Origin of the sequence: Advenella alkanexedens, assembly GCF_019132845.1 — a bacterium.
In the GTDB taxonomy this organism is placed as follows: domain Bacteria; phylum Pseudomonadota; class Gammaproteobacteria; order Burkholderiales; family Burkholderiaceae_B; genus Advenella; species Advenella alkanexedens.
Genome location: NZ_JAHSPR010000004.1, coordinates 1 through 115,343, shown reverse-complemented (window position 1 = coordinate 115,343; position 115,343 = coordinate 1). Strand labels below are relative to the sequence as shown.

The following is a 115,343-nucleotide window of genomic DNA, read 5'->3' as shown; positions in this document are numbered from 1 at the left end:
TTAAGGGGTAATAACGATATCGAAGTGGGCGATCAGCTTGAGATCTTCGAAATCAAAGAAATTGCCCGTACGCTGTAAATTTCATTATGAATCGACACAAGTCAAAATCACCTGCCAGCCGTAATGTGCGACTGGCAGATCAGATACAGAAAGATCTGGCAGTCCTTATCCAGCGTGAGTTGGATATGTCTCGTGTGGGCCTTATTACCTTGACCGGGGTTGACCTGAGTGCGGATTATGCACATGCCAAAGTGTATTTCACCGTTCTGGGCGCAGAGCCTGAAGTGGCTTCTGCTGCCTTGAATGAAAAGGCAGGCTGGTTGCACTCATTGCTGTTTAAAATGCTGCACATTCATACGGTGCCCACCTTGCGTTTCATTCATGATGAGCAGATGGCGCGTGGTATCGAGATGACACAGCTTATCGATCGTGCAAACCGTCCGGAAGATTTTCCTGTACAAACAGATAATCTTGATGATATTGAAACAGGCAAAAAATAATTGCCTGGTATTTGGGTAAACAAATGGGACGAAGGAAAGGTCTGGACATTACCGGGGTGCTACTGCTTGATAAACCGGTAGATTTATCAAGCAACCACGCCCTGCAAAGAGCCAGACGTGCTATGGATGCAAAAAAAGCCGGTCATACAGGAACTTTGGATCCTTTTGCGACCGGCTTGTTAGTCTGCTGTTTTGGGAAAGCGACTAAAATATGTGGTCCCATGCTGAATGTGGATAAAAAATATATTGCCACGCTTCAGTTGGGTTCGGAAACCGATTCAGGCGACCTGACGGGGACTGTTACTCAGGAGGCTGCGGATTTTACCGGTATTACCGCAGAACGGTTAAACAATGTATTGCCCCGTTTTTTGGGTGAAATACAGCAAATTCCGCCGATGTATTCGGCCTTGAAGCGGGATGGGCGTCCGCTTTATGAATATGCGCGTCAAGGAATAGAGCTTGAGCGTGAACCTCGTACAGTAACCATCTACGAAATAAATGTGCTGCGTGTTCAACCTGAGATGGTCGAGTTGGAAGTGTCTTGCAGTAAAGGCACTTATATACGCACACTTGCCCAGGATATTGGAAGGGCATTGGGCTGCTTTGCGCACCTTATTGCCTTGCGGCGAACGGCGGTTGGCCCGTTTACCATAGATAATGCAATTGACCTTGCTTCATTGCAGAGTATGGAATCACCGGTTGATACGCTGATAGCCCTGGATGAACTACCAGACGGTCTCGTGCCGTTAAAACTACTTCAAAAGGAAATACTATGAGCCAAGCGCTCCGTAACGTTGCGATTATTGCTCACGTTGACCATGGTAAAACAACCATGGTTGATCAGTTGTTACATCAGGCGGGTACGTTCCGTGATAACCAGCATATTGCTGAACGTGTCATGGACTCCGGAGATATTGAAAAAGAACGTGGCATTACCATTCTGTCAAAGAACTGCGCTGTCGAATATGAAGGTACCCACATCAATATCATTGATACGCCCGGACACGCCGATTTTGGTGGTGAGGTAGAGCGCGTATTGTCGATGGTTGATGGTGTCTTGCTGCTGGTCGATGCCGTGGAAGGCCCTATGCCACAAACCCGTTTCGTGACCAAGAAAGCCCTTGCCCTGGGTCTGAAACCCATTGTTGTGGTCAATAAAATTGATCGTCCTGGCGCACGTCCCGATTTTGTCATCAATACAACTTTCGACTTGTTTGACAAGCTTGGTGCAACAGAAGAGCAGCTTGACTTTCCGGTTGTGTATGCCTCTGGCCTGTCCGGTTTCGCAGGTCTGACCGATGATGTGCGTGAAGGCGATATGCGTCCCTTGTTTGATGCTATTTTGCAGCATGTTCCACAGCGGAATGATGACAAAGATGCCCCCTTGCAAATGCAAATCATCTCGCTTGACTACAACAGTTATGTGGGCAAGATTGGTGTTGGCCGGGTTAACCGTGGTCGCATCCGTGCCGGGCAGGATGTGGTGGTCAAATTTGGTGAGGATGGCGCCACCTTTAAAGGTCGTGTCAACCAGGTTCTTAAGTTCCGGGGTCTGGAGCGTGTGCAGGTCGATTCTGCTGAAGCCGGTGATATTGTCCTGATTAACGGCATTGATGAGATCGGTATCGGTTGTACCTTGTGTGATCCGGCCAAGCCCGAAGCGTTGCCAATGCTGAAAATTGATGAACCCACTTTGACCATGAACTTCATGGTTAATACATCACCGTTGGCAGGTCGTGAAGGTAAATTCGTGACCAGTCGTCAGATTCGCGATCGTCTTAATCTTGAGCTCAAATCCAATGTGGCCCTGCGTGTGAAAGATACTGACGATGATACCGTGTTTGAGGTATCTGGCCGTGGTGAGCTGCACCTGACCATTTTGCTTGAAAACATGCGTCGCGAAGGCTATGAACTGGCCGTGTCCCGTCCTCGTGTGGTTTACAAGGAAATTGACGGCGTGCGTTGTGAGCCGCTGGAATTGTTAACCGTAGACCTTGAAGATGGACATCAGGGCAGTGTGATGGAAGAGTTGGGCCGCCGTAAAGGTGAGCTGCTGGATATGCAATCCGATGGCCGTGGCCGTACCCGGCTTGAGTATCGTATTCCTGCACGTGGTCTTATCGGCTTCTCAACCGAGTTTATGTCCCTGACACACGGTACCGGTCTTATGAGTCATATTTTTGATGAGTATGCTCCTGTTCGTGAAGGTAGTGTGGGTGAGCGTCGCAATGGTGTTCTGATCAGTCAGGATAATGGTGATGCCGTGGCTTATGCCTTGTGGAAACTGCAGGATCGGGGCCGGATGTTTGTGTCACCCGGTGAGCCTCTGTATGAAGGCATGATTATCGGTATTCACAGTCGTGATAATGACCTGGTGGTTAACCCCATCAAGGGCAAGCAGTTAACCAATATCCGTGCTTCGGGCACTGATGAAGCCGTGCGCCTGGTTCCGCCTATCAAGCTGAATCTGGAATACGCGGTTGAGTTCATTGATGACGATGAACTGGTTGAAGTAACACCCAAAAGCATACGTCTGCGCAAGCGCTACCTGCTTGAGCATGAGCGCAAGCGTGCCGCCCGTGAGAATTCCGGCTTGTAATTAGACCTGGTAAAAACGGCACAGTCAATAAACCGCCGCTTCAGTTCAGGCTTGCAGTCTGGGCAGAAGGGGCGGTTTATTTGTGCGTGATGGATATTGATTTTAATCATGTAGCATCTATTTAGCGTGGTTTTATGGTTTACGATATAATATTTCAATGTTAGTATCAGTCGGTATCCTCTGTTTGTAATTTAAAGTGTGATCAATTTAACTTTCCTTAGATGACTGTGAACCGGATTTCTCCGCTTAAAGGTATCTCATGCAGGTATATATTCTTATACCTGTGTCTGGCCTTGTTTGCGCTGCGTTCGCTCATACCGGTTGGTTATATGCCCAATATGCAGGCTCTGGGCCAGGGCAAGATAGAGATCATTCTTTGTACACCAACAGGTACCCAGTCCACTTTTGTTTCAATCGAAACCCCGCATAATCAGTCCAGCCCGGATAATGCCTACGATGGCATGTTAAGTTGTCCTTTCAGCGTCGTTAACGCGCAAGGAATGCTAGCGGGTTCACCTGGTGTCGGCCTGGATGTTTTCAATTTACCCGGCTTGGTTGCCCCCTCTCTCGACCATTCTCAGGTAATGAATGTCCGCCTGTCAGGGCCTCCGCTAGGTCCAAGGGCACCTCCTTTGGCAGTCTAGTAAGTAAAAACAAACCCGTTAAGCGGGATGTTGTTAAATACCCATTCAAGGTTGGCTTCTAGACCAAGCTCACCATGCTTGTTGTATTTAACGCTATGCTTCCGCCTTGAACAGTTTTGATTGGCATAAACCACGCTTTTTATATATTTTCTCCTGATAAAAACACGGTTTTTACCCGTCATTTCCCATTCTGTTCAAGGTGGATTTGAATGCTTTATTTAACTTGAATGCATGCAATGTCAATAAATCAAAAACGTAGGTTGGTGCTAACCGGATTGGGCATCTTGCCTTTGATGCTTGCTGGTTGCAGTAAAGAAAAACCGCTCGTTGTTCATGGACAGGATATTACCGGAGCAAATTTTGGGCGTGATTTCAACTTGCAGGGACCTAATGGCAAACGTTATACCCTTAATGATTTCAAGGGCAAAGCGCTCATGATTTTTTTTGGGTTTACCCAATGTCCCGATGTCTGTCCTACAGCCCTTGCACGAGCGGTTGAAATTAAAGGTCTGTTAGGTGAAGATGCCGATAAATTACAGGTGCTGTTCATCACCATAGATCCGGAACGTGATACCCCGGAAATGTTGGAAGCATATACGAATGCCTTTGATCCTTCTTTTATGGGGCTTTACGGTACGCTGGATGAAACACAGGCTGTGGCGAAAGAGTTCAAAATTTATTATAAAAAAGTGCCAACCGGTTCTTCTTACACAATGGATCACAGCGCGCTTAGTTACGTTTTTGATACCGATGGCAAGTTAAGACTATCTTTGTCGCATGCGCAAAGTGCGCAAGAGTGTGCGGAAGATATTCGTCAATTGCTAGCATAATTTCAAAAAACCAATCCCCATACAGAGGAATACCATGAAATTTTTGATTAAACCGATTAATTCGGCGCTGATTGTTTCGGCTGTTTTGTTTTCTGCCTCAGCAAGTGCGGCGGTCACTGTTGAAGATGCCTGGGTACGCGCTACTGTTCCAGGACAGCAGGCAACAGGTGCTTTCATGAAATTGACATCCGATAAGGATGGAAAACTGATTGAGGCCAAATCCAATATTTCCAAAGCGGTGGAAATACATGAAATGGCCATGCAGGACGATGTCATGAAAATGCGTCAAATTCCCGCCCTTGATTTACCCAATGGAAAGCAGGTTGAGTTGAAACCGGGTGGTTACCACATCATGTTTATCGACTTGCATAATCAGGTCAAGGAAAATGATGAGGTTGAGCTGCAGCTTGTTGTTGAAAATAATGATGGCAGCAAGGAAACTATCGATATTAAAGCACTGGCCAAACCTTTGACAAAATCTGCCGAAACTGCAAAGCATGATGAACCTATGTCAATGCACAAGCACGGACATTAATGTTTGTGATCCGGTTTCATGCCGGATCTTTTTTACTTATCTATGAAGCCCCTTGTGAAAATTTTAAAATTCTTTATCCCGGTGCTGTTGGTGGCCGGTATTTCATGGTTGGCGGTTGATTACTTCAAAAAGCCCAAGTATGAGTGGATTGAAATTTGTACTGCCGAGGGGATAAAAAGAGTCAAGTACGATGATCAGGGTAATTTGCTGGCCGAGGAATGGATCAGCCAAATTCCCGCTCATTTGCTTTTGGTGGAAAAAAGTCAAAGTGAAGCACAAAACCAGGTACCCGAAATCAAACTGATTGAGTTGGATCATGTAGAGGTTGATCGATGTTGGGTAAGGTTATTACCCGGACATTTACCGGCAGCCGCTTATTTCGAATTAAAGAACAACTCTGGCAAGGAACTTGTGTTAAACGCGATTAAAACCCCGTCTTATGCTTCGGCCGTCATGCATGAAAACATCAGGAAGCAGGGTATGATCACCATGGAGCGGCTTGATAAAGTCAGTATTGCCGCTAACGGATCTCTGTCTTTTTCACTGAATACCTATCATATTATGCTGGAAAATAAACAGGCAAATCTCAAGCCGGGTGATTTCATCTCATTGCAATTCTATTTTCAGGATGAAGGCATGAAAACAGTGCAGTGCAAAGTCAATTCACCCAATTCCCTGAGTTATTAGACATTGAATTTCGATTTTGATCAAAAAATAAGCAAATAATAAAATATTATTAAAATTCAATGGGCTATGATTCTTTTACAGAATTATTAAAGTACTATTCACATTTTTGTTCTCTTTTTTTGTTAATAACTCAATAATTTCCAAAAATGTTAACAACACTGTTGGTAAATTGTGTGTAAGCTGTGAGTGTCTTGTGAATAAATATTTTGGAGCTCAATGGCCATTTTTTTTAAATTCCTGATTATATTTTTAGTGCTGTTTTGGCTGGCACGTTTTTTTAGCCGAAAAATCAATCAGCTTTGGGCAGGAACCATCGGAGCGGCCATGCAGTGGATCACTGACAATGGTGCACGCATGATGAAATTCATGTTTTTCCTGGCGGGCGTGTTGTTTTTAATATTGATATTCCAATGGAGTAGAACGGGCTAGTTCAACGCCATTGTCTGAAGTGATATTTGCACGGATTTAATTCTTTTGTGAGTTTATAGGGCACATATTTTCCGGAACCGACTGGTTTGCCTGTTCCGGATTTTAGTTTGTCTGCGCAAAAAAGACGGTTTTTATCATGAATATGACGGCAAGCGCTAGCGCTTCGGATGTGCGCCAGATCCCCGTCGTGATTGGGTTTGATTGTTACCACCAATGTGTGCTTCACGATCGCTGCGGCTATCCGGGGTTCGCTGGCCTTGGTTTAGCTGAGTGGGTCGTTTGTTGCCTTGTTGATTGGTGTCATTGCTTACTTTGCCGGTGTGAGGTTCTTGTTTATCATTGGCTTTTGAGTGAGACGTCATAGTTTGCTCCTGTTGGTTAGAAACATTAATAATTTCATCCACTTTTTAACGTTACCTTAAGCCTTGGGCGACTGCAAGTACATACACTAATTGATGCAATTTCGGGTTTTGTCTTTTGCCATGCTTTTGGCATAGATGAGTGTCTTATGTTAAAAAGGGTGATTCAAATGGAGTGGATCAATGGCGAAAAACAATAAAGGCAAGCGTAATTTCTCAAAGAAGTATCGGGTTACAGAGGGGGGGCAGTTCCAGTTGAGGAACTGTAAAACCGCTCCTGATGAGAAAATTAACGAGAACGATGCCGAAGCAATGCTCAAGGAAATGGTTGACGAAATTTCCGATCTCCAGAATATTTTGTATGCGGATAATAAATGGTCGTTATTGCTGATTTTTCAGGCCATGGATGCGGCAGGTAAAGACTCTACGATTAAAAATATATTGTCTGGCGTTAATCCTCAGGGGTGTGAGGTTTATGCCTTTGGGCGTCCATCCGCAGAAGAGCTGGGGCATGATTTTTTATGGCGCACCACGAAATGTTTGCCACAACGGGGCAATATTGGCGTTTTTAATCGCTCCTACTATGAAGAAACCCTGATTACCCGTGTGCATCCTGAGCTGTTGAAAGCGCAGAATTTACCTGACACGCTGGTGACGGAAAATATTTGGAAAGAGCGCTTTGATGATATTTGTGCTTTTGAAAAACATATGGCACGCAATGGCACCAGGATTTTAAAATTCTTTCTTTATCTGTCTCCTGAAGAGCAAAAAGCAAGGTTTATCGAGCGGATCGAAAATCCCAAGAAAAACTGGAAGTTTGATAAAAATGACCTTTATGAGCGTACTTTTTGGAAAAAGTACATGCATGCCTATGAAGAAAGCATCAGACATACTGCTTGTGAGCATGCGCCCTGGTATGTGATTCCAGCTGATAATAAAGCATATGCCAGGCTGGCAGTGGCAGATGCGGTGTTATCCACCCTGAAAGAGCTTGATTTGCAGTATCCCAGTTTAAGTAATGAAGTTCTTGTATCCCTTGAGTCTTACAAGGATATTCTGGATAAAGAAGAGCGGGGAATTTATAAAATATAAATGGCAGGATTATGGGGTTTGATTGGGTGTGTAGGACGTGTTTTTCGACACAATCAGAATGATTGATACTTTTAAACCACAAAAATTAAAAAAAAATGCATAAAAATCACGAGGGGCTTGTCATGTTGGCTGATTTGCTGCATAATTTCATTCTTATTTGATCCCCGATAGCTCAGACGGTAGAGCGACGGACTGTTAATCCGCAGGTCACTGGTTCGATCCCAGTTCGGGGAGCCAAATTTAAAACCCATGTGTATGGGTTGTAAATTTGGGAAATGAAATTAAAAAACCAAAAATTATATTTTGCATGTAATTTTCTTGCGATTTTGTAATTTTTATTGCTATAATAGCTTTCTTATTCCCCGATAGCTCAGACGGTAGAGCGACGGACTGTTAATCCGCAGGTCACTGGTTCGATCCCAGTTCGGGGAGCCAAAATTCAAAAAAGCCGGCAATCATTCAATCATGATTGCCGGCTTTTTTCTTGTCTTTTAAGTATCTCTTGTCTTTTAATCATCAATAATAAATTAAACCCAATTGGCACTTAAGGGCAGCGTCCTGTTTTTCCACTAAATTTTTCAGTCTTCGTTTAAATATGGTTTCTATTGAAATCATATTTACATATTATTTTTTGTTTGCTTTAAGAGGCTAATCAGGAATTTTCAGGCTTTAAAGCAGTCTTTCGTAGCATTTTCTATCAAATCTTAGTTATTTTCTATTGGCGGGATAGCTATTTTTGCTTTAATATAGTTCGCATAGAAATTAATTTAACACTAATCATTCGTGTCATTATGAATTCAATAGAATCAAGTCTGCAGTACGATTTACGCATTTTGCATGCGTTGCGCCGCATTACAAGGTCTATCGCCTTGCATTCGCGGCATTTGGCGTCGTATAGCAATATTACGGCGCCACAGCTTATTTGCATGCGGGCGGTTGTGGCCAAAGGCCCCATTACCGCAACCGCCATCAGTCGTGAAATTCACGTCAGTCCGAGTACGGTTGTGGGCATCCTTGACCGCCTTGAAGACAAAGGCTTCATCAAACGTGAAAGAGGGCGCCAGGACAGGCGTACTGTGTTTATTACCGCTACCGAAGCAGGAGCTGAACTGGTTAAGAATACACCGTCTCCATTGCAGAAAAAACTGGCCGATGCGCTTAATGCGTTGCCGGAACTTGAGCAAGCCACCATCACGCTGTCGCTTGAACGTATCGTGACACTGATGGAGGCCAGCGGTACAGAGCCTGCCGAGGTTCACAAAGAACCCGCCTCACCCATTCTGGATGTTCCCGTTGGTGGGGCTCACCCTGAATCTGGAATTATGGTTTGACAACAACACGAACACCCAACCCCACACCTCCATTGCCTGAAACCCCATCTGCCTTGCCAGATGGCCTCGCAAGAGAAAACACAGCCCTGTTGCGGGCCCCATGCAAGACCGATGGCTATGCCATTTATCAGCTAATCGCAACGTGCCCGCCACTTGACCTTAATTCGGTTTATGCCTATTTGCTCCTGTGCGAGCACTTTTCAAATACCTGTGTTGTCGCCCAATCCGCCCATGGGCTGGATGGCTTTATTTCCGCCTACATTCATCCCACCCGGCAAGACGTTTTATTTGTCTGGCAGGTAGCTGTTCATGAGCGGGCACGCGGCCAAGGCCTGGGCAGGAAAATGCTGCAAAATCTCTTGCAGCGGCCTGAATTGGCCAACGTGAACTTTATAGAAACTACGGTTGGCCCAGACAATATTGCTTCGCGCAGTATGTTTGGCAGCCTGGCGCGAAAACTAAAGGCTAACGTGAATGAAAGTGACTTGTTTGAGCAAAGCCTGTTTGGCCCCGAAGCGCATGAAAACGAGAAATTAATACGTATTGGGCCATTTTCGGTTTAATACAGCACTAACCGGCTAGCGGGCAGTTTGCGGCGGGTCGGTCATAGTAAGTGTTTTACATATCATGATTAAAAAGGAGAATATCATGGACTTGAAAATATTTGACCGGATGGAGTCGGAGGTCCGAGGCTACATCCGGTCGTTTCCAGTTGTATTTAATAAGGCCAAAGGGTCATTGTTATTTGATGAAACAGGTAGGGAATACGTTGATTTTTTCAGCGGTGCCGGTACCTTGAATTACGGTCACAACAATCCTGTACTTAAGCAAAAAATGATTGAATATCTGGAAACCGATGGCCTTGTCCATAGTCTGGATATGGCTACATGCGCCAAACAAACATTTCTTGAAACGGTTGATCGCGTTTTGCTTAAGCCCAGGAACTGGGAATACAAATTGCAATTTACCGGTCCAACCGGCACTAATGCCGTCGAAGCGGCGCTTAAGCTGGCCCGTCAGGTTAAAGGACGCTCCAATATCATTTCATTTACCCATGGTTTTCATGGTGTCAGCGGTGGTTCGCTAGCTGTAACCGCGAATGAGAAATTCCGCAGGGCGGCTGGCGTTGCCCTGGCCAATACCACTTTCATGCCATTTGACGGTTATTTTGGTCCCGATGTAGACACCATTGTTTACCTTGAGAAAATGCTTGATGACGCCAGTAGCGGCCTGGATTTGCCGGCGGCCATTATTGTGGAAACCGTGCAGGGAGAAGGAGGCGTTAATGTTGCCAGCTGGCGTTGGCTTAAAGAGCTGGAAAAGCTTTGCCACCGTTACGATATGCTGTTAATTGTGGATGATATCCAGGTGGGTTGCGGCAGAACCGGCAATTTCTTCAGCTTTGAAACGGCCGGTATTCGCCCCGATATTATTACCCTGTCCAAATCTTTGTCGGGTTTTGGCTTGCCCATGTCATTGGTGCTTATCAACCCAGAGCTGGATATCTGGAAACCCGGTGCCCATAGCGGTACTTTCAGGGGCAATAATCTGGCTTTTGTTACGGCAGCGCAAACGCTTGACAGCTATTGGGCCAAGGATGACTTTGCCCGCAATACCATTCGTAAAGAACGACTGGTACGTGACTGGCTGGAAAATATCGTACACAGCTTTCCCGGTGCTGATTTAAGCGTGCGTGGAAGAGGCCTGATCCAGGGGCTGGTGTTCGAAAGCAAGCCTGAACTGGCCAATAAAGTAGTCAAAAAAGCGTTTGGCCATGGTTTGGTTATAGAAACTTCGGGTGCGCGTGATGAGGTGCTGAAAATTCTTCCGGCCTTGACGATCGAAGACGAAATTCTGATTCGTGGGCTGGAAATTATCGAGCGCAGTGTAACGGAAGTATTAAAAAACCAGGGTATTAATGCCCAGGTATTGAAATTTGGAGGAATAAAGAAATGATTGTCAAGAATGTGAAAGATGTGATTGGTACCAAGGAAGAAGTGGTCACTGAGAACTGGCTGAGCCGTCGTGTGTTATTGAAAAAAGACGGCATGGGATTCTCATTTCATGAAACAGTTATTTTTCCGGGTACCGAAACACATATTCACTATCAGAACCACTTGGAAGCCGTATGGTGTGTTGAAGGTGACGGTGAAATTGAAACCGTGGCTGATGGCAAAAAATACGCCTTGGGCCCAGGGGTGGTTTATGCACTGGATCAACATGACGAGCACTGGCTGCGTGGCGGTAAAGAACCCTTACGGGTGATCTGCGTTTTCAACCCACCGCTTACGGGCCTTGAAGTGCATGATGAAGAAGGTGTTTACCCATTGGTGACTGATACCGTTTAATGGGAGAATGCAATGATAACCACATCATCTATGACTGATCTTTATGCTTCACGTACCAATAGCACGGCAGCCATTATGGCCAGAAATGAGGACGTGGTATGGAATGACGGCAATTATGCGGATGCGCTTTCGGCAGGGCAACTGAACGCTTACCGGCGTGACGGCTTCCTGTTAATTGAAAATGTCTTTACACCGGAAGAAGTAGCGGCTTTGCTTGAAGAGGTTGTTCGTATGAGCAAGGATGAATCTATTGCCGGCATGGATGAGGCCATTACAGAGCCGGGCAGTGATGCCGTGCGTTCCATTTTCAAGGTACATGCCTTGAATGCGTCTATTGGCCGCCTTGCCCGTGACCCGCGACTTATTCATGTGGCAAGGCAAATCCTGGGTTCGGAAGTATACATCCACCAATCCCGGGCCAACCTTAAACCGGGATTTACCGGCAAGGAGTTTTATTGGCATTCAGACTTTGAAACCTGGCACGTGGAAGACGGCATGCCGAAAATGCGTGCGTTAAGCTGTTCTGTGTTGCTGACTGATAATAATGAATGCAATGGTCCGCTAATGCTGGTGCCGGGCTCACAGATGCAATTTATTTCATGTGTTGGTGAAACACCGGGTGAGCATTACAAACAGTCGCTTAAAAAACAGCAATATGGGGTGCCAGATCCACTTACCTTAAGCTTGCTGGTAGAGCAGGGCGGTATTAAGACCATGCAAGCCAAGGCCGGTTCGGTGGTGTTTTTTGACTGCAATACCATGCATGGATCAAGCAGCAATATATCTCCCTGGCCAAGGTCAAACGTATTCATGGTGTATAACAGTGTTGAAAATACGCTTGAGCAGCCCAAGTATGGCTTGGTACCACGGCCTGAGTATATTGCCACACGATCGGATTTTTCAGCACTGGAACCGTTAGACAGTGTTAACAGCCAGACACCGTTCTAGTTGGCATTGAAGTTTTCTTGCCATTGGACAATGGTGAGTGTTGGCGATGGTTATTCGGCTTAAACAGGAATCCGGCACACAGGGCGTTCATGCATTGCATGCCTGGTGTGCCGGATTTTTTGTCTGGAATATGCTTTCACTGTTCTCAGCAATGCTTAAAACTCAAAAGTCCCGGCTGGACGGTGTCATCACGGCCATGTAAAATCTGCTTGTATTTTCGTTCAATTCGTAACTAATTCTTCCTTAAGTTGCTACGATCAGCCAAGGCTTCATTAATGACAGACCGTGTAAATACAGACTTACCCCAACAGTTGTCCCCCACAGACTGGCATACCTTAACACCCGGCCAGGTAGAGCAAATGTTGCAAACTGGCAGAGGCGGCCTGGCGCAAGAAGAGGCCCGGCAGCGCTTAATGAAATATGGTTTCAACCGTTTGGCACCGCCCAAAAAACGCGGGCCGCTGCTACGCTTCCTGCTACAGTTTCATAACCTTCTGCTGTATGTCATGATGGGTGCTGCGGTTATCACGGCCTCGCTTGGTTACTGGATAGATACCGGCGTGCTGATGATGGCGGTGGTGCTTAATGCCATTATTGGTTTTATCCAGGAAGGCAAGGCGGAATCGGCACTGGATGCCATCCGCGACATGCTCTCCCCACACGCTACGGTCATCCGGGACGGCCAGCACCATGACATTGACGCTGGCGATCTGGTGCCCGGCGACATGGTGGCTCTTGTCTCGGGAGACCGGGTGCCTGCTGACTTACGTCTGATTAATGTACGAGACCTGCGTATTGAAGAGGCTGCCCTGACTGGCGAATCCCTGCCGGTAGAAAAAAATACGGAAACTGCCGAGCCCGATACGCCTTTGGGTGACCGTTATGGCATGGCTTATTCGGGCACGCTGGTTATTTATGGCAAGGCGGTAGGGGTGGTGGTGGCAACCGGCGCCCAAACAGAGCTGGGTAAAATCAACCAGATGCTGTCAGAAATTCGTAACCTGGCAACACCCCTGCTACGCAAGGTGGATTATTTCGCCCGTCAACTGGCCTTCTTTATTCTGGGTTTGTCGGCACTGACTTTTGTTCTGGGCACGTTATGGCGCGGGCACAGTCCCCAGGACATGTTCATGATGGTTGTGGCGTTAACCGCTTCTGCCATACCTGAAGGCTTGCCAGCCATTATGACCGTCACCCTGGCATTGGGCGTGCGCCGTATGGCCAGGCGCAACGCGATTGTTCGCCTGTTGCCGGCCGTCGAGGCCCTGGGTTCGGTAACCGTTATTTGTTCTGACAAGACAGGTACCTTAACCCGTAACGAAATGACTGTGCAGCGCATTATATGTGCCGAGCACAGAGTCAATGTAGAGGGCGTGGGTTATGAACCAAGCGGTGAATTATGCATTGACGGGCGCTGTATTACGGCTGCCGAATACCCCGAACTGGCTCTGGCCATTCGTGCTGGTGTGTTGTGTAATGATGCCCGTTTGTTGAATGAAGAGGGCAGGTGGTGGGTAGAGGGCGATCCCACTGAAGGTGCCTTGCTGGTACTGGGGGCAAAAGCGGGCCTTACCCTGAATGAGCCCAATGAGAATGCCTGGCCCCGGATTGATGCCATTCCCTTTGAATCCCAGCACCGCTTCATGGCCACTTACCACTGTGACAGCCAGCAAGAACCCTGGATTTTTGTCAAGGGCGCACCGGAACGTATCCTGGATATGTGCCGCACGCAGCTGGGTAGTAATGGTGAACAGGAACTGGATGTTGATTACTGGCGGCGCATGTCCAACGATATGGCAGCCCAGGGCTTGCGCCTGCTGGCACTGGCATGCAAGCGGTCTGCACCACAAAGTGATTTACTTGACCATAACGATATGGAGTCGGATTTTGTCATGATCGCATTACTGGGCATTATGGATCCGCCCCGTGAAGAGGCGGTACAGGCTGTACGTGAGTGCCATCGTGCCGGTATTCGCGTCAAAATGATTACCGGTGATCATGTGGAAACTGCCCGAGCCATTGGTGAAAAGCTGAATATTGGCGTTGGCAAGCCTGCCCTGACCGGTGCGGAAGTGGCAGTGATGGATGACGAGACCTTGCGTAATGTGGCCATGGAGGTGGATGTTTTTGCCAGGGCAGCACCCGAACACAAGCTGCGTCTGGTGCAGGCCTTGCAAGAAAGTGGGCAGGTGGTGGCCATGACCGGAGACGGGGTTAATGATGCCCCGGCCCTGAAGTGTGCCGATGTTGGTGTAGCCATGGGCATGAAAGGCACCGAAGCCGCCAAAGAGGCGTCGGATATGGTGCTGGCCGATGACAACTTTGCCACCATTGCCAGTGCCGTGCGTGAAGGTCGGGCTGTTTACGATAACCTGAAAAAATTCATTCTTTTCATGCTTCCCACCAACGGTGGGGAAGTCCTGGTGGTGATTGCCGCCATCCTGTTTGAATTGACCCTGCCATTAACACCGGCCCAGGTGTTGTGGATTAATATGGCCACATCGGGTACGCTGGGTCTGGCATTGGCGTTTGAGCCGGCTGAGCGGGGCATTATGGACCGGCGGCCCCGTCCGCCCGGCGAAGCCTTGCTCTCGGGCTTTTTTATCTGGCGTGTCTTAATGGTGTCGGTCATTATTATGATTGGTGCGCTGGGGGTATTTTTGTGGGAATTGAATGCGGGCACTAGCCTTGAGGTGGCCCGGACCATGGCGGTTAATATTGTGGTGGTTTGTGAAGTATTCTACCTGTTCAACAGCCGCTTTTTTCTTAAATCGGTGCTAAGCCGCGAGGGCCTGACCGGCAACCGCTATATCCTGTTTGCGGTTGCCGCCTGCATCCCTTTGCAACTGGCCTATACCTATTTGCCAATAATGCAAACCATCTTTAATTCTGCCAGCCTGTCGCTGCTGGAATGGGGCAAGGTACTGGCTGCGGGGTTGTTACTGTTCCTGCTGGCAGAACTGGAGAAGTTTATTATCCGACGTACTGGCCTAGGTAAAAGGTTGGGGTTGCAGTAGCGTAAAGATTTTTTTTAAAAAAAGCCGCACATGTGCGGCTTTTATTTTGGTGTAAATACGTATAAAAGTAGAAATCATTGTTTTAGGGTTCAAAAGTCTAAAAGTAATTGCTCAGAATTGTTTCGTTGTTAAAAAGAACATTTTATATCCAGAATTACCCTAGGTTTAGGGGTAAAAGAATTGACGCTATGTAGAGCTGCAGTTATATTCGTTTGTGCGATTAGTGTAAAAGATGTGCGATATGCGAACAAATTGATTTTCAAATAAATCATATCGCTTTAGCATTAAACAAAATATTTACCCTTGGGGGAGCTCGAAATATGACGACTGAAGTCAATACTTACGTCCGGTACCAGTTCAATGAATTTGGCATGGGCCTGAAAAGAACGGAAGTGGAATTACCTAAACCCACTGGAACCGAGGTTCTTGTGCGCGTGAATTATTGTGGTGTATGCCATAGTGATGTTCACATTTATGAAGGCTATTATGGTCTTGGGCAAGGCAAAAAATTATCGCTGGAAGAGCGTGGAATCAAATTACCTGTCACCTTGGGCCATGAAATTGTGGGTACGATCGAAGCCGCCGGCGATCAGGCTGGGGAAATTCAGCCTGGCAAACAAATGCTGGTTTATCCATGGATTGGATGTGGTGAGTGCTCTGTTTGCAAAAGAGGCGAAGAAAATCTTTGCACCAAGCCTGCCGCGTTAGGCGTTTTTAAACCGGGTGGTTATTCCCAGTATGTATTGGTGCCGCATCCACGTTATTTAATGGACTTGGGTAATTTGAATCCCTCCCATGCTTCTTTGTTGGCATGTTCGGGGTTAACCACTTTTTCAGCCATTAAAAAAATGGGGGATGTTCATGACGATGAAGCCGTTGTTGTGATTGGTTGCGGTGGTTTAGGTTTGCTTGCCATCAGAACCTTGTCTTTGCTGGGTGTGAAAAACATTATTGGCCTGGATTTGTCCGAGCAAAAACGTGAGCTTGCCCTGAAAGTCGGTGCCACATCCGTCTTTGATTCCTCCCAGGAAAATGTGCTGGAAGCGGTGTTGCAGGCAGGCAATGCCAATTGTGCCGCTGTTCTTGATTTTGTGGGTGGTGATGCGACAGTCCAAATGGGTCTTAACCTGGCCCGCAAAGGTGGCAAACTGATTATTGTTGGTTTGCACGGTGGAGAGCTGTCTTACCCCATTCCCTACATCATTACCAAAGCCATTTCAATTATTGGTTCTTACACGGGGTCACTGGGGGACCTGAAAGAGCTGATTGAGTTTGCCAACAAACACGACTTGATCAATCTGCCTATTCAAATCAGGCCACTGGATGAGGCCGATGATGCCTTGAACCAGCTGACCAAAGGGCAGGTTGAAGGCCGTCTGGTTTTGGAAAATTCATAGCTGAACGTTATTTCAAAGGCCAGGATGGGCTTGGAGAAAACCCGTCCTGGATGGATATGAAATTAGAGAGCATGAATAATGAATCACATAGAAATACTTTTAAAAAAAATCAATCAAGTGATTACCTTGATTGGTGGGGCGGCAATTGCATTAATGATGATCCATGTGACAGCGGACATCGTTGCAAGATTTTTTATCAATAAACCTTTGCCAGGAACCATCACGTTCGTTGCGCACTACTACATGATTATCGCGATATTTTTGCCGTTGGCCTATACCGAGCAAACCAAAGCGGCGATTTCAGTCGAGCTTGTCTCTGGCTTTTTCTCGCCAAAAATGAATAAGGCCGTTGATATGTTCGGCAGTCTGTTTGTGTCAGTCACCGCATTTTTAATCGCCTATGTATCCTGGGGGGTCGCCTTGAAAAATCTGGCGTCCAAAACCTCGGTCATGCAAGGTGATTACACAATTCCTACCTGGCCAAGTTACTTCATCTTGTGCTTTGGGGCTGGCTTATTGGGTGTTTATTGCCTGGTGAAATTTTTGCTTTACTTAATGAACAAAGAAAATAACCAGATGATTGGGGAGCAAAAATGAGCGATATTGGCATCGGGTTTATAGGGCTTATTGCTTTATTTGTACTGTTATTGTTAAAAATGCCCATTGGTTTTACATTGATAGCCGTCTCGTTTGTGGGTATTTGGGCTGTTGTTGGGGTTGATATTGCCATGTCTTCACTGGGTATCATTCCTTACAACTTTGCCGCTAACTGGACCCTTAGTTCAGTACCATTGTTTCTGTTCCTGGGTTTTATCTGCTATCACACCAATCTGACCCAAGGTATGTTCAAGGCTGCCAGGGCCTGGTTGGCAGGCGTGCCTGGCGGTTTGGCGATCGCCTCTATTTTTGGTTCGGCAGGCTTTGCCGCTGTTTCCGGATCTTCCATTGCCTGCTCTGCCGCCATGGGCCGGATCGCCATTCCGGAAATGCTTCGCTACAAATATGATCCCAGCCTGGCAACCGGTACGGTTGCGGTTGCCGGTACCATTGGTGCCCTGATTCCCCCTTCAATCATCATGATTTTGTATGGGGTGATTGCGCAAACCTCCATCTCTCAATTGTTTCTGGGGGGCATTACCGCTGGCCTGATAACGATTATTGGTTATGTCCTGGTTGTTTATGTCCGGGTGAAGCTTAATCCGTCTTTGGCTCAGGATGTCAAGGAGGAAATTTCATTCAAGGATAAAGTAGTTGCCTTAAAAGATACCTGGCCTATTATCCTGATCATGATTGGCATTTTTGGCGGGTTGTTTGGCGGCGTGTTTACCCCCAATGAAGCCGGTGCGATTGGTGCGTTTTTGGCTTGTGTGGTTGCTATTTTGAAAAGGGCAATGACATGGGCTGCTTTCAAGGCTGCGGCCCTGGAAACATTAGTCACCACCAGTGCTTTATTGATTATTGCCGTAGGCGCCAGTCTGCTTACCCGCTTTTTGGTTCTATCAGGAACCGGTGATTTTATTGCTGACTTTATTATTAGCCTTGAAGCCAGTGATATGTGGGTCATGCTGGGTATCATTCTGATTTATTTGGTACTGGGCATGTTCCTGGAACCCGTTGGTGCCATGTTGTTGACCTTGCCGGTGCTGTTGCCCATTATCGAGACCACATCATTCAGCCTGATCTGGTTTGGCGTGATTCTGACTAAATTGTTGGAAATCGGCATGATTACTCCACCCGTTGGCATGAACGTGTTTGTTGTAAAAAGTGTCGTTGGCGATGCAGTGACAACCTCACAGGTATTCAAGGGGATCCTGTGGTTCCTGGTGATAGACCTGGCCATAGTGGGCATGTTTTTGATTTTTCCGGAAATCATCCTGTATTTGCCTGAATGGGTATCGAATTAAAAAGCTTTTTTTGGAGGGATAACAATGAATAAAGAAGTAACTGAATTCATTAAGGACAAGACCTTGATTAATGGTCAGTGGCTTGAAGCGATTAGCGGAAAAAAATATCCGGTATTCAATCCTGCCACAGGCGAACAAATCGTGCTGGTTCCTGATATGGGGCAGGCAGATACCCGATTGGCGATTGAAAAGGCGGAGCAGGCACAAAAACTGTGGCTCAAACAAACCGCCAAGCAACGCTCGATTATTTTAAAGCGCTGGGCTCAACTGGTTGAGGCCCATCTTGAGACACTGGCCACCATTTTAACCCTCGAGCAAGGCAAGAGCCTGGCCGAGGCAAAAGGCGAAGTCACTTCATCAATCAACTATATTGACTGGTTTGCCAACGAGGCGATGCGTGTTAATGGGGATGTTTTACCACCTAGTGCCGCGGGTAATTTCGAGTTTGTTAAAAAACGTGCGGTGGGTGTGGTGGCTGCCATTACACCCTGGAATTTCCCCAATTCGATGATTGCTCGAAAAGTTGCACCGGCCCTGGCTGCTGGTTGTTCTGTGGTCATCAAGCCAGCGGAAGACACTCCCTTGTCAGCACTGGCGTTGGCAGCCCTGGCTGAACAGGCCGGGATTCCTGCCGGTGTGCTCAATGTCATTACCGCCAGTTCTGGCCATGAAGTTGGACAGGAGCTGTGCGCCAACCCGATTGTCAGAAAACTGTCATTTACGGGCTCTACCGAGGTGGGTAAGATTCTTAGCCGTCAGTGTGCAGATACGGTTAAAAAGTTAAGTCTGGAATTGGGTGGCAATGCGCCGTTCATGGTTTTTGATGATGCAGACTTGGATGCCGCCGTGCAGGGTGCCATTGCCATCAAGTTCTATAACTCGGGGCAAACATGCATTTGTGCCAATCGTTTGCTGGTGCAGGATGGTGTCTATGAGGCCTTTATTGCCAAGCTGCAAGAGGCCTTGGGTAAATTGCGCCTGGGCAATGGTTTGCAGCCTGATTCAACACATGGCCCTCTGATCAATGAAAAAGCCATCCGGAAAGTGAGTTCAATTGTGAATAAAGCCGTGGAGCAAGGTGCGCGTCTTGTTCAGGGCGGTGCTCATCTTCCGGAAATTGGCAAACAGTTTTTCAACTTCACTATTCTGGCCGATGTCACACCCGAGATGGATGTTTTCAAAACGGAAATCTTTGGTCCTGTGGCTGCCGTTTATCGCTTTAAGTCGGAAGAAGAGGCTATTCGCCTTGCCAATAGCACCAATTATGGCCTGGCCGCTTATGCCTACACGGAAGATAAAGGTCGGATTTTCCGTTTAAGCGATCAAATGGAATATGGCATGTTGGGTATCAATACCCCCCGTTTTGTATCTGAAACCGTTCCTTTTGGCGGGGTGAAAGAATCAGGAGTCGGTCGCGAAGGCTCGGTGCATGGCATTGACGAGTTTTTGGAAATGCACTATGTCTGCATTAAAAATTAAGCAATCAAATTTTTTTTGTAATTTATAACTAAGGTGGAGCCTTTCATGTTTTCTATGAAAAAATTAACAGGTCTGGTTGGCGGTGCGCTTGTAGCGGCGTCTTTTTCAATGCCGGCTAAAGCAGATACGCTGCGTTTTGCGGTTGGGTTTCCTTCAGGTGCCCCCATTGAAGCAGCGCAAAAGTATGCTGAAGCGGTAAAAGAGTTAACGAATAACAAACATCGGGTTCGTATTTTTGAGCTTTCACTGCTCAGTCATGCTGAAATGAATGAAGGTATTAATAAAGGTCTGGCTGATGTAGGCTATTTGTTAACCGCTTACAGTCCTTCAGACTACCCATTCTCAAACCTGGGTGCAGATATGAGTATGTCGGTTGCGCTCAATGACAAGATTCCCGAAAAAGAAGGGATGGCTTATTCAGGGGCGATGCTTGAGTACATTATGCTCAATTGTCCTGAGTGCCAGGGAGAGTTCAAGAAAAACAATCAGGTATATACCGGTGTGGTTTCAACGCCTGTGTATACCATGTTCTGTAATGCCCCTGTGGATACCGTTGAAGAGCTGAAGGGTAAGCGTATTCGTATTTCAGGTGCGCCCTGGGCACGTTGGGCACGTGAATTTGGCGCCCAGCCGGTTGCCTTGCCAATTGGTGAAGCTTACGAGGCCTTAAGCCAAGGGGTGGTGGATTGTACATTCTTCTCGGCAACCGAGTTGACCAACTTTAATTTGATTGAAGTGGTGAAAAATATTGTGACAGATGTGCCAGGTGGTTTGTATGCAGCGGGTGGTGCGGCTACATTAAATAAAACCAAGTGGGACAAGTTTAGCACGGCTGAAAAAGAGGCCTTGTTAAAAGCCGGTTCAGTCATGACCTCTGAGGTAACTTATCGTTATCAGAAACAAGCGATGGATGATCTCGAAAAAGCACGTAAGAAAGGGATTAATGTCATGCAGGCTGATCCTGAGTTGTTGAAGAAATCACATGAATTCATCAGTAAAGACCTGGCTTATATCCCTGAGTTTTATGCGCAGGAATACAAGCTGGACCCTGCCCGACTGAAAGATTTGTCTGGCACAATGTCCAAATTGGTTGATAAATGGAGTGATATTGTTGCCAAGGCTGATATCCAGTCTGCTGAAGATTTGCAAAAATTATACTGGGATGAAGTTTATTCCAAGATTGATGTAGACAAATACGGCAACTAAGTTTTAACATGATTCATAGGGTGGCCAATGTCACCCTATGTTTTATCTGCATAGGAAAGAGGGTTTTGTCTAAGGTCATAAAAACAGATGATTCCGACAAGGATTTTTTGACAACCTTTGCCAAGGGACTGGAGGTTATTAAGTCATTTAACGATGAAACCCCCTGTTTAACAGTTACCGAGCTTGCGCAAAAGGTGGGCCTTAGCCGGGCTGCGGCAAGACGCTTTTTGCTGACTTTGTCTAAGTTGGGGTATTTAAATCAAAACAATGGACAGTTCAGTTTAAGCGCCAAAATTCTTGATCTGGGATATTCATATCTGGCGTCACTTAATTTTATGGAGCGTGTGACGCCCATTATTGAGCAGGTTGCCCGTGACCTGAATGAGTCGTGCTCTGTCACTGTTCTTGAGGATAAGGATATTGTTTATATTGGACGGGCCAGCCGTAGCAGGCTTGTTTCCATGAATCTGCAGATAGGCGCGCGTCTGCCGGCGTATGTGACCTCAACGGGACGTATTTTTTTGGCAACTTTAAGTGATGAGCAACTGGATGAATTTTTCAGGGATGAGGCTTGTAAAAAATTAACGGAACACACCAAGACGGCAAAGCAAATTATCGCGGAAATCAAGAAGGTGCGTGTGCAAGGTTATTGTCTGGTGAATCAAGAGCTGGAACTGGGGATGTGTTCACTTGCAGTGCCTGTTTATAACCGCAGCCATCAATTGATACTGGCCTTAATTGTGAGTTGTAATCCCTGGCTGATATCGCCAGAGGAAATGTTGCAACGTTTTTTGCCTGTCTTGAAAAGTGCCGCTCAAGAGATAACTTTGGTATTACCTTAAGTGATTTTTTGTTCATAAAGTAACCACCAGCTTGTGTTTGCCGAAAACCTTAATCGGTTATTGATTGATTAATTGACCAGGGAGTACGGGACGCGGATGTCCATCTTCCGGGATATTTGGTGGCATGTAAATTAAGAGCCTTGGCAGATATCGCAGGCAATAATAAAACCAGGCTGCTGAGTTTTAAGAACAAAAAGAAGCGTGACATGTAGCAGCTATATGTTAATTTGATTTATTCATATCAGAGCGGGTAAGTATATTAATTAACCTGAACCAAGACAAATTACTTTTTCGCTTATGAATATTACCTGTTGTTTTTTTAGAATATCAGTAAGCATCCGCCCCATACCGTATTGACAGCTTAAAGCTTTTTTACAGCTGCACTCGCCAGGGCAATAATTCGTCGACGCGATTAACCGGATAGTCGGCAATCACCGTCAGCACATGACGCAGGTACGCCTCGGGATTGATCCCGTTCAGTTTGACCGTATCTGGCAAACCTCAAAAGATTTTATGAGCTGGCTTATGGTACTGAGGATGCTGAAAGGATATTGCTTGAGCAAGTGTCAAGTGTGAAATCGGCATTAAGCTACGAAGATACGCTGGAAAATGATACGTGGTTGGTGGAATAAATCAAACTTCTGGATCCCCATTGTTGAGGGCGCATCACAAGCAGTATTTTTGGACGGAAACTATCATCAGGTGGAAGCCATATTATTTTCAAAACACAATGGAAAGGTGGTCCTCGAATCAATATTCAAAAAAATGGAAATAAAGAGAAAGCCTATTCTGTTGGCCATAATGGAGTTGGTTTAAATGTCCATTACTAGTGCGCAGTATCGTAGATTTAGAATGTGCCGCCAAGCCTGTTCAAACAGACGGTGACAGGTTGCAGGGACGTCATTAGAATGGCTGTGTCTGGTTAATATATGTGGTTGTTCATGGCGACTGGCTCTTCTTCTTGTACATTCCTTTGAACAACCCTGGTGGTCTGGAGTGTTTTGTGTTGAAAATATGTAAACCGGTTGCCCTGTTAATGATGTTGATTGCAAGTGCTTATGCGGTGGCTAATGAACGGGCCATTATCGTGTTTGATGGCTCTGGTTCAATGTGGGGGCAGATAGATGGCAAGCCCAAGCATGAAATCGCCCGTCAGGCTTTGGGCAACATGCTTGAAACCGTCCCCGATACGATGGAATTGGGCTTAATGGCTTATGGCCATCGTGAGAAAGGCAGCTGCACTGATATTGAAATGCTGGTGACGCCCGGCAAGAACAATAAAACGGCAGTCTTGCAGGCCGTGCAAAACATGAGTTTTCTTGGCAAAACCCCCTTGTCCGCAGCGGTTCAGCAGGCGGCAGATGCTTTGCGCTATACCGAAGACAAGGCAACCGTGATCTTGATTACAGATGGTGAGGAGACCTGTCAGGCTGATCCTTGTGCCTTGGGTGCCGAGCTTAAGCAAAGCGGTGTTGATTTCACTGCACATGTTGTGGGCTTTGGTCTGAGCAGGCAGCAGGGAGAGCAGGTTGCCTGTCTGGCGCACAATACGGGCGGACAATACTTTGCGGCCAACGATGCGGTGAACTTAAGCAAGGCAATGAACGCTGCGCTTGAGGCGGTGCAAACCGCATCATCTGCCAATGCAGTACAGCCAGAACCATTGCCAACGCCAGACCTGCCTTTGGCAACCGTTTCGGGACCAGAAACCGCCCAAGCGGGAACCGTTATTGAGGTTACATGGAGCGGGCCGAACGGCTCAGGTGATTACATTACCATTGTCACGCCCGAGGCCAAGGATTCAGAATATGGCGTATACAAACGTACGGCCAGCGGTGAGGTTTTACGTTTACAGGTCCCTGATGCCTTGGGAACGCATGAAATCCGTTATGTCCAGAACAAAGACCGTCAGGTACTGGCCCGGCAAACGGTTGAATTGACCCCTGTAGAAGCGACGGTGTCCGGTCCTGAAAGCGTTGGGGCAGGAGGAACCATAGAGGTGCAATGGACGGGGCCCGATAGCCCCGGTGATTACATTACGGTGGTTGAAGCGGGTGCTCCCGATAAAGAATATAACAATTATGCCCGTACGGCTTCCCGAAATCCCGTCAGCCTTGTGGTGCCTGATGGTTTGGGGAACTATGAAATCCGTTATGTTTTGAATAATTCCAAGCGTGTGCTGGCGTCGCAACCTATCAACATAACACCGGTTTCGGCGCGACTGGAGCTGCTGAATACCGCTGTGCCGGGCGGTAAAGTAACTGTGGTATGGACAGGGCCGGACAATCAATCAGACTACGTGACCGTTGTACCCAAAGGTGCCCCCGCCAATAAATACCTGGATTATGCACGGACTTCCTCTGGTTCACCGCTTGTGATTAAAATGCCGGCCCAGGTGGGTGAGTATGAGTTGCGCTATGTGCTGAATAGCTCAACACGGGTATTGGCCAGTTTACCGGTAACCCTGGCAGAAACGGCTGGCACGATTACCGTCCCCGATTCCGTGGTGGCCGGTTCGGTTATTGAAGTCACCTGGAGCGGCCCGGGTAACCGACAGGATTTCATTGAGGTCGTACCCATGGATGCCACACCTGAAACCGCACCGCTTGCCGCAACGCGAGTCAGCCAGGGCAGCCCACTGTCGGTGCATGCACCGGCAATTCCCGGTATTTACCAGGTCAGGTACATGATGCGTGATACCAAAGAGGTCTTGACCAGCAGGCAGGTGGAGGTCAAGCCCAACCCTTAAGCGGGTCTTGTCATTTGTTTATTTAATTGAATCTTGATATAGTTCAGGCAATAACGGCAGGGCTCTTATACCAGAGCCCTGTTTAAAATAATAATCATGTTTTCCTGGTGATCATGAAGGTGATCCGGTGCCCGACGCGCATGAATAAAACAGATGCCAGACAAGGAGGAAAGGGGCATGAGAGGGGTTGCCATTGATGGCACGCAAGCAACGATTTTATGGGTGGAAGATGAGCGGGATTTACGAGAGATATTAAGCAATGAGCTAGAGGATGCCGGTTATGTCGTTGTACAGGCCGTGAATGGCCAGGATGCACTGGATCGGCTTGAAGACTGCCGTCCCGACTTGATATTGTGTGATATTGCCATGCCCGTGATGGATGGCTATGCGCTGTTGCGTGTGATTCGGGAATCCATGACTGATTTGGCAGATGTTCCTTTTGTCTTCCTGAGCGCCCAGGATGGTTCGGATCAGATTGCGCAAGGCAAGTATGCCGGTGCCGATGATTATCTGGTTAAGCCCGTTAATTTTGATTTGATGCTGGCAACGATTGCGGCACGTCTTCGGCAGGTCCGGCGTATGCGCAACAAGCTGGCCGGTGATGAGGGCTGGCGGGCAGCATCGGCTGGTGCCGGACGGCAACTTGAGAGCCAGTCTTTTCATTGCCTGGTTCGCATGTTTAATTTGATAACGGCGGGTGTGGTTCTTCTGGATCGAGAGAGCAGGATCCAGTTTGCCAATATTTCAGCGCAGCGCTTAATGTTTGATTGTGCCGATTCTGTCTCCCAGGGAGTATTCAGTGCTGAAAAAATACCGGGTTTTGAAGGTTTGTTTTCTGTGATTCAGGTGGCGATTGATGCCGCTTTGAATGGACGGGAATATACCGAGTTCCTGTCTTTTCCCCGTTTGAATGGCCAGCGTGATTTGCTGGTGACCGTTTGTGCGCTAGAGGGTGTGGACAGCAAAGAGGATACCTGTGTGGCGGCATTATTCATTAGTGCAGGAGGTAATAATGAACCGGTGCCGGTCAGGGCGCTTGACGCCCTGTTCAAGTTGACCCCGACCGAGGCGCGGATTGCCTGGGCCTTCGCCCAGGGGTTGCGGCCCGATCAGATTGCTGAAACTTTTGACATTTCCCTGACCACGGTGGCTTTTCATAAACGTAATATTTTTCAGAAAACAAATACCAACCGTCAGGCCGACCTGATTGCCTTGTTATTGACCCTGCCGGTGAGTGTTGCCCAAGAGTGAGCCAGGGGATCCCGTCTGTTAATACGGTTTCTTTCCTGTGAACTTTGGATACACTGGGTGATGGTGATTGCTTGGGCAGGGCCAATTGATAAAAACAGGTTAAGGAGAAAGTATATGTGGGATTTCAGTATTGGGCGATCCTTGACATTAATGATGCAAACCATGCCCTTCATTTTATTGCGCTGTGCGGTGTATTTTGGCATTACGCTGGCGTATATCCTGATAACGGGCATAGGATCGGGCATTGGTTGGGGAATTGGCGGGCTGGGTGACGAGGGTTTTCAGGCAACGGCCGCGTTCTGGGGAGGAGCCATTGGTTTTGGCGTAACGGCGGGAATTATGTATTTTCTTAGGGAATACATTCTGTACATGGTTAAGGCTGCCCATATCGCGGCAATGGTGCAGTTGCTTGACAGCAAGCCCATACCGGGTGGCAAGTCGCAAATTGAGTACGCCGGCTCGGTGGTGAAAAGCCGTTACGCTCAAGCCAATGTGCTGTTCGTGATAGACCAGCTTGTCAAGGGTGTCATTACTGCCATTACAGGCTTGTTGCAAGGGCTGGGCAGTATTCTTCCCATCCCGGGCATGCAACAGGTGATGGGGGTGGTGCGCGTCTTTCTTCGGGTGTCGGTGGGTTTAATTGATGAAATCATACTTGCCTATGCCATCAAAACGGAAAGTGGCAATCCCTGGACGTCGGCACAAACGGCCCTGGTTTTGTACGCACAGAATGCACCGGGAATGCTCAGGAATGCGGCTTGGCTTACCGTGCTGATGTACGGGCTGTCGCTACTGGTGTTTCTGGTGTTGCTGGCACCGGCTGCCGCCTTGGTTTATTTCATGCCCGGCACCTGGTCGGCAGGTAGTGTTGTATTTGCCCTGTTGTTTGCCTGGTCGATCAAGGTTGCGGTCATTGAGCCTTTTGCCATTGCATGCCTGTTGCAGTCTTATTTTCAAGCCATTGAGGGCCAAAGCCCAGACCCCACCTGGACGTCCCGGCTGGAAGGGGTGTCCAGCAAGTTTGGCCAGTTAAAAGACCGGGCAGCCCGTTGGACTTCAGGTACGCCTGAGGCCCGGGATGTTTCTGTAGAAACCGGAGGTAGCCAGTCATGAGTACACGTCTGATACTTGGGGTGACAGGCCTGTTCTTGCTAGCAGGGCCAACGGCAGCCAGTCAGGTTTACCAGCAGGCATTGGCAGCACTTGAGGCCGACGCCGCGGCATTCATCCAGGGTGAGGGTTATGTCATTGTCGATCCCGACACCTTAACTGATGAGCAATACTATTCGAAAAAAAATTTCCCTGACGCGCAAAATGGGGGCGCATCGATAAGTTTGCCAGATGCGGATCTGGATCCCATTACCCGGGCAATATTGCTTTTTGATGCCAAAGAAGCCAGTTTGCCGCATGCCCGCTATCGGGTTGCTTACAGCATGAATGCTTCTTCTGAGGTTCCGGAGGCACGGCAGGACTATGTGGAAGTCACACGCTATAACGTGGGGCCGGCACGTCGCAACGAGCTGTTGGCATTTGTGCCCGAAGCACAGGTGGCTGCGCCTGCGGAGTTTGGTGTTGGGCCGAATGTTAGTTGGCGATTTGTCATGGCGCCGGTCATGGGTACCAGGGCAGGTCTTTTGCATGCCAGCCGCAAAGAGATCCCTGATGCCCAGGCGCAGGCTGCTGATTGTCTGGGTGAGCCTTGTCTTGGCCTGGTTGATCCGGTAGGCCCCAACAGGGATTGGATACCGCTCCAGCCGCCATCACTGGCGCCGTCGGCTTATGCCGGAAAAAGTGATGGAGATGTTGCCAGGCCGGCTCGGGTCATCGAAGAACTTTGGGCTAGCATGTCATCTGATGGCATGGATGACATGCCGTACACTAAAGATCAGCCGCCTTTTGTGTTGGTGGTTTCCTGGAATACTGCCGGTCAGGATGTTGCGGTTTCAGGCCTGGCCAGACAGTTCCCGGTGATGGATGATTCGGTGTCTGAAATTTGGACGCAACGCTATGAAATGGCACAAAGTCCCGCCAGTTTTTCAAGTCTCTATGTACCGCGTTACTGATTATTTGCAAAAGAAAGTATTTTGACGATTCAGTAATAAGTGTAACGTTAATTCAGATGCTGCTTGACGCCTATGGTCTCTAGGGAGTTCAATGCGGGTATGGAGTGTCATGCATTAAAAACAAAAAATATTAAAAAGCAATAATCGGCTCTACCACTTAATTGCGATTTCATTGGTTCGGTACCAAAGTTGATTGTCGGTGCAAATATGGTTTCACAAGCAGGCATGAGGGAGGAAGGATCATGAGAGAGTACAAGGCATTATGGTGGACATTAATTGCCGTTCTGGCGATAACCTTTGCAATTCTGGGCTTGGCTGGTGTAGAGGTCTATAAGCACGTTCCTCCCATTCCCAATCAGGTGGTCACGCCTTCGGGCAAGGTTGTCATGACCAAAGATGAGGTTCTGGATGGGCAAACGGCCTGGCAAAGTACTGGTGGTATGCAGGTAGGTTCCATCTGGGGGCATGGTGCTTACCAGGCGCCCGACTGGACGGCAGACTGGTTGCACCGGGAATTGCTGGCCTGGCTGAATCTGGCTGCGCTGGACAAATACGGCAAACCTTATGATGAGTTGGATTTTGATAGCCAGGCCAGCCTGATTTATGCGGCTAAAAAAGAATTCAGGGCCAATACCCTGAATGCCGAAACGGGTGTGATGACTGTATCCGAGCGACGGGCACAGGCCATTGAGCAAACGGCAGACCATTATTTCAGACTCTATGGGGATGATCCTGCGTTACGGCAAATGCGCGACAACTATGCCATGAAGGAAAATACCCTGCCTAATGATGAACGCAGGCAGGCATTAACCAAGTTCTTTTTCTGGACATCCTGGGCAGCTTCTACCGAAAGGCCGGGCAGTGTGGCTACGTATACCAATAACTGGCCGCCCGAGCCTTTGGTGGGTAACCATCCGACAACAGAAAATGTACTGTGGTCTTTGGCCTGTGTGATTATCCTGATTGCCGGAACCGGTTTTCTGGTTATGGGCTGGGCGTTTTTACGCCGCCATGAACCAGAGCCCCAGGCGCCTGCCAATGACCCGCTTTCGCTGGCAGGACTAACCCCGTCACAAAGGGCCCTGGGCAAATATTTGTTTGTTGTGGTTGCCTTGTTTGCCGCGCAGGTTCTGTTGGGCGGGTTTACCGCGCACTACACTATTGAAGGGCAGCATTTTTACGGGATTGATGTTTCACAGTGGTTTCCCTACTCATTAACCCGTACCTGGCACTTGCAACTGGCCATTTTCTGGATTGCCACGGCATTCTTAAGTGTTGGCCTGTTTCTGGGGCCATTGGTGAACGGCGGGAAAGATCCTCCGTATCAAAAGCTGGGGGTGAATATTCTGTTTGTGGCCTTGATTGTGGTGGTCGTGGGCACGCTGGCAGGTAATTTCCTGGCCATCAAGCAGGTTATGCCAGAGTACCTGAATTTCTGGTTGGGCCACCAGGGGTATGAGTATCTGGACCTTGGCCGGGTTTGGCAGCTGGCTTTGTTTATTGGTATTGTCTTCTGGCTGGGGCTAATGCTCAGGGCCTTTATACCTGCACTGAAGCAGGGCGGTGATAAAAACCTGCTGGCCCTGCTGTGCATGTCTACCATTGCGATTGGCCTGTTTTATGGTACTGGCCTGTTTTATGGCGAGCGTACCAATATCACGATTATGGAATACTGGCGCTGGTGGGTGGTGCATCTGTGGGTAGAGGGTATTTTTGAGGTGTTCGCTACTACCGCTTTAGCCTTTGTGTTTTCCAGCATGGGGCTGGTTTCCAAGCGTATGGCAACCACGGCCAGCCTGGCGGCGGCATCCCTGTTTATGGTGGGGGGCGTGCCCGGCACTTTTCATCACCTGTATTTCTCGGGCACCACAACGCCTATTATGGCAATTGGTGCCGCGTTTAGCGCCCTGGAGGTGGTGCCTTTGATTCTGCTGGGCTATGAGGCATGGGAGCACTGGAGCCTGAAAGCACGGGCACCATGGATGGAAAAAGTGAAATGGCCATTGATGTGTTTTGTGGCTGTTGCATTTTGGAATATGGTGGGTGCCGGTATTTTTGGCTTCATGATTAATACGCCGATTGCCTTGTTCTACCTGCAAGGCCTGAACACGACAGCGGTGCATGCGCACGCGGCCCTGTTTGGCGTTTATGGGTTCCTGGCCATTGGTTTTGTATTGCTGGTACTGCGTTATATCAAGCCAGGTTTTGTGTTTAGCGATAAATTGATGGGCACCGGGTTCTGGTGGCTGAATGCGGGATTGGTGTTAATGATTTTAACCAGCCTGCTGCCGGTTGGCCTGTTCCAGTTTGAAGCCAGTGTGGATGTGGGCATGTGGTATGCACGCAGTGATACTTTTTTGCAGCAGGGGTTTTTGGAAACCTTGCGCTGGATCCGCACCTTTGGTGATGTGGTGTTCATTGTGGGAGCTTTCTCGGTTGCCTGGCAGGTTGTGCTGGGCCTGCTTCATTCGGGAGATCATGATGCCACTGTGATGGCGGGTGCAGGCACCCATGCCAGGGCCTCGGCCAGAAAAGAGTGGTAATTTTGGCGTAATGTGAAGAGGTCAGGTCAAGCGTGGTTTGGGTGTGAAGGGTTTAACGACCGGTAATGCCCAAACTTTTTCCAGGACTGAACGCTGTTACTGGCAGCGTTCAGTCCTATTTTGCTTCCTTAAAACCATGAGGTGGTGGAAACCGGTTTGCCATCAAGCAAATTGATGAAGCCCAGGGTGATACGGTAGATGAACCAGATATAGGCGGCAATGAAAATAATCCAGCCAATAAGAATAATCATGAGAATAATACCCACAATAGCCGCTGCCAAGCCTGCCCAGAAGGTTTTGATCAGGTAAACCATGTGGTCATAATAAACCGTTCCCTTGAAATCTTCTTTTTTGATGTAGGCCATGATAACGGCCACCAGACCAAAAACACCCGTAAACAGACCCAGCGTCATTAAAATGTAAATAATGATGGTATAGGTTTTGGGATCGGTTGCGGGTGATGGGGTAGGGGTGATTTCTTGGTTCATGGCGCTTCCTTCAGTTTGGTTTTGGTGTTTTTATTAGGTAATTGTGATGGTACAAAGATTACCTGTTTATTGTAACAGCGATTTTTGTATTGCCATGTATAAAGTGTGAAGAATAAAGGGTATGTCGGGTATTGGTTAAAAATAGAGCGTTAATAAAAAAATGCTGGTTTTTCAATTGCTTGGAATGGCTGTACAATCTTATTTGAAAGTTGTTCACAAGGATTTCAACAATAAAAGTGGATAACCATTTACAACGGGAGCAAACCCGTGAAATGTAGGCCCCTTTTTATAAGGAGGTATTGTCATGAGAGTGCTTATTTTAATGATTCCCAAAGGTTATGACAGGGCGAGCAAGTCGATCGTATCTGATAACGTGGCTTTGGAATCCATGATGAAGTATAACGACCTGCTGTTCAAGGCAGGAGTATTGCTGTCATTGAATGCCCTGCATCCGCCTGCTTCAGGAGTCAGGATTAAATACGAAGGAGGCAAGCAGATTATCCAGCATTCTCCGTATGAGGGGGTGACTGAAACATTGGGAGTCTATTGGATGCTTAAAGTAAACTCCATAGACCAGGCGGTGGAATGGGCTTTGCTATGTCCCTTGCAGGAAGGTGATGTTATTGAAGTAAGGCGGCTTCATGAAACCGATGAGTTTTCTGAAGAGGCGCGGGCCATTTTTGAAAAATATCCGGATGTTCATGCCCGGATTAAAAAATATGCCCAAAAAAAACCGTTGAATGAAAGTGAACAAAATTGGGAGGGTGAGGGCGGCGCCATTCTGGAAAGCCGTTAGGCAAAATCAATGCCGGGGCTTGGGTTGGCGCTTTTGCCATTGTTTCAGTGCCTCCCGGTAACGTTCCAGATCGTTTTGGTAAAGGTCAAATACGCAGGGGTCGCACCCGCTATGGCAGCATTCATCATTGTCAGGACGTACCGGAGGAACTGGCCTGGGGTCTGGCTGATCCTGTTTTTGCGGTTTTTTCTGCAAGGTTTTCTCCCAATAAAAAAGGCTGCTTTACCGGCAGCCTTTTTGTTGCTTGGCATAAATTTGCCCGGGTTTATTCAACCGTCAGGTGAGATGAAGGCTTGTTGGCGAGTTTTTTAAGCTCCAGGTTCAGGACACCATCTTCGTATTTTGCCGTGGACGCAGCTTGGTCAATTTCATTGCCAAGACGGAAGCTGCGGCTGACCGAACCATAGTAGCGTTCACTGTGCAGGACGCGTTCACCTTCTTTCTTTTCAGACTCCTGCTTGACTTCAGCGCTAATGCTGAGTGTATCACCTTCAATTTTGACTTTAATATCTTCTTTCTTGACACCAGGCAGTTCTGCTTTTACCAGGAAGGCATCTTCTTTTTCCGAGATGTCTGTTTTGATGGTAAGCGCGGGGGCATTTTTGGGAAAACCAACGGGTTTCAGGAAAAAACCGTTAAACAGATCATTTAAATCTTCGTAACGTGTCAGATTGCTCATGATATTTACATACTCCAGGTTAAAGGTTTCTTTATGATATAAAGAAGCATTTTGGTTAGGGAAATAATAAATTTGAACAGCGCTGTAACAACCTGTTTAGTATATGAGTATCATGTTTGCAATTTCAAGTCTTGTTGATTTGATTTAATTTATGTTTCTGTATGTTTGATTAAAGAAATTAACTGCAACCATGCTTATAATCGTTTAACAGTAGTCCTGTAAACTCTTGACTGGAGATATGAATGAAAGGCTTTGTAGATAATATTGAAAAACTGACCGTTGAAAACGAAAATTACCGTAAGGTTTTATACACGGGCAAAAATCTGCAATTGGTACTGATGACCCTGCAGCCCGGAGAGGAAATCGGCCAGGAAGTGCACGAAACCCACGACCAGTTCTTGCGGATCGAAGAGGGTAAAGGTACTTTGTACCTGGATGGCGCCACGCATCAGGTTGAGGATGATTTTGCCATTATTGTGCCGGCCGGTGCCGTGCATAATGTGGTAAATACCGGCACGGTTGCCTTGAAACTTTACACAATTTATGGTCCTCCAGAGCACCGTGATGGCGTGTTGCAGCCTACCAAGGCCGATGAGGTTGAAGAACATTTCGATGGTAAAACAACCGAATAATGTCCTTTATGGCCGGTAGGGCGTTTTTATTGCCCGCAACGTCATAAAAACGGCTCTTATATAAATAAAGCAACATAATGCATTAAAAACCTCGCACGGCAGAAGGGCACCTTCTGTGGCGGGGTTTTCCGTGCTTGGGCTGTCATGAGCGGTCAATGACAGGGGGTTAGGTAAAAGCCCCTGTTTGCCTTGTCAACAGGGGTTTCATTCCCTAATACAGGGAACTGGCCCAAAGCGAAAGCAGGCCAATTGCGCTAAAAAAAGCAATAATAAAGCCAATGGTCAGGGTGATGATTTTTCTTTTTGTCTGCATTTTTTACTTGCCATTAAAAGTTGAATAAGTCCTGCTGCATTCACCCACCTGAGCCTTACTGGTTGGGTGGCGGTGGTTCATCAGCCAAGTTCGATTATGTGGGTGGTTTGGCAGAAGGGCAATTCATGAAAGCACTATAAAAAAATGGCAAAGTAATTTGTTGGGTACAACAAATGCTCGAATGAAAAAGATGGCTTTTTCCCGAATCGGTTTTGCAGAAAGTCAATTTAGGGGGAGAAAAAAAAATGCACCTCAGTTATAATTTCCATTTCATGCTACAGCCCGGTCCAAGGGCTTTTTTACAATGACTAAGTATGTGTTTGTTACAGGTGGTGTGGTCTCTTCCTTAGGCAAGGGTATTGCTGCCGCTTCTTTGGCCGCCATTCTGGAATCACGCGGTTTGCGTGTGACAATGTTAAAACTGGATCCCTACATTAACGTCGATCCAGGCACCATGAGCCCGCTTCAGCACGGAGAGGTTTTTGTTACCGAAGACGGCGCGGAAACCGACCTTGACCTGGGTCATTACGAGCGTTTTATCTCCGCCCGCATGCATAAATCCAACAACTTCACCACCGGGCAAATTTACGAATCGGTATTGCGTAAAGAGCGCCGTGGTGATTATCTGGGTAAAACAGTCCAGGTCATTCCTCACATTACCAACGAAATCCAGGATTTCATCATTCGTGGTGCCAAGAAAGCCTACGACGGTAACGCCGATGTTGCCATTGTTGAAATTGGCGGTACGGTGGGTGATATCGAATCCCTGCCGTTCCTGGAGGCTGCCCGTCAAATGAGCCATCGCCTGGGTCGCCAGGGAGCGGCTTTTGTGCACCTTACACTGGTGCCGTTTATTGCTTCCGCGGGCGAATTGAAAACCAAGCCAACCCAGCATTCAGTGCAAAAATTGCGTGAAATCGGTATTTATCCCAATGCCTTGCTGTGCCGTGCCGATCGCCCCATCCCCGACGATGAGCGGGCCAAAATTTCCCTGTTTTCCAATGTACCACTGGATGCCGTCATTTCTGTCTGGGATGAAGACTCTATTTATAAAATCCCGGCCATGCTGCACAAGCAAAAACTGGACTCCATCGTTTGTGATGCACTAGGCATTACCGCACCAGCAGCTAATTTGTCCAAATGGGATAACCTGGTGCATTTACTGGAAAACCCCGAGCATGAAGTTCAGATTGGCATGGTGGGCAAATATGTTGACCTTACCGAGTCTTATAAATCCTTAACCGAAGCATTGGTGCATGCGGGCATTTATACCAAGTCCAGGGTGGTGATCAACTATATCGACTCCGAAGATATCGAGGAAAACGGTACGGCCTGCCTTGAAGGGATGGATGCGATCCTGGTGCCCGGCGGTTTTGGTAAACGGGGTACCGAAGGCAAGATTCAGGCGATTAAATATGCCCGTGAAAACGGTGTTCCGTACCTGGGTATTTGCCTGGGCATGCAACTGGCGGTGATTGAGTTTGCCCGCAATGTGGCGCAATTGGGTGGTGCCAACAGTACCGAGCTGGATCCTTCCACAGCCCATCCGGTGGTGGCCCTTATTACCGAGTGGCAAGACCGGGAAGGCAAGCTGGAAACACGTAGCGAAAATTCCGATCTGGGTGGCACCATGCGCAAGGGCGCGCAGCGTTGCCCCGTCAAGGAAGGCACTCGTGCTTATGAAATATACGGTCCTGAAGTCAATGAACGTCACCGTCATCGCTATGAGGTGAATAATGTGTATGTTCCCCGTCTTGAAGAGGCCGGCATGGTGATCAGTGCCCGTACTCCCACCGAGAACCTGCCTGAAATCATGGAGATTCCGTCTCATCCCTGGTTCATGGGTGTGCAGTTCCACCCTGAGTTCACTTCAACGCCCCGTGCGGAACATCCCTTGTTTGTCAGTTACATCAAGGCTGCCCTGGAGAACCAGCGTCAGCGTGCCCAAAAGGATCAGGTATGAATTTATGCGGATTTGAAGTCGGTCTGGACAAGCCGTTTTTTCTGATTGCGGGGCCTTGCGTTATCGAGTCCCGACAAATGGCCTTCGATACGGCAGGCATGCTTCAGGAAATCACTGGCCGTCTACAGATCCCTTTTATTTATAAAAGTTCTTTTGATAAGGCCAATCGCAGTTCGGGCAAGTCATATCGTGGCCCTGGCATGGAAGAAGGTTTGCAAATCCTGTCAGATGTCCGCGATACTCTGAAAGTACCGGTGTTAACCGACGTTCATGATGAAAGCCAGGTCAGGGATGTGGCTGCAGTCGTTGATGTGTTGCAAACGCCCGCGTTTCTGTGTCGCCAAACCGATTTCATCCAGGCCTGTGCAGCGACGCTGAAGCCGGTGAATATCAAAAAGGGGCAGTTTCTGGCCCCGGCCGATATGATTCAGGTCGTCAACAAGGCACGAGAAGCGGCCATTAATGCCGGTGGTGACGGTTCCAATATCATGGTTTGTGAACGTGGCGCCTCGTTCGGTTACAATAATCTGGTATCTGACATGCGCTCATTGGCCATTATGCGCCAAACCGCTTGCCCGGTTGTGTTTGATGCCACTCACTCGGTACAGTTGCCGGGTGGGCAGGGTACTTCTTCAGGAGGTCAGCGTGAGTTTGTTCCCGTACTGGCGCGAGCGGCAGTGGCAGTGGGTATTTCCGGGCTTTTTATGGAAACCCACCCAGATCCTGCTCAGGCTTTGTCGGACGGTCCCAATGCAGTACCTTTGCAGCATATGGAAGCTTTACTGAGTTCTTTGGTTGCGATTGACCGGATCGTGAAACAGCAAGGTTTTATGGAAGACCGGTTTTAAGCACAGCTTAACAAAGCGTATTTGAATAAGTCCGTTGCGTTAATGATAATCTCATTGGTGCAACGGTTTTTTCTTGTTTGATTTATTGACAGTAAAATAGTTTCATATAAAATGTTTTCATAATCAATTAATTTTTTAAGTGTTTGCCATATCATGTCTGCACAGCCTATTCATATTGATGATGAGGATTCAGGTACCGGAAGAAGGCTTCCCTTTCGACAGTCATTGCTGGCCACTCTGGGCTTGTGTTTTGTGACTATTCTGGTTGGGCTTGATCAATCCATTGTCGGGACGGCCATGCCCACCATTGCGGCAGAGTTGAACAGTTTTGATTTGTATGCCTGGGTGGGAACCTCGTATTTGCTGGCCTCGGTCATTACGGTTCCCATTTTTGGGCGTCTGGGTGATTTTTACGGGCGTAAGCCGTTTGTCATCGCTTCCATAATTATTTTTACAACGGCCTCCATTCTTAGCGGCATGGCAGACAGCATGTTGCAGCTGATTCTTTCCAGAGGCTTGCAGGGGGTGGGTGGGGGCATGCTGGTGGGCACGGCCTTTGCCTGTATTCCCGACCTGTTTCCGTCAGCGGCTGTCAGGCTTAAATGGCAGGTTTTTTTAAGTTCTGCTTATGGCATTGCCAGTGTCGTGGGGCCATCGTTGGGTGGTTTTCTTACCGAGTATTATGGCTGGCGGTCTATTTTTTTTGTGAATGTGCCCATTAGTCTGTTGGGGCTTTGGTCTATCTGGCAATACTTGCCGCTTATCCGTTACCCGCATAAACAGGTTATCAGGTTGGACTGGGTCGGAGCCGTGTTAATTACCTTGGTACTGGGTAGCCTGCAGTTTTTTGTTGAGTTTCTGGGAAGGTATGGCATGAGCTGGAACGTGGTCATGCTGGGACTGGTATTTATATTGTTTACGCTGCTCCTGTTCAAATGGGAAGCCCATTGTCCTTATGCACTGATACCACTTGAACTTTTTCGCATAAAGAGCATGAATGTGCTGTTTTTGTTATCGCTTTTACTTGGCTTTACCTTGTTCAGCCTGTTGTTTTATATACCTCTTTTTCTGCAGGGCGGATTCGCGTTGTCTCCTAATGAGGCTGGTATTCTGATTACGCCATTGGTGGTATGTGTAACGGTGGGCAGTATTTTAAGTGGCAAGGTCGTTACCAGTCTTAAACGCCCCAATCATATTTTATATGCCGGTTTTGTACTGGTACTGGTTTGTATTCTGGGTACGATTTTTTCCAATCGTGAGGGTTCATCATATGTGTTTATGGCTTATATGGTGCTGGGGGGCGTAGGGCTTGGTATGATTATGCCCAATCTGACCATTTTTTCACAGGAAGTGGCGGGTAAGTCAAACCTGGGTATTGCAACCGCCCTGGTTCAATCCATCCGGATGATAGGGGGCATGCTGGGTATTGCTGTTGTGGGCTCATTGGTTAATTATTTGTATGCAACAGGCATGGTGCGGCAAATAGGCGATAAAATACCTCCCGATTCACTGCAGGGGCTGTTTGATGCGCAAGTCCTGGTGAATCCCGTCCAGCAAGCAGCCTTGCAGGCACAGGCTCAACAAATCGGGGTGGGCGATATTCAATTCTGGATAGATGCCGGTCGTGAAACCCTGGTCGCTGCCATTCATTCGGGTTTCTGGATCGTATTTGCCCTGACCTTGTTGGCAACTGTTTGGGTGTATCGATTGCCTTTGATAGACCTGAAAGATAAGAAAACAGATAAGCAAAAAGGAGTCTAAATGGCGTTGGAACTTGAGATGATGCAGCGCGTGGGTCGCATTTACCGAACCTGGGCAAGGCTGTTTGAAGCTGAAGTAGGCATTCCGGGAATAAGATGGAGGATCCTGCTGGCTTTGGGCGACACGCCTGTTTCACAAAAGCAACTGGTGAGTTCGCTGGATGTAGATGCGGCGACGCTGACCCGACATGTAAAAGCCATGGAAAAAGAAGGCTGGGTAAAACGCTCCATGAATCAAGATGACAACCGGGTTACCAATGTGTTGTTGACAGCGAAGGGACGGGAGTTCATGACCAAAACCTGGAACAAGCGCGATGCATTTTTGGCAAAAATAACGCTTGATCTTCCTGAAGATGAAATTCATGTGTTGATTGCCACGCTTGATAAAATACAAGCCCGTCTTTGTCATGTACAATTCAGCCTATGACAAAAACCTTTGTAATACTTGAACAGGCAGGAAATTCATAACCATGAGTGCTATTGTAGATATTATCGGCCGTGAAATTTTGGATTCTCGCGGAAATCCGACTGTTGAATGTGATGTTTTATTGGAATCCGGTGCCATGGGGCGTGCAGCGGTTCCCTCTGGAGCATCAACCGGCGAGCGTGAGGCCATTGAATTGCGTGACGGTGATAAATCACGTTATTTGGGTAAAGGCGTCTTGAAAGCTGTTGAAAATGTCAACACGGAAATTTCCGAAGCCCTGATTGGACTTGATGCCCAGGAACAAACTTTTATTGATCGTACCCTGATTGATCTGGACGGAACTGAAACCAAAGAGCGCTTGGGTGCCAATGCCATGCTGGCAGTCAGTATGGCGGTTGCCCGTGCCGCGGCCGATGAATCCGGCCTTTCTTTGTACCGTTATTTCGGTGGTAGCGGCCCCATGAGCATGCCCGTGCCCATGATGAACGTGATCAACGGTGGTGCGCATGCCAATAATACGCTTGATATGCAGGAGTTCATGATTCTGCCGGTCGGTGCCAGCAGCTTCCGTGAGGCTTTGCGTATGGGTGCAGAAGTTTTTCATGCACTGAAAAAAATCATTCATGACCAGGGCATGTCAACCGCAGTGGGTGACGAAGGTGGTTTTGCACCTAACGTGGCCAATCACGAAGCTGCCATTCAGCTCATTCTGAAAGCGATTGAAAACGCAGGCTACGAAGCCGGTTCTCAAATTGCCCTGGCACTTGATTGCGCCAGCTCCGAATTCTACAAAGACGGTAAATATCATTTGGCCGGTGAGGGTGGTATCTCATTGACCTCAACCGAATTTGCCAATTTGCTGGCTTCCTGGTGCGATAAGTATCCCATCGTCTCCATTGAAGACGGCATGTCTGAAAATGACTGGGAAGGCTGGAAAATCCTGACCGATCTGCTGGGCAAGAAAGTACAGCTGGTGGGTGATGACCTGTTCGTGACCAACACCAAAATCCTCAAGCAGGGTATTGACCAGGGCATCGGTAACTCCATCCTGATCAAGATCAACCAGATTGGTACGCTAACTGAAACTTTTGCTGCCATTGAAATGGCCAAACGCGCCGGTTATACTGCCGTTATTTCTCATCGTTCAGGTGAAACCGAAGACTCAACCATTGCCGATATTGCCGTGGCAACCAATGCCATGCAAATCAAAACCGGTTCACTGTCCCGCTCGGATCGTATGGCCAAATACAACCAGTTGCTTCGTATCGAAGAAGAATTGGCTGAAGTGGCTTATTACCCCGGGGTAGACGCATTTTATAATTTGCGTAACCGCTAATCGGCTGTTTATCTCATGCGTTTGCTTTTTTTGTTGCTTCTGCTGGCATGTATCGCTATTCAGTATCCCTTATGGAAGGGAGATTCGGGTTGGTTGCGGGTGGCGGAATTAAAAGAGCAGCTTAAAGAGCAGCATGAAAAAAACAAGGCATTGTTGGCCCGAAACAATGCCATGAAAGCAGAAGTCCAGGATTTGGAATCAGGTACCGAAGCGCTTGAAGATCGTGCACGCATCGAAATGGGGATGATAAATGAGGGTGAAACCCTGGTGCAGATCCTGGTTCCCAATGAGGCAGTGCCTACCATTACCCTGCCTATCGGTAAAAAAACCGAAGCATCCAAACCGGCCGTCAGCGCCGCTCCTTCCGCACAATAAATACAGGTTCTGCCTAACGTTTGCTAGGTACAGCAAAGGTTGATGCCACAGGCCGGATCTTGCCCATCTACTGAAATTTCATCTTCCGGAGCCGGTGTTTTGGACGCTGCTGGTGAGCTGTTGCCTGCGTCTTTGGCGGGTGTTTGCGGATGATTGGCAGCGGGCATTTGTTGGGCCGCAGGTCTTGTGTTGCCGGATGATGTGGGTAAGGTTTTTGCCCTGTCGCTGAGTGGTCCGCACCATAAACCCGTACAGGTTTGGTTGTTGTTGCTTTGTGGGTGGAAAATATCGTTTCCGTTGAGTAGGTTGTGACTGTAAAGCACTTTTCCACCGGGATCCACCGGCCATAAAACAGGATGGGATTGCATGCTGATGGACAAGGTCTGCTTGATGGGCAGGATGCCCTGATCCATGAGTTGAGCATCGTAAGCGGACCCCTTGCCTGCCAGCATCCTGAATAATTGACTTATGCCGGGAATAAGGGCCTGGTAAGGGTAGGTTAGCTCTATTTGCAGTGTATTGGCCTGAAAAATGTTATGGCCTGAAGACTTGCCCGTACCGGTACGCAGGTATTGCTCGTACTGATAATTGTTGTCAATGGCAGGCCGACCGGTTTGTTGTGCTATAAGCAGGTCTTTACGCTGGAAATCGGTAAAATCGGTCTGGTTTGGGCTTTTGATCACGATACGCCATGGTGCCTGTCCGGTTTTTTGTGTGATGCGTTGGAAATAGGCCTGCATGCGAGTGGCGGGGTTCGCATATTGGCCAGCTGGCGTGAAAAGAGGATGCAGTGCTTTTTCAAAAGCCAGTTCTATGCGTTGTGGACTGGCATGGTGGGTGGCGGCGGCACGGGCAGCCTCAAACAGTGCAAGGCTGCTTGCCTGACGGGTAATATACCAATATGAGGCCTCCAGTGAGCCCATGCCCAGCATTAATAGGGGGGTGGCAACCAGCAAGAACTCTACCGAACCAAAGCCCTTGTTTTTTTGGGTATGAGCCGGTTCGGGTAAAGGGTGTTTTATCGTTGGGGAGAAAAACAAAAGAGTAAGCATGACGTTAGTCTGTGCTTACTCTTGAAGGCTGTAAATTGTGAGTTTTACAAATGGATGGATTGATCCAATAGTTCGCTGTGTGGTTAGTGGCTTGAGGTATTGCCCTTGACCACAAAACTGTCTGGATTCACAAACAGTTTTGCACAGTCTACCGGATCAAAAACATAGGGTTTGCCACAAAAATCACAGGAGATCTCGATGTTTTCCCGCTCACTAAGTATGCTGGCAATTTCTTCGCTACCCAGCATTTTAAGCATGTTGGCAACCCTTTCACGGGTACAGGGACAAAACCAGGTGACAGCAATCGGTTCATAGGCAATCAAGGTTTCTTCCCAGTACAGACGGTGGATCAGGGTGTCCTCATCGGTGGAAAGCAGCTCTTCGGTGCTGAGGGTTTCGGCAAACTGAACAGCGCGTTCCCAGGTCTCATCGGTGGTTTGCGTGGCCGCAAGTATGCCGCCTGTTGAAGGCAGTTGCTGCAGCAGGAGCCCGCAGGCTTTTTCATCATTGGCAGCAAGCCATAACCGGGTATTCAGCTGTTCGGAGTGCTTCATGTAGTGTTCAAGTACGTGTGCCACCGAGTTGCCTTGCATGGGTACAATGCCTTGGTAGGGTTGCATGCCTTCAGACCTGTTTTTGGGGTCAAGAATGACCGCAAACCGGCCATTGCCGTTGGCATTGAGCAGGGTTTGCAGGGTACCGTTTTCAGGACAAACAAACTCTTGTCGCATTTTAACGGTGGCACGCACGTGAAGTGAAGTGTCGCACTCGACCACAATCAGGCTAATGGGGCCATCACCTTGCAATTGAAGAATCAAGGAGCCATCAAACTTGATGTTTGATGTCAGCAGGACGGCTGCTGCGCTTAATTCTCCCAAGAGCCTTCGGATAGTGGGCGGATAGTGCTGGTGGCCCAGCGCTTCGGCCCAGGTTTGGGTAAGATTGACGGTTTGAACTCGCGTACTGCGGTCTTCAAACAGGTATTTTTTTAAGGAATCGTTCATGACAGCAAGAAAATATATCCTGAGACGGATTAATCAAGGCGTTTCAGGTGTTGAGAGTAGCGTTTGCCTTGTTCTACGTAATGACGGGTGCCTGCATGCACACCGGCAAGGTCTTCATTGGTCAGGGTACGGGCAATTTTTGCCACACCAATAACCAGTGAATTGTCGGGGATCACTTTTCCTTCGGGAACGATGGCGCCCGCACCAATAATACAGTTTTTGCCAATAACGGCATTGTTAAGCACAATGGCCTGCATGCCAATTAATGAGCCTTCACCAATGGTACAGCCGTGCAGCATGGCCTGATGGCCTACCGTTACATTTTTGGCTATATATAGCGGTACTCCTTCATCAACGTGCAAGACACTGCCTTCCTGTACGTTGCTGTTTTCATCGATGATAATGCTGGCATTATCGGCCCGAATGGAAACATTGGCCCAGATACTGACATTGGCGGCCAGTGTTACATTACCGATCAGTGTTGCATTCTCAAAGATAAATGCACTGGGATCAATATGGGGTACCAGGTTTTCAAGTTGGTAAATGGCCATTCGGTTTCCTTTCAAGAAGTTGATTCACTGACAGTGTCTGTGAGATTTGTGGGCTCAATGGGGGTACGCCATATATAACCATCGTCATCGGCATAGCCTATAACCCCGGTGCCGATCCACTCACCTGTTTTGGGTGTTTCGTGAATTTGTGAGCTGGACCAGTATGACAGGGAAACGCTTGGATCGGGATAGTCATATTGATCGGTGGTGTGAATGGCAATTTCACCAGACTGGCCGACTTCCAGCTCTTCACCGTCTTCGTTGATAATGGCAACGCTATGTCCGGGGTAGGGTTTGCCAATGCTGCCGTACCTGGATGGCCACTTTTCATGGCTTTCACCAATAATATACCCAAAACCCAGTGGTGCGAAAACACTGTTGATGCTTACATTAAAGCGTTCGCTGACCCAGTCGCGCAGTGTCCGGGTGATTTCGGTGTCGGGACAGGTAATGCAACGGATGGCAATTTGGAACTCGAGCAACGGATCGGGGTGATTCCTGATGCGCTCCAGTTCGTAGCTCGAGACGAGCATATTGGTAATTTGATAGTGCTCCAGGAGGGTGAACAGGCGCGGAATAGTACGCCCGCTGGGACAGCCAACAATGGAGCGGCCAAAGTAAAGCGTAGGCAGCAGGGCATTGAGCAGGCCGTTGGGCGTGCTCCAGTCAAAAGAGGTCCAGAGGATATCCTTGCCTTTGGGGAACCAGTTTTGGGAGGCTACAAAACCGGGCAGCGTACCAATTAACGTACTATGGTGCAGCAAAGTTCCCCTGAGTGGTTTGTTTTCAGAGGGATGCGGGTAGATGAGCAGGGCGGGTGAGTTGGATGCCACAATAACCGGCGTGAAGGTCCCGGGTTGTCTTGCCAGCAAGGTACGCCATGAAATAATACGCTCATCTTCGGTATGAATGCCAATAATCTGCTTGACCGGAGAATGATTGTCGATGGCCGACATCATGGGGGCAATGGAATGCTTGTCAACAATGGCCACCCTGGCTTGTGAATCGTGAATGCGTTCGGCATATTCGGCCGCGGTCAGGGTTGCGGTTAGCGGTACGGCAATGGCACCCACGGTAAGTGCCGCCAACTGGGTTACCGCACTTTCTGCCGAGTGTTGCAGGGCAATGGCAATACGATCCTGGGGTTGTATGCCCATGCGGATGAAACCGTTGGCCAGTTTATTGACTTGTTCTGAAAGCTGGCCGTAAGTCAGCATGGTGAGCTGGCCCACCTGGTCTTCGAAATAAATGGCAACTTGACGGGCTTCGTGCGGACTGGAGGCCCAGCGATGACAGCAGGCATCCGCAATATTGAAATGTGATGGAACTAACCATTCAAATGATTGATACAGTGAATTATATTGATCTGTCATATGACTGTTTGAGAGGCCTGTTTTTTGATGCTGAAGGAAAATAAAAGGGCCATTTCTGACCCACTTTTCCACTATAAGGCTCATTCTAACATTTAATTGTCCAACCCGGCTATGTAGATTAAACAGGTTTACCTCAGGTCTTTGGGCCAGTTTGCAAAAGCGGCGGGGTTTGAAATAGGGATGCTCATGTCCTCACCTGTTAAATGCGTGCCGTTGTTTAACTGGAACGTTATGATGCCATCATCGGAGTGAATGCTTAGTGTGCCATTCGGACCACCCGAGAAAGTTCCATTCCAGACGAAGTTCTCCATGGATGGATGCGAGGAATACACGGAGAGGCTGGCTTTGCTGTGTGGAGGTGAATAGGCACCCACATTCCAGAAAGAAAAGGTTAGTGTGGTGCTGACTTCTATTTCGCCTATGGTTTCAGTGATTGTCGTGAAGGCTGTCACTTGGACCGGTGTGATCTGGGCGATGAGGTTACCGGTATTGTCCTGTTGTTCTGTATCGGCTTCGGGGTTCCAGATGGTATCGCCATCGTGGCGATCGTAGTTCTCGAAAAGATCGAGCAATTCCTTATCACTGATTTTTCCATCCTTATAATCTTCTATCAGTTTTTGCAAGGTATTTTGGTTATTCCAGTTAACGCGTTGTTGATGCTCGTATTCTTTCTGCTCTTCTGGGCTGCGCGTGTAGATAGTGCCGGTTTTCTTGTCCATATATTCGTTTTCAGCAAAGTATTTGATATTGCCATTGCTGTCCATATACGGTTGAGGCGTGTACCAGGGCTTGTTTATGTATTTTTGACGGGTTTGTTCATCACGGACGGCATCTTCGATTTCATTGATCCTGGGTTCGACATATTCTGTATAGGCTTGGCCGCCAGCCCAGGCGCCAGCGATTGAACCACCGGGTATGAAAGAGCCGGCCAGTGCACCGCCTGCTTCAGCCCCTTTCTTGACGCCTCCTCTCACTAAGGCACCGGCAGCGCCTGTGGTGTCACCGGTTGAAAGGTAGCCGGTAGTTTCGGCCGCAACTGAAACGACATCAAGGGCGTTAAGTACTTTACCCAGTTTTGACAGGAAGTTTGTTTTTGCCGCGGCCTGGCTTTGTTGTTTGCCGGACAGTTTGGCTTTATTTTTGAGATTATCCAGTTTGGTTTGTGTTTTTTTTGAGGTCACGTAACCTGATGCCTTACTGCTTTTCGTCTGTATACTTTTGTTTAGCTTGTTAAATTCCTTGGTGTTCTCTTTATGAATTTCATCCAGCTTTATTTGGTTATTCAGTGCGTAATTTTCAGCTATTTTAATGCTTTGCTGTACAGGTTCAGCGCTGAGTGTTTCACCTGTTACGTACAGGACCTCTTCCACGGTACTTAATTTGTCACTTGCAGGCGCTTCATCTTGCGCGACAACCCAGAGGGGGGAAGGCTGTTCATTCTGGCTTTGAGCAGTGGGAATTGCATTGAAATGAGTGGGGGGAGGTATGATAACGGTAGCCGTTTTTTGTGCCATGGCTATATTAGTGATGCAAAGCGAGAGTCCCAACGCAGTTAAAACCGAATAATTCATTTCGCGTCCTTGTCCAGAAAATCGGAAAACCGGTAAAAATCAAAATGGGTGATTTTTACTTTATTATTATCATCACTAATTGCCAGGGTCGCATAAATGTTGGGGTTGTGCGAGGAGGCAAAGATTGATACTGCATTTTTCCCGTCTTCAACATAGGCAACCGGTTCCAAAGAAGCCCACAGTGCAGAATCCACGGCATTAAGTTCTTTGATTGGGGTATTGGGCGGCAATACATCGGCCAACTGCCCTTTTCGGGCGGCAAGCAACAGCCTGTTCCAGGCAATGCGCATGGCATGGGCCACACCGGTTTCATCGACGAATAATGGCAACAGGCTAGTCTGGTGCTCCATCCATTGCAGGGCAGCGCCGGCAACCATGGCTTCTGCTTGTTCAACATTTAAGGAGGCCAGCGGGTTTGGGATTTGGCCCATTCCGGCAGCAACGATCTGGCTGGTGGTTTTTGCGTTTACTTGTCCAATGGCTACGGGTGCCGAAGCTTTTTCTTGCATCCATCCCCGGCCTATCTGGAACGGAACTTTGGCGCCACGGATGACACTGTTCAGGAGAATGCCGGTATCCACAATGCGCAGGCGATTATCCTTGGGTGTTCGTGACCAGAGGGTCAATAAGGTAATATCGGCCCAGGGGTGCTGAAAGTAAACAAACTCAACCTCACTGCCAGTCGCGACAAAGTTGACCAGTGAGTGGCGGAAAAAAATCGACCAGTCATCGGCATTGTCCTGATCAAGCCAAAGCAGTTCACCCAATTCGGCAAAGGTAAGATTGGCCTCAGGGGTAGATGAATTTTTCAGGGCTGCCAGGAAATTTTTTGATGCCAGGGACCGGAACGCTTCCGCTTCGGCCCAGAGCTCAAGGTAGAGTTTTTGATCTTGTGTTTGTGCTTGTGCTTGTGCTTGTGCTTGTGCAAGGCGGGGAATAACACATAGCATCAAGGCAACAGCGAGGATCAGGGGCCGAAATAAAAGGGTCAGTGATCGCATGGCAAATTTCCGGTTGTAGTGAATTAAGCGTATTGTTACAAGACGGCATTGCCGGATGCAAGCCAGAACCCTGACAGCCAGCGTTAAACGTTTGTTACGTATACCAGTACTATAAATAAATACTCTGATATACACATTTTAACATTTAAATACGCTTGCCGGTTATGTTAATTAAACGAGTACCGGCCAGACGATCATGCATCATTAAACCGTCACGGTCCAACCAGCTATACACAAAATTCAGGAAGGGCGTCACAATAATGAACATGGTTATCGAGGCCCAGCCCAGGGATTGGGAAAGAAAGTAAATGCCTGCGGCACCCAGCAGGGGAATGGGCCAGCACAGCAGGTACCTTAAAATTAACTGGCCTGTTCCGGGTTTGTTCCCGCTTTTATCGCAAAGCAGAATATTCCAGGTTTTCATGGGAAGCGTCTGCCCTTTGCGCTTCCATGAAGTAATGAAGTAAAGACCAATCACCAAAAACAGCAGGGCTTGCCGGGGGGCATGGTACATCAGGCCGTGACGGCTTTGGGTCAAGGTGTCAAAAATATAGGAAGCGAAAAAAACAAGGCCAAACAAAAGTACGCCTTCGTACATCATGCAGGCAAAAATTCGCAGTCTGGCAGGGTAAGTCATTATTATTTGTTCCGATAGCTGTCGCTGACCATTTCAAAGGCAAACAGGCGGCAGTCAAGCGCGCCGTTAAAAAGCGGAATGCGCTGTTTGGGTTTGAGCCTGAGTTTTTTGGGCAGGTCAAGGTCACTGGAAATAATATGCACGTTCCAGTTGGCAAACTCTTTTTTCAGGCAGGAAGACCATTCGCGCCACAGGGTGTCGTCTTCAGGGTCCATGCGCTCGCCATAGGGTGGGTTGGTGATCAGCCAGCCACGTTCGGCCGGTGCCTGGGTAAAGCGGGCATCTTTGACATCAAAGAAAATGGAGGCATCGGACAGACGGGCCCGGTGCAGGTTGTCTTTGGCCGCTGCAATGGCGTGCGGGTTGATATCAGACCCATATAACGGCGTTTCCAGTCTGGGTGCCATGCGGCTTAGCGCATCTGCTTTCAGGTCTTTCCAGCGACGGTAGTCAAAATTGCGCAGGCGTTCGAAGCCAAACGGGCGTGATATGCCGGGCGGCACGCCCTGGGCAATCCAGGCCGCTTCAATAAGAATGGTGCCACTGCCGCAAAATGGGTCATACAGGGGCATGGAAGGGTCCCAGCCTGAAAGGGCCAGAATGCCGGCGGCCAGGTTTTCCCGAAGTGGAGCTTCGCCTTTGTCAAGGCGCCAGCCACGCTTGAACAGGGACTCGCCAGAGGTATCCAGGTAAAGGGTGGCGCTGTCGCTGGACAGGAACAGGTGTACCTTGGCATCGGGGCGGACAGTGTCGATACTGGGACGTTCGCCTTCACGGTCGCGCAGGCGGTCGCAAATGCCGTCTTTGGCCTTCAGGTTACAGAACATGAGGCTTTTCATGGGGCTTTTGATGGCAGAGGTGTCTACCCGTAGCGTGTGTTCAGCACCAAACCATTGCTCCCAAGGCGTGTCATAAGCCAGTTCATAAATATCATCTTCGGTCATGATGGGAGCATGTGAGACCTGTACCAGAATCCGGGTGGCCAATCGTGAATACAGATTGGCCCGCATGATACCCATCCAGTCGCTGCTAAAGGCACAGCCGGCACGCCCTTTTTCCACGTTTTCAAAGCCCAGGGCGCTGATTTCCTCGAACAGGACGTCTTCAAGCCCTTGGGGGCAGGGAGCAAATACCCGGAATATTTCGGTGTGCTGGTACTGGGTTCTTTGTCTGCGTGGCTCTTTGCGAGGGTTTCTAGACGCTTCGTAGGACGAGTCACCCTTGACCACAGCGGGTTTGCGGGTGTTTTTTTGTGTATCGGGAAATTGCCCGATGGTTTCAGCGCCACGGCTTAAGCGGTCGGCAAGGCTGGGGCGATGCTTGGCATAGCCTGCGGTGCGGGGCAGGGGGCGTGACTGAATCTTGTTTTTGATGGTTTTGTCGGCGCTTGTGCTGGACTCGGCAAAACTGGCCAGTGCCACGTTGCGGGCACGTGCCCCTGAACGCAGGCGCGGCTTTTGGGATTCGCCTGCCGGGCTTTGTTCATTTTGGCCGGATGGCTTTTTTAGTACGAGCTTTTTGCGGGGTGGTGTGTTGTCTTCTGACATGTATATTGTTTTTTAAAAAGGTTTGATAATGACCAGCGCAACGATCAACAGCAGCAAAAAGACAGGTATCTCGTTAAACCAGCGGTAATAAACATGAGAGCGGGTGTTTTTGTGTTGTTCGAATTGCCGGTAAATACGGGCGCAGGAGTAATGATAGCCAAGCACACCAGCGACCAAAAGCAGTTTGGCGTGCATCCAGCCGTCGGTAAGACCGATTTTGAATTGGATCATCATCCACAGACCGAAGATGACGGCGGGAATGGCCAGTTTGTTGGTGAAACGCAGCAGGCGGGCAGCCATGCCCAGCATGGCCTGATACGTATCGGGATTTGTGGTTTGCGCCATGTTGACATAAATGCGTGGCAGGTAAAACAACCCGGCAAACCAGGAAGTGACAAAAACGATATGCAGGGTTTTAAGCCATAAGTACAACATTTTTTTCTCTTATTTGCGAAGTTGACCGTTACCGTTCAAGACCCATTTATAAGTGGTCAGGCCTTCAAGGCCGACAGGTCCGCGGGCATGCAGCCGGTTGGTGGAAATGCCGATTTCCGCACCCAGGCCATATTCAAAGCCATCGGCGAAAATGGTGGGCAGGTTGACATAGACCGAGCTTGAGTCAACCTGTCTTTGGAAGAGGCTGGCTTCGTGAATGCGTTCGGTAATAATGGATTCTGTATGGCCTGAACTGTGCCGTGCAATGTGCTCGATGGCCTGATCAAGGCTGTCCACCACGCGGATGGCCAGAATGGGTGCCAGGTATTCGGTATCCCAGTCCTCTTCGGTGGCCGGTTTGACGGCAGGAATCAGGGAGCGGGTTTTTTCGCAGCCGCGCAGCTCTACCTGATGTTCGGTATAGGCTTGTGCCAGACGGGGCAATACATCCTGGGCAATGCTGGCGTGCACCAGCAGGGTTTCCATGGTGCCACAAATACCATAGCGGAAGGTTTTGGCATGCAGGGCAATCTGAAAGGCTTTTTCGGGATCAGCGTACTGGTCAATATAAATGTGACAGTTGCCGTCCAGGTGCTTGATCAGGGGAACCCGGGCTTCTTCGCTAAGCCGCTTGATGAGGTTTTTGCCACCCCGGGGAATAATCACATCCACGTATTCGGTCATGGTAATCAGTTTGCCAACCGCGGCGCGGTCGGTGGTGCTGACAACCTGTACCACGGTTTCAGGCAAGCCGGCGTGTTCCAGGCCTTCACGAATGATATTGCCCAAGGCCAGGTTTGAATGAAAAGCTTCGCTGCCGCCGCGCAAGATAGTTGCATTGCCTGACTTCAGGCAAAGTGCGGCGGCATCAATCGTGACGTTGGGGCGCGATTCGTAAATGATGCCGATGACCCCCAGCGGTACGCGCATTTGGGCGATGTTGATGCCATTGGGCAGCACACGTGTGGCACTTAAGCTGCCTACCGGATCAGCCATGCCGGCAATCTGGTTGAGTCCGGTAGCCATTAAGCCGATGGCCTTGTCAGAAAGGGTCAGGCGGTCAAGCAGGGCAGGTTCCAGGTTGTTCTTGCGGGCATTTTCCAGGTCTTTGGCATTTTCGGTTTTTAGATAGTCGGCCTTTTCAAGCAAACGCTGTGCCATGAAGCGCAAAGCCGCCGACTTTTGTTCATCGCAGGCTTGCATGATGTATTTGGAAGCGTTGCGGGCCTGTGCACCGATTTGCTCCATGAGCTGATCTACAGATTGGGTCATTGTTAAATATCTACCTTGTTATTCATAAAATGGCCGGGTTCACGACTTTTAAGGCCAGACGGGTAATTTCTTCCCAGGCGTCGTCCATGCGGCCATTAACGGGATAGCCCTTGAAAAGGCGGTCTATGTCATGGGCGTGCTGGATCATGCCCATTAATTGCCTGAGTGAAAGCCGTTCAAGTGCCTGACGTATTAATTTATCGCGTGGCGGAAAAATATACAATTGCCTGAATAGTCCGGCAATGTTTTCACCTTGCTGACGGGCAGTTGCCAGCGTGTACAGGGTACGTATTTCCCGGGTCATGACGCCCAGTACCAGCGGCAGCGCCTCGCCTTCGGCTTTCAATCCCTGTATCATCCTGACCGTTCTTTGTCCATTGCCTTCAAGCATGGCATTGGACAGGGAAAAAACATCGTAACGGGCAACATCCAGAATGGCCTTTTCGATATCTTCCGCCTGGATTTGACCTTCGGGGTATAGCAGACCCAGCTTGAGAATTTCCTGATGAGCGGCAAACAGGTTGCCTTCTACCTTGTCGGTCATCCAGGCAAGCGTGGCGTCATCGACAGACTGATTTTGTTTTTTCAGGCGTTGTTTGATCCAGGCGGGCAATTGCTGGCGATCAATGTTGGCAATATTGACAACGGTAGCGGCTGCCAGCAACTGTTGGGCCCATTTGGTTTTGGCCGTGGTTTTGTCCAGTTTGGGCAGGCTGATAACGATAATGGTGTCGGTAATTTCACCTTTCTGGACCTGTGCTGCAAGATTGATAAGTGCCGTGGCACCGGTTTTACCGGGTTTGCCGGTGGGAATGGTGATTTCCAGGATTTTCAGATCGCCAAACAGGGAAATGCTTTGGGTGCATTCCTGAATGGCATTCCAGTTGCCATTGGCGTCAAGAATGAGGCTGGTTCGTTCGTTATACCCTTTGTCCCGGCAGGCCTGACGTATGCTGTCAACGGTTTCATTGCGTAGCAAGAGTTCATCGGAGCAGACACAATAAAGCGTATCCAGTGCGGTAGCAGACTGGATAATATGACTGGCAAACGAATCATGATTAAAGGTTTGCCCCATACTACTGCGCAGGTACAAAACCCGGCGTCGGGTTATGTTGCAGATAGGTCGTGATGACATCCGGGGATGTAATGCGACGGATCAGGCGGTCTGCGATGCTTTTTTCCATGTCTGTATACAATTGTGCCATTTCTTCCTGCTTGGCTGATGCATCATCTTCATCGTAAGGCAGCTGGCGGGTGGCCTCAATCCGTGAGGTTGGGATCAGTTCATTGCCATGACTGTCTGTCATGCTGAAGGTCAGAACCAGGTTGAGTTCGTATTCCTCGACCTTACCCTGGGCGTCCAGGGAAACCTCACGCTGTGAGCGGCTAAAATCCTCCTGAATCAGCTTTGCTTGTGCCAGGGCAGCATCGGCAGTGACGGTCGTACCGGGCGAGTTGGCCTGAATGGCACGCCAGACTCTTGAGCCAAAGGCGGAGTTTTGCGGGATATTGGTATACAGGGTGGAAAAAGGCAGTGGTGTGGGACCGCGCATTTTAAAGCCGCAGCCGGCAATGAGCAGACACAGCAGAACACCTGCTGCCAGTAACAGTTGTACACGTTTGGTATGTGGGAAGATGAAGCGTGCTTGTGTCTGCATTTTTTACTTATCCTACAATGTTGATCAGCTTGCCGGGAACAATGATGATCCTTTTGGGCGCACGGCCTTCAAGGAATTTCTCTACTGAATGATGTGCCATTGCCAGTTTTTCAATGTCTTCCTTGGGGGCTCCGTTAGGTACGTTAACCGAGCCGCGCAGTTTTCCATTGATTTGCAGCATCATTTCAATTTCATCGGCAATCAGCGCCTGTTCGTCAAGTTCCGGCCATGGTGCATCAAGCAGGTCACCGTGCTGCTGGGCATAGCCAAGCTCATTCCACAGATGCCAGGTAATATGCGGAACCACAGGGTAAAGCATGCGCAGCAGAATGCAGATTACTTCCTTGATGGCGGCATCGGCTTCGGGACCGGCTTCGAGTTTGGCGTCTTCAATCGCATTGAGCAGTTTCATGTTGGCAGAAACCACGGTGTTGTATTGAATGCGCTCGTAGTCGTAATTGGCCTGCTTGAGCAGGGAGTAAGCGATCCGGCGCAGTTCTTTCACGGCCTTGGGTGCGTTGCTCCAGTCGGGGGCAGTGGCAGGTGCACGGCTAATAATTTCTTTGTGGTTATAAGCCATGGCCCACAAACGCTTGAGGAAACGGTGAGAGCCTTCCACACCGGAGTCGGACCATTCCAGTGTTTGTTCTGGGGGGCTGGTAAACATGACAAACAGACGGGCGGTATCGGCACCCAAGGTGTCGATAAGGGCTTGCGGGTCTACCCCGTTGTTTTTGGACTTGGACATAGTGCCAATGCCGCCGTAGTCGACCGGTGAGTTGTCCTTGATCAGGCGGGCACCGATAATGCTGCCTTTTTCGTTGTAAATATTTTCAACTTCTTCTGGCCAGAAATATTCAATACCACCTTTTTCGTTTTTGCGAGAGTAGATGTGGTTAAGCACCATACCCTGGCAAAGCAGTTTCTTGAAAGGCTCGTCAAATTTGACCAGGCCCATGTCGCGCATGACTTTGGTCCAGAAGCGGGCATACAGCAAATGCAGCACGGCGTGTTCAATGCCGCCAATGTATTGGTCCATCGGCATCCAGTAGTCGTTGCGGGCATCAACCATGGCATTGTTGTTGCCGGGCGAAGTGTACCGCATGAAGTACCAGGAGGAGTCGATGAAAGTATCCATGGTGTCGGTTTCGCGACGGGCAGGCTTGCCACATTTGGGGCAGGCGCAAGACAGGAATGCTTCGTGCTTGTTAAGCGGATTGCCACTGCCATCGGGAATCAGCTCTTCGGGCAGTCTGACTGGCAGGTCTTTTTCGGGTACGGGAACCGGACCGCAGTCTGCGCAATGGATGATGGGAATGGGGGTACCCCAGTAACGTTGACGGGAAATGCCCCAGTCACGCAGGCGCCAGGTGGTTTGCTTTTCGCCCAGACCCTTGCCGGAAAGTACTTCGGCAACGGCATCGACAGCCTGTTGGTGGTTAAGGCCGTTGAACTGGCCTGAGTTGATGACAATGCCGTTTTGTTTGTCGGCATACCATTCCTGCCATTGTTCGGTTGAGTAGGGTTTGTCCTGAACCGAGATGACTTGTTTGATCGGCAACCGGTATTTCAGTGCAAAAGCGAAATCCCGCTCATCGTGGGCAGGTACGCCCATGACGGCGCCATCACCGTAGCTCATGAGGACATAATTACCAACCCAGATTTCAATCTGTTCATTGGTAATGGGGTGGGTCACGTACAGGCCGGTGGGCAACCCTTCTTTTTCACGGGTGGCCATTTCGACCTCGGTTGTGCCACCCAGCTTGCAGGTTTCGATGAAGGCCGCCAGGTCGGGGTTGTTTTGCGCGGCATGGGTAGCCAGCGGGTGCTCGGGGGCAACCGCACAGAAGGTAACGCCCATGATGGTGTCGGGGCGGGTGGTGAACACATACATGCGTCCATCCTGAATAAGCTGGCCTTCATTGTTTTTGATGTCATGGGTAAAGGCAAAACGGACCCCTTCGCTTTTGCCGATCCAGTTTTCCTGCATCAGGCGTACGCGCTCGGGCCAGCCGGGCAGATTGTGCTTGACTTCATGCAGCAGTTCTTCGGCGTAGTCGGTAATGCGCAGGTAGTAGCCGGGAATTTCACGTTTTTCAACCAGTGCACCCGAGCGCCAGCCGCGTCCATCAATGACCTGTTCATTGGCCAGCACGGTATTGTCGACCGGATCCCAGTTAACGGTTTGGGTTTTACGGTAGGCAATGCCTTTTTCAAGCATTTTCAGGAAGAACCATTGGTTCCATTTGTAGTAATCGGGGTCGCAGGCACACATTTCGCGTGACCAGTCGATGGCCAGTCCCATTGCCTGCATTTGTTTTTTCATGTAGGCAATGTTGTCGTAAGTCCATTTTGCGGGAGGGACCTTTGATTTGATGGCAGCATTTTCGGCCGGCATGCCGAAAGCGTCCCAGCCCATGGGCATGAGTACGTTGAATCCACGCATGCGCAGCTGGCGCGCCATCATATCGTTGATGGTGTAGTTACGGACATGGCCCATATGCAGCTTGCCGCTAGGGTAGGGCAGCATGGAGCAGGCATAAAACTTGGGTTTGTCGTTGCCGTTGCTGTCTTTGGCATGCTCGCTGACCAGATAGGCATTGGCATCTTGCCAGTTGCGTTGAGCGTTTTGTTCTACTTTTAGTGGGTTATATTGTTCCAACATGACTTTCTGCGGTAAAAAATGGGCCAGGGATAAATCCCGTAAAACGTATTATTATAAGTCTTTACTGATTTAAGTAGGTTGTTTTGCCACTTGGGATTGAATAGAAATAAAGGGGCCAGGACAGGGTTGCGGGCAGTGCCTTCAGTGGCGCAGGGTATTTAGGTGATCAATTCCGGCAATAGTGCCTTGAACGCTCCTGTCGTTCGGCGACTGGAGTTTGTGTTTCTGAGAATCTGTCTTACGTGATAGGTCACGGTTTCGTTCTTGATTCGAAGCAGCCTGGCAATATCGTTATTGCTCATGTCTGCCACGATACACCGGCTTATTTCCATTTGCCGTGGTGGGAGGGTTGGATGCATGGTGTTCAAATAATGACTGATGAGATTTTGTCTGATCAAATAGCGGGCGGAAAAAACCAGATGCCTTAGGGGGAACAGGTTTTGCCTGATTTCCTGCGTCGAAACAGGATGGCAGGCCCTGAGCAGGGTTAGGGAGTTTTTTTTATGGCCGGAAATATTCTGGCACGGAAAATGCAGGCCGTGTAATTGTGGGAAGTCTTTAAGCAGTCTGGTCAGCTCGGGAGGATTGGAAAGCGCATGTCTGTTCCAGGAGAATGTTTGGTAATGGGCTGTTGAGTCGTTGTTGAGGCAGGCCAGTGGGTTTTTATTGAGCACAATGCCATCCTGCAGGTTTTTCAGGCTTGAATGGGGCAGATTGCTGGCGCACAGGAATTGTGATTCGGTATTATTGAAGGGAAAAGGCGTGTTCTGGATATAAATATAATATTCAAAATCGGCCTTTTGCAATGATTGTTCTAAAAACGCCTGCTGTTCTATTTGGTCAAATGGATCAAAGACGGCATCAAGGTTTTTATCGGTTGTCATTCTTGTTTCTCTTTTTGACAATATATGTTATGCATGGTTAATTTTTGTTAATATTAGCCTGCAAGCAGTGATGTGAGCCCGATAATGTCTGTTTGTTTGATTTATTTCAATAAATAAATTGAAATGATGAGCATTAGTGAATTATTTGAAAATGATTTTTCTGTTCAGGAAAATAAACAGGAGAGCAGACGTGCAATTGAGCAAAGCGCAGGTGGCCGGGATGGTGGCTGTTTTGTTGACGGGATGTGGCAGCGGTGAAATTTTATATGAGAAGACCGATGCCCATCTTATTCTTCCCTGTTATCAGAATGAAAGTGTGTGCCTGCAGAAAATGACAGACCGCTGTGTCAATACATTGTCGGGGAGGGTGATGGAGAGCGAAATAAGAGAGGAAGACGTGCCGGTCGCTTATGTCGTGTGCCGTCCCCCGCAAACGGACACCGGGGATCAGGCCGGTACCGCAAATTAAAAAACGCCCGTTCGGGCGTTTATGAATTCAGATGCTATCCTGAAGTGGAATTAGCACAGCCCAAGCTGGAATTTTTCTTCCAGATGTTGTTGGTGATGGGCCTGGAGGAGGGCGACGATGCGGTCCGGGTCGTCTTCAACCACGAACAGATCCATATCGCTGGGTGAAATATAGTGGTTGCCCAGCATTTGTTTTTTTATCCATTGCAGCAGACCATCCCAGAATTCGGTGCCCACCAAAATAATGGGGGCTTTATGGGCTTTTCCGGTCTGGATCAGGGTAAGCGCTTCGAAGAGCTCATCAAGGGTGCCAAACCCGCCCGGTAAAATGATATAGCCAGAGCTGTTCATGAAAAATGTGGTTTTTCTTGAAACGAAATATTTGAAATAAATGCTTTGTGACTGAAACGGATTGTCTTTCTGTTCGTGCGGGAGCTTGATGTTGAGCCCAATGCTGGTGCCACCCGCTTCAAAACAGCCCTTGTTGGCGGCCTCCATAATGCCGGGACCTCCGCCTGAAATAATATGGAATCCGGTCTGTGCCAGTTTTTGGCTGATCTCAATCGTTTTACGATAGTAAGGAGAATCTGTTTTTGTGCGGGCACTTCCGAATATACTTACAGCTGCTGAAATATCTTTTAAATGATCGGCGGCATCTTGCAATTCAGCGGAAATTTCCCTGATTTGTCCCTGGATGGTCGCTGCTTTTGTTACTGACATGAAAAAAACCTTATTACTTGTTGATGGATCTAGCTATTTGTACCGGGCTTTCCATGCAATGCCTGATTTAAGAAATGCATTGGGTGAGCCAACCGGTGCCATTTATGGTGTCATCAATATGATGCGCAAAATCAACCAGGATTACCAGGCTGATTATGTTGCCTGCATTTTTGATGCAAAAGGCAAAACATTTCGTGATGATTTGTATCCTGAGTACAAAGGGCATCGTCCTCCCATGCCTGATGACCTTGCTTTGCAAATAGCGCCCATTCACAAGGCCATCAGCGCCATGGGGTGGCCTGTCATTGCAAAGCCCGGGGTCGAGGCGGATGACATTATTGCCACTTTAGCAGAAATTGCGACACAAAATGATGTCAAGACCATTATTTCAACAGGGGATAAGGATATCGCCCAGCTGGTTAATGGGCATGTCAGTATTGTTAATACAATGACCAATGAAACGCTGGATGTGGAAGGGGTGAAAAGCAAATTTGGCGTGTTACCCGAGCAAATTATCGATTATTTGATGCTGATTGGTGATTCGGTGGATAATGTACCCGGGGTGCCAAAAGTGGGACCGAAAACGGCGGTCAAGTGGCTCAGTGAATACGGCTCTCTTGATAAGCTGGTTGAAAATGCCGATAAGATAAAAGGGGTTGTTGGCAATAACCTGCGTGAAGCCATTCCCAATTTTGCACTTACCCGTCGGCTGATCACCATCAAGCGTGATTGTGAAATTGATGATTTTTTTACCGATATGTCTGATTTGGCGCGCAAGCCACAGGATTCGGAAACACTCAGGGAAATTTACGATCATTTTGGATTCCGTACCTGGTTACGTGAGTTGACCGGTGATGACCAGGCCGTGCCGCAACAGGATGCCAGGGTTGCCCATGATATTCCCGAGGCACCGGAAACCGTCGATTACGTGACGGTGGATACGCCCGAATTGCTGGAAGATTGTCTGGCACAGATCCAGGCCGCTTCGTTGGTGGCACTGGATACCGAAACCACTTCGCTGGACCCGATGGTGGCATCGCTGGTGGGGACTTCCATGTCCATTCATCCAGGGCAGGGGTGGTATATTCCGCTGGCCCATAAAGGGAATATGTTGGCCCAGCAACTGGATAAAGCCATGGTGCTTGAAAAACTGCGGCCATGGCTGGAAGACGACAATGCGGCCAAGGTGCTGCAAAACGCCAAATATGACACGCATGTATTTGCCAATGAAGGTATTGCGTTAAAAGGGATACAGGACGACACCATGTTGATGGCATATGTGCTCGAATCCCATCGCAGTGTTGGCATGCAAGACCTGGCGCAGCGTTATCTGGGGCGCAAAGGGGTGGATTACACGGATTTATGTGGCAAGGGTGCCCGTCAGATCGGTTTTGATGAGGTTGAAATTGAAAAAGCCTCTTTTTACGCCTGCGAAGATACCGATTTCACCTTGCAGTTGGCTGGTCTGATGCGTCCTTTGGTGGTGGCTGAAGAAGGACTTGACCGGATTTACCGGCTTGAGATGTGGGTTTCTGAAGTGTTGGCCAAAATCGAGCGTAATGGTGTCAAGATTGATGAAAAAGCCTTGCAGCAGCAAAGCCATGAAATTGGTTTGAAGCTGTTGGAGTTGGAAAATAAAGCATACGAATTGGCGGGTCAGCCGTTTAATCTGAACTCGCCCAAGCAGCTGGCCGAAATTTTATTTGAACGCATGCAATTGCCGGTTATCCGCAAAACGCCCAAGGGGGCACCCTCAACCGACGAAGAAGTGTTAACCAAGCTGGCCCAGGATTACCCGTTGCCGGCCACTTTGCTGGAGTACCGTGGGCTGGCCAAGCTTAAATCCACCTATACCGACAAATTACCCAAAATGATCAACCCCAAAACCGGCCGGGTGCATACCAATTATGCGCAGGCCGCGGTCATTACAGGTCGTCTGGCTTCTTCCGATCCCAACTTGCAGAATATTCCGGTGCGTACCGAGGAAGGGCGCCGGGTCAGAACCGCTTTTGTGCCCGAAAAAGGGGGCGTCATTATGTCGGCTGACTACTCACAAATTGAGTTGCGAGTGATGGCGCATGTGTCGGATGATGCCAACCTGCAATTGGCGTTCGCCCAAGGCAAGGATATTCACCGGGCAACTGCATCCGAAGTGTTTGGTACGCCACTGGACGAAGTAACCGCTGAGCAGCGTCGTGCTGCCAAGGCCATTAACTTTGGTCTGATTTACGGTATGGGGGCATTTGGATTGGCCAGCAACCTGGGTATTACTCGTGATGCGGCGCAATCTTACATTGACCGTTATTTTGAACGCTATCCCGGTGTGGCTACTTACATGGACCTTACCCGGGCCAAGGCCAATGAGCAGGGGTATGTGGAAACCGTTTTCGGGCGGCGTCTGTGGTTGCCTGAAATCAAGGGGGCCAAAGGGCCACGTAAAGCAGCGGCAGAAAGGGCGGCCATTAACGCGCCCATGCAGGGCACGGCGGCTGACCTGATTAAAATGGCCATGGTGGCCGTGCAGGAATGGATAGAAAAGGAAAACCTGAAAACCATGATCATCATGCAGGTGCATGATGAATTGGTGCTGGAAGTGCCGCAAGATGAAGTGGATTTGGTCAAGTCCAGGTTGCCTGAACTTATGTGTGGCGTGGCGGAGCTGAAGGTGCCGTTGGTGGCTGAAGTGGGGATGGGTCCCAATTGGGAGCAGGCCCATTAAATAGGCCGTAGACAGGCTCAAAGCCGATATGCTTTGTCTGTACCATGATAAAACAGCGCTCCGGTTTATAAGCCGGAGCGCTGTTTTTTTGCGTTGGTTGAGTTGCCAACGCTTTGGGTACGATTGCGCCCAAAGCGTGATAGAGCGGGTAATTATTTATTTGACAACCCGGGCACGCAATGCATTGATACGGTGCTCGATAGGCGGGTGGGTGGAGAACAGGGCAGCCACATTGACTTTGCCACTAATGCCCGAAGCGTTCAATTGCTGGGGCAGTTCACCGGGGGTGAGGCCGCCCAGACGGGCAAGGGCATGAATCATCGGGTCGGCTGAGCCCAGGAGCTGGGCCGCGCCGGCATCGGCACGGTATTCACGCTGACGGGAGAACCAGGCAACAATGATGGAAGCCAGGATGCCAAAGACAATCTCACAGACGATGACGGAAATGTAGTAACCAATTCCGACATCACGTTCATTTTTCAGGATGACCCGGTCAACGACATAACCCACAATGCGTGACAGGAAAACGACAAAGGTATTGACGACACCCTGAATAAGCGTAAGCGTTACCATGTCACCATTGGCCACGTGGGCGACTTCGTGGCCCAGAACTGCGGCGACCTCTTCCTCGGTCATGCTGTTGAGCAGGCCGGTGGAAACGGCTACCAGCGCATCATTTTTGAAGGCACCGGTGGCAAAGGCATTCGGATCTCCTTCATAAATGGCCACTTCAGGATGGCCAATGCCCGCACGGTCGGCCAGTTGATGAACGGTATCAACCAGCCAGGCTTCCGTGCTGTTGGCGGGAGCGGCAGGGTTAATGACGCGGGCACCCGTGCTCCATTTTGCCATGGGTTTGCTAATTAGCAGGGAGATGATGGAGCCGGTAAAGCCGACAACGGCAGAGAAGGCCAGCAATTGCGTCATGTCCAGGCCTTCAGCCGTGATGAAGCGGTTGATGCCCAGGATATTTAGCGTGACACCCAGCACAACCATAACGGCCAGGTTGGTCATAAGAAATAGAAAAATGCGTTTCATAAGGGTTTAAGTCTTTTAATCTAACTGTTTTCGGAAATGAGCTGCATCATAATATAGTTTAAATAAAATGATTAATACAGCGATATTGATTTGTTTAATAATTATATAAGGTGATTTCCCGTCATTTAAAGGGACCTTGGGTATAGAATGATGATTTTCTTATTTCAGAATGTTCCTTTCAGGGTCAGATAGGCTATGCAATCGTTGTGGATGCTGCTGGCGGCATTGATGTTCGCCATTATGGGTACTTGTATCAAGCTGTCTTATGAGATGGGCTCAAGCCTGCCTCTTGTTGTGATAGCCCGCGGGTTGCCTTCCATTGTAGCGATTGTGTTGTGGGCGCTGTTAAGCCACCAGTCCCTGAAGCCGAAAAGTGTTAAATTGCATGTTTTACGTAATCTGTTTGGCGTAACGTCCCTGTGGATGGGGTTTTATGGTTATTCCGTCCTGCCGTTATCAACCAGTGCCAGTCTTAACTATACCTCTCCGCTGTTTATTGCCGGTTATGTGTTTTTCAGCAACAAGGGCCCGAAAGATTCGCTGCGTCTGCTGTCGGTCATTTTGGGTTTTCTGGGGGTGTTGCTGGTGTTGCGCCCCAGCATCACTGAAGACCAGTGGTTTGCTGCTTCACTGGGCCTGATGTCTGGGGCATTTGGGGGTATAGCCATGTTGCAGATCAAAGCGTTGGGGGCAATTGGAGAGCCGATCTGGAGAACCGTTTTCTACTTTTCACTGATTGTGGTGTTAACCGGTTTTCTTGGCTTGAAGGCGCATGGTTATGGGGAACCCAATCTCACCACCTGGCTGGCACTTTTCGGGGTGGGCGTTAGCGGACTGATCGGACAGCTTGCACTTACCCGTGCCTTTGGTCAGGGTTCTCCGATTCTGACTGCGGCTTTGCAATACAGTACCATTATATTTGCAGCTATACTGGGTATCGTTTTCTGGGGAGATATCCCCGATTTGCTGGCCTGGATAGGCATGGGGCTGATTATTTTGGCCGGACTGCTGTCTGCCTGGAGAACCATGCAACTGGCAGAGGCAGCCCGATCCCGGAAAAAAATGGCTGAGACCTGAATTTGATGATTTTTTGAACTATCTGGAGCAAGAAAGTGGAACCCTTAATTTCAGCACTCGAGTTGCAAGATTTATTAAATGATGATGATAGCCTGATTCTCCTGGATGCCAGGCATGATCTGGCCAACCATCAGTTGGGCAGGGAGCAATATCTCGAGGGACATATTCCGGGCGCCATTTTCCTTGATCATGAAATTGACCTGTGCGGGCTCAAAACAGGAAAAAATGGGCGGCATCCCTTGCCTGAACGTGAGGAGTTTATCCGGTTACTAGGTAACCTGGGTATTGATCCTCAGGCCAATATTGTGGTCTATGACGCCAGGGACAGCATGTTTGCCGCTCATTTATGGTGGATGTTGCGCTGGGCGGGTTGCACCAAGGTCAGGGTGCTTAACGGTGGCTGGAGTGCCTGGGGCCAGATTAGCGGTGATATTGAGCGTGAAAAACCGGCACCGCGTGCGCCTGTTGTGTGGGAGTCTGGGGCCACTGGCATGCCGGTGGTGGATGCCAATGCGGTACTGGCCAATATCAATCAGCCTGTTTTTACGGTTATCGATGCGCGTGCTGAAAACCGTTTCCGTGGTGAAAATGAAACCATTGATCCAGTTGCCGGGCATATTCCCGGAGCGATAAATTGGCCATTTTCCCGTAATCTGGATAGTGATGGTTTCTTTCTTCCCGTTGACGAGCTTAAGTCCGGTTTTGCACAATTGCTTGGCAACAACAAGCCGGAGCAGATTGTTCACCAGTGTGGTTCCGGAATCAGTGCCTGCCATAACCTGCTGGCCATGGAAGTGGCGGGTTTAACGGGATCTGCGCTTTACCCCGGGTCCTGGAGCGAATGGTGCAGTGACAGTTCCAGGCCTGTTGCGGTTGGCTAGGCATTAAATACGCGCAATTACATGCACCGATAAAAAAACCCTTGAAAGCGGTTTCCTTTCAAGGGGGGGGTATTTTTTAAGTTTAAAATGATTTTTTTCTGTGACCGGCTAATTAATGATTCATGATGCGGTTGTACCACTCATGAAAATGTTGCATGCCATCTTCCAGTGGAGACTGGTATGGGCCTGTTTCGCTGGTGTTGCGTTTGAGCAGGGCCAGGCGACCGGCATCCATGCGCTCGGCAATCTCATCATCTTCAATCGCGGTTTCCATATAGGCGGCCCGCTGGGCTTCGATAAAATCGCGCTCAAACATGACGATTTCTTCGGGATAATAAAACTCGACGATGTTGACGGTTTTTTGTGGGTTGACAGGATACAGCGTGGATAAAACCAGCACATGGGGGTAAAGCTCTATCATGTGGGTGGGATAGTAAGTGACCCAGATGGCGCCAAAGTCGGGTTGCTCGCCCTGGCGGAACTTAAGCAACTCATTGTGCCATTTTTTATAGACCTCGGATCCGGGATTGGCCAGCGCCTGATGGGTGCCTACATGTTGCGCACTGAACCAGTCTGCGAACTCCCACTGAAGATCGTCACAGGTGACGAATTTGCCCAATCCAGGATGAAAGGGCGCAACATGGTAGTCTTCGAGGTAGACTTCAATGAAGGTTTTCCAGTTATAGTTGCACTCATGTACTTCGACATGATCCAGAACGTAATCGGAAAAATCGAACTCGGGCTTGGAAAAAAGCCGGGCAAGATCCGTCGCAGGGTCGCGCGGGCCTTCAAAAAGCAGGCCATGACAGTTTGACAGCGGGAATCTTTGCAGGTTTTTGCAAGGTTTTTCGCCAAATTGCGGAGCGCCCAGCAAGGTTCCCTGGTTGTCATAAGTCCAGCGGTGCAGGGGGCAGACAATATTGCCACCATTTTCTTGCAGATTGCCATGATTCTTGACGGCACCGGTTACATTGCCGGCTTCCCCGCCCAGCATGATGGCCTGGCGGTGGCGGCAAACGTTGGATAACAATTCGGGGCCGTTTTTGTTGCGAACCAGAATTCGTCCGGCCTGTTCCTGAACCAGGGTTCTCCAGTCTCCGATGTTGGGTACCATTTTCTCGTTCCCCACATAACAGGCGGACTGTCTGAAAATTTGTTCCTGTTCCCTGGCAAAGACGTTTTCGTCAAAATAAACATGTACCGGTAATTGGGTTTGCGCCGGTTCAACATGTTTCATGGATGCAATTACTGACATTTTGTGGATCCCCCGCTTATATATAATAAAGCCGCCTCACCAAGGGTCATGAGCCGGCAAATTGTTGAAATAGAAAGTAGCGCTAAATTGTACAGAAAATTCAATGCCTTAATAATAAAAAAAGTAAGGGAGGTTATTATTTTTTTGGGCTCGTAAAAAAGGCGCAGATTGAAAAATACGTAAAACTCTTAAAATATGGCCCTTGGCAGGCCATGATTTCGTACAATACCAGATTATTTGAATTTTTCTGGAGTGCCCCTTGTCAGAATCAACCGAAAAACTGGATGTCATTGATTTGCCTAAGGATTTTGAGTCTGCCCTGAAAGAGCTTGAAGAGATTGTACAGTCAATGGAAAGCGATGTGCTTTCCCTGGAAGCCTCTTTGAAAGCCTATGAAAGGGGGGTGGCGCTGGCGCGGGTTTGTCAGGAGCGCCTGGATGCCGCGGAACAACAGGTGCAGGTGCTTCAGAACAATTTGTTGCGCCCGGCACAAATCGAGGTTGAATAGACAATGAGTACAGGTTCAATGTGTTTTCAGGACTGGCTGCTTGCTTGTGTCAACAATGTGGAAACGGCACTCGAGAAGGCGCTTCCCGGTGCTAACGAGGTACCGCTCGAGTTGCATGAAGCCATGCGCTATGCCACCTTGGGGGGGGGCAAAAGAATTCGTGCCACGCTGGTCTATGCGGCAGGAAGGGCTGCCTTGCAACAGGGCGTTGCGATAGATTCATATAGCCATGCGCTTGACAAGGCTGCCGCGGCCGTTGAACTGATTCATGCTTACTCCCTGGTTCATGATGATTTACCCTGCATGGATAATGATGTCCTGCGCAGGGGGCAACCTACGGTGCATGTGCGGTTTGGTGAGGCTACTGCGATGTTGGCGGGTGATGCCCTGCAACCGCTGGCTTTTGCCGAGCTTGCGCAAATGCCGGTAGCGCCTGCCCTGGTGGTACAGGCTGTGCAGGTGCTTGGGCGGGTAGCTGGCAGCCTGGGAATGGTGGGGGGGCAGGCCATTGATTTGGCCAGTGTTAATCAGACACTGACCCTTGATCAGCTGCAATTCATGCATCGCCTGAAAACCGGGGCGCTTATCGAAGGCAGTGTTTTGCTGGGGGCTATTGTTACCGGTGCCACCTCTGAAACCAGGCGTGCGCTGGAAACATACGGCTCTGCCATTGGGTTGGCCTTCCAGATTGTCGATGATATTCTTGATGTCACGGTTGACACAGAAGGCTTGGGTAAAACAGCTGGCAAGGATGCCGAAGAAAACAAACCCACCTATGTCTCGATTATGGGTCTTGAAGAGTCTCGGGATTTTGCCCGGAAATTGTATGAAGTGGCTATCGAAGCCATTAAACCATTAGGTGATTCTGCCGTTCGACTCAAAGAGTTGGCCGATTTCATTATTCACCGCAGTTATTGATGTGAAGCGTATTAATGTCAAATTTTCTAGAAAAGCTCAACACGCCCGATGATGTCAGAAAACTAAGCCGTTCAGAGCTCGAGCAGGCGGCCAGCGAGCTTCGGTCTTTTATTATTCACTCGGTATCCAGAACGGGAGGTCATCTGTCGTCCAATCTTGGAACGGTAGAGCTTACGCTTGCGCTTCACTATGTGTTTAATACACCGCATGACCGGATCATCTGGGATGTCGGGCACCAGTCCTACCCGCATAAAATTCTTACCGGGCGACGTGAGGGGATGGCACATTTACGCCAGGAAGGTGGTATTTCGGGCTTTCCCAAACGTAGCGAATCAGAATACGATGCTTTTGGTACCGCCCATTCTTCCACGTCCATTTCGGCCGCCTTGGGAATGGCCGTGGCTTCACGTAATCTGCAAATAGAGCGTCAGCACATTGCCGTCATTGGCGATGGTTCCATGACGGCGGGCATGGCCTACGAGGCGTTGAATAATGCCGGTGTCACCCCTGGCATTAATCTGCTGGTTATTCTTAACGACAATGATATGTCCATATCCCCTCCGGTGGGGGCGCTTAACAAGTATCTGGCCAGGTTGCTGTCGGGGACGCTTTATCAGGAAGCCCGCAGTGTAGGCAAGGCGGTATTGGGGCAGTTTCCTTCTCCGGTCATGGAAATGGCCCGTAAAATGAAAGGGCATGCCAAAGGTATATTGGGGGCGGCTACCTGGTTTGAGGAGTTCGGCTTTAATTATGTGGGTCCCATAGATGGCCATGACCTGGATGCGCTGGTGCCCACCTTGCAAAATCTGCGCCAAATGGGTGGTTTGCAATTCCTGCATGTGGTTACCAAAAAAGGGCAGGGTTATAAAATGGCCGAGGCCGACCCTATCCTGTATCATGGACCCGGCAAATTTGACCCCGAAGTGGGTATCCAGAAACCTGCCAAGCCGGGCAAACAAACCTTTACCCAGGTTTTTGGGCATTGGTTGTGCGATATGGCCTCGCAAGACGAAAAGCTGGTTGGTATCACGCCAGCCATGCGGGAAGGCAGCGGGATGGTCGAGTTTGAAAAACGCTTTCCGAACCGTTATTTCGATGTGGGCATTGCCGAACAGCATTCGGTCACTTTTGCGGCCGGTATCGCCTGTGAAGGCCTTAAACCTGTCCTGGCTATTTATTCAACCTTCCTGCAAAGGGGGTATGATCAACTGATTCACGATGTTGCCCTGCAAAATCTGGATGTAACTTTTGCCCTGGACCGGGCGGGGCTGGTGGGGGCCGATGGCGCCACCCATGCCGGCAACTATGATATTGCTTTTTTGCGTTGCATTCCCAATATGGTGGTGGCCGTTCCTTCTGATGAAAATGAGGCGCGGTTGTTGCTGAATACCTGTTACCACTATCAAGGGCCGGCCTCAGTGCGTTATCCCAGGGGTGCAGGTGCGGGAGCAAATGTCAGTGACACGCTTGATCCTGTCGAACTGGGCAAGGGTGTGGTGCGTCGTGAGGGTTCGCGTCTGGCGATTCTGGCTTTTGGGCCTTTGCTGCATGCAGCCTTGCCGGTTGCCGAGAAATTGAATGCAACGCTGGTTGATATGCGTTTTGTAAAACCGATTGATGCAGAACTGGTCAAACAGTTGGCAGCGTCACATGAAGTGTTTGTGACACTGGAAGAAGGTAGTGTAATGGGGGGTGCTGGTAGCGCCGTTGCTGAGCTTATGAGCGCGTTTGGGCTCAGTAAACCCATTTTGCAGCTTGGCTTGCCTGATCGTTTTATCGATCACGGTGATCAGGCTGCGCTTTTGAAGGGTGTGGGCCTTGATTCTGATGGAATCGAGGCATCAATCCACGCACGTTTTAAATCCGTTTTGAATATTACTTAGGTTTTTAATATATGAATTCCATGATTGGCTCGGACGAGTTGATGCCCGACGTGCAAAGTTCCCAGGACTTGCGTCATATACCAATTGAACGCGTAGGAATCAGACGTGTAAAACATCCCATGCTGGTGCAGGCTGCTGATGGTTCAGTGCAGCCCACCATTGCTGAATGGACACTTACCGTATTTTTACCCGAAGACGAAAAAGGGACACATATGTCCCGCTTCGTGGCGCTGCTTGAGCGCTATCGCTCACAAGCCATGACTATTGAGCTTTTCAAGGACATGGCTCGCGAGATGCTGCCTTTGTTGCATGCTGAAAAAGGTGATCTGACCGTTTCTTTCCCGTATTTTATTAACAAGAGTGCACCGGTTTCAGGCGTTGAAAGCCTGATGGATTACCAAGTGACCTGGTTTGCGGTTGCCCGTGGCAATGAGGTCGAGTTCGAATTTAATGTGGTTGTGCCGGTCATGAGTCTGTGTCCGTGCTCTAAAGCCATTTCCGCTTATGGTGCCCACAACCAGCGCTCACACATTACCGTTCAGCTGGTTGCAGATAGTGCGTATACGATGGAATCGGTCATTAAAACCGTTGAAAAACAGGCTTCCTGCGAATTGTGGGGCTTGTTGAAACGCCCGGATGAAAAGTATGTCACTGAACACTCTTACGATAATCCCAAGTTCGTTGAAGACCTGATTCGTGACGTGGCAGCCAATATCCGGAAAATTCCCCAGCTCAGGCGCTATAAAATCGAAGCTGAAAACTTTGAATCCATTCATAATCATTCGGCTTACGCAGTAATCGAAGGATGATGATCGCACTTTGTTGCGGGTTTGCGACAAAGTGTGGGTGGCCTTTTCAGGTATTTAAAAACAGAACGAAATCTGAATAATTTTTTGTTTGTTTTTAAGAATTATGTTATATTTAACGGTTTCTTGCTCGACTTATGCTTTGTGGCGGGTTTAATTTGGTGTTTTTGAATTGAATCGGGTGGCAAAAGCATGGGCGGGCTGTCAGTTGCCATTTATGTTAATGGCAAGATATCCTTAAGGAGTTATTATGCGTCACTACGAAGTAGTGTTTATCGTGCACCCGGACCAAAGTGAACAGGTCCCTGCAATGATCGAACGTTATCAAGCTTTGGTAACGGGCAACAATGGTGTTGTCCACCGTCTTGAAGACTGGGGTCGTCGTCAGTTGGCATACCCAATTCAAAAACTGGTTAAAGCCCATTACGTGTGTATGAACATCGAGTGCAACCAGGAAACGCTTGACGAGCTGGAACACTCTTTCCGCTACAACGATGCTGTTTTACGCAACCTGGTTATCAAAACCAGTAAAGCGCACACAGATGCATCTATCATGATGAAATCTGTCGAGCGTGAAGAAGCGCGTAAAGCAACTGCCGAGTCATCTGCAGAGCAGGATAGCGAAGAGTAATCAGCTGGTTATTGTTTGTGAACCAGGTTCAATTGCAGGCCAGGCTACTGGAGGTCAAGCCGTTAAGGCATACACCGGCGGGCTTGCCGGCACTGGATCTTGTGCTTCAGCATCAATCGGAAATCATTGAAGCTTCACATCCACGCATGATTGAGTTGATCATTCATGCAAGAGTACTCGGAGAAACCGCTATGGTGATGTCGGGTCTTGCATTGGGAAGTGAAGTGCGTGTCAAGGGCTTTTTGGCTCAGGCGCGTAAAAATTCCGGACGTGTCATTCTGCATATCCAGAGCGTCCAGTTTCCATCAAATGCTGTTGCAATGGTTCACCCTACTGTCTGAAATACTTAAGTTCAGGGCATAAAGCTCTTTTATGAATTCGAGGCCCAGGCCTCACACACGAATAAAGGCACAAATCATGGCTTTCATGAAAAAAGGCAAGGACAAACGCAGCAAATTCACGCAGCAAAATCCATTGTTCAAACGTCGTAAATTCTGCCGCTTTACAGCAGCAGGTGTTGAAGAAGTCGATTACAAAGATGTCGATACACTGCGCGACTTCATTACAGAAACTGGCAAAATCATTCCTGCCCGTTTAACAGGTACAAAAGCAAACTACCAGCGCCAGCTTGATACAGCTATCAAGCGTGCCCGTTTCCTGGCTTTGCTTCCATACACTGACAACCACAAATAATTAAGGATTATTAATCATGCAAGTTATTTTGCTAGAAAAAATCGGCAATTTGGGTAACCTGGGTGAGGTTGTTCGTGTTCGTGACGGTTACGCACGCAATTTCCTGATCCCTCAGAAAAAAGCCCGCCGCGCGACAGAAGCCGCATTGAAAGAGTTCGAGGCACGTCGTGCAGAACTGGAAAAAGCACAGGCTGAAAAACTGGCAGCTGCACAAGCTGTTTGTGAAAAACTGAACGGTTTTGTCCTGACCATCAACCAGAAAGCCGGTGTGGACGGTCGTCTGTTCGGTTCTGTTACCAACATGGATATTGCTGCCGCCCTGGTTGCTGCCGGTTTTGAGTCTGTTGAGAAACAACAGGTTCGTTTGCTGGATGGTGCCCTGAAAGCTGTTGGAGAGTATCCTGTTCAGGTTCACCTGCATGCAGACGTTAATGCTGAAATCACCGTTGCAGTTCAAGGTGATATGGCTTAACAGACAGCTTTTTAAAACTGTCAAGCTTGTAAAAGCCGGCAATAGCCGGCTTTTTTACGTATATACTTGGAGGTTGCATCGGATAATATTATCCTTGTATTTATTATCCTTGTATTTTGCATCTTCTTTCTTTACGCGCAAGCTTTGCGCGCATCGTTCAACACGTCCCATATTGTAAACAGCATGAATGTAGTCGACCCTCAAATTGAATCACTTCGCCTGCCTCCTCATTCCATAGAGGCCGAGCAGTCGGTGCTGGGTGGTTTGTTATTGGATAACTCGGCACTTGAGTATATTTCGGATATTCTGAGTGAAGATGATTTTTATCGTCATGATCATCGTGTCATTTGGCGTCATGTCTGTAAAATCATAAACCTGGACAGGCCGGCAGACGTCGTCACTATTTACGAATCCCTGGAAACCGAAGGCAAGGCAGAGGAAATAGGTGGTCTGGCTTATCTGAATGCCTTGGCCCAGAATACGCCTTCGGCTGCCAATATTCGGCGTTATGCGGAAATTGTCCGCGAACGGGCCATGTTGCGAAAACTGGTTAGTATTGCCGATGAAATTGCCTCCGAGGCCCTGAACCCCAAAGGCAAGGAAGCGCGTCAGTTACTGGATGAGGCAGAGGCCCGGATTTTCAAGATCGCTCAAGAGGGTACCCGCAGCGAGAATGATTTCCATGAAATGAGCAAGTTGCTGATTGATGTGGTGGATCGGATCGATGAACTGGCACATCGCGACAATGTCTCGGATGTGACGGGTGTACCGACCGGATTTGTGGATCTTGATCGGAAAACCTCTGGCATGCACCCCGGCGATCTCATTATTGTTGCGGGCCGTCCATCCATGGGTAAAACCTCGTTTTCCATGAATATTGGTGAGCACGTGGCTATTGACCAGGGCTTGCCGGTGGCGGTTTTTTCCATGGAAATGGGCGCGGTTCAGCTGGCGGCCCGTATGCTGGGCTCGGTGGGGCGTCTTGATCAGCAACGTATGCGTACCGGGCGCCTGCTGGACGATGACTGGCCAAAAATCACCCATGCCATGCAGTTGATGCAAAATGCGCAGATTTTCATCGATGAAACGCCAGGCTTGAACCCCATTGATCTTCGTGCCCGTGCCCGACGGCTTACCCGTAAATGCGGCCAACTGGGCGTAATTATTATCGACTACCTGCAGTTGATGTCAGGCAGCGGCAGTGGTGGCAAGAACGAAAACAGGACAGCTGAAATTTCTGAAATCAGTCGCTCTTTGAAGGGGCTGGCACGTGAGCTGAACTGTCCGGTGATTGCGTTGTCCCAGCTTAACCGCAGTCTTGAACAGCGAACCAATAAACGACCCATCATGAGTGACCTGCGTGAATCAGGAGCGATTGAGCAGGATGCCGATTTAATTCTGTTTATCTATCGTGATGAGGTTTATCACCCGGAAACCCCGGATAAGGGGACGGCCGAGATCATTATTGGCAAGCAGCGGAATGGACCTATCGGTACCGTGAAAATGACCTTTGCCGGTGAAAGCACCAAGTTTCTTAATTATATGGGTTCCGGTGACAGCTTTATTGCGGATTAAGCCTGCCTGAAATATGGGTGGCAGCAGAATTGGGTACCCATAATAAAACCTGCGAACGAAAGATCGCAGGTTTTATTTTTATACCACAATAATAATTCAGGGGTGCAATTATTTCCTATAGTGCATCGCTGGCGTAGTCGGCCAGGCGTGAGCGCTCACCTTTTTGCAGGGTGACATGCCCTGAATGGGACCATCCTTTAAAGCGGTCCACCACATAGGTCAGTCCTGAACTGCCTTCGGTTAAATAAGGGGTGTCAATTTGGGCGATATTACCCAGGCACACAATCTTGGTGCCAGGACCTGCCCGCGTAATGAGGGTTTTCATTTGTTTGGGTGTCAGGTTCTGGGCCTCATCAATAATGAGAAATTTATTCAGGAAAGTGCGTCCACGCATGAAGTTAAGCGATTTGACCTTGATATGCGATTTGATGAATTCTTTGCTGGCGCTGCGATCCCAGTCACCGGCTTCTGTGTGAATGCCGGAATTCAGGAATTCCAGGTTGTCTTCAAGGGCGCCCATCCAGGGTTGCATTTTTTCTTCTTCAGTTCCGGGCAAAAAGCCAATGTCTTCACCCACGGGAACAGTGACCCTGGTCATGATGATTTCGCTATAACGTTTTGTTTCAAGTACCTGTGTAAGCCCTGATGCCAATGCAAGAAGTGTTTTTCCTGTGCCTGCCTGGCCCAGAAGAGAAACAAAATCACAGTCGGGATTCATGAGCAGATTGAGGGCAAAGTTCTGTTCACGATTGCGTGCCGTGACTCCCCAGACATTATTCTTTTTATGCGTGTAGTCGCGCAAAGTGGCTAACACAGCGGTTTTACCGCTCACTTCCTTGACTTGTGCATATAAAGGGGTGTCGCCTTCAAGATATACAAATTCATTGATAATGAATTCGGGGCACAGCGGCCCTTTGATCTTGTAGTAGGTGGTGCCTCCTTGCATCCAGGATTCCACATCTTTACCATGCCGAGACCAGAAGTTGGCCGGCAATTGCATAATGCCATCGTACAGCAGGTCTGAGTCTTCAAGTGAGTGGTCGTTCAGGTAGTCCTCGGCTTCCATGCCAAGGGCGCGTGCCTTCAGACGCATGTTGATGTCTTTGGAGACCAGAATGACCTGTCGTTTGGGGTGTTGCTTTTGCAGGGTTTGCACGACACTCAGGATCATATTGTCAGCCTTGCCGGTGGGCAGGCTGATGCCCAGATCGCTTTCCATGTTTGAAGTCTGGAACAGCAGCAGGCCGGTTGCATCCTTATTGCCCAAGACATCCAGCCTCATGCCATGCAGGATATCGTCGGTTTCGGCCGCCAGGGCATCCAGGGAGCGGCTGACCTGCCGGGCATTACGGGCAACTTCAGTCATGCCTTTTTTATGATGATCCAGCTCTTCGAGGGTCATCATGGGCAGGAAAATATCGTGCTCCTGAAAACGGAACAGCGAAGAGGGGTCGTGTAACAATACATTGGTATCGAGTACAAACAGTTTTTTGGTTTCCGTAGTGGCGGTGTTTGTTGTTTTGCGGGTTGTTTTTTTTGTCGCCTGGTTTTTTGTTGCCGTGGTTTTGGTGGTGCCTGGCGCGGCTTGTTTGCTTTCCACGCTTTCGCTCACGCTCTTGGTTGCAGTTTTACCGGCGGCGGTTGTGGTGGCCGGGCGTGAGGTTTTTGCTGCTTGGGCAACATCAGCCACGACTTCGGTTGCCGCAGCCGTGGCCTTGGTGGCACTGGCTTTGGGGCGTGCACGGGCTGCCGTGGCGGTTGCCCTGGGTTTGGGTGTGGCGATGGTGCTAATATCAATCGTATCGGCAGGTTTCGTAGGCAACTTGGGTAGTGGCATTCGTTATACTCTTGTTCCGGGTTTGCCTGCATGCACAGGCATGCAGTAAATGGGTTGGCTTAGTGGGTGGCAATGTCCTTGACGGCTTCAAGTACCATGTCGGCATGGCCGGGTACTTTCAGGCCGCGCCACGCCTGCACCAGAATTCCCTGGCTGTTGATCAGGAAGGTGCTGCGTTCAATGCCCCTGACCTGTTTGCCATACATGTTCTTCAGTTTCATGACACCAAATTGCGTACATAATTGCTCTTCAGGATCGGCAATCAGGGGGAAGGGCAATTCATGTTTGTTACTGAAATTGGTGTGTGTTTTCAGGGAGTCGCGTGAAACACCAATAATTTCCGTATTCAACGCCTGGAACTGCTCATATCGGTCACGAAAGTCCTGGGCTTCAACGGTGCATCCGGGCGTGTTGTCTTTCGGGTAAAAATACAGGACGACATTTTTGCCCTTGAGTGCATTCAGGTCAATGGGCCCCAGATGGCTTTCCGCCTTGAATGCCGGTGCTTTTTCTCCCACAACGGGTAAATCACTCATTCAATTATTTCCTTTGTCTTCGTTCAACATTAGTGCGACGGCAACATTGCGTCCTTCTGACATTAACACATTATAGGTGCGTGCTGCAGCCTGTGAATCCATGCATTCAATGCCAATTCCGGCTTTTAATAAGGGAGCCAGTATTTGGGGTGAAATAAACACCTGTTTTGCACCGGTTCCAACAAGCAGGATATCAGGGGCATTATCATAAGAGGCAGGGGCGTTATCGTCCAGAAAATCCAGGGCACTGGCGTGTTTGGCAGTCACACCGGCAGCCAGTTCCAGCAACTCGGTCGTGATGTCCGAAACTTTTGTGACCGGCCAGGTGTTTATTGGACCCTCGGGTTTGAAACAGATGGCGTTTTCATAGCGGATATCGTTAACATCAATATGATTGTCACCATATCGCGTAACGGTATTCAAAGCAGAGCGTTCAACTTTCTGTAATTGCACTTTTTCTCCTTATGCGTACTAATCATATTCTATCTATATTTCATGTTTGTGATGGCTGGACGGACATCATGGCAATTGAATGCCTGTTATGTGATTATCGATCTATTCCTGCATTAAAATGGAAAAAAGATGTTTTTATACAAATTTTTACCTAACCGCCCAAAACTATTTGATCATGCAGTTCATATGCGCTAGATTAATAGGTTTTATTGCGTTTTATTTATTTTTGTTTAAAAAGGTGTTGGCCATGAGGCATTTTCCACGTATAGAGCGACTTCCTCCGTATGTTTTCAATATCACCGGAGAGCTTAAAATGGCGGCGCGCCGGCGTGGCGAAGATATTATCGATATGTCCATGGGTAACCCGGACGGCCCCACTCCCGAGCACATTGTCAAGAAAATGGTAGAGGCGGCCGAACGACCCAATACGCATGGTTATTCGGTTTCCAAGGGGATTCCGCGTTTGCGCAAGGCCATCACCGACTGGTATTTACATCGCTATCAAATTTCTTTTGATCCCGACAAGGAAGCGATTGTCACTATTGGTTCCAAAGAGGGTCTGGCACATTTAATGCTGGCGACTCTTGATCGTGGCGATACCGTTCTTGTGCCCAACCCCAGTTATCCCATTCATATTTATGGTGCGGTCATTGCGGGTGCCAATATCCGCTCCGTGCCCATGACACCCGGCACCGACTTCTTTGAGGAAATCGAAAAGGCGGTGCGTGAATCCATTCCCAAGCCCAAAATGATGATTCTGGGCTTTCCCAGCAACCCAACCGCACAATGCGTGGATTTGCCGTTTTTTGAGCGCGTGGTAAAGCTGGCCAAGGAGCATGACATTATTGTTGTGCACGACCTGGCTTATGCCGATATTACTTTCGATGGCTATGTGGCACCCTCCATTATGCAGGTGCCTGGTGCCAAAGACGTGGCAGTAGAGTTCTTTACCATGAGTAAAAGCTATAACATGGCCGGCTGGCGTATTGGATTCATGGTGGGTAATGAGGAAATTGTCAGTGCCCTGGCACGTATGAAAAGTTACCATGATTATGGTACTTTCACACCCATCCAGGTGGGTGCCATTGCCGCGCTTGAAGGTCCCCAGGACTGTGTCAAGGAAGTGGTTGCCCAGTATCAGAAGCGTCGTGATGTTTTATGCAAGGGCTTGCATGAGGCTGGCTGGATGGTTGAAGTTCCCAAGGCCTCCATGTATATATGGGCCGAGATCCCCGAGCCTTATAAGCACTTGGGTTCACTGGAATTCTCCAAAAAATTGCTGGCCGAGGCCAAAGTGGCGGTTTCTCCCGGTATCGGTTTTGGTGAGTATGGTGACAACTACGTCCGTTTTGCCCTGATCGAAAATGAGCAACGCACTCGCCAGGCTATACGCGGTATCAAGGACATGTTCAGGAAGGACGGGTATCTCAAATGAATTTAAAGCCAATTAAGGTAGGCCTGCTGGGCTTTGGTGTAGTGGGCGGTGGGACCTATTCAGTGTTAACCCGTAATGCTGAAGAAATTGCCCGTCGTGCCGGTCGCGATATTGAAGTCGTGCGTGTGGCTACCCGCACACCCTCCAAGGCAAAAGCCGTCTTTGGCGAAGCTTTGCCGGTTGATGATGATCTGATGGGGTTGGTTAGCGATCCCGAGATTGATATTGTGGTTGAGCTGATTGGTGGCGAAACCCTGGCACGTGAGCTGGTCATGCAGGCCATTGCCAATGGCAAGCACGTGGTAACAGCCAACAAGGCATTGCTGGCCATGCACGGCAATGAAATTTTTGCCGCAGCCAGCAAGAAGGGTGTCATGGTTGCCTTTGAAGCGGCCGTGGCTGGTGGGGTTCCCATCGTCAAGGCGATTCGTGAGGGCTTAACCGCCAACCGTATCCAGTGGGTGGCCGGTATTATCAATGGCACCACCAATTTCATTCTTAGTGAAATGCGCCAGCGTGGCTTGCCCTTTGAAACCGTCCTGTCCGAGGCGCAACGCCTGGGTTACGCCGAAGCCGATCCCACCTTCGATGTGGAAGGGATCGATGCCGCACATAAATTGACTTTGCTGGCCTCTTTGGCATTTGGTATCCGCATTCAATTTGACAAGGCCTACGTGGAAGGCATTACCGCACTGAAGCAGGAAGATATCAGCCATGCCGAGCGCCTGGGGTATCGCATCAAGCTGTTGGGCATTGCCAAGCGTCGTCCCAATGGCATCGAGCTGCGGGTGCATCCAACCCTGGTGCCTGCCACCAAACTGATTGCCAATGTGGAAGGCGCCATGAATGCGGTGCTGGTCAAGGGTGATGCCATTGGCGAAACCCTGTATTACGGTGCCGGTGCCGGTGCCGAGCCAACGGCATCTGCGGTTGTGGCGGATTTGGTTGATGTTACCCGCATGCATACCTCCGATCCTGAAAACCGGGTGCCGCATTTGGCTTTCCAGCCCAATGCATTGGCCGATTTTGATATTCTTCCCATTGCTGAAATCAGGACTTCTTATTATTTGCGGTTTACCGTTGAAGACCGTCCTGGCGTGCTGGCTGATCTGACTCGTATCCTGGCAGATAAATCCATCTCCATCAACTCCATGGTGCAGGAGCAAAAAGGAGAGGGCAGTGCGGCCATTATTATCCTTACGCATGAAGCGCGCGAGGGCAATGTGGTTGACGCCATTCGCATGATTGAAAACCTTGGCTTTGTCCATTCTTCTGTAACTCGTATCCGACTGGAAAATCTATCATGAGATATGTTTCTACCCGTGGTGGGATGGCAGCCCTTCCTTTTTCTGAAATCCTGCTAGAGGGTCTGGCCCGTGACGGTGGTCTGGCCATGCCAGAAAGTCTGCCCCAGGTAAGCCGTGAAACGCTTGCTTCCTGGCGACATCTTTCCTATGCAGACCTGGCTACCCAGGTGCTGAAACTGTTTATCACCGATATTCCTGAAGAGGACCTGTCCAGGCTGACTCACGCGGCCTATAACAGCCAGGTGTTTAGCAGTGAAGCTATTGTCCCGCTCAAGCCACTTGCCAATGGAATGACATTGATCGGTCTTTCTGAAGGCCCCACTTTGGCTTTCAAGGATATGGCCATGCAGTTTCTGGGTCAGGTGTTTGAATATGTGCTGGCGCGTAAAAACACCACCATCAATATTCTGGGTGCCACCTCTGGTGATACGGGCTCTGCGGCTGAATATGCTTTGCGCGGCAAAAAAGGGATCTCGGTTTTCATGTTGTCCCCCTATGGGCGGATGAGTGATTTTCAGCGTGCGCAGATGTATTCCCTGCAAGACGAAAATATCCATAATCTGTCCGTGCGTGGTGTTTTTGATGATTGCCAGGATATCGTCAAAGTGTTGGCCTCAGACCTTGAATTCAAGGAAAAGTATCATCTTGGTGCAGTAAACTCCATTAACTGGGCCCGTATTTCGGCACAGGTGGTTTATTATTTCTGGGCCTGGCTGCGTGCCACCAGCCAGGATGACCAACAGGTTTCCTTTGCGGTGCCTTCCGGTAATTTCGGTAATATCCTTTCGGGGCACATTGCCCGCAGTATGGGTTTGCCAGTACGTCGTCTGGTGCTGGCCACCAATGAAAACAATGTTCTCGAAGAATTTTTCCGAACCGGAGTGTACAAGCCCCGTTCTGCCGAGCAAACCTTTGCCACTTCCAGCCCATCCATGGATATTTCCAAAGCCTCCAATTTCGAGCGTTTTGTTTATGATCTCGTCGGTCAGGATGCCAGCAAGGTCAAGGGCTTGTGGGAATCTCTCGAGCGTAACGGTTCATTTGACCTGAGCGATCTTAAACCCCTGTTTGAAGATAAATTCGGCTTTGTGGGTGGTCAAAGTTCTCATGCAGATCGTCTGCAAACCATTAAAACGGTTTACGAGCAGGAAGGTGTGCTGATCGATCCGCATACGGCTGATGCCGTAAAAGTGGCCCGTCAGTACCAGGAAGAAGGTATTCCCATGTTGGTTCTTGAAACAGCCCTGCCGGCCAAGTTCAGTGAGACCATTCAGGAGGCGATTGGCCAGCCGGCACCGGTTCCCGAGCACCTGAAAGGATTGGCTGACTTGCCGCAGAAAGTCACTGTCATGGACTGTAATGTTGAACTGGTTCGTTCATATATTCAGGAACATGTACAGTTGTAAGTTATATTTCAGGGGCACTTCGGTGCCCTTGTTTATCTGTGCTCTCATTTCTGCATATCAGCAAGCTGTACCCTCATTAATATCGTTCATTCATCCTATCGCTATTAAGTCATGATCCTGTTTACTGCCGGTAATTTTTTTGCAGTGGCCACCGGTGCCGCCCTTGGTGCCGTGTTGCGCTGGTTGCTGGGGATAGCCCTTAATCAGGAGTCCTGGCCATGGGGAACCTTGTTGGCCAATTGTCTGGGTGGCTTGTTCATTGGTATGCTGATTGGTTTTTTTTCTTTCAACGAGCAGACCCCATTATGGGTAAGACTGTTTCTGGTGACCGGATTCCTGGGGGGATTAACCACTTTCTCCACCTTCTCGGCAGAAACCTTGCAGTTTTTACTTAAAGGACAATTGTTGTGGGCGGGTGCCTATATGGGTATCAGCCTGGGCAGCACTTTATTGTTGACGGCACTGGGGATGTGGCTGGTTCAGTTATTCAAATAAGTGTTTATTGTGTACTTCTATCACAAGAATAGCTTTTTTCTTATAAGGTATATATAATAGGTATCTTATAAAGTGATGATGACGTTAAACAGGGTCAATACATGAGTACACTTATTTCCATCTCTCCACCCGGCAAAACCAAAAAGCCCGAAACCCGGATGACGGCGTTCCTGTCGTTGGGGTTTCGGCCCTTATATATTGCCGGTGCAGCCTGGGCACTGATTTCTATTTTGCTGTGGATATATACCCCGCAATTTTTGCTGGGCACTTTAAATGGAATATGGTGGCATGCCCATGAAATGCTGTGGGCCTTTGTGGGTACCATCGCGGTTGCCTTTTTATTGACTGCCAGTGCAACCTGGACCGGCTCCAATCCGATAAAAGGCATGCCGCTGGCCATTCTTGCCCTTACCTGGCTCATTGCCCGTGTTGCTTTTATGATTCCGGGCGATAGCATGTTTTTCACCGGTATGCTATATGAGTTTTCTTTTTACCTGGTATCGGCCATTTGTCTGTTCAGGGTGATCCTGAAAGCCAAAAGCAAACGCAACTATGCCTTACCATGGGCTGTATTGGGTCTTGGCATAATGGATCTGATGTTTCTGCTTACCTATTATCAGGGCAAGTTGGATGTGCTGATGTCGTTTTTTGAAGTCGGCATTCTGTTTATGGTGCTGATTGCCCTGTTAATTGCCCGTCGTGTCGTGCCATTTTTTGCCACCCGTAAAATTCAGGGCTTGCAGATTCCCATGCATACCCGTTCCGGGCTGTACCAGTTAATTGCCTGTGGGATTGCGATTTTCTGTGGGCTTGTTGCCTTGCCCAAAGTAATGGCGTTGTTTATCGGCATTGCCGGTATCATTGCGATTGTCCAGGTTATCCAATGGAAGCCTTCCAAAGTCTTGGGTGAACCCCTGCTTTGGGTGTTGTATCTGGCTTATTTCTTCCTGGGTCTGGGTCTGGTAATGGGCGCCTTGTATTTTGCCGGTATCCGTCCTTCCATCATGGTCCGTCCTGCCGCGTATATTCACGTTATTGGTATGGGCGGGTTTTCTATCATGATTATTGGCATGCTAACCCGTACTGCGCTGGGACATACCGGACACCCGTTAAAGGCAAGCCGCTTAATGGTCAGCAGTTACGTGCTGGTGCTCGTGGCCACTATCAGCCGTTTGGCAGCCTTGTACCCGTCGGCTTATACCCAGTCTTTGCTGCATGTGGCAGGGCTTGCCTGGATACTGGCTTTTGGTTTCTATCTTTGGCAGTTTGTACCCATTCTGACGCGGCCCCGCGCAGACCAGGCTTTTGATAAAGGCGGCCTGATTAAACCCATGGAGAAAAAATGAGGCTGACGGTTAGAACAGACTATGCTTTCAGGATGCTTTTGTATTTGGCCATGCATTCGGACAGGCTTTGTACCATTAAGGAAATTGCCAAGGCCTATCATATTTCAGAACCTCACCTTATGAAAATCACGCACCAGCTTAGTCAGTTGGCATGGATTGAAACCATAAGAGGTAAAGGCGGAGGCATGAAGCTGGCCAAACAGCCGGAAGAAATTTGTTTGGCTGAAGTGATTAAAACGGTTGAGCCGGATTTTTATTTGGTGGAGTGTTTCGGCAGTGACAATACTTGCAATATTGGGGCCTATTGCGGTTTGACGGACGTGATGCAAGAAGCGCTGGATGCATTTATTGCCTGTTTTGCCAAATACACACTGGCTGATATTCTCAAATCCAGTGGGTCAGCCGTAGACGAGCCCCTGGAGAAAATTGTCAATTTCATGAAGTAAGGTGTTGTGCCAAAAGTCGGGCTGCAAGTTGTCCGCTTTTGACAGCACCTTCAAGCACCCCTGGAAAACCGGTGTCGGTCCAGTCGCCAGCCAGATATAAACCTGGCCAGGCAGTGGGGTTTGGCAGGCGCTGCAGGCCCGGCTCAGCGCTAAAGGTGGCCCTTTTTTCGGTAATGATGTCCCAGGCAGTAACGCCAGGCAAGGGCAGGTTTGCCGGGGCCTGTCTGGCAAGCTGTTCAATTGCCAGTCGGATAATTTCCGTTTTGTCCTTGTCCAGCCATTCACTGGCCTGGCTGATAACAATGGTAATTTCGGGTCGTGCACTTTTGCTTGTATCTTTCATGAAGCGTGAGCGCATGAATAGCCATTGTCCCGGGTCTTGTTGCGGATTGTCTGTTTTAAGCAGATAAAGTGGCAAGGGCAAGTCCCAGTTTTTTTCCAGCTCAAGGGTAATGGTCAGAATGGGATTGAAGCTGAACTGTTGCAGTGCTTTCATGAGCGCGGGCTGGTTTTCACTGCCGGGCAGGGAAGCCATGATTTTGGCACATTGTGTGGGAGGCGTGGCCAGAATCACCCCTTCGACATCCCATCCATCTATTTGGTAACCGGTAGACGTCATTTGTATGGATTGTATGCTTTTACCGTAAGCAATCGTAATCTCAGCGCTGAGCTTTTCTGCCCATAAGGCACTTAGATCCACCCTTGGTATCAGGAAGTCGGAGGCCTGTTTGCCGGCATCGGTACTGTGCTGCAAGACACGGGCAAACAGTTGCATGCTGGCTTTGTCAGTATGCGTGTTCAGCGTGGCAATGCAAAGCGGCTCCCAAAATGCCTGATAAAGAAAAGGCGTTTGTTTTTCCTGCCTTAGCCAGTTGCCAACGGTTTGTGCCTGGGGAACCTGCCATTTTTGCCTTTTTAGACTTATCAGTGCACGGATCAGCTTGCATTTATCCGTAAAGGGCAGGCCTCTGGCTCCTAGCAGGGCCAGCAGAAAATCCAGTGGTGCGGGTAAGGCTGACTTGAGGCAAAGTCTGAAATCCTGATTTAAAGTTGAAATATCAAGGGGCAGTCTCAGGAACTGTTCTTTTTCATCCAGGCCCAGTGCCTGCATCAGTGCCAGGGTTTCTGAATAAGCCCCAATTAGCAGATGCTGCCCGTTATCAATTGTTCTGCCCAGTTTACGGGAGTGTACTTTACGGGCACGTCCACCCAGGGTGTGCGATTGTTCGAAGACGTGGACCCTGATGTTGTGTTGCTGCAGGGTGTGCGCGGCAGCCAGGCCCGCCCAACCGGCACCGATAACGGCTACACTTTTTTGATTGGGGGTATCAAGGGGTGGCATTACGCATGTCACGGGTAAATATTTTGCCGCCATTGATCCAGATTTTCCAGGCAATGAAAAATTTCCGGATGGGTGTCAGGCTGATACGCTGGTCCAGAATGTTCCATTGCTCATGCTCGAGTTCTTTTAACAAGGCATGGTAAATGGCGGCCATCATAATACCTGGACGTTGAGCGCGGCGGTCTTCTTCCGGTAACAGGCTGAAGGCTTCTTTATAAAGCTGGCGGGCACGATTGGCTTCAAAGGCCATCAGTTTTTTGAAGTTGTCGTTGTAATTGCTGTTAAGAATGTCGGCGGCTTTGACGTTAAAAGCCTGCAAGTCTTCAATGGGCAGATAAATACGTCCACGACGGGCATCATCGCCGATATCACGGATAATATTGGTCATTTGCAAGGCCAGGCCCAATTTTTCCGCATATTGCAGGGTTTGGGGATTGTGAAAACCAAAAACCCGGGCCGATAACAGTCCCACGACACTGGCGGCGTGCCAGCAATATTTTTTCAGGCCTGCCCAGTCCAGATAGCGGCTTTGGTCAAGGTCCATTTCCATGCCATCAATAATGGCCAGAAAGTTTTCCTGTGGCAGCTTGAAAGGCTCGATATGAGGCGCCAGGGCTTTAGTCACGGGATGCTCGGGTTTTTGTTTATAAAGATTGGCAATCTCATTGCGCCACCAGCCCAGTTTGACCCGGGCCAATGAGGGATCTGAACACTCATCAACGATATCATCAACTTCCCGACAGAAGGCGTAGATGGCGGTTATGGCGCGTCTGGGTTCAGGTTGCAGATACAGGAAAGCGTAATAAAAACTGGATCCGCTTTTGTTGGTTTTATCCTGGCAGTATTCGTCTGGAGTCATGATGTTAAAAATGAGTTAAAGCACGCCATGAAATAATGGCCCAATCAGGTTTTTTCAATACGGGTCGCTGGTTGAAAACATCATAGTTGACGTTTTCGATTTTTTCCAGAATGCGCAATCCACCCTGAATAATCATGCGCATTTCCCAGGCCAGGCGTCCGCGCAGGTTTTTGACAAGTGGCGCACCGGCAAGCATCATTGTACGGGTAAATGCGATTTGTTCCCGCATTAATCCGATCCACTCAGGGGTTATCTTTTCAGATGCCTGGTTTTGTACAGTGATGTTGTGTTGATGCAGGCTGTCCTGGGGCAAATAAACCCGGTTTTTATTCAGGTCAATGGCAATATCCTGCCAGAAATTAACCAATTGCAGCGCCGTGCAGATTTGATTGGAAAAGACAATATTCTCTTCGCTGACTGCCTGGTAAATATGCAGCATTAACAGTCCTACGGGATTGGCAGAAAACCGGCAGTACTCAAGCAGCGCCTGCTGATTGGCAAATGGCATGAAACGGACATCCGATTCGAAGGCAGTGAGTAAATCCTGGAAGGCGGATATGGGCAAATGATATTGCCGGATAATGGTCGCGAGGGGAATAAACACCTGATTTAATTCGCTTGAACCAAAATCATCCGGGTTGCCAGATTGTTGTATTTTTCGTAACGCAGTCCTGTAGGCTTGAAGTTTTTCCAGTCGAGCGGCCGGATTCAAATCACCTTCATCGGCAATATCATCGGCACTGCGTGCAAACGCGTAAACCGCATGGATGGCGGGTCTTAATGCTGCCGGGATCAGGGCAGAGGCAACCGGAAAGTTTTCATAATGGTCAACAGACATTCAGGGACTCGTAAAATAATTGCATCGGGGTGATTATAAGTGGCAGGAGTGATTATAATTTGGGGCTGGGTGCTGTATTTTTAAACTGGAGTAATGCAAATGCCTCGTCCCATCCGTGCAACCATATCTTTGCCGGCACTTTCACATAATTTGCAGGTTGTTCGCAATCATCTGCAGGTGGCCCGCAAGGGCTGTCAGGAAACAACCGGAAAGTTGTTCGGGCCACCTTTCATTTGGGCGGTTATCAAGGCAAATGCATATGGGCACGGGCTTGAAAATGGCATTAAGGGGTTCGGACTGGCTGATGGCCTGGCGATGATTGACTTGAATGATGCCGTTCGTTGCCGCGAACAGGGTTGGTACAAAAAAATATTAATGCTTGAAGGTTTTTTTGAACAGGCGGATTTGCCGTATTTGCAGGAAAACCATATCACGACCAGTATTCATCATATTGCGCAAATTAAAATGCTGGAGAAAATGCCGGCAGGCAAGCCTATTGATGTTTTCCTCAAACTTAATACGGGCATGAACCGTTTGGGATTCCGTCCCGCTGATTGTGCCGCCCGCTTTCAGGATTTACTGGCTTTGCAAAAGCAGGGCAGGGTCGGCAAGATTGGTTTTATGTCGCATTTTGCAAGTGCCGATGGCCAGCCAGGAGCCACCGATGAACCTGCCCGACTTATGAAGCAGGCCATTGATGGCTTGCCCGGGGCGCTTAGCATGTGCAATTCTGCTGCTACGTTGCGCTATCCGTCTCTTGCTCTCAATGAGAGGGAAAACTGGGTCAGGCCGGGTATTTGCCTTTATGGCGCATCTCCTTTTGATACGCCCACAGAAACCGCGACGGCATTCGGCTTGCGTCCGGCCATGTCCTTAAAGGCAAAACTGCTTTCAGTGCAGCACCTGGAAAAGGGTGAGTCAGTCGGGTATGGCGCCACATTTACAACCACCCAAAATACCCGTGTGGGTGTGGTAGCCTGTGGCTATGCCGATGGCTATCCACGGCATGCTCCAACGGGTACACCGGTAATGGTCAATGGGGTGCGTACAAGAATTATCGGCCGTGTCTCCATGGACATGCTGACGGTAGACCTTGATCCTGTTCCCGGTGCACGGGAAGGCGATTGGGTCAATTTATGGGGGCAAGATGGCCCGCACATTGATGAAGTGGCCAGTCATGCGGGCACTATTTCCTATGAGCTCATGTGTGCGCTGGCAAAACGAGTGCCTGTTGAACTGGAAGAATAGAATGCGTCCGAATCTAGTAAAATAGACCGGAATGTGAATATAAGGAAAACCGGATGAAGAACAAATGTGTCCTGGTAACTGGGGCAACCAAAGGTATTGGCTGGGCAATTTCAAGACGCCTGAGTGATGCTGGAGCCCATGTCATTGGTCTGGCCCGCCATGTGGATGAAATCGATTTTCCGGGTTTTTTGTATCAATGTGACTTGAGTGATGCCGGCCAGACCGAAGACGTCTTGCGCATGATCCGTGAAAAATATCCTGTTGATGCCATTGTCAATAATGTGGGTGTTGTTCAGCCTGAAGCGATGGGAGAGATTTCATTGGCTTCGTTTTACCAGGTTTATGATCTTAATGTTCGTTCGGCGGTTCAGGTGGTGCAGGCTTTTTCTGATGTCATGAAACAACGTCAGGAAGGACGGATTATCAATATTGCCAGTATTGCCAGTCAAGGTTCTGCGGGTAAAACCAGTTATTCCGCGGCCAAATCGGCCCTGGTGGGCTGTACCAAAACATGGGCCCTGGAATTGGCCGATTATGGCATTACGGTCAATGCCATTTCACCTGGTCCGGTAGAAACGCAGCTGTTGCGTGAAAGTTACCCGGTAGGTAGTGAAAAAGAAAAAAAATTGCTGGCAGAAATTCCGCTTAAACGTTTGGCACGCCCCGAGGAAATTGCCGCAGCGGTGCAGTTTCTGTTGTCTCCTGATGCCGCCTTTATTACCGGTCAGGTATTGCAAATTGATGGGGGAAAAAGCCTGTAACGTTAAAACCTGGCCGTTGCCAGGGCTTATCTGTTTCAAACAGGCGGTAATGTAAATCATAAAAGGAAAAGGCCAAATTCATGGCAAAAGCAAAAACAGTGTATGTCTGCCAGGAATGCGGTGGCATCAGCAGTAAATGGCAGGGCAAGTGTACGCACTGTGGTGCCTGGAATACCTTGCAGGAAACTATTGAGCAGCCTGTATCTGCGGCGGTCGCCAACCGGTTTTCCCATCTGGCTTCATCTGCACCGGTGCGGATGCTGTCTGACATCGAAGTACGGGAAACACCCCGGCAGCCCACAGGGCTGGCAGAGTTTGACCGGGTGTTGGGTGGCGGGCTGGTGCCGGGCTCGGTGGTTCTGATTGGCGGAGATCCCGGAATCGGCAAATCCACGCTCTTGTTGCAGGCACTGGCCATGCTGTCCCGGGCTGTTTCAGTGTTGTACGTAACCGGTGAAGAGTCCGCGGAACAGGTGGCGTTAAGGGCGCAACGGCTGGATCTTGATGCCAGCAATGTCAAGTTGCTGGCTGAAATCCAGCTGGAAACCATTCAGCGGGCCCTGCAGGAAGAAAAGCCCCAGGTGGCCGTGATTGACTCCATTCAAACCCTGTTTTCAGGGGCCTTGAGTGCTGCGCCCGGTTCAGTATCGCAGGTACGTGAATGTGCCGCACAGCTTACCCGTCTGGCCAAGCAAACCGGCGTGTCCATTATCATGATCGGGCACGTCACCAAGGATGGTACGCTGGCAGGCCCCCGGGTACTGGAACACATTGTTGATACGGTTTTGTATTTTGAGGGTGAACACCATTCTTCCTATCGGCTGATTCGGGCTTTCAAGAACCGGTTTGGAGCCGTCAATGAATTGGGCGTATTCGCCATGACCGATAAAGGGCTCAAAGGTGTCAATAATCCTTCGGCACTGTTCCTTTCCCAGCATGCTTCCAATGTGCCTGGCACGTGTGTGATGGCCACGCAAGAGGGAAGCCGTCCCTTGCTGGTGGAAATACAGGCGCTGGTGGATACCGCCCATGTACCCAATCCACGTCGTTTGTCGCTGGGGCTTGATGGCGGCAGACTGGCCATGTTATTGGCGGTGCTTAACCGGCATGCCCAGGTGGCCACGTTTGACCAGGACGTTTTTGTCAATGCGGTGGGCGGGGTAAGGATTACCGAAACGGCCTCTGATCTGGCCGTGTTGCTGGCGATTATTTCCTCACTAAGAAACAAGCCTTTGCCACAAGGCTTGCTGGTTTTTGGTGAGGTGGGCTTGGCTGGTGAGATTCGTCCCGCCACCCGTGGGCAGGAACGTCTCAGGGAAGCCGCCAAACTGGGCTTCAGTATTGCGCTAATACCCAAACATAATGCACCCAGGCAGGCAATTGAGGGGCTGGAAATCTGGCCGGTTTCCCGTCTTGATGAAGTGTTGCAGTTTATAAAATAAAACCGGAAAAAGGAGTCACGGGTGGATTGGTTGGCGAGTATTCCCTTGTATTTGCTGTTGGGGGCCAGCATTGGTTTTGTGGGGGCCATGGTGGGCATCGGGGGAGGGTTGATCGCCATTCCCATGCTGGTGCTTCTGTTTGATATGCCCCAGCAACTGGCCCAGGGAACAGCGCTGGTCATGATTGTCAGCAATGTGCTGCTATCGATCAGAAGTTATCATCAAAGCAACAGAATCGATTTCAAAAGCGTGAGTATTGCCGTGGTGGTGAATATGATCGCGACCAATCTGGCGGCCATCCTGGCCCAGGATATTGATCCCGTTCTGTTGAGTCGTTTGTTTGCCATTTTTCTTGCCCTGATTGCGTTGCTGTACGTGTGGCAGACTCTGCCGGGGAAAAGCAAAAAGCATTCAACCCATCAGGCAGGGGCTGCCACCAAACTGAAGCTTTCCACTTCTGTCTGGCTGGGGCTGGGTTCGGGCCTGATTGGTGGTATTTTTGGGGTGGGGGGTTCTTTGATTATCGTACCGGTCATGACCATGTATTATGGTTTCAGGCAAACAGCGGCACAGGGCATGGCCTTGGCCATGATTGTGCCGGGCAGTTGTGTGGCGTTGGGCACCTATGCCTGGGGGGGCAATACCGACTGGGTCATAGGGTCAAGTATGGCGATCGGTGGCATGTTCGTGGTGAAATATGGGGTAAAGCTGGCGTACCGCCTGCCTGAAGTGCACCTGAAAAGAATTTTCTCTCTGGTACTCTTTTTCACCGTGGCATTGTTGATGACAAAATAAACGATTGGGAAAATTGGCAATGAAAAGAATGTTAAACGGGCGACTTGCCTGGGTGTCCTTCAAGCGTGACTGGAAATCCGGTGAGCTCAAGCTTTTGTTTCTTGCACTGATTATTGCCATTGTTGCCGTCAGTAGCGTGGGTTTCCTGTCTGACAGGGTGTCACGGGCCCTGGAACGGGACACAGGACAAATGCTGGCCGCAGACCTGTTGCTGGAATCCGATGAGCCGGTTCAGCAAGACTTGCTTGAGCGCGCCCGGAAAGATGGCTTGTCAGTGGCACAAACCTGGCAATTTCCTTCTATGGTGAGCGCTGCTGATCAAACCCGGCTGGCTTCTGTCAAGGCCGTGAGCGACGCCTATCCTTTGCGGGGAACCCTGAAACTGAAGGTGGGACACGAATCGTCCATTGAAAGCGTGCGCCAGGCGCCTGAACCCGGAACCGTTTGGGCTGATGCGCAATTATTGCTGCAGCTTGACGTATTGCCCGGACAGACGGTGCAACTGGGCAATAAAACGTTCAGGGTTGAGAAAATCATCGAGAGTGAGCCCGATAAGGGCTTGCAGTTTGTAAACATTGCCCCAAGGCTTATGTTGAATGCCGACGACCTGGCGGCAACCGGTCTGATTGCACCGGGCAGCCGGATCAAATATGCATTGCTGGTGGCGGGTGATGGCAATGTCGTGGCCAATTATCGTCAATGGCTGGAAACGGTGATTGCCAAGGGGCAGCAAATACGAGGCACCGAATCCGTACGACCCGAGGTGCGACAGTCCCTGGACAGGGCCCAGCAGTTTTTTGCTCTGGTGGCCCTGTTAACGGTCTTGATTGCCTGCGTGGCCATTGCCCTGGGGTCGCGCCGCTTTACCCGGCGACACCAGGATGGGGTGGCTGTCATGAGGACCATTGGCGCCACAGGTCGCCAGGTAAGGCAAATTCTGCTGCTGGAGTTTTTGCTGGTGGCCGTGTTTGCCGCCCTGGCAGGCAGTGCTCTGGGGTATTTGTTTCATTACTTCCTGCTTTACTTTCTGATGCCTCTGTTGCAAACCGAGTTGCCAGCAGCCACTTTGTTGCCGGCTTTCCAGGCGGCCATTGTGGGGGTTGCCCTGCTCATTGGTTTTTCTGTGCCACCGTTATTGCAGCTAAGCAGGGTGCCTCCGCTTAAAGTGCTTCGTCAGGATTTGCAATTGTTGTCAGCGGGTAAAACAGGTGCTTACCTGTTGGGCGGTGTGGTGTTTCTGGCCCTGCTTTGGTGGTTTGCCAAAAGTTTTGTGCTGGCTCTGATCGTCGGGGTCGGTTTCTTGCTGGCTTTGGGGGCTTTTGGCCTGTTTTCTTGGGGGCTGGTTTTGCTGGTGGGGGCGCTGCGCAAGCGCCTGATGCACAAACCGGTCTTGCGTTTTGCGCTGGCCGGTATGGTAAGCCGCAAACAAATGACGATTGTGCAGATATGTTCGCTGGCGCTGGGGCTGATGATTATTCTTTTGCTTGGCCTGATCCGGACTGATTTGCTTGATGGCTGGCGTAACACCTTGCCCGATAACGCACCCAACCGTTTTTTGATTAACATTCAGGAAGACCAGCGCCAGCCGGTGCAGGCGTTTTTTGAAAGCAGGGGGTTGGCCAAGCCATCGCTGGAGCCCATGGTACGAGGACGCCTGGTGCAAATCAACGGCCAGGAAATCTCACCGGCTGATTACACCGAAGAAAGAGCCCGTCGGTTGGTGCAGCGCGAATTCAACCTGTCTTACCTTGACGGGCTGCCACAAAGCAATACCATCACCCAGGGAAAGTGGCTGAATCAGGCAATGCCTGAAGTATCGTTTGAGCAGGAACTGGCTGACACCCTGGGGCTTAAATTAAATGACCGCCTGGCCTTTGATGTGGCCGGGCAATTGGTGGAAGCCAAAATCACCAGCCTCAGAACGGTCAAATGGGATTCAATGCAGGTTAATTTCTTTGCGATTCTGTCCGCCTCATTGCTTGAGGGCAAGCCCGCCACCTGGATTACCTCCTTTTATTTGCCTGAAGACTTGCCGCTGTTTACACAGGAACTGGTGAGCCAGTTTCCCAACATTACGGTGTTTGATGTTTCCGGTATATTGACTCAACTTGAATCGGTGCTTTCACAGGTAAGCCTGGCCGTACAATTATTGTTCATCTTCACTTTTCTGGCAGGCGTGGTCGTGTTGATTGCCGCTTTTTTATCGACTTACGATGAGCGCATTTATGAAGCAGCGGTATTGCGTTCGCTGGGGGCGACATCGGGACAGCTGGATCAGGCACAGCGTCTCGAATTGTTGATTATTGGTTTGTTTGCCGGCTTGTTGGCAGCTACGGCCGCTGTTTTGATTGCCGGCCTGCTGGCCTACTACGTTTTTGACTTTACCATCAGTCTGAATTACTGGCCATGGCTGGTTGGTGTGCTGGTTGGGGTTGCTGCTTCATCATTAGGGGGTAAAATGGCCTTGAAGGGTGTTAAAACAACGCCTCCTTTGCAGGTTTTACGGAGTATGGATTAAATGATACGTGTGCAACCCATGGTTGAGCCACTGGATCGTACGGTTAGTTTTTATGATCAGATTGGCGGTGAGCAAGGTCTTAAAGAGTTGGTTGAGCGGTTTTATGACTTGATGGACCTTGAACCCGATTTCAAGGAACTGCGGCAAACGCACGGTGAGTCTCTGGATAATGCCCGGGAAAAGCTGTTTTTGTTCCTGAGCGGTTATCTGGGCGGGCCCGACCGTTATATTTCACAATTTGGGCATCCACGTCTTAAAGCCCGGCATATGCCTTTTTCCATCGGTTCGGTTGAACGTGACCAGTGGGTGATTTGTATGGGCAGGGCAATGATGGACCAAAACATTCCGGAACCCATCATGGATCGCATGTTGCAGTCTTTTTATGGTGTGGCAGACTGGATGAGAAACCGGGATGACTGAAACGTCAGGGCAAGCGGTCCGGGTTAACGTTGGCAAAAGCGGGATGCTTTATGATGCCGCATTTGCCATTGAACCCGACATGCGTGTGTTTGACCCCGGTTTTTATGCGGACCGTGCCCGGCCGGTCAGTGCAGGGGGACGCAATGCGGCCTGGTTTGTGCATGACCGCTGGGGAAACGGGGTGTTGCGCAAGTATCGGCGCGGTGGGCTGGTGGCTCGTCTGAACAAGTCGCATTATGTCTGGAGCGGGGCGGAAAATACCCGTTCATTTGCCGAGTTCAGGCTTTTGCAATTCATGCATGCCCGGGGTTTGCCGGTGCCCAGGGTGGTTGCTGCCGGCTATACCCGTTTTTGTTGTTTTTACCAGGCTGCATTAATTACTGAAACGTTGCCCGATACCCGGCCCCTGGCCAGTGTCTTGAAAGATATGCCGGCAAGTGCTGATTTTAGTGAACTGGCCAGAGCCTGTGCGGACAGTATTTATCTTATGCATCAGGCCAACGTGTGGCATGCCGATCTCAATGCGTTCAATATTTTGGTGGATGGTAATAACAAAGCATGGTTAATTGATTTTGACAAGGGACGGCAGCTTGTCATGACCGCTTCATTATGTGACGATAACCTGAATCGTCTGAAACGTTCCCTTGAAAAAGTGTTGCGGCAGCCAGGTTTGGTATTTTGGGAACACTTGCGCCGGTTTTACATAAAAAACCAATAAAAAAAATCATTTTCTTTTTAAATGATTTATGATTCTCTTTTTTTTTTACACTGTTTAGGAGTCGAGTACGATATGAAAATGCAATTCGTTCGTAAATTGGCCGTTGCTGCATTGACTGTTTCTGTTTCAGGTGTTGCCCTGGCAGAAGAGGAAAAAGTGCTGAACGTTTACAACTGGGCCGAGTACACGGCTCCTGACACGATTCCGGGTTTTGAAAAACAAACGGGTATCAAGGTACGTTACGATACTTATGATACCAATGATATTTTGCAGGCAAAACTGTTAACCGGCAATTCGGGCTACGACGTGGTCGTGCCCTCAACCCACTATGCGGCACGGCAAATTGAAGGTGGTCTGTTCCAGAAACTGGATAAGTCCAAAATCCCCAATCTGAAAAACCTTGATCCGGCCATTATGGATCTGGTCGCCCAGGTTGATCCGGGCAATGAATATCTGGTGCCCTGGGGTTACGGTACCAATGGCCTGGGTTACAACGTGACCAAGGCCAAGGAAATTCTGGGTGAGGATGCCGATCTGGCCAATTGGGATAACCTGTTCAAGCCCGAGATTGCACAAAAGTTCCAGTCTTGCGGTATTTCCATGCTCGATGAAGCGGCTCAGGTATTTCCTGCCGTGTTGCATTACATGGGTAAAGACCCCAACAGCAGCAAGCCCGAAGATTACCGTGAGGCGCTTGAGGTCCTGAAAAAAATCCGTCCTTATATCCGTCAGTTCAGCTCGTCCGGGTTTATCGATGAACTGGCTTCCGGTGATCTGTGCATGGTGTATGGTTTTTCTGGTGACGTCATGATTGCGGCCAGTCGTGCCAAAGAGGCGGGTAAATCATTCAATATTGATTATTTCATCCCACAGGGCGGGGCACCGGCATGGTTTGACACCATGGCCATTCCCAAAGATGCACCACATCCTGAAAATGCCATGGAATTCATTAATTACATTGAAACGCCCGAGGTGCATGCAGCCATTACCAATGTCATGTTTTATCCCAATGCCAATAAAGAGGCCCGGAATTTCGTGAATCCGGATATTGCTTCCAATCCCATGATTTATCCTGAGGAAGAAGTGGCTAAAACTCTTTTTGTCATCAAGGCCCAACCCATGAATATCGCCCGTTTGCAAACGCGCTTGTGGGCTGAGCTTAAATCAGGTAAATAATCATGTCAGAAGTGCGCCATCCTGCGCCGGTAGACAACATCGACGAGTTCGTCAAACTGGTTGATGTTGTCAAGATTTTTGGTGATACCGTTGCCGTGAAGTCGGTGAACCTGTCCGTGCGTCGTAATGAAATATTTGCCCTGCTGGGCAGTTCCGGTTGTGGCAAGTCTACCTTGTTAAGGATGCTTGCCGGGTTTGAACAGCCCACCTCTGGGCAAATCCTGCTCGATGGGGTGGATATTGCCGGTATCGCACCCTATAAACGTCCCGTCAACATGATGTTTCAGTCGTATGCGCTGTTTCCCCATATGACGGTTGAAGATAATGTGGCGTTTGGCCTGAAGCAGGAAGGTATTGCGCGCAATGAAATTCATGATCGGGTTTTTGCCGCGCTTGATCTGGTGCAAATGGCGGCTTATTCAAGACGCAAGCCCGGTCAGCTTTCCGGTGGACAGCAGCAAAGGGTTGCTTTGGCGCGCAGTCTGGTCAAGCGGCCCAAATTGCTGTTGCTCGACGAACCCATGTCGGCACTGGACAAGCAAATCCGCCAGAAAACCCAGATCGAATTGGTGAAAATCCTTGATCAGGTGGGCGTAACCTGCATTATGGTGACCCATGATCAGGAAGAAGCCATGACGATGGCCAATCGTCTGGCCGTCATGACCGACGGGCAAATCGTGCAGTGTGGTACCCCCCATGATGTGTATACCTTCCCCAATTCGCAGTTTGTGGCCAGCTTTATTGGTTCCACCAATATCTTTACAGGCCGGATCGTGGTGGATGAGCCCGATCACGTCCTCATTGAAAGCGATGAATTGATGCGACCCATGTACGTGAATCACGGTGTTAGCGAACCCTTGGGTATGGAAATCTTTGTTTCCATTCGACCCGAGCAGATTCGGGTGTTGCGTGACCAGCCCGAGGATGAAACCAATGTGGGGCATGGCATGGTTACTCACCTGGCCTGGATGGGCAGTTATGCCCTTTATCAGATTCGTCTGGATTCCGGAAAGATTATTGAAGCCAGTGTACCCAGTATCAAGCTTACCCAGGAGGATGCGCCAGGGATAGATGACGAGGTCTACATTACCTGGGGACCCGACAGCGGTACGGTATTGCCATCATGAAGATCGCATTACTGAAAAGATTCCTGCCGTCACAAAACGTGCTAGCCATCTTGCCGCCTTATCTGTGGCTGGTGATTTGCCTGCTGGTGCCTTTTTTCATTGTCCTGAAGATCAGTTTTGCCGAGTCCACATTTGGCATTCCACCGTATTCTTCATTAATTGACATCAAGGATGGGGTGGTCAGGCTGGCTTTCCATTTGGAAGGTTATATTCTGCTGCTCACCGACAGTATTTTTGTGGGGGCTTATCTTAACTCCCTGAAAATGGCTGCCGTTACCACGATATGTTGCATTTTGATTGGTTATCCAATGGCCTATCACATTGCACGTTCATCTCCTAAAGTGCGCAATTTGCTGATGCTGGCGGTGATTTTGCCATTCTGGACATCATTGCTGCTGCGGGTATATGCCTGGGTCGGTATTTTGCGCAATGAGGGGTTGCTGAACAATTTCCTGCTGTGGACGGGCGTAATCGATACCCCGCTGGAAATCTATCGAACCGATATGGCCGTTTATATTGGTCTGGTCTATTCTTATCTGCCATTTTTTATCCTGCCTTTGTATACCAACCTGATCAAACTCGACCAGCGCTTGCTGGATGCCGCCTATGATTTGGGTGCCAGGCCATGGCAGGCTTTTCTGAAAGTCACATTGCCCCTGTCCAAGCCCGGTGTCATTGCCGGTGCGATGCTGGTGTTCATTCCTTCGGTAGGAGAGTACGTGATTCCTGAACTGTTGGGAGGAACCAATACCTATATGATCGGACGTGTCATGTGGGATCAGTATTTTACCGATGCAAACTGGCCGGTTGCCGCAGCCGTTGCCATTGCCATGATTTTGCTGTTGCTGGTGCCCCTGGCGATATTCCAGTACAACCAGTCCAAACAAACCGAGTCCCAATGAGGAAGTCATGACAAAGCAAAGTGTTTTCTTCAAATGGTTTTTTCTGGGGATCGGTTTTCTGTTTTTATACATTCCGATTCTTAGTCTGATTGTTTTTTCTTTCAATGACTCTGCGTTGGCCTCGTCCTGGTCGGGCTTTTCCCTGCGCTGGTATAAAAGTCTGTTCGAAGATCAGGCCTTGCTAAATGCTGCCTGGCTGTCCCTTAAAATTGCCATCCTGACGGCTACGGCCGCTGTATTCATTGGTACCTGGGCCGGGTATGTGCTGGTACGCAAGGGGCATTTCAAGGGCATAGGGCTTTATATCGGCATGTTGAATGCACCTTTGGTCATTCCCGATGTGATTTTGGGTATTTCCCTTTTGCTCATGATTGTTGAAGTCAGGAATATCACCGGGTTTCCGGCCGGTAACGGTATTTTTACCATTTGGCTGGGACATGTTACCCTGTGTGTGGCCTATGTGTCGGTGGTTATTGCTTCCCGGGTGCGTGAACTTGACCGTTCCCTTGAAGAGGCGGCGCTGGATTTGGGGGCTACACCTCTGAAGGTGTTTTTTTCCATTACCCTGCCACTGATTGCCCCGGCCCTGGTGGCTGCCTGGCTGCTGGCGTTTACGCTGTCACTCGATGATGTGGTGATTGCCTCGTTCCTGAATGGACCTGGCTTTACAACTTTGCCCATCGAAGTGTTTTCTCGTGTCCGGCTGGGTATCAAGCCAGAGGTGAATGCCTTGGCCACTTTATTTATTGTTTTGGTAGGCGTGTTTGTTATTGTTGCCAACCGCCTTCAAGCAGGAACCAACAAAAATGAAAACAATATCGATATACGGTCTTAAAAACTGTAGCACCTGCACGAAAGCCATTAAGTGGCTGCAGGCCCATGAATACGAGGTTGAGTTTATTGATTATCGTGCCAATCCCATTGATGCCGACACGTTGCGGCAATGGGCGCCCTTGGTGGGTGGCTGGGAAAAACTCATCAATCGTGCTTCCATGACCTGGCGCAATTTGCCGGCCGACAGAAAAACGCCTGAATCGGATGAACAATGGCTGGCCATCGCTGCCGGGTTTCCTTCTGTCATCAAGCGACCGATAGCGGTGACGCAAGATGGCCAGGTGTTTCTGGGTTTTTCTGAAAAAAATTATGCGCTGCAGTTTAAGTAAAGGGTGAAGAATATGTTAAGTCAAAATGAGTTGAAACAGCAGGTGGCCAAGGCAGCGGTTGAGTATATCCAGCCATTTCTGGGGTCTGGCGTCGTTGTTGGGGTAGGTACCGGTTCAACCGCCGATTTGTTTATTGATCACCTGGCAGGCTTCAAGGATCAGTTCATGGCAGCGGCAGCCAGTTCCGAACGAAGCGCACAGCGCCTGGCTGGCTTGGGCATTCCCGTGCTGGATCTCAATGAGGTGCAGGGCATGCCGGTTTATGTGGATGGTGCCGATGAAATCAATGCGCGTCTGCAAATGATCAAGGGGGGCGGTGGCGCCCTGACCCGGGAAAAAATTGTGGCTTCAGTGGCCGAGCGCTTTATTTGTATTGCTGATGAGTCTAAAGTGGTGGAAAGGCTTGGGAAATTTGCCATTCCTCTTGAAGTTATTCCCATGGCGGTGAATGCGGTTGCCAGAAAAATGCGGACATTAGGTGGTGATCCTGTCTTGCGTGAGGGTTTTATTACCGATAATGGCAACCCGATTCTGGATGTGGCCGGTTTCAGTCTTGATGATGCTGCTCAGATGGAGGCGATTATGAATAACGTTCCAGGTGTTGTAACATGTGGCTTATTTGCCATTGCTCCTGCCAGCGTTGCCTTGATTGCCACCCAGCAGGGGCTCAGGACAATGAAGGTTTAATGTCATATTCATGTCATTAAACTTTCTTAAAATGATTCATTTATTTTTAAACAGGTGCAGGTATGGTTGAACATACAAATAAACGTTTTGAGGCAGACCTCGAAGACATTCGTTCACGCTTTTTACGAATGGGCGGATTGGTAGAGTCCATGATTGCCGATGGCATTGATGTTTTGACAACCGGCAATACTGTCGTTATGGAACGCATTTTCGAGCGTGAGAAGGAAGTCAACCAGCTTGAGGTTGATATTGACTCTTCCATTACCCAGGTGATGGCACTGAACCAGCCAACCGCAGTCGACTTGCGTTTGCTGATGTCAGTTTCAAAAATGCTGACAGATATGGAGCGCTCCGGTGATGAGGCTGAAAAAATGGCTAAAATGGCGCGACGTCTTCACGAAAACAATCCGCGCTATGAACCTGTGATTGAATTGCGCCACATGGCGGCAAGTGTTATCTCCATGTTAAACCGTTCGCTTGATGCCTTTGCCCGCAGAGATCCCATTCTGGCCGCTGAAGTGGTGCGCAGTGACAAGCTGGTCGATAAAGAGTGGAAGGGCGTGTTGCGTGAATTGATCAGCTACATGATTGAGGATCCACGTACGATTTCAGGCAGTATTGATCTGCTGTTTATCGCCCGTGCGCTTGAACGTATTGGCGATCATGCGAAAAACATGGCGGAGCGGGTGATTTATATGGTTCAGGGCGAAGATGTGCGCCACACTGGTGTCAAGAATGTTGAATTACAGGCACGTGGTGGTAAAGAAGCGGTAGAGGCTCTCAAGGAAGCCAAACTGGCAGAGACAACCGAAGCGCCTGACACCAGCGGAAAATAAAGCCTGTCTTACCGTACGTAATAAAAAAACAGCCTCATCCGAGGCTGTTTTTGGTTATGCTGAAGGTTTATTGCCGGTGGGGTTAGTTTGATGGAGGAACGTAACCCTGGGCTTCGATATTGGCATCTTCAAACAGATAGCTTTCCATTTGCTGTTGCAGATATTTGCGGGCACGTGCATCCGCCAGGTTAAGGCGGTTCTCATTCACGATACGGGTTTGGATTTCCGTCCAGGCTATCCAGGCTTCCTTGGAAATGGATTGCCAGATTTTAACGCCCAGATCGCCAGGGTATGGAGGGTAGTCCAGGCCTTCAGCTTCTTTTTTAAGTTTTACACATTGAACAAGACGTGCCATATTGCTACCTCATTAAAGTTTCTTGATAAAAATTAGACTGTTCCTGGATCGATTGTAATTCATTTGCTTTTCAGCGGGCAAATCACTGAGGGTTCCCTGAACAAAGCCTCGTTTGACAAACCAGTGTGAAGTGCGGGTGGTGAGCACGAACAGACGCTTGACACCGAGCGCACGCGCCTTGTTTTCCGCGTGTCTTAGCAGTATTTCACCCTCACCGCTGCCTTGCCAGTCAGGGTTGACAATCAGGCAGGCCATTTCAGCCATTTTTGATTCAGGATAAGGAATTAACGAAACACAGCCATAAATGATGCCATCGTGCTCCAGGACCGTGAATTTCTCCACATCACGCTCAATCACGTTACGACCTCGAGGAACCAGCGTGCCATCGGCTTCCAGGGGCTCAATCAGGCTGACAATTGCGCCAATATCGTCTATCGTGGCTGGACGCAGGTCATCCAGTGTGTCTTCCACCACCATGGTGCCCACACCATCGTGGGTGAAGTATTCAAGCAGGATGCTGCCATCCAGTTCGTAGGGAATCAGGTGGGCCCGTTTGACACCACGCTTGACGGCATTGGAGGCATGTTGCAGGAAAGTGGCGGTGTCTTCATCAAGGTGGCCTTGCCGGATCAGATTATCGGCATCTTCCCGGGCAATTTCCGTAATGACATTATCATTCAGATCTTTGAGCATGCTGTTCCTGGTCATGAAAATCAGCTTGTCTGCACTCAGCGCAATGGCTGTGCTGGTGGCCAGCTCTTCCATGGCCAGGTTGAAAGCCTCTCCGGTTGGGGAAAATCCAATCGGGGACATGAGCAGCACAGCACCATGAGAGATGATTTTTTTCATCGCATCAAGGTCAAACTTGCGAACCTTGCCCGAATGCTTGTAATCGACCCCGTCAATGACACCTACCGGCTGGGCGGTTACAAAGTTGCCTGAAATGATATGGATGTGTGCGTTGGACATGGGGGTATTGGGCAAGCCCTGGCTGAAAGCGGCTTCAATATCCAGACGGATTTCACCGGCCGCTTCCTTGGCGCACTCCAGGGCCTCCGGACTGGTCGGTTCAATGCCCCGTCCAAATTGATAGCTAAAACCTTTAAGGCGCAATTGTTCATTGACCTGGGGACGTGATCCATGCACTAATATCAGGTGAACGCCCAGGGCTGTCAGTAAGGACAGATCCTGAATCAATGCATTCAGGGCACCAGCCTGTACCAGATCGCCACCAAAACCCACAACAAATGTTTTTCCGCGCAGGGTATGTACGTATGGAGCCACCTCCCGAAACCATCGGACAAACTGTGCCGGGGCATATTCAGGTGCATCTAGGGCGGAATAGGTTTCGGGTTCGTGGGTGCTCATGGTGTTCAGTTACAATCCTGTATGGCTAAAAATGAAAAAATGGCCAGACTTTGAGATTAAAAAGTCAAGGCAAAATTATAATGTCGGATAGACTTAAAGATAGATTATTTATGCATAAAAATGTTGTTTCAAATCACAGTGGCACAAAACAAATGTCAAATGAAGCCGTGCCCGAGCGATTGCCTCCTTCCATCTCTTACCCTGAAGACTTGCCTGTCAGTGCGAAAAGGGCGGAAATCGCCAGGGCGCTTCAGGCCCATCAGGTAATTATTGTATGCGGTGAAACCGGTTCGGGCAAAACAACCCAGTTGCCAAAAATCTGTCTTGAGCTGGGGCGGGGCCTTAAAGGTATGATTGGCCATACCCAGCCACGCCGGCTGGCCGCCACGTCTGTGGCCAAACGTATTGCCCAGGAATTGAATACGCCTATGGGTGAATGGGTGGGGTACCAGATTCGCTTTAGCGATAAAACAGGTCCCGGTGCCGCCATCAAGCTGATGACTGATGGTATTTTGCTGGCTGAGTCACAGCGTGATCCCCTGCTCAGGCGCTACGATACGATTATTATCGATGAAGCGCACGAGCGCAGTCTGAATATTGATTTTTTACTGGGGTTTTTAAAGCAGTTGTTGCCCCGGCGCAAAGACCTGAAGCTTATCATTACCTCTGCCACGATTGATGCAGACCGATTTGCCACGCACTTTGCCGGCAAAAACGGGCAGAAGGCGCCCGTTATTGAAGTCTCGGGGCGCTTGTATCCGGTTGAGGTGCGTTACCGTCCCATTCGTTTTTTTGATGACGAGGAATCCGCCGGAACGCAGTCTGAGTCCAGTCGTCTGGACCGGGATGAAGAAAAAGACCTGATTGATGGCATTGTGGATGCAGTGGATGAATGTGCGCAACATGGTCCGGGTGATATATTGGTTTTCCTGCCCGGAGAAAGGGAGATCCGCGAGGCGGCCGAGTCCCTGCGCAAGCATCATCCAGCCGGTACCATGGTGTTGCCTTTGTTTGCCCGCATGTCTCAGGCCGACCAGGAACGTATTTTTCACCCAAGTACCAATCAGCGCAGGGTGATTCTGGCTACCAACGTGGCTGAAACCTCCTTAACGGTACCGGGTATCCGTTTTGTGATTGACAGTGGTCTGGCCCGGGTCAAGCGTTACTCCTGGCGCAACAAGGTTGAACAGTTGCAGATTGAACCGGTTAGCCAGGCATCGGCCAACCAGCGGGCAGGTCGTTGTGGCCGTATCGGGCCAGGCGTTTGTATCCGGCTTTACGATGAAGATGATTTCAAGCTGCGAGCACCTTTTACCGATCCTGAAATCCTGCGTTCATCCCTGGCTTCGGTTATTTTGCGCATGAAGGCCTTGCGACTGGACGGGATCGAGCAATTTCCCTTTGTGGATAAACCAACGGGCAAAGCGATCGCCGATGGCTATCATCTTTTGCAGGAACTGGGGGCGATTGATGACGCCAATAAACTGACACCGGTTGGTCGTAGTCTGGCCAAATTGCCAGTGGATCCACGCCTTGCCCGCATGATTCTGGCCGCCAAAGAACACCAGTGTCTGGCAGAAATGCTGGTGATTGCGTCAGCATTGTCTATTCAGGATCCCCGGGAGCGTCCTTTCAATGCGAAGGAGGCCAGTGACCAGGCGCATGCCAAATTCAAGGATGACAAATCCGAATTCATGTCGTACCTGAAGCTCTGGAACTGGTATAACGATGCAGTGGCCAATAAGGCCTCCCAAAGAAAGCTGGTGGAAAAGCTCAGGACTTCTTTTCTGTCGCCCTTGCGTTTGCGTGAATGGCATGATGTGCATACCCAGTTGCACAGCCTGGTTCGGGAGCAGGGGTGGCGGCTTAACCAGAGCGATGCCACTTACGAACAAATTCACAAGGCCTTGTTAACCGGCTTGCTGGGCAATCTGGGTTTTAAAGGTGATGAGGCACCGCATTATCAGGGAGCCCGTGAAATCCGCTTTTTTATTCACCCGGGTTCGACGCTGATTAAAAAAGCGGGTAAGTGGATTATGGCCGCAGAACTGGTTGAAACTTCGCGGCTGTTTGCGAGATGCATTGCCAATATTGATCCTCGCTGGATAGAGTCTATTGGCGCCCATTTGCTGAAAAAACAATGGTCCGACCCGGTCTGGAATGCCAAGTTGGGGCAAGTGCAGGCCAATGAAAGGGCCAGTTTGTACGGTTTGCAAATTTATCATGGGCGCAAGGTGAATTATGGCCGGATAGCGCCAGTCGAGTCACGGGAAATTTTCATTCGGGATGCCCTTGTGGCGGGTGATATTGACTCAAAATTACCGTTTATTGTGCGCAACAACCGCTTGATACGTGAAATCGAAAAGCTGGAGCATAAGTCGCGCAGGCCCGATATTCTGGTGGATGATGAGCTGATTTTCGCTTTTTACAACAAACTCATTCCCGAACATATCTGTCAGACCGCCACACTTGAAAGCTGGTATAAAGATTTGCCTGAAGCCAGCCAGCAAGAGCTGATCCTGAACCGGGATGACTTGATGCGCCATGAGGCCATAGGCGTGACCACCGAGGTGTTTCCCAAAAAGCTGGTATGGGATGGCATTGATCTGGCCCTTGATTATCATTTTGAACCGGGTTCACCTCGTGATGGGGTGACCATGACGATTCCCGTTTATGCCCTTAACCAGATTGACGGTACACGTTGTCAGTGGCTGGTGCCAGGCATGCTCAAGGAAAAGGTGCTTTTGTTGCTGAAGTCACTGCCCCAAAAGCTGCGCCGTCACTGCGTACCACTGCCCGATTATGCGGCGGGTTTCCATCAACGCTGGTTTGAGCGGCTGGCTAACCCCAGTATGCCTTTGACAACGGCTATTGCGCAAGATATTTGGGACCAGTGCAAGGTTCGGGTCAAAGAGGAAGACTTCAAGCTTGAATCCTTGCCGGTGCATTTATTCATGAACTTTAAAGTCATCGATGAACACGGACGTATGTTGTCAGCCGGGCGCAATCTGAACCAGCTCAAGGCCGAGCATGGCATGCAGGCGCAGGAAACTTTCCAGCGCCTGGCCAGCAAAGATCGTGATGTTGCCCAGGTGCTGGCCAGTGAGCACATTACCGAATGGAATTTTGGGCAATTGCCTGAACTGTTGGAAATCAAAAAGAAAAACCAGTCATTCATCGGTTATCCGGCATTGGTGGATAATGGTGAGTCCTGTGATTTGGATGTGTTTGATGATCCTGAAACGGCGCGTCAGAAGCATCGGGCCGGTTTGCTGCGACTTTTTCGGATTGCCCTGAAAGATCAGCTTAAATTCTTAAGCAAAAACATTACCGATTTGACGCGCATGAGTATGATTTACATGCCCTTGGGCTCACAGGAAGAGTTGCGTGACCAGATTGTTGATTGTGCCCTGATCCAGGCCTGTCTGGCCAGTCCCTTGCCTGAGGATGCCAATGCTTTTGAACAAAGGAAACAGGATGCCAAAGGGCGTCTGGGCCTGTTGATCCAGGAAATTGCCCGTCTGGCAGGCACAATCCTGAGTGAGTGGGCCGGGGTGCAGAAAAAACTTCCGTCCATCAAATCGCACAAACAGGCTTATGAAGATATTGTTGCCAATCTGGGTGTTTTGATGAGCAAGGACTTCCTGAAAAAGAATCCGTATACGCAATTGGTGCATTATCCGCGCTATCTCAAGGCCTGTTCGGCACGAATAGACAAGTTGCGCAGTGATCCTGCACGGGATGCACGGATAATGGCCGAGATGGCGCCATTGCTGGTGAATTACCAGCGTATGCGAAGTACACTCAAGGGCGCTCCTGATGAGCGTCTTGATGACTTTCAGTGGTTGCTGCAAGAGTTGCGCGTTGCCCTTTTTGCCCAGGAACTCAGAACCCCTATGCCCGTATCGGTCAAGCGCCTGCAAAAGGCGTGGGAAACCATTATTCGTTGATACAATTCTGCCCATGACTTCAGAAAACACCCCTCCATTATTTGTCCATTTGCGTGCCCACTCCGAGTTTTCGGTGGTGGATGGCATTGCCCGTCTTGATGACCTGATTGGCCAGGCTGTCAAATTCGGTCAGCCAGCCCTGGCGGTTACCGATTTATGCAATATTTTCGGTTTCGTCAAACTTTATAAAGGCGCTCGTGGCAAGGGTATCAAACCGATTGCAGGCTGTGATGTCTGGTTGACCAATGAACAGGATCGTGAAAAACCATTTCGCTGCCTGCTGCTGGTTAAAAACCATCAGGGCTACAATAATTTGTGCGAATTGCTTTCCAAGGCCTGGATCAGCAACCAGTACAAGGGCAGGGCGGAAATCAGGAAAGAATGGCTTCGTGAAATGGGAGAGGGCCTGATCCTGCTTTCCGGCGGTCGTCAGGGGGATATTGGTCAGGCGCTTGAGGTGGGTAATCAGGAACTGGCCATCGCTTTGGCCAAACAATGGTCTGAATTGTTTCCTGACGCTTTTTATATTGAGTTGCAACGGGCCGGCTTCGACGCGGATGAGGTTTATGTACAGGAGGCGGTCAAGCTGGCTGCCGCATGTCATTTGCCGGTCGTGGCCACCCATCCCATTCAGTTTCTGAAGAAAGAAGACTATCGGGTTCATGAGGCGCGTGTTTGTATTGCAGAAGGTGAGTTGCTGGGAAATCCAAAGCGGGTTCGGCGTTTTACCGAAGAGCAGTACATGCCCAGCTCCGAAGAGATGGCACGCAAGTTTCAGGATATTCCCACGGCACTTGAAAATGCGGTTGAGATTGCCAAGCGATGCAACCTGACTCTGGTGCTGGGTAAACCGCAATTGCCCATTTTTCCCACGCCTGATGGTATTACCCTGGATGATTATCTGGTTCAGTTGGCGGAAGAAGGCCTGGCCAAGCGGATGGCGGTGTTATATCCTGATGAGGCAGAAAGGGAAAAGCAGTACCCCACTTATCTCGAACGCCTTCAGTGGGAATGTAAAACAATTATCCAGATGGGTTTCCCGGGCTATTTCCTGATTGTTCAGGACTTTATCAATTGGGGTAAAAACAATGGCGTTCCCGTAGGGCCGGGTCGTGGTTCGGGCGCCGGCTCTCTGGTGGCCTACTCCTTAGGCATTACCGATCTTGATCCCATACGTTATGACTTGCTGTTCGAACGGTTCCTGAACCCCGAACGGGTTTCCATGCCCGACTTTGATATTGACTTTTGCCAGGATAACCGTGAAAAAGTCATCGAATACGTAAAAGATAAATACGGACGCGATGCGGTTAGCCAGATTGCCACCTTTGGTACCCTGGGTGCCAAGGCGGTGGTGCGTGATGTGGGGCGGGTACTTGAGTTGCCCTATTCCCTGTGTGATGGCTTGTCCAAACTTATTCCCTTCAATCCGGCCAACCCCTGGTCCCTTGAAAAAACCCTGGCTGAGGAGCCCGAGTTCAAACGTCGGTATGAAACTGATGAGGAAGTAAAGGCGCTGGTTGATCTGGCCAAACCCCTTGAGGGTCTGACACGCAATATTGGCATGCACGCGGGCGGTGTGTTGATCGCTCCGGGTAAATTAACCGATTTTTGTCCGCTTTACTGCCAGCCTGGTCATGATACCAGTGTGGTTTCACAGTATGACAAGGGTGATGTTGAGGATGTTGGTCTGGTCAAGTTTGACTTTTTGGGCCTTCGCAACCTGACTATCCTGGATTGGGCCGTGCGTTATGTGCGCCGTTTTAATGAAAGCAAGCGTGATTTTGACGTGATGGCATTACCGCTGGATGATCCCGAGGCTTACCGGATTCTTTGCGAGGGTAACACTACGGCAGTGTTTCAGCTTGAATCCCGCGGCATGAAAGAGCTCCTGAAGAAACTGCTGCCCAGCACATTTGAAGACATTATTGCGATGCTGGCCCTGTATCGTCCGGGGCCGCTTGAGTCTGGCATGGTGGATGACTTTGTCAATCGCAAACATGGACGGGCAACGGTGGATTACTTTCATCCCGACCTTGAGTCCACCTTAAGCAGCACTTATGGCGTGATCGTGTATCAGGAACAGGTCATGCTGATTTCCCAGATTATTGGTGGTTACAGTCTGGGCGGTGCCGACTTGCTGCGCCGGGCGATGGGCAAGAAAAAGCCCGAAGAAATGGCCAAGCACCGGGAACTGTTTGAAAAAGGCGCCGTTGAAAAGGGCTATGACGGTGAACTGGCGGTAACGCTATTTGACCTGATGGAAAAGTTTGCCGGCTATGGATTCAACAAAAGTCACTCGGCAGCCTATGCCCTGATTGCTTATCAGACCGCCTGGCTGAAGGCTTATCATCCGGCCGAATTCATTTCGGCCACGATTTCATCGGATATGGATGATACCGATAAGGTACAGATTTTCTGGCGTGATGCGGTTGATAACGGCCTGACCGTTTTGCCGCCCGATGTCAACCAGTCTGTTTTCCGTTTTGAGCCGGTTATTGATGAGTACGTGGCAAGAGGAGAGCCTCCCAGAACCATTCGTTATGGTCTGGGTGCGGTCAAAGGGACGGGCCAGGGGGCAGTTGAAGAAATCTTGCGTGCCCGTGATGAGGGCGGTCCCTTTGTGGATTTATATGATTTTTGCAAGCGGGTAGACCGGCACACCGTCAACCGGCGCACGATGGAGGCCCTGATTCGTGCCGGTGCATTCGATGCGATTGACGAGAACCGTTCGGCGTTGCTGGCGGCCCTGTCCCATGCGATTGATGCGGCAGACCAGGCAGAAAAAAGCGCTAACCAGGTATCCCTTTTCGGGGATGATTCCAGTTCGATTGTCCAGCTTGAAATGGGCAAGGTCAAACCATGGTCCTTGCATACCCGCCTGCTTGAAGAGAAAAATGCCTTGGGTTTTTTCTTTAGTCACCATCTGTTTGAGGTCTGGCGTGATGAGGTGCGTCGCTTTATTCCTGGTACTTTGGCCAAACTGCAGGAATCACGTGATTCGCAATGGATAGCGGGTGTCCTGATTGGTATCCGCAGTTTTACCCTCAAGCAAGAAACCAAATCCGGTGATAACCGGCTTTACTTCCTGCTGATCGATGATGGTACTGCCCAGGTTGAAGTGCTGTGTCCGTCTTCTGTTTATGAGATTCACCGGCATCGTCTCAAGACGGATCAGTTGTTGATTGCACAAGTCAAGATCAAGACCAATAAATTCACTGGCGTATTGCGTATATCGGTGGAGTCTCTTTATGACCTGCAGCTGGCGCGGGAAGAAAAGGCCAGGAGCCTGCAAATCAACCTGAATAAAGAGGTTAGTGTGAAGTCACTTAAAGCTTTGCTTAATCCTTACCGGGCCGAGCCTGAAAATGGTGTGCCAGGTGTGCGGGTCCAGTTGAATTTGCAATCGCCCAAGGGCTTCCGTTGTGAGCTTGTCCTGGGTGAAGAGTGGCGGGTACGCATGGCTGATGCCTTATTTGAAAAAATTGAAGCCACCAAACAGTATGCTGAATACGAGGTTATTTACGAATGAGCAAGCAACAATCGCTGACGGATCAACCGTTAAGAATTCTTCACTCCGAGGCGGCGGTCTCTTTTGGTGGGCAGGAACATCGCATTCTCAAGGAAATGCTGGCCATGCGCGAACGGGGGCACCATATTGAATTGGCCTGCCGTCCCGAGGCTCAGTTGGTGGAGCGTATGCGGGCCCTGGGATTTACCGTGCATACCGTACCCATGGGGGGACTGGGCAATTTTGTCAGGGGTGTGCTTAAGTTCAGAAAAATCCTGAAGCAGGGCAGGTTTGATGTGCTCAATACCCATAGCCGGAAAGATACCCTGATAGCGGCCTTGGGTGCCAGGCTGGCTGGAACACCGCTGATTGTACGCACCCGGCATCTGGCTGCTCCCATCGGTTCGCTGTTGTCATACAGTTGGTTGCCACACCGTATTTCCACCGTCAGTAATCATGTCAGGCAGATGGTTTTGGAAAAAGGGGTGCCCGAGTATAAGGTAAGAACCATTTATTCGCCTGTTGCCACGCCCGAGACTGTTGAGCAGTCTACCTTGCGTCAGGAGTTGCATCTGTCTGATAGTGCAATCGTCGTGATCTGTGTTGCCGTCATGCGCCAGAAAAAAGGCCATATTTTTCTGATCAATACTATGCTGCCCCTGTTTGAAAAATATCCCGACTTGCATCTGGTGCTGGTGGGGGCAGGATCGCCCACCTATGAACAGGTCGTGGCTTTTATCAAGGAAAAAAAAGTTGAAAACCGGGTTCATTTAATGGGGTATCGAAAAGATGTGCCCAACTTGTTAGCCGGCAGTGATATTTTTGCCCTGGCTACTGAACAAGAGGCCTCAGGTACGGTTTATGTTGAGGCACAAATGAGTGGCTTGCCGGTTATCGGGACCGATGTGGGAGGGGTTTCCGAAATGTTCAGGGATGGTGAAACCGGTATCCTGGTTCCCGGCAAAGATCGTAAGGCCCTGGAAAATGCCCTGGAGCGCCTGATTGCCGATCCGGCGTTAAGGCAGAAAATGAGCATGGCTGCCCATCAATGGCTTTATGATGAAGGTGGATTTTCTACTGAAAAGCTGGCCCTTGATACGGAAATCGCTTATCGTATTTGGTTGGCCGAACGAAGTGGCAAGGCAGGCAGTTATACCCAGCCACGCAGCCAGTAAACAATTAATCCCAGATATTCCTTGATAATTGAGCGGCTACTCTCGAGTGCCCTGGCATTGGGAAGCAAAAGAAGGAAACCGGGATCATCGGGAATAGTAATTTGCGGGGGATTGGGGGCTGGGGTTACCTCCAGGTTATATCTGTCAAAGACGGCCATGGATCTGGGGGTATGAAGGGCGGACGTGACTAAAATGATGGATTTTATTTCGTTGTGAATTAATTCATTGGCAGTGAATTCGGCATTTTCATGAGTTGTTTTGCTATTGTTTTCAAGCAAAATGGCTGATTTTGGCACACCTTTGCTTACCAGTTTTGCTGCCATGCCTTTGGCTTCACTTACCTCGCCGGCAAGCGCACCGCCCGAGACGATGATTTTGGGGGCTTTTTGGGCGTGGTACAGCTCGCTGGCCGTATCAATCCGGGAATGGGTTGACGGGTTATCACTCAGTTCCTGGAACCAGTTTTCCCGGTTATTGGCGGTGTTCCCACCCAGGACAACAATTGCCTGCGCCGTGGGAATCGAGTCAATACTCCGATGCGGGTAACGGTTTTCCAGTATTCCCCCAAGAATCAGTGAGGTAATGGGCAAGGACCAGAGCAAGACCCAGGATATCCCACTAAGGCACAGGAATACACCGGTTTTTCTTTTTCGCAGTAAAATCAGGACTGCACCTGAAATAATCAGGAAAACGCACAAATTCAGTGGGACAATCAGCGAAATGAGATGGCTTTTCATACCTGGCTCAAGATGTGGTAAGGATTGATATGCTTAATTTGATGACGGTGTCAAGTTCAGGCCAGTGATCCATACTGCCACAGATATGGGCGGTTGTAGACCAGGGTCCGGTGCGTTTCGGGTCGGTAACGCCAATCAGGGTGATTTGAGGTGTTCTGGTTAATGAGGCAAGATGAGAAACACCCGAGTCGTTGCAGACAACCAGGGCGGCTTTGCCGATCAGGGCAACAAACACCCCCAGGCCAACGGCAGGCAGGCACAGGGCATCAGGGGCATTCCTGAAAGCGGCTTCCCGTTCATTGGGGGGCGGACACATGACAACCGTATATCCTTGCTCCCGCATATGGCGGGTATATTCCGCAAACTGTGGCCAAACCTTGTCTTTGCCTTTGTGTTTGCCTGTTGCCGTAGGGGCAATCAGAATGAATGTCTTGGCCTTCAGGCGATGTTCTTTTAGCAGGATCTCGGCTTTTTGCGTATCTTTCCTGTCCAGGGGCAAAATAAGTGTTTTTTCAGGCGTGGGGGCAGAGTTGAGATGCCATTTTTGCAAGGCGCAATGAGTCAGGTGGTACCATGACTCAACCGCATGCAGATTTTTGGACGGTTTGTCAAAAGGCCACTTCAATAGCAACGAGCGGCCATCGTCTTTGTAACCGGCCGAAGGCAGTCCGGCCAGTCTGAATGTCAGGGCACTGGTGAGCGAGTCGGGTAATAGAAGTCCTACCGATTTGCCATTTGCCGGATTGTTTTTTTTGTGTGCCTTGATAATTTCCCTATCTTTATTCCATTGTCCACTCAGACTCAGGAATTGGGTGCCTACAATACCCTTCAGCAGGCTTTCAGCCCAGGGTTTTGCGCAGATAATCACTTCACAGCCTGTGTTCAGGGTTGCATACAGACTGGGCAGGCTCATGCAGACATCACCGATCCAGTTCGGCAGTCGCAGATAAATTCTAGATATATTTTTCATTAGACGGATTTTATCCTGATTGTCATAAAACATAAACTTTTCTGCATGTTTATGTTGAAACCGTTAAAATCCCAAGCTTGACAGGTTAACAAGAGAGTATTCCTTGAGTTTATTCGAACAAAATCACCGGGAAGGGTCCCATGCGGTCAACCCGGAACTATGGAGAAAAATCTACAAGCGGGTAGGCGTGTACTGGAAAGCACTCGCCGTTGCCATGGTGTTCGTGGCTTTGGGGGCTGCGACACAGCCAGCCATGGCCTACATTATGAAGCCTTTGCTGGATGAGGGTTTTAATGGGGCAAAATCGTATTTTATATGGATGATGCCGCTTGCCATTGTCAGTCTTTTTCTGGCGCGTGGAATTTGCAACTTCCTCAGCAGTTACCTGTTGGCATGGATTGCCAATAATGTATTGCTTGGGATGCGATCTGATATGTATGAACGCCTGCTGACTTTGCCTGATACCGAATTCCAGAAGGGCGATACCGGACGATTGATGAACCGTTTTACGATTGATGCCGGTGACGTTACTGATTATGCGACAGAGGTTTTCACCATTATTGTGCGGGAAACTTTTGTGGTGCTTGCCCTGCTGGGGATGCTGCTGTACTTGTCCTGGCAGCTCAGTCTGATCATTTTTCTGATTCTGCCTTTGTCCATTATGGTGGCACGCTATTTCACCAAGCGTTTGCGTCGTATTAATCGGCAAACCATTAATATGAATGCCCAGCTGACGCATGTGGTAAGAGAGGGTATTGAAGGCCAGCGCGTAGTCAAGCTGTTTGATGGCTATGAATACGAGCAGTCCCGTTTTGCAGTGGTGAATGCGGGTTTAAGGAAGTTCGCCATGAGAAAAGCGTCCGCGGATGCTGCCATGACGCCCCTGACGCAGCTATGTATTTCGTTTGCCGTTGCCGCCGTCATCGCAACCGCTTTGTATCAGGGTAATGCGGGCACCTTGACGGTGGGGGCTTTTGTGGCGTTTGTGACCGCCTTGGCACAAATTCTTGACCCCATCAAACGATTGACCAATGTGGCCTCCAAAGCGCAAAAAATGCTTATTGCTGCGGAAAGTGTCTTTTCATTGATTGATGGTGTCCAGGAGAAAGATCTGGGTAAGCATGAACTGAAAATCAATAATGGTGCAGTGGTTGAGTTCAAGGATGTATGTTTTCGTTTTCCGGATGCGCCGCGCAATACCTTGTCCAATATTTCACTAACGGTTAAATCCGGAGAAACGATTGCTTTTGTAGGCCGCTCAGGCAGCGGGAAAACCACGCTGGCCAACATGATTCCCCGTTTTGTCGAACCTGACTCGGGGTGTATCACGATAAATGGTCACGATATTAATGATGTGACCCTGAAAAGTCTGCGGGCCAATTTATCACTGGTCAGTCAGAATGTGGTGCTTTTTGATGGCTCCATTGCACAGAACGTGGCTTACGGTTCCTATCGCAATGCCACCGAGTCACAAATTACAGAGGCTCTCAAGGCAGCCAATCTGCTGGAATTTGTAGAATCGTTGCCCAATGGTTTGCAAACCCATGTCGGTGAAAATGGGGCATGGCTTTCCGGTGGGCAGCGTCAGCGCCTGGCGATTGCCAGGGCTTTAATCAAAAATGCGCCCATTCTTATTCTGGATGAAGCCACCTCCGCCCTGGATAACGAATCCGAGCGTCAGGTGCAGGCTTCACTTGATCTGCTCATGGCGGGGCGCACAACTTTTGTCATTGCCCACCGTTTATCAACGGTACAAAATGCCAATTGTATTGTTGTACTTGATCATGGACGGATTATCGAGTCGGGTACACATGACGAACTCTTGAAAAAAGGCGGTTTGTACGCCACCTTATATCAAATGCAGTTTCGTGAAGATTAATTGAAAATTATTGTTTTATACTCTTAGGCGTTACACGCAATACATTTATATTTTTTTACGGTAGATCAATGACAGAAAAAGCACAGCATGAAATTTCTTCATGGGGTTATGAACACCCCTCGGTAAAGGGCCCTAACGCCTTAATGTTTTTTACCTGGGATTTGTCCAAAACCATTGAAAATGCTTTCAAGAATGCAACAGAAGATACGCTGGACTATTATCTGGCAGAGGCGCAAAAATCCATAGACGAACTTTTGCAAAAATATATTGATATTGAGGCGGATCCTGAAACTTTTGACGGTCAGAGTATTATTTTGCGTCTGGAACCCAATGAAGACTCAAAAACCCCCTTGATTGCGTTGCAAACTTCTCCGCATCTTGAAGATAGAATCATCAAGATGCAAGCTCGGGTCAGGCCCGGGCACGGTTAATGGGTTCACATCAGGACAATGTCATACATTTCCTGCGTATAGGTGTTGTCAACCTCAAGGGTGATGGGCTTGCCAATAAAATCACCCAGCGTGGCCAGGTAATGGCTTTCCTCTTCAAGAAACAGGTCAATAATGCTTTGCGAGGCAATTAAACGAAACTCTTTGGGGTTGAATTGCTTGGCCTCTCGCAGGATCTCCCGCAAAATGTTATAGCAAACGGTTCTTGGCGTTTGTACCGAACCCTTGGCCTGGCAGGTTGGGCAGGGTTCGCATAGCTGGTGCGCCAAAGAGTCACGAGTGCGTTTTCGGGTCATTTCAACCAGTCCCAGTTGGGAAAAACCGTTAAGGGTTGTTTTGGTGCGGTCTTTATCCAGCGCTTTTTGCAGCTCTGCCAAAATGGCATCCTGGTGTTCTTTATTGTCCATATCGATGAAGTCAATAATAATGATGCCGCCCAGATTACGCAGGCGCAATTGACGGGCAATGGCTACCGCTGCTTCAAGATTGGTTTTGAAAATGGTGTCGTTAAAGTTTCGCCCACCAATAAATCCACCGGTGTTCACATCAATGCTGGTCAGGGCTTCAGTCTGGTCTATGATCAGGTAGCCGCCAGACTTCAGGTTAACGCGCCGTGAAAGGGCGCTGTTGATTTCCTCGTCAACATACGCGGTTTCAAATAACGGTCGCTCACCGGCATAATGTTTTATTTTTCCTATGATTGACGGTGTATAAATGGAAGCCCACTCAAGCAGAGTCTGAGTCGTACTGCGTGAATCAATTTCAATGGACCTGGTTTCGGGCGTCACCATGTCACGCAGCACCCGCTGGGCCAGCGTCAAGTCTTCATAAAGAAGGGCGGGGGCCGATTGCTTTTGCACCGCCTCTTTAATCATGGACCAACGCAGGTTCAGGTATTCCTGGTCTTTCTTTATTTCTTCATCGGTGGCGCCTTCGGCCTGGGTGCGTACAATAAAACCGCCTTTTTCATTGGGGTCCATCAGGGCGATGACCCGCTCTTTCAGGCGGTTTCGCTCTTCCTCTGATTCAATTTTTTGTGAAATGCCAATGTGTTGTTCATGGGGCAGGTATACCAGCATGCGTCCGGCAATGCTGATCTGGTTTGACAGGCGTGCGCCTTTGGTGCCTAAAGGATCTTTAATAACCTGCACCAATAAAGACTGACCTTCAAACAGTAATTTTTCGATTTGCGTGTAGGCAATGCCTGTATTTCGTAAAGAGCGGTTTTCGCGCAGGTCGGCAATATGAATAAATGCGGCTTTATCCAGCCCGATATCAATAAAGGCACTTTGCATTCCTGGTAATACGCGTACAACTTTGCCTAAATAAATATTACCAACTTTACCTCTTTGGCTGGTGCGTTCTATATGTATTTCCTGGGCAGCTCCCAGTTCGATTAATGCGACGCGTGTTTCAAAAGGCGTGACGTTGATTAATATTTGTTCGCTCATGTTTGTTTTCTCTTGGTCTGGCGTATTATTTGGGGGTCGTATATTCTATATGAGCTTATCATGAGAACATGCCCAAGTTGAAGTATGTTAAAAACTAACATTCAGAATACGGTGTAACCCATAAAGAAAGGATTTTGCGGTGAGTGACTCACAAGATTCAAGTTATATTTCCAATCATATTCGCAAACGTATCGAACTGGCCGGTGCCCGCTATCATGCCAATGACAATATTTCGGCCTATATCAATCCCGGTGAGCTCGATCTGTTGCAGCAGGAAGTCCAGGAAAAATTAAAAGAAGTGCTTAAAAGTCTGGTGATTGACACCGAAAGAGACCACAACACCAATGATACGGCGAAGCGTGTTGCCAAAATGTTTATCAAGGAAGTGTTTGCGGGTCGCTATCAGGCTATGCCTGAGACAACCGAATTTCCCAATGTGGAAAAATTAAGTGAGTTGATTATTGTTGGGCCTATTCAGGTACGTAGCGCCTGTTCCCATCATTTGTGTCCCATTATGGGGAAAGTGTGGGTGGGTATCATGCCCAATGAGCAATCCAATTTAATCGGCTTGTCCAAATATGCCCGCCTTATTTCCTGGGTCATGGAGCGCCCACAGATCCAGGAAGAAGCCATTACACAAATTGCCGATTTACTGGTCAAGAAAATGAATCCCGATGGGCTGGCCGTTGTTATGGAAGCGGATCATTTCTGCATGCAATGGCGTGGCGTAAAAGATATGGGATCAAAAATGGTCAACAGCGTCATGCGGGGATCATTCTTAAAAGACTCGGATCTGAGAAAGGAATTTTTATCATTGATGAACGGTAACCGTAGAAATTAACGACATCATCAGTGCTTAATAAGCTTGACCAAGCACACAAAGAAAAAGCAAATGAAGAAAAGGGCAACTGTTGTTTTAACCGTTGGCCCTTTTTTTATTACAAAGAATTGAAGGGCAAGCGTGTGTGTTGATGACGGTGTGAGTGTTCGTTTATTTGTTTGTGTTGTAAATTGGCACACGGTATTTTTATGGTTCAACCGTGGGTGCTGGCAGCCAGGTATGCCATTAATTGGGCAAAGACAGAAAAAAAATCGTCATATTGATCCTTGATGGCAAAGAGGATATGGCGGGCAGTTAAAAATGCCGGCCCTGGTTGTGGTGTAAAAACGCAACAAATTATTGTTTTTGACGTTTCCTTATAAATCAAATAGATAGATGATTTTGTGGTTTTTGGGTAAATAAAAAACGTTCAAACTCTTGCGGGAAATGAAAACGTCATGCTATAGTTCATTTTTTCGCAGCAACGGCAACACGGATTTAGTCCAAAACGCCCGGCGGTGAAAAGGAAACGAAGTCTGGTTAAGTGTGTTGGTTTAGAACGCTACGGCTTAAGCAGGCAACGTGAAGTTGGTGGTCTGGCAGGTTGGTGTTAACGATTTGCCGGGTGGTTTAAAAAGAACGGTTTTAAAAATTCTTTAAAAAAGTTCTTGACAAACAAAACCACATACTTCATAATCTCGTTTCTCTGCTGCTGACACAGCAACGCAGTCAAGTCAGTCTGATGTGGAAACCTTCGGGTTTGAATCGGGTTGAGCTGAATGCGACAAGACCTACTGTAAAGCAGGTTTATGTCAGCCTCATGACCGTTGGGTCATGTTGTAATGCTCTTTAACAATATAACAGCCGATAAGTGTGGGCGCTTGGAATGTAAGAGGCCACACCAGCGTAAGCTGGTGATGCTGA

At 49.2% G+C, this 115,343-nt stretch carries 107 protein-coding genes, 2 tRNA genes and 1 pseudogene (1 of these 110 running past the window's edge); 77 read left to right on the top strand and 33 right to left on the bottom strand.

All coding sequences use genetic code 11. The annotated features are described in order from the left end of the window. The 9 genes from infB to KU392_RS06675 form a co-directional block, all read left to right on the top strand. Positions 1-78: the 3' portion of a translation initiation factor IF-2 gene (gene infB / locus KU392_RS06715; protein ID WP_217734933.1), read on the top strand. Its footprint begins 3,024 nt before the window's first position; 78 of the gene's 3,102 nt are visible here — the last part of the coding sequence; its start codon lies off the left edge, out of view; its stop codon occupies positions 76-78. Positions 79-86: 8 nt separating this feature from the next. After that, the gene (rbfA, locus tag KU392_RS06710) at positions 87-500 is read left to right on the top strand and encodes a 30S ribosome-binding factor RbfA (RefSeq protein ID WP_169295113.1); all 414 of its coding nucleotides are present in this window, start codon (positions 87-89) and stop codon (positions 498-500) included. Between the two features lie 23 nt (positions 501-523). Next, positions 524-1,276: a tRNA pseudouridine(55) synthase TruB gene (gene truB / locus KU392_RS06705; RefSeq protein ID WP_169295112.1), complete on the top strand. Its 753-nt coding sequence runs from the start codon at positions 524-526 to the stop codon at positions 1,274-1,276. Further along, positions 1,273-3,099: a translational GTPase TypA gene (gene typA / locus KU392_RS06700; protein WP_169295111.1), complete on the top strand. Its 1,827-nt coding sequence runs from the start codon at positions 1,273-1,275 to the stop codon at positions 3,097-3,099. The genes truB and typA overlap by 4 nt, the downstream gene beginning before the upstream one ends. Before the next feature lie 293 nt (positions 3,100-3,392). Continuing rightward, positions 3,393-3,743, top strand: a complete 351-nt coding sequence (locus KU392_RS06695; protein WP_169295110.1) for a hypothetical protein — start codon at positions 3,393-3,395, stop codon at positions 3,741-3,743. Positions 3,744-3,979: 236 nt separating this feature from the next. Further along, the gene (locus tag KU392_RS06690; RefSeq protein WP_169295266.1) at positions 3,980-4,573 is read left to right on the top strand and encodes an SCO family protein; all 594 of its coding nucleotides are present in this window, start codon (positions 3,980-3,982) and stop codon (positions 4,571-4,573) included. A gap of 34 nt (positions 4,574-4,607) precedes the next feature. After that, positions 4,608-5,108, top strand: coding sequence for a copper chaperone PCu(A)C (locus tag KU392_RS06685; RefSeq protein WP_169295109.1), 501 nt, complete (start codon positions 4,608-4,610; stop codon positions 5,106-5,108). A gap of 54 nt (positions 5,109-5,162) precedes the next feature. After that, a complete protein-coding gene (locus KU392_RS06680; RefSeq protein WP_217734932.1) occupies positions 5,163-5,795 on the top strand; it encodes a copper chaperone PCu(A)C in 633 nt (210 codons plus the stop codon). Between the two features lie 216 nt (positions 5,796-6,011). After that, positions 6,012-6,224 carry a hypothetical protein gene (locus KU392_RS06675; RefSeq protein ID WP_211182380.1) on the top strand — a complete coding sequence of 71 codons (213 nt, stop codon included), beginning with the start codon at positions 6,012-6,014 and terminating at the stop codon, positions 6,222-6,224. A gap of 155 nt (positions 6,225-6,379) precedes the next feature. Here KU392_RS06675 and KU392_RS06670 read toward each other — a convergent pair whose 3' ends face one another. After that, complete coding sequence (locus tag KU392_RS06670; protein WP_371808419.1) at positions 6,380-6,628, bottom strand: hypothetical protein; 249 nt, start codon at positions 6,626-6,628, stop codon at positions 6,380-6,382. 138 nt (positions 6,629-6,766) lie between these two features. Here KU392_RS06670 and KU392_RS06665 point away from each other — a divergent pair, with 138 nt between their 5' ends. The 16 genes from KU392_RS06665 (at position 6,767) to KU392_RS06590 (ending at position 22,147) form a co-directional block, all read left to right on the top strand. After that, positions 6,767-7,675, top strand: a complete 909-nt coding sequence (locus KU392_RS06665; protein ID WP_169295107.1) for a polyphosphate kinase 2 family protein — start codon at positions 6,767-6,769, stop codon at positions 7,673-7,675. Positions 7,676-7,836: 161 nt separating this feature from the next. Then, positions 7,837-7,912: transfer RNA gene (locus KU392_RS06660), tRNA-Asn, on the top strand. A gap of 122 nt (positions 7,913-8,034) precedes the next feature. Then, positions 8,035-8,110: transfer RNA gene (locus tag KU392_RS06655), tRNA-Asn, on the top strand. Positions 8,111-8,466: 356 nt separating this feature from the next. Further along, complete coding sequence (locus KU392_RS06650) at positions 8,467-9,006, top strand: MarR family winged helix-turn-helix transcriptional regulator (RefSeq protein WP_169295106.1); 540 nt, start codon at positions 8,467-8,469, stop codon at positions 9,004-9,006. Next, positions 9,003-9,569 (top strand): diaminobutyrate acetyltransferase, encoded by a 567-nt coding sequence (gene ectA / locus KU392_RS06645; RefSeq protein WP_425514648.1) that lies wholly within the window; start codon positions 9,003-9,005, stop codon positions 9,567-9,569. Before KU392_RS06650 ends, ectA begins: the two co-directional genes overlap by 4 nt. 85 nt (positions 9,570-9,654) lie before the next feature. After that, entirely contained in the window at positions 9,655-10,962 is a 1,308-nt protein-coding gene (gene ectB / locus KU392_RS06640; protein ID WP_217734931.1) for a diaminobutyrate--2-oxoglutarate transaminase, read from the top strand. Further along, the gene (locus tag KU392_RS06635) at positions 10,959-11,354 is read left to right on the top strand and encodes an ectoine synthase (RefSeq protein ID WP_169295104.1); all 396 of its coding nucleotides are present in this window, start codon (positions 10,959-10,961) and stop codon (positions 11,352-11,354) included. Before ectB ends, KU392_RS06635 begins: the two co-directional genes overlap by 4 nt. A 12-nt stretch (positions 11,355-11,366) precedes the next feature. Continuing rightward, complete coding sequence (gene thpD, locus KU392_RS06630; protein ID WP_281421604.1) at positions 11,367-12,302, top strand: ectoine hydroxylase; 936 nt, start codon at positions 11,367-11,369, stop codon at positions 12,300-12,302. A 37-nt stretch (positions 12,303-12,339) separates the two neighbouring features. Then, positions 12,340-12,504, top strand: coding sequence for a hypothetical protein (locus KU392_RS06625; RefSeq protein ID WP_217734930.1), 165 nt, complete (start codon positions 12,340-12,342; stop codon positions 12,502-12,504). Between the two features lie 73 nt (positions 12,505-12,577). Next, positions 12,578-15,319 (top strand): cation-transporting P-type ATPase, encoded by a 2,742-nt coding sequence (locus KU392_RS06620; protein ID WP_217734929.1) that lies wholly within the window; start codon positions 12,578-12,580, stop codon positions 15,317-15,319. Positions 15,320-15,639: 320 nt separating this feature from the next. After that, the gene (locus KU392_RS06615; RefSeq protein ID WP_217734928.1) at positions 15,640-16,716 is read left to right on the top strand and encodes an alcohol dehydrogenase; all 1,077 of its coding nucleotides are present in this window, start codon (positions 15,640-15,642) and stop codon (positions 16,714-16,716) included. A 78-nt stretch (positions 16,717-16,794) separates the two neighbouring features. Beyond that, positions 16,795-17,313: a TRAP transporter small permease gene (locus KU392_RS06610; protein WP_169295100.1), complete on the top strand. Its 519-nt coding sequence runs from the start codon at positions 16,795-16,797 to the stop codon at positions 17,311-17,313. Further along, entirely contained in the window at positions 17,310-18,620 is a 1,311-nt protein-coding gene (locus KU392_RS06605; protein ID WP_217734927.1) for a TRAP transporter large permease, read from the top strand. The genes KU392_RS06610 and KU392_RS06605 overlap by 4 nt, the downstream gene beginning before the upstream one ends. 24 nt (positions 18,621-18,644) lie before the next feature. Beyond that, positions 18,645-20,099, top strand: a complete 1,455-nt coding sequence (locus KU392_RS06600; protein WP_217734926.1) for an NAD-dependent succinate-semialdehyde dehydrogenase — start codon at positions 18,645-18,647, stop codon at positions 20,097-20,099. Between the two features lie 45 nt (positions 20,100-20,144). Continuing rightward, positions 20,145-21,305, top strand: coding sequence for a C4-dicarboxylate TRAP transporter substrate-binding protein (locus KU392_RS06595; protein ID WP_169295097.1), 1,161 nt, complete (start codon positions 20,145-20,147; stop codon positions 21,303-21,305). 20 nt (positions 21,306-21,325) lie between these two features. Next, positions 21,326-22,147 carry an IclR family transcriptional regulator domain-containing protein gene (locus tag KU392_RS06590; RefSeq protein WP_211182379.1) on the top strand — a complete coding sequence of 274 codons (822 nt, stop codon included), beginning with the start codon at positions 21,326-21,328 and terminating at the stop codon, positions 22,145-22,147. Positions 22,148-22,519: 372 nt separating this feature from the next. Here the strand turns inward: KU392_RS06590 and KU392_RS06585 are convergent. After that, positions 22,520-22,636, bottom strand: a pseudogene (locus tag KU392_RS06585) (transposase domain-containing protein); the annotation flags it as partial. A 514-nt stretch (positions 22,637-23,150) separates the two neighbouring features. On the opposite strand from KU392_RS06585, the gene KU392_RS06580 reads away from it, so the two are divergent. From KU392_RS06580 to KU392_RS06560, 5 genes are all read left to right on the top strand, one after another. Then, positions 23,151-24,896, top strand: a complete 1,746-nt coding sequence (locus tag KU392_RS06580) for a VWA domain-containing protein (RefSeq protein ID WP_217734925.1) — start codon at positions 23,151-23,153, stop codon at positions 24,894-24,896. Positions 24,897-25,073: 177 nt separating this feature from the next. Beyond that, entirely contained in the window at positions 25,074-26,147 is a 1,074-nt protein-coding gene (locus tag KU392_RS06575; protein ID WP_217734924.1) for a response regulator, read from the top strand. A 114-nt stretch (positions 26,148-26,261) separates the two neighbouring features. Beyond that, on the top strand, positions 26,262-27,260 hold the full coding sequence (locus KU392_RS06570; RefSeq protein WP_217734923.1) for a hypothetical protein: 999 nt from the start codon (positions 26,262-26,264) through the stop codon (positions 27,258-27,260). Beyond that, entirely contained in the window at positions 27,257-28,210 is a 954-nt protein-coding gene (locus KU392_RS06565; RefSeq protein ID WP_217734922.1) for a hypothetical protein, read from the top strand. Before KU392_RS06570 ends, KU392_RS06565 begins: the two co-directional genes overlap by 4 nt. Positions 28,211-28,452: 242 nt before the next feature. Continuing rightward, a complete protein-coding gene (locus KU392_RS06560) occupies positions 28,453-30,753 on the top strand; it encodes a nitric-oxide reductase large subunit (protein ID WP_217734921.1) in 2,301 nt (766 codons plus the stop codon). Between the two features lie 128 nt (positions 30,754-30,881). Here KU392_RS06560 and KU392_RS06555 read toward each other — a convergent pair whose 3' ends face one another. Next, the gene (locus tag KU392_RS06555; protein ID WP_169295091.1) at positions 30,882-31,241 is read right to left on the bottom strand and encodes a DUF4870 family protein; all 360 of its coding nucleotides are present in this window, start codon (positions 31,239-31,241) and stop codon (positions 30,882-30,884) included. A gap of 304 nt (positions 31,242-31,545) precedes the next feature. On the opposite strand from KU392_RS06555, the gene KU392_RS06550 reads away from it, so the two are divergent. Next, entirely contained in the window at positions 31,546-32,037 is a 492-nt protein-coding gene (locus tag KU392_RS06550) for a YciI family protein (RefSeq protein ID WP_217734920.1), read from the top strand. A gap of 6 nt (positions 32,038-32,043) precedes the next feature. Here the strand turns inward: KU392_RS06550 and KU392_RS06545 are convergent, their stop codons facing one another. Both KU392_RS06545 and KU392_RS06540 read right to left on the bottom strand, forming a co-directional pair. Then, positions 32,044-32,232 (bottom strand): oxidoreductase-like domain-containing protein, encoded by a 189-nt coding sequence (locus KU392_RS06545; protein WP_169295089.1) that lies wholly within the window; start codon positions 32,230-32,232, stop codon positions 32,044-32,046. A gap of 70 nt (positions 32,233-32,302) precedes the next feature. Then, the gene (locus KU392_RS06540; RefSeq protein ID WP_200232934.1) at positions 32,303-32,716 is read right to left on the bottom strand and encodes an Hsp20/alpha crystallin family protein; all 414 of its coding nucleotides are present in this window, start codon (positions 32,714-32,716) and stop codon (positions 32,303-32,305) included. A 242-nt stretch (positions 32,717-32,958) separates the two neighbouring features. On the opposite strand from KU392_RS06540, the gene KU392_RS06535 reads away from it, so the two are divergent. The 7 genes from KU392_RS06535 (at position 32,959) to ftsB (ending at position 40,370) form a co-directional block, all read left to right on the top strand. Continuing rightward, positions 32,959-33,348 carry a cupin domain-containing protein gene (locus KU392_RS06535; RefSeq protein ID WP_169295088.1) on the top strand — a complete coding sequence of 130 codons (390 nt, stop codon included), beginning with the start codon at positions 32,959-32,961 and terminating at the stop codon, positions 33,346-33,348. 617 nt (positions 33,349-33,965) lie between these two features. Then, positions 33,966-35,624 (top strand): CTP synthase, encoded by a 1,659-nt coding sequence (gene pyrG, locus KU392_RS06530; protein WP_169295087.1) that lies wholly within the window; start codon positions 33,966-33,968, stop codon positions 35,622-35,624. Further along, the gene (kdsA, locus tag KU392_RS06525) at positions 35,621-36,472 is read left to right on the top strand and encodes a 3-deoxy-8-phosphooctulonate synthase (protein ID WP_169295086.1); all 852 of its coding nucleotides are present in this window, start codon (positions 35,621-35,623) and stop codon (positions 36,470-36,472) included. Before pyrG ends, kdsA begins: the two co-directional genes overlap by 4 nt. Positions 36,473-36,625: 153 nt before the next feature. Further along, positions 36,626-38,233 carry an MFS transporter gene (locus tag KU392_RS06520; RefSeq protein ID WP_169295085.1) on the top strand — a complete coding sequence of 536 codons (1,608 nt, stop codon included), beginning with the start codon at positions 36,626-36,628 and terminating at the stop codon, positions 38,231-38,233. Next, positions 38,234-38,659 carry a MarR family winged helix-turn-helix transcriptional regulator gene (locus KU392_RS06515; RefSeq protein ID WP_169295084.1) on the top strand — a complete coding sequence of 142 codons (426 nt, stop codon included), beginning with the start codon at positions 38,234-38,236 and terminating at the stop codon, positions 38,657-38,659. It abuts the gene before it with no gap. Between the two features lie 43 nt (positions 38,660-38,702). Next, complete coding sequence (eno, locus tag KU392_RS06510; RefSeq protein WP_169295083.1) at positions 38,703-39,995, top strand: phosphopyruvate hydratase; 1,293 nt, start codon at positions 38,703-38,705, stop codon at positions 39,993-39,995. Between the two features lie 15 nt (positions 39,996-40,010). Continuing rightward, positions 40,011-40,370 (top strand): cell division protein FtsB, encoded by a 360-nt coding sequence (gene ftsB, locus KU392_RS06505; protein ID WP_217734919.1) that lies wholly within the window; start codon positions 40,011-40,013, stop codon positions 40,368-40,370. A 23-nt stretch (positions 40,371-40,393) separates the two neighbouring features. Here ftsB and KU392_RS06500 read toward each other — a convergent pair whose 3' ends face one another. The 14 genes from KU392_RS06500 to KU392_RS06435 form a co-directional block, all read right to left on the bottom strand. Continuing rightward, the gene (locus KU392_RS06500) at positions 40,394-41,422 is read right to left on the bottom strand and encodes a TadE family protein (protein ID WP_217734918.1); all 1,029 of its coding nucleotides are present in this window, start codon (positions 41,420-41,422) and stop codon (positions 40,394-40,396) included. Between the two features lie 83 nt (positions 41,423-41,505). Then, positions 41,506-42,426 (bottom strand): Hsp33 family molecular chaperone HslO, encoded by a 921-nt coding sequence (gene hslO, locus KU392_RS06495; protein ID WP_217734917.1) that lies wholly within the window; start codon positions 42,424-42,426, stop codon positions 41,506-41,508. Between the two features lie 29 nt (positions 42,427-42,455). Beyond that, positions 42,456-42,977, bottom strand: coding sequence for a gamma carbonic anhydrase family protein (locus tag KU392_RS06490; RefSeq protein WP_169295079.1), 522 nt, complete (start codon positions 42,975-42,977; stop codon positions 42,456-42,458). A gap of 11 nt (positions 42,978-42,988) precedes the next feature. Continuing rightward, on the bottom strand, positions 42,989-44,350 hold the full coding sequence (locus KU392_RS06485) for an AMP-binding protein (RefSeq protein ID WP_169295078.1): 1,362 nt from the start codon (positions 44,348-44,350) through the stop codon (positions 42,989-42,991). Positions 44,351-44,478: 128 nt separating this feature from the next. Next, complete coding sequence (locus KU392_RS06480; protein ID WP_217734916.1) at positions 44,479-45,921, bottom strand: hypothetical protein; 1,443 nt, start codon at positions 45,919-45,921, stop codon at positions 44,479-44,481. Next, complete coding sequence (locus KU392_RS06475) at positions 45,918-46,922, bottom strand: hypothetical protein (RefSeq protein ID WP_217734915.1); 1,005 nt, start codon at positions 46,920-46,922, stop codon at positions 45,918-45,920. The genes KU392_RS06480 and KU392_RS06475 overlap by 4 nt, the downstream gene beginning before the upstream one ends. A gap of 145 nt (positions 46,923-47,067) precedes the next feature. After that, positions 47,068-47,559, bottom strand: a complete 492-nt coding sequence (locus tag KU392_RS06470; protein WP_169295075.1) for an RDD family protein — start codon at positions 47,557-47,559, stop codon at positions 47,068-47,070. A gap of 2 nt (positions 47,560-47,561) precedes the next feature. Beyond that, a complete protein-coding gene (locus KU392_RS06465; protein WP_217734914.1) occupies positions 47,562-49,106 on the bottom strand; it encodes a THUMP domain-containing class I SAM-dependent RNA methyltransferase in 1,545 nt (514 codons plus the stop codon). Between the two features lie 12 nt (positions 49,107-49,118). Continuing rightward, positions 49,119-49,541 (bottom strand): CopD family protein, encoded by a 423-nt coding sequence (locus tag KU392_RS06460; RefSeq protein WP_169295073.1) that lies wholly within the window; start codon positions 49,539-49,541, stop codon positions 49,119-49,121. 9 nt (positions 49,542-49,550) lie between these two features. Then, positions 49,551-50,813, bottom strand: coding sequence for a glutamate-5-semialdehyde dehydrogenase (locus KU392_RS06455; protein WP_217734913.1), 1,263 nt, complete (start codon positions 50,811-50,813; stop codon positions 49,551-49,553). Between the two features lie 22 nt (positions 50,814-50,835). After that, positions 50,836-51,888 (bottom strand): DNA polymerase III subunit delta, encoded by a 1,053-nt coding sequence (holA, locus tag KU392_RS06450; RefSeq protein WP_217734912.1) that lies wholly within the window; start codon positions 51,886-51,888, stop codon positions 50,836-50,838. Position 51,889: 1 nt separating this feature from the next. After that, the gene (locus tag KU392_RS06445; protein WP_217734911.1) at positions 51,890-52,471 is read right to left on the bottom strand and encodes an LPS-assembly lipoprotein LptE; all 582 of its coding nucleotides are present in this window, start codon (positions 52,469-52,471) and stop codon (positions 51,890-51,892) included. A 7-nt stretch (positions 52,472-52,478) separates the two neighbouring features. Then, positions 52,479-55,136: a leucine--tRNA ligase gene (leuS, locus tag KU392_RS06440; protein WP_217734910.1), complete on the bottom strand. Its 2,658-nt coding sequence runs from the start codon at positions 55,134-55,136 to the stop codon at positions 52,479-52,481. 158 nt (positions 55,137-55,294) lie between these two features. Then, positions 55,295-56,020 carry a helix-turn-helix transcriptional regulator gene (locus KU392_RS06435; protein WP_217734909.1) on the bottom strand — a complete coding sequence of 242 codons (726 nt, stop codon included), beginning with the start codon at positions 56,018-56,020 and terminating at the stop codon, positions 55,295-55,297. A 190-nt stretch (positions 56,021-56,210) separates the two neighbouring features. On the opposite strand from KU392_RS06435, the gene KU392_RS06430 reads away from it, so the two are divergent. Further along, complete coding sequence (locus KU392_RS06430) at positions 56,211-56,489, top strand: hypothetical protein (protein ID WP_217734908.1); 279 nt, start codon at positions 56,211-56,213, stop codon at positions 56,487-56,489. A gap of 50 nt (positions 56,490-56,539) precedes the next feature. Here the strand turns inward: KU392_RS06430 and KU392_RS06425 are convergent, their stop codons facing one another. Then, entirely contained in the window at positions 56,540-57,208 is a 669-nt protein-coding gene (locus KU392_RS06425; protein ID WP_169295066.1) for an LOG family protein, read from the bottom strand. On the opposite strand from KU392_RS06425, the gene polA reads away from it, so the two are divergent. Beyond that, a complete protein-coding gene (polA, locus tag KU392_RS06420; RefSeq protein WP_217734907.1) occupies positions 57,207-59,927 on the top strand; it encodes a DNA polymerase I in 2,721 nt (906 codons plus the stop codon). The genes KU392_RS06425 and polA overlap by 2 nt on opposite strands. 156 nt (positions 59,928-60,083) lie before the next feature. Here polA and htpX read toward each other — a convergent pair whose 3' ends face one another. After that, positions 60,084-60,965 carry a protease HtpX gene (gene htpX, locus KU392_RS06415; RefSeq protein ID WP_169295064.1) on the bottom strand — a complete coding sequence of 294 codons (882 nt, stop codon included), beginning with the start codon at positions 60,963-60,965 and terminating at the stop codon, positions 60,084-60,086. Between the two features lie 195 nt (positions 60,966-61,160). On the opposite strand from htpX, the gene KU392_RS06410 reads away from it, so the two are divergent. Together KU392_RS06410 and KU392_RS06405 are read left to right on the top strand one after the other, a co-directional pair. Then, the gene (locus KU392_RS06410; protein ID WP_169295063.1) at positions 61,161-62,042 is read left to right on the top strand and encodes a DMT family transporter; all 882 of its coding nucleotides are present in this window, start codon (positions 61,161-61,163) and stop codon (positions 62,040-62,042) included. A 35-nt stretch (positions 62,043-62,077) separates the two neighbouring features. Next, positions 62,078-62,923, top strand: a complete 846-nt coding sequence (locus tag KU392_RS06405) for a sulfurtransferase (protein WP_169295062.1) — start codon at positions 62,078-62,080, stop codon at positions 62,921-62,923. Positions 62,924-63,035: 112 nt separating this feature from the next. On the opposite strand, the gene KU392_RS06400 is transcribed toward KU392_RS06405, so the two are convergent. Next, a complete protein-coding gene (locus KU392_RS06400; protein ID WP_169295061.1) occupies positions 63,036-64,178 on the bottom strand; it encodes an aromatic ring-hydroxylating oxygenase subunit alpha in 1,143 nt (380 codons plus the stop codon). A 259-nt stretch (positions 64,179-64,437) separates the two neighbouring features. On the opposite strand from KU392_RS06400, the gene KU392_RS06395 reads away from it, so the two are divergent. The 9 genes from KU392_RS06395 to KU392_RS06355 all read left to right on the top strand — a co-directional run bounded on the left by KU392_RS06395 (position 64,438) and on the right by KU392_RS06355 (position 71,664). Beyond that, positions 64,438-64,686 carry an exodeoxyribonuclease VII small subunit gene (locus tag KU392_RS06395; protein ID WP_169295060.1) on the top strand — a complete coding sequence of 83 codons (249 nt, stop codon included), beginning with the start codon at positions 64,438-64,440 and terminating at the stop codon, positions 64,684-64,686. A gap of 3 nt (positions 64,687-64,689) precedes the next feature. Next, complete coding sequence (locus tag KU392_RS06390) at positions 64,690-65,604, top strand: polyprenyl synthetase family protein (RefSeq protein WP_169295059.1); 915 nt, start codon at positions 64,690-64,692, stop codon at positions 65,602-65,604. A gap of 14 nt (positions 65,605-65,618) precedes the next feature. Then, entirely contained in the window at positions 65,619-67,487 is a 1,869-nt protein-coding gene (dxs, locus tag KU392_RS06385; protein WP_169295058.1) for a 1-deoxy-D-xylulose-5-phosphate synthase, read from the top strand. A gap of 11 nt (positions 67,488-67,498) precedes the next feature. Further along, a complete protein-coding gene (gene folE2, locus KU392_RS06380; protein ID WP_169295057.1) occupies positions 67,499-68,296 on the top strand; it encodes a GTP cyclohydrolase FolE2 in 798 nt (265 codons plus the stop codon). A gap of 247 nt (positions 68,297-68,543) precedes the next feature. Beyond that, positions 68,544-68,924 (top strand): 30S ribosomal protein S6, encoded by a 381-nt coding sequence (rpsF, locus tag KU392_RS06375; RefSeq protein ID WP_169295056.1) that lies wholly within the window; start codon positions 68,544-68,546, stop codon positions 68,922-68,924. Positions 68,925-68,941: 17 nt separating this feature from the next. Continuing rightward, entirely contained in the window at positions 68,942-69,265 is a 324-nt protein-coding gene (gene priB, locus KU392_RS06370) for a primosomal replication protein N (protein ID WP_169295055.1), read from the top strand. 76 nt (positions 69,266-69,341) lie between these two features. Continuing rightward, on the top strand, positions 69,342-69,617 hold the full coding sequence (gene rpsR / locus KU392_RS06365) for a 30S ribosomal protein S18 (RefSeq protein WP_169295054.1): 276 nt from the start codon (positions 69,342-69,344) through the stop codon (positions 69,615-69,617). Between the two features lie 16 nt (positions 69,618-69,633). Further along, positions 69,634-70,089, top strand: a complete 456-nt coding sequence (gene rplI, locus KU392_RS06360; RefSeq protein ID WP_169295053.1) for a 50S ribosomal protein L9 — start codon at positions 69,634-69,636, stop codon at positions 70,087-70,089. A 183-nt stretch (positions 70,090-70,272) separates the two neighbouring features. After that, positions 70,273-71,664 (top strand): replicative DNA helicase, encoded by a 1,392-nt coding sequence (locus KU392_RS06355; protein ID WP_169295052.1) that lies wholly within the window; start codon positions 70,273-70,275, stop codon positions 71,662-71,664. 115 nt (positions 71,665-71,779) lie between these two features. Here the strand turns inward: KU392_RS06355 and KU392_RS06350 are convergent, their stop codons facing one another. Genes KU392_RS06350 through KU392_RS06340 form a run of 3 tightly spaced genes read right to left on the bottom strand, consistent with a single transcriptional unit; the run spans position 71,780 to position 74,490 of the window. Beyond that, positions 71,780-73,501: a PhoH family protein gene (locus tag KU392_RS06350; protein WP_217734906.1), complete on the bottom strand. Its 1,722-nt coding sequence runs from the start codon at positions 73,499-73,501 to the stop codon at positions 71,780-71,782. A 59-nt stretch (positions 73,502-73,560) separates the two neighbouring features. Continuing rightward, entirely contained in the window at positions 73,561-74,037 is a 477-nt protein-coding gene (locus KU392_RS06345; RefSeq protein WP_169295050.1) for a peroxiredoxin, read from the bottom strand. Next, positions 74,038-74,490 carry an Mth938-like domain-containing protein gene (locus KU392_RS06340; protein ID WP_217734905.1) on the bottom strand — a complete coding sequence of 151 codons (453 nt, stop codon included), beginning with the start codon at positions 74,488-74,490 and terminating at the stop codon, positions 74,038-74,040. A gap of 247 nt (positions 74,491-74,737) precedes the next feature. Between KU392_RS06340 and alaC the strand changes: the two genes are divergently transcribed. The 6 genes from alaC to KU392_RS06310 all read left to right on the top strand — a co-directional run bounded on the left by alaC (position 74,738) and on the right by KU392_RS06310 (position 80,925). Beyond that, positions 74,738-75,925 (top strand): alanine transaminase, encoded by a 1,188-nt coding sequence (gene alaC / locus KU392_RS06335; RefSeq protein WP_169295048.1) that lies wholly within the window; start codon positions 74,738-74,740, stop codon positions 75,923-75,925. Beyond that, positions 75,922-77,232 carry a homoserine dehydrogenase gene (locus tag KU392_RS06330; RefSeq protein ID WP_169295047.1) on the top strand — a complete coding sequence of 437 codons (1,311 nt, stop codon included), beginning with the start codon at positions 75,922-75,924 and terminating at the stop codon, positions 77,230-77,232. The genes alaC and KU392_RS06330 overlap by 4 nt, the downstream gene beginning before the upstream one ends. Further along, positions 77,229-78,638 carry a threonine synthase gene (gene thrC / locus KU392_RS06325; RefSeq protein ID WP_217734904.1) on the top strand — a complete coding sequence of 470 codons (1,410 nt, stop codon included), beginning with the start codon at positions 77,229-77,231 and terminating at the stop codon, positions 78,636-78,638. The genes KU392_RS06330 and thrC overlap by 4 nt, the downstream gene beginning before the upstream one ends. A gap of 111 nt (positions 78,639-78,749) precedes the next feature. After that, on the top strand, positions 78,750-79,133 hold the full coding sequence (crcB, locus tag KU392_RS06320; protein ID WP_169295045.1) for a fluoride efflux transporter CrcB: 384 nt from the start codon (positions 78,750-78,752) through the stop codon (positions 79,131-79,133). 101 nt (positions 79,134-79,234) lie between these two features. After that, the gene (locus KU392_RS06315) at positions 79,235-80,479 is read left to right on the top strand and encodes an NnrS family protein (protein WP_169295044.1); all 1,245 of its coding nucleotides are present in this window, start codon (positions 79,235-79,237) and stop codon (positions 80,477-80,479) included. Then, positions 80,476-80,925, top strand: a complete 450-nt coding sequence (locus KU392_RS06310; RefSeq protein ID WP_169295043.1) for an RrF2 family transcriptional regulator — start codon at positions 80,476-80,478, stop codon at positions 80,923-80,925. Before KU392_RS06315 ends, KU392_RS06310 begins: the two co-directional genes overlap by 4 nt. Here the strand turns inward: KU392_RS06310 and hpnE are convergent. Genes hpnE through hpnC form a run of 3 tightly spaced genes read right to left on the bottom strand, consistent with a single transcriptional unit; the run spans position 80,915 to position 83,964 of the window. Continuing rightward, entirely contained in the window at positions 80,915-82,267 is a 1,353-nt protein-coding gene (hpnE, locus tag KU392_RS06305; protein ID WP_169295042.1) for a hydroxysqualene dehydroxylase HpnE, read from the bottom strand. The genes KU392_RS06310 and hpnE overlap by 11 nt on opposite strands. Then, the gene (hpnD, locus tag KU392_RS06300; RefSeq protein WP_169295041.1) at positions 82,254-83,126 is read right to left on the bottom strand and encodes a presqualene diphosphate synthase HpnD; all 873 of its coding nucleotides are present in this window, start codon (positions 83,124-83,126) and stop codon (positions 82,254-82,256) included. Before hpnD ends, hpnE begins: the two co-directional genes overlap by 14 nt. Positions 83,127-83,130: 4 nt before the next feature. Further along, positions 83,131-83,964 carry a squalene synthase HpnC gene (hpnC, locus tag KU392_RS06295; protein WP_169295040.1) on the bottom strand — a complete coding sequence of 278 codons (834 nt, stop codon included), beginning with the start codon at positions 83,962-83,964 and terminating at the stop codon, positions 83,131-83,133. Positions 83,965-84,063: 99 nt separating this feature from the next. Between hpnC and alr the strand changes: the two genes are divergently transcribed. The 14 genes from alr (at position 84,064) to phoU (ending at position 97,757) form a co-directional block, all read left to right on the top strand. Continuing rightward, entirely contained in the window at positions 84,064-85,212 is a 1,149-nt protein-coding gene (alr, locus tag KU392_RS06290; RefSeq protein ID WP_169295039.1) for an alanine racemase, read from the top strand. 53 nt (positions 85,213-85,265) lie between these two features. Continuing rightward, positions 85,266-85,973 carry an SDR family oxidoreductase gene (locus KU392_RS06285; RefSeq protein WP_217734903.1) on the top strand — a complete coding sequence of 236 codons (708 nt, stop codon included), beginning with the start codon at positions 85,266-85,268 and terminating at the stop codon, positions 85,971-85,973. Between the two features lie 80 nt (positions 85,974-86,053). Continuing rightward, a complete protein-coding gene (radA, locus tag KU392_RS06280; protein ID WP_169295037.1) occupies positions 86,054-87,415 on the top strand; it encodes a DNA repair protein RadA in 1,362 nt (453 codons plus the stop codon). A 21-nt stretch (positions 87,416-87,436) separates the two neighbouring features. Beyond that, the gene (locus KU392_RS06275; protein ID WP_217734902.1) at positions 87,437-88,210 is read left to right on the top strand and encodes a sulfite exporter TauE/SafE family protein; all 774 of its coding nucleotides are present in this window, start codon (positions 87,437-87,439) and stop codon (positions 88,208-88,210) included. 19 nt (positions 88,211-88,229) lie between these two features. Beyond that, complete coding sequence (locus KU392_RS06270; RefSeq protein WP_246587357.1) at positions 88,230-90,728, top strand: ABC transporter permease; 2,499 nt, start codon at positions 88,230-88,232, stop codon at positions 90,726-90,728. Then, the gene (locus tag KU392_RS06265) at positions 90,729-91,148 is read left to right on the top strand and encodes a group II truncated hemoglobin (protein ID WP_169295035.1); all 420 of its coding nucleotides are present in this window, start codon (positions 90,729-90,731) and stop codon (positions 91,146-91,148) included. Beyond that, positions 91,141-91,866, top strand: coding sequence for a 3-deoxy-D-manno-octulosonic acid kinase (locus KU392_RS06260; RefSeq protein WP_169295034.1), 726 nt, complete (start codon positions 91,141-91,143; stop codon positions 91,864-91,866). Before KU392_RS06265 ends, KU392_RS06260 begins: the two co-directional genes overlap by 8 nt. A 72-nt stretch (positions 91,867-91,938) precedes the next feature. Next, positions 91,939-93,042, top strand: a complete 1,104-nt coding sequence (locus KU392_RS06255; RefSeq protein ID WP_169295033.1) for a polyamine ABC transporter substrate-binding protein — start codon at positions 91,939-91,941, stop codon at positions 93,040-93,042. Between the two features lie 2 nt (positions 93,043-93,044). Continuing rightward, a complete protein-coding gene (locus KU392_RS06250) occupies positions 93,045-94,169 on the top strand; it encodes an ABC transporter ATP-binding protein (RefSeq protein ID WP_169295032.1) in 1,125 nt (374 codons plus the stop codon). Then, entirely contained in the window at positions 94,166-95,071 is a 906-nt protein-coding gene (locus KU392_RS06245) for an ABC transporter permease subunit (RefSeq protein WP_169295031.1), read from the top strand. The genes KU392_RS06250 and KU392_RS06245 overlap by 4 nt, the downstream gene beginning before the upstream one ends. A gap of 7 nt (positions 95,072-95,078) precedes the next feature. Continuing rightward, on the top strand, positions 95,079-95,906 hold the full coding sequence (locus KU392_RS06240) for an ABC transporter permease subunit (RefSeq protein ID WP_169295030.1): 828 nt from the start codon (positions 95,079-95,081) through the stop codon (positions 95,904-95,906). Continuing rightward, positions 95,878-96,234 carry an arsenate reductase family protein gene (locus tag KU392_RS06235; RefSeq protein WP_169295029.1) on the top strand — a complete coding sequence of 119 codons (357 nt, stop codon included), beginning with the start codon at positions 95,878-95,880 and terminating at the stop codon, positions 96,232-96,234. The genes KU392_RS06240 and KU392_RS06235 overlap by 29 nt, the downstream gene beginning before the upstream one ends. Positions 96,235-96,246: 12 nt before the next feature. After that, complete coding sequence (gene rpiA / locus KU392_RS06230; protein ID WP_169295028.1) at positions 96,247-96,921, top strand: ribose-5-phosphate isomerase RpiA; 675 nt, start codon at positions 96,247-96,249, stop codon at positions 96,919-96,921. A 62-nt stretch (positions 96,922-96,983) separates the two neighbouring features. Continuing rightward, positions 96,984-97,757 (top strand): phosphate signaling complex protein PhoU, encoded by a 774-nt coding sequence (gene phoU / locus KU392_RS06225; protein WP_169295027.1) that lies wholly within the window; start codon positions 96,984-96,986, stop codon positions 97,755-97,757. An 82-nt stretch (positions 97,758-97,839) separates the two neighbouring features. Here phoU and KU392_RS06220 read toward each other — a convergent pair whose 3' ends face one another. Both KU392_RS06220 and argA read right to left on the bottom strand, forming a co-directional pair. Further along, positions 97,840-98,112: an oxidative damage protection protein gene (locus KU392_RS06220; protein WP_169295026.1), complete on the bottom strand. Its 273-nt coding sequence runs from the start codon at positions 98,110-98,112 to the stop codon at positions 97,840-97,842. A 12-nt stretch (positions 98,113-98,124) separates the two neighbouring features. Further along, the gene (gene argA, locus KU392_RS06215) at positions 98,125-99,480 is read right to left on the bottom strand and encodes an amino-acid N-acetyltransferase (protein ID WP_169295025.1); all 1,356 of its coding nucleotides are present in this window, start codon (positions 99,478-99,480) and stop codon (positions 98,125-98,127) included. Between the two features lie 152 nt (positions 99,481-99,632). Between argA and hrpA the strand changes: the two genes are divergently transcribed. Genes hrpA through KU392_RS06200 form a run of 3 tightly spaced genes read left to right on the top strand, consistent with a single transcriptional unit; the run spans position 99,633 to position 108,113 of the window. Next, a complete protein-coding gene (gene hrpA / locus KU392_RS06210; RefSeq protein WP_169295024.1) occupies positions 99,633-103,430 on the top strand; it encodes an ATP-dependent RNA helicase HrpA in 3,798 nt (1,265 codons plus the stop codon). A 13-nt stretch (positions 103,431-103,443) separates the two neighbouring features. After that, complete coding sequence (gene dnaE / locus KU392_RS06205; RefSeq protein ID WP_217734901.1) at positions 103,444-106,959, top strand: DNA polymerase III subunit alpha; 3,516 nt, start codon at positions 103,444-103,446, stop codon at positions 106,957-106,959. After that, positions 106,956-108,113: a glycosyltransferase family 4 protein gene (locus KU392_RS06200; protein WP_217734900.1), complete on the top strand. Its 1,158-nt coding sequence runs from the start codon at positions 106,956-106,958 to the stop codon at positions 108,111-108,113. The genes dnaE and KU392_RS06200 overlap by 4 nt, the downstream gene beginning before the upstream one ends. Here KU392_RS06200 and KU392_RS06195 read toward each other — a convergent pair. Together KU392_RS06195 and KU392_RS06190 are read right to left on the bottom strand one after the other, a co-directional pair. Continuing rightward, complete coding sequence (locus tag KU392_RS06195; RefSeq protein WP_217734899.1) at positions 108,089-108,850, bottom strand: YdcF family protein; 762 nt, start codon at positions 108,848-108,850, stop codon at positions 108,089-108,091. The two genes, KU392_RS06200 and KU392_RS06195, sit on opposite strands and share 25 nt — an antisense overlap. A gap of 7 nt (positions 108,851-108,857) precedes the next feature. Continuing rightward, positions 108,858-109,820: a glycosyltransferase family 9 protein gene (locus KU392_RS06190; protein ID WP_217734898.1), complete on the bottom strand. Its 963-nt coding sequence runs from the start codon at positions 109,818-109,820 to the stop codon at positions 108,858-108,860. 103 nt (positions 109,821-109,923) lie between these two features. On the opposite strand from KU392_RS06190, the gene msbA reads away from it, so the two are divergent. Together msbA and KU392_RS06180 are read left to right on the top strand one after the other, a co-directional pair. After that, positions 109,924-111,699: a lipid A export permease/ATP-binding protein MsbA gene (msbA, locus tag KU392_RS06185; protein ID WP_169295019.1), complete on the top strand. Its 1,776-nt coding sequence runs from the start codon at positions 109,924-109,926 to the stop codon at positions 111,697-111,699. Positions 111,700-111,767: 68 nt separating this feature from the next. Beyond that, positions 111,768-112,130: a hypothetical protein gene (locus KU392_RS06180; protein WP_169295018.1), complete on the top strand. Its 363-nt coding sequence runs from the start codon at positions 111,768-111,770 to the stop codon at positions 112,128-112,130. Positions 112,131-112,135: 5 nt separating this feature from the next. On the opposite strand, the gene rng is transcribed toward KU392_RS06180, so the two are convergent. Beyond that, positions 112,136-113,599: a ribonuclease G gene (gene rng / locus KU392_RS06175; RefSeq protein ID WP_169295017.1), complete on the bottom strand. Its 1,464-nt coding sequence runs from the start codon at positions 113,597-113,599 to the stop codon at positions 112,136-112,138. Between the two features lie 139 nt (positions 113,600-113,738). Here rng and folE point away from each other — a divergent pair, with 139 nt between their 5' ends. Beyond that, complete coding sequence (folE, locus tag KU392_RS06170) at positions 113,739-114,440, top strand: GTP cyclohydrolase I (RefSeq protein ID WP_217734897.1); 702 nt, start codon at positions 113,739-113,741, stop codon at positions 114,438-114,440. The last annotated feature ends 903 nt before the right edge of the window (positions 114,441-115,343 follow it).

What these genes read in the sequence shown, in the direction of transcription:
- rbfA (WP_169295113.1), top strand. Translation starts at nt 87, where the DNA reads ATGAATCGACACAAGTCAAAATCACCTGCCAGCCGTAATGTGCGACTG.
- truB (WP_169295112.1), top strand. Translation starts at nt 524, where the DNA reads ATGGGACGAAGGAAAGGTCTGGACATTACCGGGGTGCTACTGCTTGAT.
- typA (WP_169295111.1), top strand. Translation starts at nt 1,273, where the DNA reads ATGAGCCAAGCGCTCCGTAACGTTGCGATTATTGCTCACGTTGACCAT.
- KU392_RS06690 (WP_169295266.1), top strand. Translation starts at nt 3,980, where the DNA reads ATGTCAATAAATCAAAAACGTAGGTTGGTGCTAACCGGATTGGGCATC.
- KU392_RS06685 (WP_169295109.1), top strand. Translation starts at nt 4,608, where the DNA reads ATGAAATTTTTGATTAAACCGATTAATTCGGCGCTGATTGTTTCGGCT.
- KU392_RS06675 (WP_211182380.1), top strand. Translation starts at nt 6,012, where the DNA reads ATGGCCATTTTTTTTAAATTCCTGATTATATTTTTAGTGCTGTTTTGG.
- KU392_RS06665 (WP_169295107.1), top strand. Translation starts at nt 6,767, where the DNA reads ATGGCGAAAAACAATAAAGGCAAGCGTAATTTCTCAAAGAAGTATCGG.
- KU392_RS06650 (WP_169295106.1), top strand. Translation starts at nt 8,467, where the DNA reads ATGAATTCAATAGAATCAAGTCTGCAGTACGATTTACGCATTTTGCAT.
- ectB (WP_217734931.1), top strand. Translation starts at nt 9,655, where the DNA reads ATGGACTTGAAAATATTTGACCGGATGGAGTCGGAGGTCCGAGGCTAC.
- KU392_RS06635 (WP_169295104.1), top strand. Translation starts at nt 10,959, where the DNA reads ATGATTGTCAAGAATGTGAAAGATGTGATTGGTACCAAGGAAGAAGTG.
- thpD (WP_281421604.1), top strand. Translation starts at nt 11,367, where the DNA reads ATGATAACCACATCATCTATGACTGATCTTTATGCTTCACGTACCAAT.
- KU392_RS06620 (WP_217734929.1), top strand. Translation starts at nt 12,578, where the DNA reads ATGACAGACCGTGTAAATACAGACTTACCCCAACAGTTGTCCCCCACA.
- KU392_RS06615 (WP_217734928.1), top strand. Translation starts at nt 15,640, where the DNA reads ATGACGACTGAAGTCAATACTTACGTCCGGTACCAGTTCAATGAATTT.
- KU392_RS06610 (WP_169295100.1), top strand. Translation starts at nt 16,795, where the DNA reads ATGAATCACATAGAAATACTTTTAAAAAAAATCAATCAAGTGATTACC.
- KU392_RS06605 (WP_217734927.1), top strand. Translation starts at nt 17,310, where the DNA reads ATGAGCGATATTGGCATCGGGTTTATAGGGCTTATTGCTTTATTTGTA.
- KU392_RS06600 (WP_217734926.1), top strand. Translation starts at nt 18,645, where the DNA reads ATGAATAAAGAAGTAACTGAATTCATTAAGGACAAGACCTTGATTAAT.
- KU392_RS06595 (WP_169295097.1), top strand. Translation starts at nt 20,145, where the DNA reads ATGTTTTCTATGAAAAAATTAACAGGTCTGGTTGGCGGTGCGCTTGTA.
- KU392_RS06575 (WP_217734924.1), top strand. Translation starts at nt 25,074, where the DNA reads ATGAGAGGGGTTGCCATTGATGGCACGCAAGCAACGATTTTATGGGTG.
- KU392_RS06570 (WP_217734923.1), top strand. Translation starts at nt 26,262, where the DNA reads ATGTGGGATTTCAGTATTGGGCGATCCTTGACATTAATGATGCAAACC.
- KU392_RS06565 (WP_217734922.1), top strand. Translation starts at nt 27,257, where the DNA reads ATGAGTACACGTCTGATACTTGGGGTGACAGGCCTGTTCTTGCTAGCA.
- KU392_RS06560 (WP_217734921.1), top strand. Translation starts at nt 28,453, where the DNA reads ATGAGAGAGTACAAGGCATTATGGTGGACATTAATTGCCGTTCTGGCG.
- KU392_RS06555 (WP_169295091.1), bottom strand. Translation starts at nt 31,241, where the DNA reads ATGAACCAAGAAATCACCCCTACCCCATCACCCGCAACCGATCCCAAA.
- KU392_RS06550 (WP_217734920.1), top strand. Translation starts at nt 31,546, where the DNA reads ATGAGAGTGCTTATTTTAATGATTCCCAAAGGTTATGACAGGGCGAGC.
- KU392_RS06540 (WP_200232934.1), bottom strand. Translation starts at nt 32,716, where the DNA reads ATGAGCAATCTGACACGTTACGAAGATTTAAATGATCTGTTTAACGGT.
- KU392_RS06535 (WP_169295088.1), top strand. Translation starts at nt 32,959, where the DNA reads ATGAAAGGCTTTGTAGATAATATTGAAAAACTGACCGTTGAAAACGAA.
- pyrG (WP_169295087.1), top strand. Translation starts at nt 33,966, where the DNA reads ATGACTAAGTATGTGTTTGTTACAGGTGGTGTGGTCTCTTCCTTAGGC.
- kdsA (WP_169295086.1), top strand. Translation starts at nt 35,621, where the DNA reads ATGAATTTATGCGGATTTGAAGTCGGTCTGGACAAGCCGTTTTTTCTG.
- KU392_RS06520 (WP_169295085.1), top strand. Translation starts at nt 36,626, where the DNA reads ATGTCTGCACAGCCTATTCATATTGATGATGAGGATTCAGGTACCGGA.
- KU392_RS06515 (WP_169295084.1), top strand. Translation starts at nt 38,234, where the DNA reads ATGGCGTTGGAACTTGAGATGATGCAGCGCGTGGGTCGCATTTACCGA.
- eno (WP_169295083.1), top strand. Translation starts at nt 38,703, where the DNA reads ATGAGTGCTATTGTAGATATTATCGGCCGTGAAATTTTGGATTCTCGC.
- ftsB (WP_217734919.1), top strand. Translation starts at nt 40,011, where the DNA reads ATGCGTTTGCTTTTTTTGTTGCTTCTGCTGGCATGTATCGCTATTCAG.
- KU392_RS06500 (WP_217734918.1), bottom strand. Translation starts at nt 41,422, where the DNA reads ATGCTTACTCTTTTGTTTTTCTCCCCAACGATAAAACACCCTTTACCC.
- hslO (WP_217734917.1), bottom strand. Translation starts at nt 42,426, where the DNA reads ATGAACGATTCCTTAAAAAAATACCTGTTTGAAGACCGCAGTACGCGA.
- KU392_RS06490 (WP_169295079.1), bottom strand. Translation starts at nt 42,977, where the DNA reads ATGGCCATTTACCAACTTGAAAACCTGGTACCCCATATTGATCCCAGT.
- KU392_RS06485 (WP_169295078.1), bottom strand. Translation starts at nt 44,350, where the DNA reads ATGACAGATCAATATAATTCACTGTATCAATCATTTGAATGGTTAGTT.
- KU392_RS06480 (WP_217734916.1), bottom strand. Translation starts at nt 45,921, where the DNA reads ATGAATTATTCGGTTTTAACTGCGTTGGGACTCTCGCTTTGCATCACT.
- KU392_RS06475 (WP_217734915.1), bottom strand. Translation starts at nt 46,922, where the DNA reads ATGCGATCACTGACCCTTTTATTTCGGCCCCTGATCCTCGCTGTTGCC.
- KU392_RS06470 (WP_169295075.1), bottom strand. Translation starts at nt 47,559, where the DNA reads ATGACTTACCCTGCCAGACTGCGAATTTTTGCCTGCATGATGTACGAA.
- KU392_RS06465 (WP_217734914.1), bottom strand. Translation starts at nt 49,106, where the DNA reads ATGTCAGAAGACAACACACCACCCCGCAAAAAGCTCGTACTAAAAAAG.
- KU392_RS06460 (WP_169295073.1), bottom strand. Translation starts at nt 49,541, where the DNA reads ATGTTGTACTTATGGCTTAAAACCCTGCATATCGTTTTTGTCACTTCC.
- KU392_RS06455 (WP_217734913.1), bottom strand. Translation starts at nt 50,813, where the DNA reads ATGACCCAATCTGTAGATCAGCTCATGGAGCAAATCGGTGCACAGGCC.
- holA (WP_217734912.1), bottom strand. Translation starts at nt 51,888, where the DNA reads ATGGGGCAAACCTTTAATCATGATTCGTTTGCCAGTCATATTATCCAG.
- KU392_RS06445 (WP_217734911.1), bottom strand. Translation starts at nt 52,471, where the DNA reads ATGCAGACACAAGCACGCTTCATCTTCCCACATACCAAACGTGTACAA.
- leuS (WP_217734910.1), bottom strand. Translation starts at nt 55,136, where the DNA reads ATGTTGGAACAATATAACCCACTAAAAGTAGAACAAAACGCTCAACGC.
- KU392_RS06435 (WP_217734909.1), bottom strand. Translation starts at nt 56,020, where the DNA reads ATGACAACCGATAAAAACCTTGATGCCGTCTTTGATCCATTTGACCAA.
- polA (WP_217734907.1), top strand. Translation starts at nt 57,207, where the DNA reads ATGAAAAAAACCTTATTACTTGTTGATGGATCTAGCTATTTGTACCGG.
- KU392_RS06425 (WP_169295066.1), bottom strand. Translation starts at nt 57,208, where the DNA reads ATGTCAGTAACAAAAGCAGCGACCATCCAGGGACAAATCAGGGAAATT.
- htpX (WP_169295064.1), bottom strand. Translation starts at nt 60,965, where the DNA reads ATGAAACGCATTTTTCTATTTCTTATGACCAACCTGGCCGTTATGGTT.
- KU392_RS06410 (WP_169295063.1), top strand. Translation starts at nt 61,161, where the DNA reads ATGCAATCGTTGTGGATGCTGCTGGCGGCATTGATGTTCGCCATTATG.
- KU392_RS06400 (WP_169295061.1), bottom strand. Translation starts at nt 64,178, where the DNA reads ATGTCAGTAATTGCATCCATGAAACATGTTGAACCGGCGCAAACCCAA.
- KU392_RS06390 (WP_169295059.1), top strand. Translation starts at nt 64,690, where the DNA reads ATGAGTACAGGTTCAATGTGTTTTCAGGACTGGCTGCTTGCTTGTGTC.
- dxs (WP_169295058.1), top strand. Translation starts at nt 65,619, where the DNA reads ATGTCAAATTTTCTAGAAAAGCTCAACACGCCCGATGATGTCAGAAAA.
- folE2 (WP_169295057.1), top strand. Translation starts at nt 67,499, where the DNA reads ATGAATTCCATGATTGGCTCGGACGAGTTGATGCCCGACGTGCAAAGT.
- rpsF (WP_169295056.1), top strand. Translation starts at nt 68,544, where the DNA reads ATGCGTCACTACGAAGTAGTGTTTATCGTGCACCCGGACCAAAGTGAA.
- rpsR (WP_169295054.1), top strand. Translation starts at nt 69,342, where the DNA reads ATGGCTTTCATGAAAAAAGGCAAGGACAAACGCAGCAAATTCACGCAG.
- rplI (WP_169295053.1), top strand. Translation starts at nt 69,634, where the DNA reads ATGCAAGTTATTTTGCTAGAAAAAATCGGCAATTTGGGTAACCTGGGT.
- KU392_RS06355 (WP_169295052.1), top strand. Translation starts at nt 70,273, where the DNA reads ATGAATGTAGTCGACCCTCAAATTGAATCACTTCGCCTGCCTCCTCAT.
- KU392_RS06350 (WP_217734906.1), bottom strand. Translation starts at nt 73,501, where the DNA reads ATGCCACTACCCAAGTTGCCTACGAAACCTGCCGATACGATTGATATT.
- KU392_RS06345 (WP_169295050.1), bottom strand. Translation starts at nt 74,037, where the DNA reads ATGAGTGATTTACCCGTTGTGGGAGAAAAAGCACCGGCATTCAAGGCG.
- alaC (WP_169295048.1), top strand. Translation starts at nt 74,738, where the DNA reads ATGAGGCATTTTCCACGTATAGAGCGACTTCCTCCGTATGTTTTCAAT.
- KU392_RS06330 (WP_169295047.1), top strand. Translation starts at nt 75,922, where the DNA reads ATGAATTTAAAGCCAATTAAGGTAGGCCTGCTGGGCTTTGGTGTAGTG.
- thrC (WP_217734904.1), top strand. Translation starts at nt 77,229, where the DNA reads ATGAGATATGTTTCTACCCGTGGTGGGATGGCAGCCCTTCCTTTTTCT.
- crcB (WP_169295045.1), top strand. Translation starts at nt 78,750, where the DNA reads ATGATCCTGTTTACTGCCGGTAATTTTTTTGCAGTGGCCACCGGTGCC.
- KU392_RS06315 (WP_169295044.1), top strand. Translation starts at nt 79,235, where the DNA reads ATGAGTACACTTATTTCCATCTCTCCACCCGGCAAAACCAAAAAGCCC.
- KU392_RS06310 (WP_169295043.1), top strand. Translation starts at nt 80,476, where the DNA reads ATGAGGCTGACGGTTAGAACAGACTATGCTTTCAGGATGCTTTTGTAT.
- hpnE (WP_169295042.1), bottom strand. Translation starts at nt 82,267, where the DNA reads ATGCCACCCCTTGATACCCCCAATCAAAAAAGTGTAGCCGTTATCGGT.
- hpnD (WP_169295041.1), bottom strand. Translation starts at nt 83,126, where the DNA reads ATGACTCCAGACGAATACTGCCAGGATAAAACCAACAAAAGCGGATCC.
- hpnC (WP_169295040.1), bottom strand. Translation starts at nt 83,964, where the DNA reads ATGTCTGTTGACCATTATGAAAACTTTCCGGTTGCCTCTGCCCTGATC.
- alr (WP_169295039.1), top strand. Translation starts at nt 84,064, where the DNA reads ATGCCTCGTCCCATCCGTGCAACCATATCTTTGCCGGCACTTTCACAT.
- KU392_RS06285 (WP_217734903.1), top strand. Translation starts at nt 85,266, where the DNA reads ATGAAGAACAAATGTGTCCTGGTAACTGGGGCAACCAAAGGTATTGGC.
- radA (WP_169295037.1), top strand. Translation starts at nt 86,054, where the DNA reads ATGGCAAAAGCAAAAACAGTGTATGTCTGCCAGGAATGCGGTGGCATC.
- KU392_RS06270 (WP_246587357.1), top strand. Translation starts at nt 88,230, where the DNA reads ATGAAAAGAATGTTAAACGGGCGACTTGCCTGGGTGTCCTTCAAGCGT.
- KU392_RS06265 (WP_169295035.1), top strand. Translation starts at nt 90,729, where the DNA reads ATGATACGTGTGCAACCCATGGTTGAGCCACTGGATCGTACGGTTAGT.
- KU392_RS06260 (WP_169295034.1), top strand. Translation starts at nt 91,141, where the DNA reads ATGACTGAAACGTCAGGGCAAGCGGTCCGGGTTAACGTTGGCAAAAGC.
- KU392_RS06255 (WP_169295033.1), top strand. Translation starts at nt 91,939, where the DNA reads ATGAAAATGCAATTCGTTCGTAAATTGGCCGTTGCTGCATTGACTGTT.
- KU392_RS06250 (WP_169295032.1), top strand. Translation starts at nt 93,045, where the DNA reads ATGTCAGAAGTGCGCCATCCTGCGCCGGTAGACAACATCGACGAGTTC.
- KU392_RS06245 (WP_169295031.1), top strand. Translation starts at nt 94,166, where the DNA reads ATGAAGATCGCATTACTGAAAAGATTCCTGCCGTCACAAAACGTGCTA.
- KU392_RS06240 (WP_169295030.1), top strand. Translation starts at nt 95,079, where the DNA reads ATGACAAAGCAAAGTGTTTTCTTCAAATGGTTTTTTCTGGGGATCGGT.
- KU392_RS06235 (WP_169295029.1), top strand. Translation starts at nt 95,878, where the DNA reads ATGAAAACAATATCGATATACGGTCTTAAAAACTGTAGCACCTGCACG.
- rpiA (WP_169295028.1), top strand. Translation starts at nt 96,247, where the DNA reads ATGTTAAGTCAAAATGAGTTGAAACAGCAGGTGGCCAAGGCAGCGGTT.
- phoU (WP_169295027.1), top strand. Translation starts at nt 96,984, where the DNA reads ATGGTTGAACATACAAATAAACGTTTTGAGGCAGACCTCGAAGACATT.
- KU392_RS06220 (WP_169295026.1), bottom strand. Translation starts at nt 98,112, where the DNA reads ATGGCACGTCTTGTTCAATGTGTAAAACTTAAAAAAGAAGCTGAAGGC.
- argA (WP_169295025.1), bottom strand. Translation starts at nt 99,480, where the DNA reads ATGAGCACCCACGAACCCGAAACCTATTCCGCCCTAGATGCACCTGAA.
- hrpA (WP_169295024.1), top strand. Translation starts at nt 99,633, where the DNA reads ATGTCAAATGAAGCCGTGCCCGAGCGATTGCCTCCTTCCATCTCTTAC.
- dnaE (WP_217734901.1), top strand. Translation starts at nt 103,444, where the DNA reads ATGACTTCAGAAAACACCCCTCCATTATTTGTCCATTTGCGTGCCCAC.
- KU392_RS06200 (WP_217734900.1), top strand. Translation starts at nt 106,956, where the DNA reads ATGAGCAAGCAACAATCGCTGACGGATCAACCGTTAAGAATTCTTCAC.
- KU392_RS06195 (WP_217734899.1), bottom strand. Translation starts at nt 108,850, where the DNA reads ATGAAAAGCCATCTCATTTCGCTGATTGTCCCACTGAATTTGTGCGTT.
- KU392_RS06190 (WP_217734898.1), bottom strand. Translation starts at nt 109,820, where the DNA reads ATGAAAAATATATCTAGAATTTATCTGCGACTGCCGAACTGGATCGGT.
- KU392_RS06180 (WP_169295018.1), top strand. Translation starts at nt 111,768, where the DNA reads ATGACAGAAAAAGCACAGCATGAAATTTCTTCATGGGGTTATGAACAC.
- rng (WP_169295017.1), bottom strand. Translation starts at nt 113,599, where the DNA reads ATGAGCGAACAAATATTAATCAACGTCACGCCTTTTGAAACACGCGTC.